Source organism: Gilliamella sp. X-57 (assembly GCF_057063565.1).
In genome coordinates, this window is sequence record NZ_JBXSQI010000001.1 from 115343 (window position 1) to 230685 (window position 115343).

The 115343-nt window shown below is 36.3% G+C and carries 98 protein-coding genes, 4 tRNA genes and 4 pseudogenes (1 of these 106 cut by a window edge); 54 read left to right on the top strand and 52 right to left on the bottom strand.

Annotated features, from left to right (window positions below; genetic code table 11):
• From add to ushA, 5 genes are all read left to right on the top strand, one after another.
• Positions 1 to 439 carry the 3' portion of an adenosine deaminase gene (gene add / locus ACYIAL_RS00540; protein ID WP_483750672.1) on the top strand. Its footprint begins 731 nt before the window's first position, so the window shows 439 of its 1170 coding nt (coding positions 732–1170); its start codon lies beyond the left edge, outside the window; its stop codon occupies positions 437 to 439.
• A 29-nt stretch (positions 440 to 468) separates the two neighbouring features.
• Positions 469 to 2442: a bifunctional 2',3'-cyclic-nucleotide 2'-phosphodiesterase/3'-nucleotidase gene (locus tag ACYIAL_RS00545; protein WP_483750673.1), complete on the top strand. Its 1974-nt coding sequence runs from the start codon at positions 469 to 471 to the stop codon at positions 2440 to 2442.
• 33 nt (positions 2443 to 2475) lie between these two features.
• Positions 2476 to 2871 (top strand): cytidine deaminase, encoded by a 396-nt coding sequence (locus ACYIAL_RS00550; protein WP_160402586.1) that lies wholly within the window; start codon positions 2476 to 2478, stop codon positions 2869 to 2871.
• Positions 2872 to 2965: 94 nt separating this feature from the next.
• Positions 2966 to 4267 carry a pyrimidine-nucleoside phosphorylase gene (locus ACYIAL_RS00555; RefSeq protein ID WP_483750674.1) on the top strand — a complete coding sequence of 434 codons (1302 nt, stop codon included), beginning with the start codon at positions 2966 to 2968 and terminating at the stop codon, positions 4265 to 4267.
• A gap of 29 nt (positions 4268 to 4296) precedes the next feature.
• Complete coding sequence (ushA, locus tag ACYIAL_RS00560) at positions 4297 to 5979, top strand: bifunctional UDP-sugar hydrolase/5'-nucleotidase UshA (protein WP_483750675.1); 1683 nt, start codon at positions 4297 to 4299, stop codon at positions 5977 to 5979.
• A gap of 207 nt (positions 5980 to 6186) precedes the next feature.
• On the opposite strand, the gene ACYIAL_RS00565 is transcribed toward ushA, so the two are convergent.
• Entirely contained in the window at positions 6187 to 7809 is a 1623-nt protein-coding gene (locus ACYIAL_RS00565) for a hypothetical protein (RefSeq protein ID WP_483750676.1), read from the bottom strand.
• A gap of 274 nt (positions 7810 to 8083) precedes the next feature.
• Positions 8084 to 10309 (bottom strand): annotated as a pseudogene (locus ACYIAL_RS00570) (Tex family protein); the annotation flags it as partial.
• A 44-nt stretch (positions 10310 to 10353) separates the two neighbouring features.
• Here ACYIAL_RS00570 and greB point away from each other — a divergent pair.
• Both greB and ACYIAL_RS00580 read left to right on the top strand, forming a co-directional pair.
• Entirely contained in the window at positions 10354 to 10839 is a 486-nt protein-coding gene (greB, locus tag ACYIAL_RS00575; RefSeq protein ID WP_174795962.1) for a transcription elongation factor GreB, read from the top strand.
• A 123-nt stretch (positions 10840 to 10962) separates the two neighbouring features.
• Positions 10963 to 12066 carry a YcbX family protein gene (locus tag ACYIAL_RS00580; RefSeq protein ID WP_483750677.1) on the top strand — a complete coding sequence of 368 codons (1104 nt, stop codon included), beginning with the start codon at positions 10963 to 10965 and terminating at the stop codon, positions 12064 to 12066.
• On the opposite strand, the gene ACYIAL_RS00585 is transcribed toward ACYIAL_RS00580, so the two are convergent.
• On the bottom strand, positions 12056 to 12628 hold the full coding sequence (locus ACYIAL_RS00585) for a cell division protein ZapC (protein WP_202984912.1): 573 nt from the start codon (positions 12626 to 12628) through the stop codon (positions 12056 to 12058). The genes ACYIAL_RS00580 and ACYIAL_RS00585 overlap by 11 nt on opposite strands.
• 280 nt (positions 12629 to 12908) lie before the next feature.
• Positions 12909 to 14387 (bottom strand): ketol-acid reductoisomerase, encoded by a 1479-nt coding sequence (gene ilvC, locus ACYIAL_RS00590; RefSeq protein ID WP_483750678.1) that lies wholly within the window; start codon positions 14385 to 14387, stop codon positions 12909 to 12911.
• Positions 14388 to 14560: 173 nt separating this feature from the next.
• On the opposite strand from ilvC, the gene ACYIAL_RS00595 reads away from it, so the two are divergent.
• The 7 genes from ACYIAL_RS00595 (at position 14561) to ruvC (ending at position 19857) form a co-directional block, all read left to right on the top strand.
• Positions 14561 to 14797: a YhdT family protein gene (locus tag ACYIAL_RS00595; RefSeq protein WP_483747113.1), complete on the top strand. Its 237-nt coding sequence runs from the start codon at positions 14561 to 14563 to the stop codon at positions 14795 to 14797.
• Between the two features lie 7 nt (positions 14798 to 14804).
• Entirely contained in the window at positions 14805 to 16256 is a 1452-nt protein-coding gene (panF, locus tag ACYIAL_RS00600) for a sodium/pantothenate symporter (protein ID WP_483750679.1), read from the top strand.
• On the top strand, positions 16231 to 17097 hold the full coding sequence (gene prmA / locus ACYIAL_RS00605) for a 50S ribosomal protein L11 methyltransferase (protein ID WP_483750680.1): 867 nt from the start codon (positions 16231 to 16233) through the stop codon (positions 17095 to 17097). Before panF ends, prmA begins: the two co-directional genes overlap by 26 nt.
• A gap of 36 nt (positions 17098 to 17133) precedes the next feature.
• A complete protein-coding gene (gene dusB / locus ACYIAL_RS00610; protein WP_174795956.1) occupies positions 17134 to 18141 on the top strand; it encodes a tRNA dihydrouridine synthase DusB in 1008 nt (335 codons plus the stop codon).
• Between the two features lie 7 nt (positions 18142 to 18148).
• A complete protein-coding gene (fis, locus tag ACYIAL_RS00615) occupies positions 18149 to 18445 on the top strand; it encodes a DNA-binding transcriptional regulator Fis (RefSeq protein ID WP_065639234.1) in 297 nt (98 codons plus the stop codon).
• 180 nt (positions 18446 to 18625) lie between these two features.
• The gene (locus ACYIAL_RS00620) at positions 18626 to 19369 is read left to right on the top strand and encodes a YebC/PmpR family DNA-binding transcriptional regulator (protein WP_483747114.1); all 744 of its coding nucleotides are present in this window, start codon (positions 18626 to 18628) and stop codon (positions 19367 to 19369) included.
• Positions 19369 to 19857: a crossover junction endodeoxyribonuclease RuvC gene (gene ruvC / locus ACYIAL_RS00625; RefSeq protein ID WP_174795954.1), complete on the top strand. Its 489-nt coding sequence runs from the start codon at positions 19369 to 19371 to the stop codon at positions 19855 to 19857. Before ACYIAL_RS00620 ends, ruvC begins: the two co-directional genes overlap by 1 nt.
• 194 nt (positions 19858 to 20051) lie before the next feature.
• Here ruvC and ACYIAL_RS00630 read toward each other — a convergent pair whose 3' ends face one another.
• The 3 genes from ACYIAL_RS00630 to ACYIAL_RS00640 all read right to left on the bottom strand — a co-directional run bounded on the left by ACYIAL_RS00630 (position 20052) and on the right by ACYIAL_RS00640 (position 25611).
• Positions 20052 to 20699: a LemA family protein gene (locus ACYIAL_RS00630; protein ID WP_483747115.1), complete on the bottom strand. Its 648-nt coding sequence runs from the start codon at positions 20697 to 20699 to the stop codon at positions 20052 to 20054.
• A gap of 480 nt (positions 20700 to 21179) precedes the next feature.
• Positions 21180 to 24383: an efflux RND transporter permease subunit gene (locus ACYIAL_RS00635; RefSeq protein ID WP_174795953.1), complete on the bottom strand. Its 3204-nt coding sequence runs from the start codon at positions 24381 to 24383 to the stop codon at positions 21180 to 21182.
• 19 nt (positions 24384 to 24402) lie between these two features.
• Positions 24403 to 25611 carry an efflux RND transporter periplasmic adaptor subunit gene (locus tag ACYIAL_RS00640; protein ID WP_483747116.1) on the bottom strand — a complete coding sequence of 403 codons (1209 nt, stop codon included), beginning with the start codon at positions 25609 to 25611 and terminating at the stop codon, positions 24403 to 24405.
• 402 nt (positions 25612 to 26013) lie between these two features.
• Here ACYIAL_RS00640 and zipA point away from each other — a divergent pair, with 402 nt between their 5' ends.
• From zipA to ACYIAL_RS00660, 4 genes are all read left to right on the top strand, one after another.
• A complete protein-coding gene (gene zipA / locus ACYIAL_RS00645; RefSeq protein ID WP_483750751.1) occupies positions 26014 to 26943 on the top strand; it encodes a cell division protein ZipA in 930 nt (309 codons plus the stop codon).
• Positions 26944 to 27172: 229 nt separating this feature from the next.
• The gene (ligA, locus tag ACYIAL_RS00650; protein ID WP_483750752.1) at positions 27173 to 29203 is read left to right on the top strand and encodes an NAD-dependent DNA ligase LigA; all 2031 of its coding nucleotides are present in this window, start codon (positions 27173 to 27175) and stop codon (positions 29201 to 29203) included.
• A 67-nt stretch (positions 29204 to 29270) separates the two neighbouring features.
• Positions 29271 to 29789: an S-ribosylhomocysteine lyase gene (gene luxS / locus ACYIAL_RS00655; protein ID WP_174795949.1), complete on the top strand. Its 519-nt coding sequence runs from the start codon at positions 29271 to 29273 to the stop codon at positions 29787 to 29789.
• A 9-nt stretch (positions 29790 to 29798) separates the two neighbouring features.
• On the top strand, positions 29799 to 29987 hold the full coding sequence (locus ACYIAL_RS00660) for a 2-hydroxymuconate tautomerase (protein ID WP_065568141.1): 189 nt from the start codon (positions 29799 to 29801) through the stop codon (positions 29985 to 29987).
• Positions 29988 to 30169: 182 nt separating this feature from the next.
• On the opposite strand, the gene ribA is transcribed toward ACYIAL_RS00660, so the two are convergent.
• A complete protein-coding gene (gene ribA / locus ACYIAL_RS00665; RefSeq protein ID WP_174795948.1) occupies positions 30170 to 30781 on the bottom strand; it encodes a GTP cyclohydrolase II in 612 nt (203 codons plus the stop codon).
• 101 nt (positions 30782 to 30882) lie between these two features.
• Between ribA and ACYIAL_RS00670 the strand changes: the two genes are divergently transcribed.
• The 6 genes from ACYIAL_RS00670 (at position 30883) to ACYIAL_RS00695 (ending at position 36584) form a co-directional block, all read left to right on the top strand.
• A complete protein-coding gene (locus ACYIAL_RS00670; RefSeq protein WP_483750681.1) occupies positions 30883 to 31602 on the top strand; it encodes a phosphatase PAP2 family protein in 720 nt (239 codons plus the stop codon).
• A 157-nt stretch (positions 31603 to 31759) separates the two neighbouring features.
• Entirely contained in the window at positions 31760 to 32065 is a 306-nt protein-coding gene (locus ACYIAL_RS00675; protein WP_194240574.1) for a LapA family protein, read from the top strand.
• Positions 32066 to 32077: 12 nt separating this feature from the next.
• On the top strand, positions 32078 to 33256 hold the full coding sequence (gene lapB, locus ACYIAL_RS00680) for a lipopolysaccharide assembly protein LapB (protein ID WP_483750682.1): 1179 nt from the start codon (positions 32078 to 32080) through the stop codon (positions 33254 to 33256).
• A gap of 13 nt (positions 33257 to 33269) precedes the next feature.
• The gene (locus tag ACYIAL_RS00685) at positions 33270 to 34055 is read left to right on the top strand and encodes a YchF/TatD family DNA exonuclease (RefSeq protein WP_483750683.1); all 786 of its coding nucleotides are present in this window, start codon (positions 33270 to 33272) and stop codon (positions 34053 to 34055) included.
• On the top strand, positions 34045 to 35157 hold the full coding sequence (locus ACYIAL_RS00690) for a ribosomal protein uL16 3-hydroxylase (protein WP_483747121.1): 1113 nt from the start codon (positions 34045 to 34047) through the stop codon (positions 35155 to 35157). Before ACYIAL_RS00685 ends, ACYIAL_RS00690 begins: the two co-directional genes overlap by 11 nt.
• A 185-nt stretch (positions 35158 to 35342) precedes the next feature.
• Positions 35343 to 36584 (top strand): MFS transporter, encoded by a 1242-nt coding sequence (locus ACYIAL_RS00695; RefSeq protein ID WP_174795943.1) that lies wholly within the window; start codon positions 35343 to 35345, stop codon positions 36582 to 36584.
• Between the two features lie 78 nt (positions 36585 to 36662).
• On the opposite strand, the gene ACYIAL_RS00700 is transcribed toward ACYIAL_RS00695, so the two are convergent.
• The 4 genes from ACYIAL_RS00700 to ACYIAL_RS00715 form a co-directional block, all read right to left on the bottom strand.
• Positions 36663 to 37103, bottom strand: coding sequence for a hypothetical protein (locus tag ACYIAL_RS00700; protein WP_065639248.1), 441 nt, complete (start codon positions 37101 to 37103; stop codon positions 36663 to 36665).
• A gap of 200 nt (positions 37104 to 37303) precedes the next feature.
• Entirely contained in the window at positions 37304 to 37831 is a 528-nt protein-coding gene (locus ACYIAL_RS00705) for a protein K (RefSeq protein WP_483750684.1), read from the bottom strand.
• A 228-nt stretch (positions 37832 to 38059) separates the two neighbouring features.
• On the bottom strand, positions 38060 to 38719 hold the full coding sequence (locus tag ACYIAL_RS00710) for a hypothetical protein (protein ID WP_483750685.1): 660 nt from the start codon (positions 38717 to 38719) through the stop codon (positions 38060 to 38062).
• A gap of 134 nt (positions 38720 to 38853) precedes the next feature.
• Complete coding sequence (locus ACYIAL_RS00715; RefSeq protein WP_446718869.1) at positions 38854 to 39744, bottom strand: SDR family oxidoreductase; 891 nt, start codon at positions 39742 to 39744, stop codon at positions 38854 to 38856.
• 1756 nt (positions 39745 to 41500) lie between these two features.
• Between ACYIAL_RS00715 and ilvG the strand changes: the two genes are divergently transcribed.
• From ilvG to ilvA, 5 genes are all read left to right on the top strand, one after another.
• A complete protein-coding gene (gene ilvG, locus ACYIAL_RS00720; protein WP_160431105.1) occupies positions 41501 to 43177 on the top strand; it encodes an acetolactate synthase 2 catalytic subunit in 1677 nt (558 codons plus the stop codon).
• Positions 43178 to 43180: 3 nt separating this feature from the next.
• Positions 43181 to 43411 (top strand): acetolactate synthase 2 small subunit, encoded by a 231-nt coding sequence (gene ilvM / locus ACYIAL_RS00725; RefSeq protein ID WP_483750686.1) that lies wholly within the window; start codon positions 43181 to 43183, stop codon positions 43409 to 43411.
• A gap of 134 nt (positions 43412 to 43545) precedes the next feature.
• Entirely contained in the window at positions 43546 to 44475 is a 930-nt protein-coding gene (locus ACYIAL_RS00730; protein WP_483750687.1) for a branched-chain amino acid transaminase, read from the top strand.
• A 118-nt stretch (positions 44476 to 44593) separates the two neighbouring features.
• Positions 44594 to 46444 carry a dihydroxy-acid dehydratase gene (ilvD, locus tag ACYIAL_RS00735; protein WP_483750688.1) on the top strand — a complete coding sequence of 617 codons (1851 nt, stop codon included), beginning with the start codon at positions 44594 to 44596 and terminating at the stop codon, positions 46442 to 46444.
• A gap of 1 nt (position 46445) precedes the next feature.
• The gene (gene ilvA / locus ACYIAL_RS00740) at positions 46446 to 47984 is read left to right on the top strand and encodes a threonine ammonia-lyase, biosynthetic (RefSeq protein WP_483750689.1); all 1539 of its coding nucleotides are present in this window, start codon (positions 46446 to 46448) and stop codon (positions 47982 to 47984) included.
• Between the two features lie 628 nt (positions 47985 to 48612).
• Here ilvA and ACYIAL_RS00745 read toward each other — a convergent pair.
• The 6 genes from ACYIAL_RS00745 to ACYIAL_RS00770 all read right to left on the bottom strand — a co-directional run bounded on the left by ACYIAL_RS00745 (position 48613) and on the right by ACYIAL_RS00770 (position 56122).
• Positions 48613 to 49512 carry a hypothetical protein gene (locus ACYIAL_RS00745; protein ID WP_483750690.1) on the bottom strand — a complete coding sequence of 300 codons (900 nt, stop codon included), beginning with the start codon at positions 49510 to 49512 and terminating at the stop codon, positions 48613 to 48615.
• Positions 49513 to 50193: 681 nt separating this feature from the next.
• On the bottom strand, positions 50194 to 51087 hold the full coding sequence (locus ACYIAL_RS00750; protein WP_483750691.1) for a hypothetical protein: 894 nt from the start codon (positions 51085 to 51087) through the stop codon (positions 50194 to 50196).
• A gap of 728 nt (positions 51088 to 51815) precedes the next feature.
• Positions 51816 to 52736: a hypothetical protein gene (locus tag ACYIAL_RS00755; RefSeq protein ID WP_483750692.1), complete on the bottom strand. Its 921-nt coding sequence runs from the start codon at positions 52734 to 52736 to the stop codon at positions 51816 to 51818.
• A gap of 713 nt (positions 52737 to 53449) precedes the next feature.
• Positions 53450 to 54811, bottom strand: coding sequence for a tRNA uridine-5-carboxymethylaminomethyl(34) synthesis GTPase MnmE (gene mnmE / locus ACYIAL_RS00760; protein ID WP_483750693.1), 1362 nt, complete (start codon positions 54809 to 54811; stop codon positions 53450 to 53452).
• Between the two features lie 146 nt (positions 54812 to 54957).
• On the bottom strand, positions 54958 to 55548 hold the full coding sequence (locus tag ACYIAL_RS00765; RefSeq protein ID WP_160430554.1) for a YdcF family protein: 591 nt from the start codon (positions 55546 to 55548) through the stop codon (positions 54958 to 54960).
• A 4-nt stretch (positions 55549 to 55552) separates the two neighbouring features.
• Positions 55553 to 56122, bottom strand: a complete 570-nt coding sequence (locus ACYIAL_RS00770) for a DNA-3-methyladenine glycosylase I (RefSeq protein ID WP_483750694.1) — start codon at positions 56120 to 56122, stop codon at positions 55553 to 55555.
• Positions 56123 to 56366: 244 nt separating this feature from the next.
• On the opposite strand from ACYIAL_RS00770, the gene ACYIAL_RS00775 reads away from it, so the two are divergent.
• A complete protein-coding gene (locus ACYIAL_RS00775) occupies positions 56367 to 57719 on the top strand; it encodes an MFS transporter (protein WP_483750695.1) in 1353 nt (450 codons plus the stop codon).
• 79 nt (positions 57720 to 57798) lie between these two features.
• Here ACYIAL_RS00775 and gorA read toward each other — a convergent pair whose 3' ends face one another.
• From gorA to ribH, 13 genes and pseudogenes are all read right to left on the bottom strand, one after another.
• Positions 57799 to 59151, bottom strand: coding sequence for a glutathione-disulfide reductase (gene gorA, locus ACYIAL_RS00780; protein ID WP_483750696.1), 1353 nt, complete (start codon positions 59149 to 59151; stop codon positions 57799 to 57801).
• 302 nt (positions 59152 to 59453) lie between these two features.
• Positions 59454 to 59939 carry a hypothetical protein gene (locus ACYIAL_RS00785; protein WP_483750697.1) on the bottom strand — a complete coding sequence of 162 codons (486 nt, stop codon included), beginning with the start codon at positions 59937 to 59939 and terminating at the stop codon, positions 59454 to 59456.
• Complete coding sequence (locus tag ACYIAL_RS00790) at positions 59939 to 60421, bottom strand: hypothetical protein (protein WP_174786939.1); 483 nt, start codon at positions 60419 to 60421, stop codon at positions 59939 to 59941. The genes ACYIAL_RS00785 and ACYIAL_RS00790 overlap by 1 nt, the downstream gene beginning before the upstream one ends.
• Positions 60422 to 60597: 176 nt before the next feature.
• Positions 60598 to 62022, bottom strand: coding sequence for a bifunctional D-glycero-beta-D-manno-heptose-7-phosphate kinase/D-glycero-beta-D-manno-heptose 1-phosphate adenylyltransferase HldE (gene hldE / locus ACYIAL_RS00795; RefSeq protein WP_483750698.1), 1425 nt, complete (start codon positions 62020 to 62022; stop codon positions 60598 to 60600).
• 33 nt (positions 62023 to 62055) lie between these two features.
• Positions 62056 to 62826 carry a twin-arginine translocase subunit TatC gene (tatC, locus tag ACYIAL_RS00800; RefSeq protein WP_483750699.1) on the bottom strand — a complete coding sequence of 257 codons (771 nt, stop codon included), beginning with the start codon at positions 62824 to 62826 and terminating at the stop codon, positions 62056 to 62058.
• A gap of 59 nt (positions 62827 to 62885) precedes the next feature.
• Positions 62886 to 63164 (bottom strand): annotated as a pseudogene (gene tatB / locus ACYIAL_RS00805) (Sec-independent protein translocase protein TatB); the annotation flags it as partial.
• A gap of 3 nt (positions 63165 to 63167) precedes the next feature.
• The gene (tatA, locus tag ACYIAL_RS00810; RefSeq protein ID WP_483750700.1) at positions 63168 to 63392 is read right to left on the bottom strand and encodes a twin-arginine translocase TatA/TatE family subunit; all 225 of its coding nucleotides are present in this window, start codon (positions 63390 to 63392) and stop codon (positions 63168 to 63170) included.
• 71 nt (positions 63393 to 63463) lie between these two features.
• The gene (gene ubiB / locus ACYIAL_RS00815; RefSeq protein WP_483750701.1) at positions 63464 to 65005 is read right to left on the bottom strand and encodes a ubiquinone biosynthesis regulatory protein kinase UbiB; all 1542 of its coding nucleotides are present in this window, start codon (positions 65003 to 65005) and stop codon (positions 63464 to 63466) included.
• A 14-nt stretch (positions 65006 to 65019) separates the two neighbouring features.
• Positions 65020 to 65796 (bottom strand): bifunctional demethylmenaquinone methyltransferase/2-methoxy-6-polyprenyl-1,4-benzoquinol methylase UbiE, encoded by a 777-nt coding sequence (ubiE, locus tag ACYIAL_RS00820; RefSeq protein ID WP_174795921.1) that lies wholly within the window; start codon positions 65794 to 65796, stop codon positions 65020 to 65022.
• Positions 65797 to 65858: 62 nt separating this feature from the next.
• Positions 65859 to 66794, bottom strand: a complete 936-nt coding sequence (gene nadR / locus ACYIAL_RS00825; RefSeq protein WP_174795920.1) for a multifunctional transcriptional regulator/nicotinamide-nucleotide adenylyltransferase/ribosylnicotinamide kinase NadR — start codon at positions 66792 to 66794, stop codon at positions 65859 to 65861.
• A gap of 152 nt (positions 66795 to 66946) precedes the next feature.
• On the bottom strand, positions 66947 to 68002 hold the full coding sequence (locus ACYIAL_RS00830; protein ID WP_174795919.1) for a TrmH family RNA methyltransferase: 1056 nt from the start codon (positions 68000 to 68002) through the stop codon (positions 66947 to 66949).
• A 21-nt stretch (positions 68003 to 68023) separates the two neighbouring features.
• Entirely contained in the window at positions 68024 to 68443 is a 420-nt protein-coding gene (gene nusB / locus ACYIAL_RS00835; RefSeq protein WP_174795918.1) for a transcription antitermination factor NusB, read from the bottom strand.
• Positions 68444 to 68447: 4 nt separating this feature from the next.
• Positions 68448 to 68918, bottom strand: a complete 471-nt coding sequence (gene ribH, locus ACYIAL_RS00840; RefSeq protein ID WP_065586460.1) for a 6,7-dimethyl-8-ribityllumazine synthase — start codon at positions 68916 to 68918, stop codon at positions 68448 to 68450.
• A 389-nt stretch (positions 68919 to 69307) separates the two neighbouring features.
• On the opposite strand from ribH, the gene lpcA reads away from it, so the two are divergent.
• Positions 69308 to 69886: a D-sedoheptulose 7-phosphate isomerase gene (lpcA, locus tag ACYIAL_RS00845; RefSeq protein ID WP_174795916.1), complete on the top strand. Its 579-nt coding sequence runs from the start codon at positions 69308 to 69310 to the stop codon at positions 69884 to 69886.
• Position 69887: 1 nt separating this feature from the next.
• Positions 69888 to 70667: a class II glutamine amidotransferase gene (locus tag ACYIAL_RS00850; protein ID WP_483750702.1), complete on the top strand. Its 780-nt coding sequence runs from the start codon at positions 69888 to 69890 to the stop codon at positions 70665 to 70667.
• Here the strand turns inward: ACYIAL_RS00850 and mdtH are convergent.
• The 6 genes from mdtH to pncB all read right to left on the bottom strand — a co-directional run bounded on the left by mdtH (position 70645) and on the right by pncB (position 78126).
• Positions 70645 to 71856 (bottom strand): multidrug efflux MFS transporter MdtH, encoded by a 1212-nt coding sequence (mdtH, locus tag ACYIAL_RS00855; RefSeq protein ID WP_483750703.1) that lies wholly within the window; start codon positions 71854 to 71856, stop codon positions 70645 to 70647. The two genes, ACYIAL_RS00850 and mdtH, sit on opposite strands and share 23 nt — an antisense overlap.
• Complete coding sequence (locus ACYIAL_RS00860; protein ID WP_483750753.1) at positions 71857 to 72315, bottom strand: methylglyoxal synthase; 459 nt, start codon at positions 72313 to 72315, stop codon at positions 71857 to 71859.
• Between the two features lie 133 nt (positions 72316 to 72448).
• Complete coding sequence (locus ACYIAL_RS00865) at positions 72449 to 73591, bottom strand: porin (RefSeq protein WP_483750704.1); 1143 nt, start codon at positions 73589 to 73591, stop codon at positions 72449 to 72451.
• Between the two features lie 306 nt (positions 73592 to 73897).
• Entirely contained in the window at positions 73898 to 75085 is a 1188-nt protein-coding gene (locus tag ACYIAL_RS00870) for a porin (protein WP_483750705.1), read from the bottom strand.
• A gap of 283 nt (positions 75086 to 75368) precedes the next feature.
• Positions 75369 to 76772, bottom strand: a complete 1404-nt coding sequence (gene asnS, locus ACYIAL_RS00875) for an asparagine--tRNA ligase (protein WP_174795911.1) — start codon at positions 76770 to 76772, stop codon at positions 75369 to 75371.
• Between the two features lie 160 nt (positions 76773 to 76932).
• Entirely contained in the window at positions 76933 to 78126 is a 1194-nt protein-coding gene (gene pncB / locus ACYIAL_RS00880; protein ID WP_174795910.1) for a nicotinate phosphoribosyltransferase, read from the bottom strand.
• A 157-nt stretch (positions 78127 to 78283) separates the two neighbouring features.
• Between pncB and pepN the strand changes: the two genes are divergently transcribed.
• The 16 genes and pseudogenes from pepN (at position 78284) to citG (ending at position 94606) form a co-directional block, all read left to right on the top strand.
• Positions 78284 to 80917 carry an aminopeptidase N gene (pepN, locus tag ACYIAL_RS00885; protein WP_483750706.1) on the top strand — a complete coding sequence of 878 codons (2634 nt, stop codon included), beginning with the start codon at positions 78284 to 78286 and terminating at the stop codon, positions 80915 to 80917.
• Positions 80918 to 81042: 125 nt separating this feature from the next.
• Complete coding sequence (locus ACYIAL_RS00890; RefSeq protein WP_174795908.1) at positions 81043 to 81372, top strand: rhodanese-like domain-containing protein; 330 nt, start codon at positions 81043 to 81045, stop codon at positions 81370 to 81372.
• A gap of 214 nt (positions 81373 to 81586) precedes the next feature.
• Positions 81587 to 82405 carry a phospholipid ABC transporter ATP-binding protein MlaF gene (gene mlaF, locus ACYIAL_RS00895; RefSeq protein ID WP_483750707.1) on the top strand — a complete coding sequence of 273 codons (819 nt, stop codon included), beginning with the start codon at positions 81587 to 81589 and terminating at the stop codon, positions 82403 to 82405.
• The gene (mlaE, locus tag ACYIAL_RS00900; protein WP_483750708.1) at positions 82405 to 83184 is read left to right on the top strand and encodes a lipid asymmetry maintenance ABC transporter permease subunit MlaE; all 780 of its coding nucleotides are present in this window, start codon (positions 82405 to 82407) and stop codon (positions 83182 to 83184) included. Before mlaF ends, mlaE begins: the two co-directional genes overlap by 1 nt.
• A gap of 11 nt (positions 83185 to 83195) precedes the next feature.
• Complete coding sequence (gene mlaD, locus ACYIAL_RS00905; RefSeq protein WP_483750709.1) at positions 83196 to 83780, top strand: outer membrane lipid asymmetry maintenance protein MlaD; 585 nt, start codon at positions 83196 to 83198, stop codon at positions 83778 to 83780.
• Positions 83781 to 83789: 9 nt separating this feature from the next.
• A complete protein-coding gene (mlaC, locus tag ACYIAL_RS00910; protein WP_483750710.1) occupies positions 83790 to 84434 on the top strand; it encodes a phospholipid-binding protein MlaC in 645 nt (214 codons plus the stop codon).
• A gap of 6 nt (positions 84435 to 84440) precedes the next feature.
• Positions 84441 to 84713, top strand: a complete 273-nt coding sequence (locus ACYIAL_RS00915) for an STAS domain-containing protein (RefSeq protein WP_483750711.1) — start codon at positions 84441 to 84443, stop codon at positions 84711 to 84713.
• Positions 84714 to 84803: 90 nt separating this feature from the next.
• Positions 84804 to 85061, top strand: coding sequence for a BolA family iron metabolism protein IbaG (gene ibaG, locus ACYIAL_RS00920; protein ID WP_174795903.1), 258 nt, complete (start codon positions 84804 to 84806; stop codon positions 85059 to 85061).
• Between the two features lie 95 nt (positions 85062 to 85156).
• A complete protein-coding gene (gene prlC / locus ACYIAL_RS00925; RefSeq protein ID WP_483750712.1) occupies positions 85157 to 87184 on the top strand; it encodes an oligopeptidase A in 2028 nt (675 codons plus the stop codon).
• Positions 87171 to 87902: a class I SAM-dependent methyltransferase gene (locus tag ACYIAL_RS00930; protein ID WP_483750713.1), complete on the top strand. Its 732-nt coding sequence runs from the start codon at positions 87171 to 87173 to the stop codon at positions 87900 to 87902. The genes prlC and ACYIAL_RS00930 overlap by 14 nt, the downstream gene beginning before the upstream one ends.
• 21 nt (positions 87903 to 87923) lie before the next feature.
• The gene (gene rsuA / locus ACYIAL_RS00935; protein WP_174795900.1) at positions 87924 to 88613 is read left to right on the top strand and encodes a 16S rRNA pseudouridine(516) synthase RsuA; all 690 of its coding nucleotides are present in this window, start codon (positions 87924 to 87926) and stop codon (positions 88611 to 88613) included.
• A 133-nt stretch (positions 88614 to 88746) separates the two neighbouring features.
• Positions 88747 to 89988, top strand: a complete 1242-nt coding sequence (locus tag ACYIAL_RS00940; protein ID WP_483750714.1) for a Bcr/CflA family multidrug efflux MFS transporter — start codon at positions 88747 to 88749, stop codon at positions 89986 to 89988.
• Between the two features lie 5 nt (positions 89989 to 89993).
• Entirely contained in the window at positions 89994 to 90518 is a 525-nt protein-coding gene (locus tag ACYIAL_RS00945; RefSeq protein ID WP_174795899.1) for a gamma carbonic anhydrase family protein, read from the top strand.
• 102 nt (positions 90519 to 90620) lie between these two features.
• Positions 90621 to 91157: pseudogene (locus tag ACYIAL_RS00950) on the top strand (DNA translocase FtsK 4TM domain-containing protein); the annotation flags it as partial.
• A gap of 909 nt (positions 91158 to 92066) precedes the next feature.
• Positions 92067 to 93611, top strand: a pseudogene (locus tag ACYIAL_RS00955) (DNA translocase FtsK); the annotation flags it as partial.
• A gap of 101 nt (positions 93612 to 93712) precedes the next feature.
• Positions 93713 to 94606, top strand: coding sequence for a triphosphoribosyl-dephospho-CoA synthase CitG (citG, locus tag ACYIAL_RS00960; RefSeq protein WP_483750715.1), 894 nt, complete (start codon positions 93713 to 93715; stop codon positions 94604 to 94606).
• A 146-nt stretch (positions 94607 to 94752) separates the two neighbouring features.
• Here the strand turns inward: citG and ACYIAL_RS00965 are convergent, their stop codons facing one another.
• From ACYIAL_RS00965 to ACYIAL_RS01000, 8 genes are all read right to left on the bottom strand, one after another.
• Positions 94753 to 95892 carry an AAA family ATPase gene (locus ACYIAL_RS00965; protein WP_483750716.1) on the bottom strand — a complete coding sequence of 380 codons (1140 nt, stop codon included), beginning with the start codon at positions 95890 to 95892 and terminating at the stop codon, positions 94753 to 94755.
• Positions 95889 to 96752, bottom strand: coding sequence for an RNA ligase family protein (locus tag ACYIAL_RS00970; RefSeq protein ID WP_483750717.1), 864 nt, complete (start codon positions 96750 to 96752; stop codon positions 95889 to 95891). The genes ACYIAL_RS00965 and ACYIAL_RS00970 overlap by 4 nt, the downstream gene beginning before the upstream one ends.
• Positions 96753 to 97559: 807 nt before the next feature.
• Positions 97560 to 98477 (bottom strand): hypothetical protein, encoded by a 918-nt coding sequence (locus tag ACYIAL_RS00975; RefSeq protein WP_483750718.1) that lies wholly within the window; start codon positions 98475 to 98477, stop codon positions 97560 to 97562.
• Positions 98478 to 99484: 1007 nt separating this feature from the next.
• Complete coding sequence (locus ACYIAL_RS00980) at positions 99485 to 100987, bottom strand: hypothetical protein (RefSeq protein WP_483750719.1); 1503 nt, start codon at positions 100985 to 100987, stop codon at positions 99485 to 99487.
• A 341-nt stretch (positions 100988 to 101328) separates the two neighbouring features.
• Positions 101329 to 101404: transfer RNA gene (locus ACYIAL_RS00985), tRNA-Gly, on the bottom strand.
• Positions 101405 to 101475: 71 nt separating this feature from the next.
• Positions 101476 to 101733 (bottom strand): DUF1145 domain-containing protein, encoded by a 258-nt coding sequence (locus ACYIAL_RS00990; RefSeq protein ID WP_174795892.1) that lies wholly within the window; start codon positions 101731 to 101733, stop codon positions 101476 to 101478.
• Positions 101733 to 102296, bottom strand: a complete 564-nt coding sequence (gene rsmD / locus ACYIAL_RS00995; RefSeq protein WP_483747158.1) for a 16S rRNA (guanine(966)-N(2))-methyltransferase RsmD — start codon at positions 102294 to 102296, stop codon at positions 101733 to 101735. The genes ACYIAL_RS00990 and rsmD overlap by 1 nt, the downstream gene beginning before the upstream one ends.
• 14 nt (positions 102297 to 102310) lie before the next feature.
• Positions 102311 to 104842, bottom strand: a complete 2532-nt coding sequence (locus ACYIAL_RS01000) for a PBP1A family penicillin-binding protein (protein ID WP_483750754.1) — start codon at positions 104840 to 104842, stop codon at positions 102311 to 102313.
• Positions 104843 to 105097: 255 nt separating this feature from the next.
• Between ACYIAL_RS01000 and ACYIAL_RS01005 the strand changes: the two genes are divergently transcribed.
• On the top strand, positions 105098 to 105502 hold the full coding sequence (locus ACYIAL_RS01005; RefSeq protein WP_174795890.1) for a protein YgfX: 405 nt from the start codon (positions 105098 to 105100) through the stop codon (positions 105500 to 105502).
• Between the two features lie 46 nt (positions 105503 to 105548).
• Here ACYIAL_RS01005 and tusA read toward each other — a convergent pair whose 3' ends face one another.
• From tusA to ACYIAL_RS01035, 6 genes are all read right to left on the bottom strand, one after another.
• Positions 105549 to 105785: a sulfurtransferase TusA gene (tusA, locus tag ACYIAL_RS01010; RefSeq protein ID WP_174795889.1), complete on the bottom strand. Its 237-nt coding sequence runs from the start codon at positions 105783 to 105785 to the stop codon at positions 105549 to 105551.
• A 19-nt stretch (positions 105786 to 105804) separates the two neighbouring features.
• On the bottom strand, positions 105805 to 106611 hold the full coding sequence (locus ACYIAL_RS01015; RefSeq protein WP_065638731.1) for a Cof-type HAD-IIB family hydrolase: 807 nt from the start codon (positions 106609 to 106611) through the stop codon (positions 105805 to 105807).
• A 120-nt stretch (positions 106612 to 106731) separates the two neighbouring features.
• Positions 106732 to 108069 (bottom strand): secretin N-terminal domain-containing protein, encoded by a 1338-nt coding sequence (locus ACYIAL_RS01020; protein WP_483750720.1) that lies wholly within the window; start codon positions 108067 to 108069, stop codon positions 106732 to 106734.
• Positions 108062 to 108367, bottom strand: a complete 306-nt coding sequence (locus ACYIAL_RS01025) for a hypothetical protein (RefSeq protein ID WP_174795887.1) — start codon at positions 108365 to 108367, stop codon at positions 108062 to 108064. Before ACYIAL_RS01025 ends, ACYIAL_RS01020 begins: the two co-directional genes overlap by 8 nt.
• 62 nt (positions 108368 to 108429) lie before the next feature.
• Positions 108430 to 108903, bottom strand: coding sequence for a hypothetical protein (locus tag ACYIAL_RS01030; RefSeq protein ID WP_483750721.1), 474 nt, complete (start codon positions 108901 to 108903; stop codon positions 108430 to 108432).
• Positions 108893 to 109876 carry a PilN domain-containing protein gene (locus tag ACYIAL_RS01035; RefSeq protein ID WP_483750722.1) on the bottom strand — a complete coding sequence of 328 codons (984 nt, stop codon included), beginning with the start codon at positions 109874 to 109876 and terminating at the stop codon, positions 108893 to 108895. The genes ACYIAL_RS01030 and ACYIAL_RS01035 overlap by 11 nt, the downstream gene beginning before the upstream one ends.
• Before the next feature lie 167 nt (positions 109877 to 110043).
• Here ACYIAL_RS01035 and ACYIAL_RS01040 point away from each other — a divergent pair.
• The 5 genes from ACYIAL_RS01040 to ACYIAL_RS01060 all read left to right on the top strand — a co-directional run bounded on the left by ACYIAL_RS01040 (position 110044) and on the right by ACYIAL_RS01060 (position 112513).
• A tRNA-Val gene (locus ACYIAL_RS01040) sits at positions 110044 to 110119 on the top strand.
• A 34-nt stretch (positions 110120 to 110153) separates the two neighbouring features.
• Positions 110154 to 110229: transfer RNA gene (locus tag ACYIAL_RS01045), tRNA-Val, on the top strand.
• 9 nt (positions 110230 to 110238) lie between these two features.
• A tRNA-Lys gene (locus ACYIAL_RS01050) sits at positions 110239 to 110314 on the top strand.
• Between the two features lie 279 nt (positions 110315 to 110593).
• Complete coding sequence (locus tag ACYIAL_RS01055) at positions 110594 to 111202, top strand: tetratricopeptide repeat protein (RefSeq protein WP_483750723.1); 609 nt, start codon at positions 110594 to 110596, stop codon at positions 111200 to 111202.
• A gap of 351 nt (positions 111203 to 111553) precedes the next feature.
• Positions 111554 to 112513 (top strand): tetratricopeptide repeat protein, encoded by a 960-nt coding sequence (locus ACYIAL_RS01060; RefSeq protein ID WP_483750724.1) that lies wholly within the window; start codon positions 111554 to 111556, stop codon positions 112511 to 112513.
• A 481-nt stretch (positions 112514 to 112994) separates the two neighbouring features.
• Here ACYIAL_RS01060 and ACYIAL_RS01065 read toward each other — a convergent pair whose 3' ends face one another.
• Positions 112995 to 114950 carry a glycoside hydrolase family 3 protein gene (locus ACYIAL_RS01065; protein WP_483750725.1) on the bottom strand — a complete coding sequence of 652 codons (1956 nt, stop codon included), beginning with the start codon at positions 114948 to 114950 and terminating at the stop codon, positions 112995 to 112997.
• Positions 114951 to 115343 lie beyond the last annotated feature (393 nt).

Here is a 115343-nt window from a genome sequence, read left to right on the forward strand (position 1 = left end):
AAATCTAATTAATGAACTGATTAAGAACAACATCACCCTAGAAGTTGCACTCACCAGTAATCGTATTTTGGTTAATGAACTACACGGCGATATCTATCAGCACCCAATAAGACGGCTTTATGACCAAGGCGTTCGCATTACTCTCAATACGGATGATGCAGGAATTTTTGGCACCGATATTGAAAAAGAATATAGCATTGCCCAATCCATATTTGCATTTTCACGCTTAGAATTGCTCGACATAACGCTGTGTGGCATTCAGGCCGCATTTGCCGAAGAATCGGTTAAAAGTCGTTTGATAGAGCATGTTTTTTCATGTTTTACCTCTGATGATAAGCAGGTGATGAAAAAATGCATTAATGATAAGAAATATAATCCAGCAATCATTGAACGATTTTTAAAATATCAAAAGCAGTTGCTAGCCATGTCCGTTAACTAATTTAGTTAGCAGAATAATAGGAGATTCGCATGAAAAAAAATAAACGCATCCTGACCTTTTTACCCCTATTTATTTCCGGTATTGCTAATGCTGCAACGGTTGATTTAAGAATTATAGAAACCACCGATTTACATGGTAATATGATGAACTATGATTATTTTAAAGATCAACCTATAGATACATTTGGATTAGTAAAAACAGCCAATTTAATTCATCAAGCAAGAAGTGAAGTTAAAAATAGCGTTCTTGTGGATAATGGCGATCTGATTCAAGGTAGCCCAATGGCTGATTATGCCGTGCATAAAGGCCTTAATGATGGCGATATTCACCCCGTTTATAAGGCACTCAATACACTTGATTATGTTGTTGGTAATATTGGTAATCATGAATTTAATTTTGGCTTGGAATTTTTACAAAAAAGCCTTGCTGGTGCTAAATTCCCTTATGTTAATGCAAATGTCTATGATGCTAAAACCAATAAGCCGTTCTTTAAGCAATATCTTATTGTCGATACCCCCGTCGTTGATAGAAGCGGCAATAAGCAAACAATAAAAATTGGCTATATTGGCTTTGTGCCACCACAAATTATGCAATGGGACAAACTTAATCTTGATGGTAAAGTTGTGGTTAAAGACATTACCGAAACAGCCAAGCACTTGGTTCCAGAAATGAAAAAGCAAGGCGCTAATATCATTATTGCCATTCCCCATTCGGGTGTTTCTTCTGAACCTTATAAAGCTTTAGCCGAAAATTCGGTTTATTATTTAAGTCAAGTTAAAGGTATTGATGCAATTATGTTTGGCCATGCCCATGGCGTGTTCCCAAGCGAGGAGTTTAAATCATTACCAAATACCGATATCAAAACAGGTAACATTAATCATGTGCCAGCTGTTATGCCCGGACATTGGGGTAGCCATTTGGGCGTGGTGGATTTAGTGCTTGATGGCGATAAATCTAATTGGCAAGTGACGTCAGGCAAATCTGAAGCTAGACCGATTTATGATGTCAAAAATAAAAAAGCACTAGTTGAAGCAGACCCCAAAATTATTGATATTCTAACCGAAGATCACCAAGGTACGCGTGAATTTGTTGGCAAACCAATTGGTAAGGTTTCAACTGATATTACTAGTTATTTGGCCTTGGTTGAAGATAGCTCTGCATTACAAATAATTAGCGATGCGCAGATCGATTACGTTAAGCAATTTATTCAAGGCGATCCTGACCTTGATGGATTACCTGTTTTATCGGCCATTGCACCATTTAAAGCAGGTGGCAGGAAAAACGATCCCAGCGCTTTTGTTGATGTTAAAAAAGGTAATTTGTCATTTAGAAATGCGGCAGATATCTACCTTTATCCGAATATTTTATCTGCTATAAAACTGACAGGTAAAGACGTTAAAGAGTGGTTAGAATGTTCAGCTAGTGTCTATAACCAAATCGATTCCCATTCATCTCAACCACAATATTTGATTAATTGGGACAAATTTAGAACCTATAATTTCGATACCATTGATGGTGTGAATTATCAAATAGATGTCACTAAACCACCGCGTTATGATGCAAATTGTCAGTTAGTTAACCCTTCATCAGAAAGAATTAAGAATCTAACTTATCAACAAAAACCGATTGATCCCAACCAAACATTTTTAATTGCCACCAATAATTATCGTGCTTATAGCGGTATATTTCCGGGAACAGGTGAAAAAAACGTCAAATTTAATTCACCTGATGATTTAAGAGTGATTCTTTCAGCTTATATCACCAACACCACCCAAAAATACGGCGCTGTAGAAGTTACCGTCGACAATAATTGGCGAATTGCCCCAATAATTAGCGATACCAATTTGGATATTCGTTTTGAATCATCACCAACTGATGAAGCTAAAGATTATATTGAAAAACATTCAATATACCCTATTCACTTTATCGAAAAAGATGCCTCAGGTTTTGGGGTTTATCGACTTGATTTACAATCATTGGTTAACACTCAGATCCAAAATTAATTAGTATTATTATGCCCTAAAGGATTTATAAATATGAAAATAGAAAAACTAATTGAGCTTGCTAAAGCAGCACGTTCTAAAGCTTATGTACCTTATTCTAAATTTCAAGTTGGCGCAGTGCTCATTACTGAAGATGATGAAGCAATTTTAGGTTGCAATGTTGAAAATGCCTCTTACGGCTTAACTAACTGCGCAGAACGCACAGCGATTTTTAAAGCGGTATCAGAAGGTAAACGTAAGTTCAAAAAATTGGTGGTAATTGGTGATACGGATGGACCTATTTCACCTTGTGGTGCTTGTCGCCAAGTTATTAGCGAGTTTTGTGCTAAAAATATGCCAGTTATTTTGACCAATATGAACGGTAAAATTCAGGAAACCACTGTTGGAGAATTATTACCTTGGTCTTTTTCACCAAGTGATTTGGACTAATTTAATCTTAATCATTTTCCTAATTAAGCCATTACACTTAGGGTGATTTAACAATTAAAGATTCACCCTATTATCAATATAAGAGAGTATCGTTATGAGATTTGTTGATATTATTGAAAAAAAACGCGACGGAAAAGCGCTATCAACCGAGGAAATACAATTTTTTATTACAAACTACACTGACGGCAAAATTCCCGATTATCAAGTTAGTGCTTTATTAATGGCAATTTACTATCAAGGTATGACATCAAAAGAGTGTGCAGATTTAACCGGCGCAATGATGCATTCAGGCGATACAGTAGATCTTTCTTCAATTAAAGGCATTAAAGTGGATAAGCATTCAACAGGTGGCGTGGGCGATACAACAACATTAGTGCTTGCTCCTTTAGTTGCAGCCTTAGATGTGCCTGTAGCTAAAATGTCAGGACGTGGACTTGGGCACACCGGTGGTACCACCGATAAATTTGAGTCTATTCCAGGATTTAAAATTGAACTAAGTAAACAAGATTTTATTAATCAAGTTAATCATAAAGGCCTTGCCGTGATTGGCCAATCTGGCAATCTAACACCAGCAGATAAAAAGCTATACTCGTTACGGGATGTAACAGGAACAGTTAATTCTATTCCGCTTATTGCAAGCTCAATTATGAGCAAAAAATTAGCCGCTGGCGCTGATGCTATTGTTCTGGATGTCAAAACTGGTGATGGCGCGCTAATGAAAGATATGGCTGACTCCGAAAAATTAGCCCATGAAATGGTGAATATCGGTAACCAAATTGGTCGTAGAACCATGGCAATCATCTCAGATATGTCACAACCACTTGGTTTTGCAATTGGTAATGCGCTAGAAATAAAAGAAGCCATTGATACTTTAAAGGGTCATGGCCCCGCTGATTTAACTGAATTAGTTTTAACATTAGGTAGCCAAATGGTTGTGCTTGCCAATAAAGCCAAAACCTTGGAAGAAGCTAGAGCAAAACTTCAAGAAGTCATTAAAAATGGCAAAGCTATCGAGAAATTCAAAACCTTAATTGAAGCACAAGGTGGTGATAGTTCAATTGTTGATCATCCTGAAAAACTGGCTAGTGCACCTTACCAAATTGCTCTACCGGCTCTTAAATCAGGTTATGTATCAAAAATTATTGCAGATCAAATTGGTATTGCGGCAATGCAACTAGGCGCTGGGCGCGCAACCAAAGAGGATATTATTGATCCAGCAGTTGGAATCGTGTTACATAAAAAAGTGGGCGATCAGGTTGCCGAAGGTGAAACGTTGTTAACCATTCATGCGAGTACAGATAAACTTGATGCGATTAAGCAAAAATTATATGACAATATTATTATTAGTGATTGTGCCAATGAACCGCAACTGATTTATAAAGTGATTACTGAGTAATCATTGGCAATAAGGATTTAGGATGCACCATGTATAACTCAAATTTTTATAAAAAAATATCACTGCTTGTTGTTTGGGGGCTATTTTCAGTTAACGCTATAGCGGCTGATCCAACAATACAATCAACAACACCAAGTTGGGAAAAAAACAAGCCTTATAAATTTACTATTTTACACACTAACGACCACCATGGTCGTTTTTGGCAAAATGATATCGGTGAATATGGTCTTGCTGCACAAAAAACAGTTGTTGATGAAATAAGAAAGGAGGTAGTCACGAAAGGTGGCAAGTTGTTACTTCTATCTGGTGGTGATATTAATACTGGTGTTCCTGAATCTGATGTACTTCAAGCCAAACCAGATTTTTTGGGTATGAATGAAGTTGGATATGATGCAATGGCGGTGGGTAATCATGAATTTGATCACCCTTTAGCCGTTATTCGTGAACAACAAAAATGGGCCCATTTTCCATTTTTATCTGCCAATACTTACTTTAAAGGTACTGATAATCGTGTTTTTGATGCTTACAAAATATTTGATTTAAATGGCATTAAAGTAGCGGTATTTGGATTAACCACAGATGATACAATTTTTTTAGCCTCTCCCAAAAATACTGATGGCGTTGAATTTCGAAAAACATTACCCGAAGCACAAAAAGTTATTGCCCAAATAAAAAAGACAGAAAGTCCAGATATGATTATTGCCGTTACACATATGGGACATTACGAAAATGGTGAACATGGCTCGATGGCACCCGGTGATGTTGAATTAGCCCGAGGCTTGCAAAGTGGCGAATTAGATATGATTGTCGGTGGTCATTCACAAAATCCTGTTTGTATGGCAAGCCCAAATAAACGCATTACCGAATATGTACCGGGTACTCCCTGCGCACCCGATAAACAAAATGGCACATGGATTGTACAAGCCCATGAATGGGGTAAATATGTTGGGCGTGCTGATTTTGTCTTTTTAAATGGCAAAATAACTTTGCAAAATTACCAGTTAATTCCAATCAATTTAAAAAAAGAAATAGATAATGGTGACGGTACAAAACGCCTTGAATATTACACTAAAGAGATCTTACAAGATAAAACATTACTCGAAAATTTAAAACCTTATCAAGAACAAGGTAAACAACAATTACTGGTTAAAAGTGGTGAATTAATCGGTCGCCTTGAAGGTGATCGCAATGTTGTAAGATATCAACAAAGTAATATGGGACAGTTATTACTCAGTGCTTTTGTTGAAAAAACCAAGGCTGACATTGGCATTATGTCTGGTGGCATGATTCGCGATTCATTAATTGAAGGTAATATTACTTATCGCGACATCCTAAAAGTTGAGCCTTTTGGTAATAGTGTTGTTTATTTTGAATTGACTGGTAGCGAATTAATCGATTACCTAAAAATAGCACTCAATAAAAAACAAGGTTCAGGTGGATATCCACACCTGAAAAATATCACCCTAACACGATATGGCGATAACATTAAAGATGTAAAAATTAAAAATGAACCCATTGATTTACAAAAATCATATCGTATTGCTACACTAGATTTTTTAGCAGCTGGTGGTGATAGTTATCCAATAACCAATACTTCACCAACTTATGTAGATACTGGTTATCGAGATGCTGATGTCGTAAAACAATATTTTGAGGAACATTCTCCAATTAACGCATCTGATTATGAACCAACACAATTTATAAACAACTAAATTATTTAAGCCTGCCTGAGCGTAAATATTTATTAGGGATACATTGTTCGAGAATAATCACCCTATTATTCGGTAATCGTAATTAAGCTAACATAGCTGTAGTGCCGTGTTCAAGGTTTATACCCCATTGTTGGCACTACAGTTTTTTGTTGTGTTTAATATTGAATGAGTATTATTTAGTAACTTATCAAAATATCATGAAATTTATTAATAATATTCAATAGTTCGTGTAGTTATCATGTGATCATCACACTCTTTAACTATCCAATCACCTTTTTCATTATGTTTAGAAAATTGACACTCAAGAGTTGCTTTCTTGTTGTTATCAAAATATTTTTTTAATTTGATTAGCTGACCTTGTTTATTATACTCCATAGTATATGTGTAATTCTCGATCACTCTAGAAATCAACTGATTTTTATTATTATATTGAAATGTCATATTATTATCAAAAAATAGTATCTTATCTTCATCATCGTAACCGACATAAACAGAGCGGAGTTTATCTAACTCACCCATTCTTTGAACAAATTTTGTGCTGTAGTCTGTTTGGAAAATATCAAATAAATCGGTTTTATTATAATTATCGGTTGCAAATGGATTAAGATAGTTTTGATCTTGGCTAGGCAAAGACATGGTAAAATCATCATAAAACTTCCAGCTCGTTCGTTCTGTTTCTAAATCGTCAGAAGCGACAATACTACGCTTCATTACATAATTATAACCTTTATTTGTATCAACAAAAGAAGTAACTAACCCACTATCATCGAAATTCATTTCAAAAACAGAGCTACCACCATTATTCAGCAAGTTTTGGTATTGACCCAATAACTTATTTTTTATATTACCTGTTGCCGACTTGATACGATTTTGGGTAAGGGCATGATCAAAAAAGTAATACATTACAACTTGGTTAGTTGAGCGAGCTAAATTTTCTGAAGGATTTGTTTTTGCAAATAATACGGGATCTGATTCTATACCCCAATCATTAATGATTCGATTATATGAAAAAAAATATTTTCTTATTTTTGCTACTTTTTCTTTATCGTAATATGCATAAGTGAAATGTTCCTGATCCCATTTGTTCTCATCTTCACTATAAAAAAATGACTGTCTTACTGAATCATCGTTATCAAAGATAAACTCACCATTGACCAATTTAGCTAACTTAATACTAGACGATATTTGATTTGGAAATTGCCCATCGATGAGTTTAGGGTAACTATAGGCAAAATGCGCACCTTTTTTATTTTCGTCTAACTCTCCAGCATAAAAATATTGTTTAAAAATATCATTATTAACCCAAGAAGGAATTTGTTCAATATTATAAGTGACTGTTGCAAATGAATTTACATTATTGCTAATATCTAAAACAAATAGTTTATCTAAAGTCACTTGTCCAAAACAAAAACTACCTTTTTTAAATTTTGTGTCGCTGTTTAATTTAGCTAATTGATAGGTTGATGTTTGGTTGTTAGCATCTAGTGAACGGTCTAATAAACCTAAGCTCGTAAAAACTTCTAATCGCCGATTTAATTCGTTGTTTATCCACACTTCCGATCGTTCGTTTGCTGGATAACTGAGATCTTTTTTAAGGTAAGGGAATGTTACTTTGCCTAGATAGAAACAAATTGGTTTGTCTTGATCTTCCAGTGTTGCTTTAATTTCTTCCGTTAATTTTACTTTACTTTTATCACATCCTGACAGCATAACCAATAATGTCAGTGGAACAACATTAAAATATTTTTTCATTGTTTTTGATAGTCCTTTTCCTATTACTTTTATTTCTGATAAATCTTTTAAGAAATAATCCATTTTTGATTGTAACATGATTTAGGTAAGGTGATAAGTTTGCTCATTTTTCTTATCTGTTCTAGAACAATATTTGGACAGATTGTTATTGATGATTTTTGCTAAAAAACTAAAATTCATATTGATAATATTCAATATTAAAATAGCTATATATCGGAAAGACTTTAATAAAAAAATAGGGACAATCGTCCCTTAATTTTTAACATGTTGTTTATTTATTTTTTTTAAACGCGGCAGCAAATGCATTACCCATCGCATTATTGACGCTAGACGATGTATGCGTTTTTTGAGTATTATTGACGCTCCCTTTATTAATAGATTGACGATTGTCAGCTTTCGAAATAGCAGGATCATTTAACCGCATTGATAAAGCGATACGTTTGCGTGGAATATCAACTTCAATCACTTTCACTTTAACAATATCACCAGCTTTTACCACTGTTCTTGGATCGTCAACAAACTTATCTGAGAGTGCCGAAATATGCACTAAACCATCTTGGTGCACCCCAATATCCACAAAAGCACCAAAGTTGGTTACATTGGTTACCGAACCTTCCATAATCATGCCAACTTTTAGATCTTCCATCGTTTCGATATCATCAGCAAATTGAGCGGTTTTAAATTCAGGCCTTGGATCACGTCCAGGTTTATCGAGCTCTTTAATAATATCAGTTACAGTTGGAACGCCAAAATGGTCATCAACATAATCAACTGCGTTAAGCGATTTTAAGTAATTTGTATCACCTAAAATCTCTTTTAATGATTTATGATTTTTTTCTAAAATTCGCTCTACGACAGGATAAGCCTCTGGATGAACCGCTGATGCATCAAGTGGATTTTTACCATCCATAATCCGTAAAAAACCAGCACACTGCTCAAATGCTTTAGGACCTAAGCGTGATACTTTTAATAACTGCTTACGGTCGGTAAATTGTCCATTTTCATTACGCCAATCAATGATATTTTGGGCAATCACTTTATTAAGTCCAGCAATACGTGCAAGTAGCATCATTGAGGCGGTATTCAAATTAACACCAACGGCATTTACACCATCTTCAACAACTGCATCAAGTTTTTTAGCTAACTGAGTTTGGCTTACATCATGCTGATATTGACCCACACCAATTGATTTAGGATCGATTTTAACAAGCTCTGCCAATGGGTCTTGTAAACGCCTAGCAATAGATACCGCACCTCGAATCGATACATCAAGATCAGGAAACTCTTGCGCCGCAAGTTCGGATGCTGAATACACTGACGCTCCAGCTTCGCTAACAATCACTTTTTGCGCTTTGACCTCTGGGTATTTTTTTTGAACATCAAGGTAAAAACGCTCAGTTTCGCGCGAAGCCGTACCATTGCCAATAGCAACTAATTCAACTTGGTATTTGATACAAAGCGCTGCCACCATCATAGCGGCTTTATCGGCTTGCCCAGTATGTGGATAAATTGTTTCAGTCGCAACTAATTTGCCAGTTGCATCAACAACCGCTATTTTGACCCCAGTACGTAACCCTGGATCCATACCCATAGTCACTTTCATACCCGCCGGAGCTGCCATTAACATATCATGCAAGTTGGCAGCAAATACATTAATCGCTTCTTCTTCGGCGCGTTCTCGTAATGTTGTCATTAATTCAGTTTCCATATGCATTAAAATTTTAATGCGCCATGTCCAATTAATAACGGCTTTGCGCCATTTATCCCCTGGCTGATCATTAAAATGAACACCTAAATATTCAGTGATAATTTGTTCACAATAACTTTCTTTTGGTGGCTCTTCAAATTGTGGATCGGCATTTAACGAGAGCAGTAAATAGCCTTCATTTCGCCCTCGGAACATAGCTAATGCACGATGAGATGGAACTTTAGAAATAAGTTCGCTTTGCGAAAAATAATCTCGGAATTTTGCCCCCTCTTCTTCTTTGCCACTCACCACTTGTGAAACTAAATGAGCGTTATTCCAAAGATAATGGCGTACTTTTGCCAGTAATGTCGCATCTTCAGCAAATTTTTCCATTAAAATATAACGCGCACCATCTAAAGCTGATTTTGTATCAGTAATACCTTTATCTACATTGAGATATTTTTCTGCTTCGATTTCTGGATTTAATGCAGGATTTTGCCATAAGTCATCGGCAAGTGGTTCAAGACCCGCTTCAATGGCAATTTGACCGCGAGTACGGCGCTTAGGTTTATATGGCAAATAAAGATCTTCAAGTTCGGTTTTACTCAACGTTGATACAATACGTTCACTTAATGCTGGCGTTAATTTACCTTGATCTTCAATGGACTTTAAAATCGTTTTTTTGCGATCTTCAAGTTCACGTAAATAGCTTAATCGGCTATCAAGAGTACGTAATTGGGTATCATCAAGCCCACCTGTTACCTCTTTTCGATATCGAGCAATAAATGGAACAGTACTGCCTTCGTCTAATAATTGAATCGCAGCTAAAACTTGTTCTGGTTTTACTATAAGTTCACCAGCTATAATATGACTAATTTGATTATTTATCATGGTATCTCTGAATATTTTGTCAATTAACGGAATTTATCTTCAACATGCAAAAAGCTAATTATATAACAAGAGAAGGCTATTTAGCACTCGATCGTGAACTAAAATATTTATGGAAAGAAGAAAGACCTAAAGTTACCCAAGCAGTATCGGATGCAGCTGCGCTTGGTGATCGCAGTGAAAATGCCGAATACATCTATGGCAAACGAAGGTTAAGAGAAATCGATAGACGAGTTCGTTTTCTAACCAAACGATTAGAAACACTGACAATTGTTGAGCCAGACCCTAGACAAGAAGGCAAAGTATTTTTTGGTGCATGGGTAAAATTAGAAGATGAAAATGGAAACTTATATGTTTATCGCATTGTAGGAGCGGATGAGTTTGATCCTAAAAAAAATTGGATATCTATCAACAGCCCTGTCGCAAGAGCACTAATAGGACATAAAGTCGATGATGAAATAGCCGTTATCACCCCAAATGGCAAAATGTTTTATTATATTGTAGGGATTAGCTATACTGACTTTGCCTCTTAAGTTGTGTGTTTCAAATTAAACAATCATGGTTTTTATTACTCTTAATCTGACATTCTATTGTCTATAAAATACGAGTAATTAAGTATATAATCATACCAATATTTACCATTTACTTAAGGGATTATGATTTCCGTCAATCAATTATACATCTATCCAATCAAATCGATTCAAGGTATAGAACTTACTAAAGCAAATACGGTCGATGGTGGCTTTGAGTACGATCGTATTTTGATGATTAGCGAGCCTGATGGTACATTTATTACAGCAAGGCAGTATCCACAGTTATTAAAACTGAGTGCTACCATTATTGGTAGCGAAGTCCATATTTCACATCCATCAACTACGCCAATCAGCCTTAATCTTGATGAATTTTCAAGTTTACAAGAACCAACAGAAGTTTGGGGAAATCATTTCACTTCACAAATTGCTCCTATAAGAGTGAATCAATTTTTTAGCCATATTCTTCAAAAAGATGTCCAACTGCGTTGGGTTGGGTATCAATTATCACGCAGAACAAAACGCTACCCAGAAGTGCCCGTTAGTTTTGCTGATGGTTATCCTTATTTGTTATTAAACAAAGCTTCATTTGATTATTTACAACATCAATGCCCAGAAAAACTCGATATTAGGCAATTTCGGGGAAATATTATTATCCATGGTGCACTACCTTTTGCTGAAGATGGTTGGAAGACAATTAAAATTGGCGAGGTGATTTTTGATATCGTTAAACCTTGTACTCGATGCGTACTAACAACAATGGATGTCAATTCTGCAAAACCATTAGCCAATAATGAACCGTTGAAAACATTACGTTATTTTAGAGCTGATGAACAAGGTCAAATTAATTTTGGTATGAATATGATTGCCCGAAATCATGGAATAATCTCAGTTCATGATAAAATAGAAATATTGGAAAGGCAAATAGCCAAAAACTATATTAAAACCTTTCCACCAGAAACAAAACGTAAAACACAACTTTGTACAATCACTTTTGAAGGAAAAACCATTAAAGGTAATAATAAGCAAACTATTTTAGAGCAGTTAGAACAGCATAAAATAGCATTACCTTATTCTTGTCGTTCGGCTGTTTGTGGACGTTGCTTAGTTATTTTGAGAAAGGGAGAAATAAGCGCATTAACTCAGTCAGCTGTAAAACGCAATAATCGAATTTTAGCTTGTAGTTGCGTTCCTAAAGGAGATATTATACTTGAACTAATCAAGAAATAGCTTTAAATTCAAAATTATCTAACACTGGTATTTGTGCAATTAATTTTTCCTCTACAGGCTTTAATCTATCATTCATCACCTTAATTGCTTCAGAAAACATAAACGTTTTGCTCATAGCAACAAAAGAAGGTTGCGCAATAATACAAAGCGAAGCATTTTCACCCGCCTCGACAATCATCAAATAAACCTTTTGCCCACCTTCTTGCAAACTTACCTCGACAACATCTGCGACTTTTGGAACGTATAGCATTGGCTGTTGAGAAAAATACCAGCTCTTGGGCATTTGAGGTTTTAAAAAATTAGCTGCCACAATCGCATTAATGGATAATTCAATTTTTTGTGCATCAGTCAAATCAAGTAACTGGCAACCATCACGAAATTGGTAATAAGACGTTGCATCGCTAACAGAAAATGAAAATTCACCAAAAACATCAGGAATTAACATTTTACTTGGATAACAAGAACGGAATAGCATTTCAGATGAAACTTCAAGCATTAGGCTATCGTATTCGCTGTCAAAATACCAACGCCAACAATCAGTCGGCCGAAAAGCCATTTTCATTGATATATTATCCTCGTCAATTAAATTAAATTAAATTTATTCAAAAAAATAACATAAATTAGTTAAAAAATAAATATAAAGTTAAAATAAAAATAGCTTAATTATTTAATTTTTAAATATTTTAAAGTTCAATCTAAAAGTTCAAAACTCTCTAAGTGGAATCTAATTTAGATCGATTTAGATAGTTTGATAGGATTTTTTATGCTAAAACAAACACTTTCTTTAAAATTTTAGACATAAAAAAGGTGCTTTTCAGCACCCCTTTATTTATAAATCACTGTTAGCTTGCAACATTAATACGTTTCATATCAGTCATATAACTACGTAGTTTACGGCCGATTATTTCTATTGGATGATTACGAATTTCTTCATTCACATCGCGTAATTGTGCATTATCGACGCTATCTTCAGGAATTGCTTTACCAATATCACCTGATTGTAATATTGGCATAAATTTTTCTCTTAATAGCGGTACAGCGGCATTAGCAAATAGATAGTTACCATATTCAGCTGTGTCAGAAATTACTACATTCATTTCATATAGACGTTTACGCGCAATGGTATTAGCAATAAGTGGTAACTCATGTAACGATTCATAATAAGCTGATTCAGGTAAAATGCCAGATTCAAGCATAGTTTCGAACGCAAGTTCAACACCAGCTTTAACCATTGCAATCATAACTACTCCCTGATCAAAGTAGGCTTGTTCATCAATTTTACCTTGATATTCAGCGGCTTTTTCAAATGCAGTTTCGCCAGTTTCTTTACGCCATTTAAGTAGGTTAACATCATCATTTGCCCAGTCTTTCATCATGGTTGATGAAAATTCGCCAGATATAATATCATCCATGTGCTTACGGTAAAGATCCGTCATAATCACTTTCAAGTCTTTTGCTAAAGCGCTTGCCCTTAATTTAGCTGGATTTGATAAACGATCCATCATCAAGGTAATTCCACCTTGTTTTAACGCTTCAGTGATTGTTTCCCAACCAAATTGAAGTAATTTACATGCATAAGCAGGATCGACACCATCTGCAACCAATTTATCAAAGCAAAGTAACGATCCGGTTTGTAACATACCACAAAGTATTGTTTGTTCACCCATTAAGTCTGACTTAACTTCAGCAACAAATGAAGATTGTAAAACACCAGCACGATGTCCACCAGTGGCCGCAGCCCATGCTTTAGCGATTGCTAAACCCTCACCTTTGGGATCGTTTTCTGAATGCACAGCGATCAGTGTCGGTACCCCAAAGCCACGTTTATACTCTTCACGCACTTCAGTCCCCGGGCATTTAGGTGCTACCATAACAACTGTGATATCAGAACGAATCTTTTCGCCCACTTCAACAATATTAAAACCATGAGAATAGCCTAGTGCTGCGCCTTGTTTCATTAGTGGTTGGACTGCTTTTACAACTGCTGAGTGCTGTTTATCTGGTGTTAAGTTAATAACAAGATCTGCTGTTGGAATTAATTCTTCATAACTTCCTACTTTAAAACCATTTTCAGTCGCCTTTTTCCATGATGCTCGTTTTTCAGCAATAGCTTCTTTACGTAATGCATAAGATATATCTAAACCTGAATCACGCATATTAAGACCTTGATTAAGACCTTGTGCTCCACAACCAACAATAACAATTTTTTTACCTTTTAAAAAGTGAGCTTCTGTTGCAAATTCATCACGAGCCATAAAACGGCACTGACCTAATTGTTCTAATTTTTCGCGTAAATTGAGTGTATTAAAATAGTTTGACATTATTCTCTCCAAGAGTTGAGTTATTCATAATCGACTATCAATCACTATATAGTACTTTTTATATTGCGAAAATTGATATATTTAAAATACAATATTGCATAAATTGCAACAACCTTGCTAAGTTAAGTACTTTCTTTTAATCTAAGCCACCCTCAATTTACCAATCAATCAATATGGATACTCGATATAAGCAAGCTAATAAAGAAGCTAAACTTTCGTTATTGTTAACTTTTATTTATCTTCTTGGATGGATTGTTTGTGCTTACTTTGTTAGCGATAATATAGGATTTTTAGGTCTTCCATTGTGGTTTGAACTATCTTGCATCATGGTACCTTTCGGTTTTGTATTACTTTGTTGGGTGGTTGTAAAATTTCAATTCAAAAACATTTCATTAGAACAAATTAAGTGATAAAACAATGCATTTGGATATTATTGTACCGCTTGTCATCTACCTTATTTTCGTGTTTGCGTTATCAATTTATGCATATATGAAACGCAAAAAGGTAAATCAATTTACTGATTACTTTATCGGTAATAGAACCATGGGTGGATTTTTACTAGCCATGACATTAGCTGCAACTTATATTAGTGCCAGCTCTTTCATTGGTGGCCCAGGTGCAGCCTATAAATTTGGTCTTGGTTGGGTATTATTGTCGATGATCCAAGTCCCAACAGTACTACTTTCACTTGGTATTTTAGGCAAAAAATTTGCCATTTTAGCGCGTAAATATAATGCAATAACCTTAAGTGACATGCTTTATGCTCACTATAAAAGTAAAGCCATCGTTTGGTTGGCTAGTATTGCATTAGTTGTTGCTTTTATTGGCGCTATGACAGTACAGTTTGTTGGTGGTGCACGATTACTGGAATCATCTGTTGGCATTTCTTACGATATCGGATTATTGATTTTTGGTATTGGTACCGTTATTTATACCGCTTTTGGCGGCTTTAGAGCGAGTATTTTAAATGATGCCTTCCAAGGTCTAGTAATGATAATTGGTGCTATCTTACTATTAACAGCGATTATCTATGCTGGTGGGGGTATAACAGCAATTATTCATCGTTTAAATGAAATCGATCCTGCACTACTCACACCACAAGGTCCTAATAATTTTATGGACTTTCCTTTTATGGCATCATTTTGGGTTTTAGTCTGCTTTGCCGTAGTTGGTTTACCTCATACAGCGGTTCGTTGCATGGCGTACAAAGATAGTAAAGCCGTACATCAAGGCATTATCATTGGTACGATTGTTGTCACAGTCATTATGTTGACCATGCACCTATCTGGCGCACTTGGTAGAGCGATTATTAGTGATTTAACAGTTCCAGATCAAATCGTTCCTACCCTAATAATTAACATCATGCCACCATTAGCGGCCGGTATCTTTTTAGCAGCTCCGCTTGCCGCAATTATGTCAACAATTAATGCCCAGTTACTACAAGTTTCATCAGTGATCATTAAAGACCTATTTTTAAGCATGAAGCATAGCAAAAGCTATAGTGATAAAATGTTAACGCGCATATCTGTTATCATCACCTTTATTTTTGGCGGATTACTTATTTTAGCAGCTTGGAATCCACCTGATATGATTATATGGTTAAATTTACTTGCTTTTGGTGGGCTTGAAGCCGTATTTTTATGGCCATTAGTGCTTGGACTTTATTGGAAAAAAGCCAATTCAACAGGTGCGTTATGTTCTATGTTTGCCGGCGCAATAAGCTATATTTTATTGGCGGCTTATAATATAAAGCTTTATGCTTTTCATCCTATTATCCCATCCTTAATTATTGGATTGGTGGTGTTTATCATTGCCAATATGTTTGGTAGCGCAGGAAAAAATTATGCCTTGGATTCAACTCAGAATTAATACAACTAACGATCATGCCGAAAAAATTAGCGAACAATTAGAAGAGTCAGGAGCTGCATCAGTCACGTTTCAAGACACTTATGATAATCCTGTTTTTGAACCATTACCAGGCGAAACAAAACTTTGGGGTAATACCGATGTCATTGGCCTATATGATGCTCAAACGGATATCAATGAATTAAAAGCTATACTAAATCTTGCTCAATATTCTTATAAGATTGAACAACTAGAAGATAAAGACTGGGAACGTGAATGGATGGATAACTTTCATCCTATGCAATTTGGTAAGCGACTTTGGATTTGCCCAAGTTGGCGCGATGTACCGGATGCAAATGCAGTCAATGTTATGTTAGATCCTGGTTTAGCTTTTGGCACAGGCACTCATCCCACAACTGCATTATGTTTAACTTGGCTGGATAGTTTAGATCTGAAAGATAAACTAGTAATTGATTACGGTTGTGGGTCTGGTATTTTGGCAATTGCAGCACTTAAATTAGGCGCAAAGCGAGTAATTGGTATCGATATTGATCCTCAAGCCATTCAAGCTAGCCGTGACAATGCGCAGCGTAATGATGTCAGCGAAAAGTTAGAACTTTATTTATCAAACGATGTCCCTGATAATTTACAAGCTGATATTCTTGTTGCCAATATTTTAGCCGGTCCATTAAAAGAACTTGAACCACATATAAGCAAATTAGTAAAACCTCAAGGTAAGCTAGGCTTATCGGGTATTTTAGCAACTCAATCACCAAGTGTTTGCATGGCTTATAAACCTCATTTTACATTAGATCCTGTTATTGAACAGGAAGAGTGGTGTCGCATCACTGGTAAAAAAATTTAAAAAAATAACGTTACCCCCTTTTAAGTTAGAGAAAAAATGCGTAATATAGCCGGCCTTAATTTGCTTAACATTGGTGAAATTAAATTAAAAAATAATTTAATTGCTGCGCCAATGGCTGGAATCAGCGATAAACCATTTCGTAATTTGTGCTATCAGTTTGGTGCTGGTATGACAGTTTCAGAAATGTTTTTAGCAAATTCGGATGTTTGGCATACCGATAAATCAGCTCTGCGGATGGTTGCAAGCGAGGATATTGGTGTTCGTGCAGTACAAATTGTTGGTTCTGATCCCGACGAAATGGCTAGAGCTGCAGAATTTAACGTCAAACATGGCGCTCAATTGATTGATATCAATATGGGATGTCCAGCTAAAAAGGTCAATAAAAAATTGGCAGGATCTGCTTTAATGCAGTATCCAGAACTTATTAAAAAAATTTTGCAGAAAGTTGTCGGTGCAGTTGATGTTCCGGTAACATTAAAAACGCGGACTGGATGGAATAAAGATCATAGAAATTGCATAGAAATCGCACAAATTGCACAGGATTGTGGCATAAAGGCAATTACTATTCATGGACGAACTCGTGCTTGCTTATTCAATGGTGTGGCTGAATATGACTCTATTAAGGCAGTTAAAGAAAACGTTACGATTCCTGTAATTGCCAATGGGGATATTTGTACACCTGAACAGGCAAAAGATGTTTTTCAATATACGCAAGCTGATGCTATAATGATCGGCCGAGCGGCACAGGGGCGACCTTGGATATTTGAAGAAATTGCATTCTATTTAACACATGGACAGTTAAAAAATAATAAAACTATTGATGAAGTAGAACAAGTTGTATTGTCACATCTTGATGAACTTTATCAATTTTATGGAGAATACAAAGGATTAAGGATTGCCAGAAAGCATGTAAATTGGTACACCAAGAATTATGCTGACAGCGATCAATTCAGGCGCTTATTTAGTGTACTTAGCAATACAAGTGAGCAAGTAAACACTCTAAAAGCATTTTTTAGTCAAATTAGAAACAACCCAAAGAGTTAAGAATACTATGTCAGAACAACGCGTTACAGCTGCAGCACTTAAATTTACAACTGTAAATTCTCAGGACCAAATAACACAAAAGCCATTGCGAGATTCCGTAAAGCAAGCTTTAAAAAACTATTTATCGCAATTAAATGGTGAAGATCCTACAGATCTATATGATTTAGTGTTAGCTGAAGTTGAACATCCATTCCTTGATATGGTTATGCAATATACCCGTGGTAATCAAACCAGAGCTGCAAATATGCTTGGTATCAACCGAGGTACACTACGCAAAAAATTAAAACAATATGGAATGAGTTAATTAACTATTATTCCATTGTTAATATGACAAAAAAGCGCCTTTCTGTAAGGCGCTTTTTTGCTGATAAATAAAAACTTTAATGAATCCTTCATAAAATGAATAAAGATATTGCTAATGAATTTTTCATAAAAGTTTGCTAGAATACGGTGATTTTTTCAATTATTTAATCTGGAGAATTTTATGGCAGGTCATAGTAAATGGGCCAATACCAAACACCGCAAAGCAGCACAAGATGCAAAACGCGGAAAAATCTTTACCAAAATTATTCGTGAGTTGGTAACAGCAGCAAAACTTGGTGGTGGCGATCCAGCGTCAAATCCACGACTACGCGCTGCAATGGATAAAGCATTATCGAATAATATGACTCGAGATACCATGAATCGAGCCGTTGCTCGTGGTGTTGGCGGTGAAGATGATAGCAATATGGAAACGATTATTTATGAAGGCTATGGTCCCGCAGGTACAGCTGTCATGGTTGAATGTTTAAGTGATAACCGAAACCGTACGGTATCAGAAGTGCGTCACGCCTTTACTAAATCAGGTGGTAACTTAGGTACTGATGGCTCAGTTTCATATTTATTCACTAAAAAAGGGGTTATTTCATACCCTGTTGGCACAGACGAAGATAAAATCATGGACGCAGCACTTGAAGCAGGTGCTGATGATGTTGTAACTTATGATGATGGTGCTATTGATGTATTTACTACACCAGAAACTTTTGGTGAAGTTAAAGATGCACTTGATGCAGCAGGTTTAGTTGCCGAAGCGGCTGAAGTATCTATGATTCCATCAACAAAAGTGGATCTTGATATTGAATCTGCACCAAAGCTATTACGTTTAATTGATATGCTTGAAGATTGTGATGATGTTCAAGAAGTTTACCATAATGGTGAAGTTTCAGATGAGGTAGCAGCAACACTCTAATGGCCATTATTCTTGGCATCGATCCTGGCTCTCGTTTGACGGGTTACGGCGTAATTCAACAAACGGGACGTCAACTCACTTACCTTGGCAGCGGATGCATTCGTACTGCAGTTGATGATTTACCTACCCGTTTAAAACGCGTATATGCTGGTGTTGGTGAAATTATATTACAATTCCAACCAGATATGTTTGCTATTGAACAAGTGTTTATGGCTCGTAATGCTGACTCCGCATTGAAATTAGGCCAAGCAAGGGGAGCTGCAATTGTCGCAGCAGTTAATAATAATCTACCTGTTTTTGAATATGCTGCTCGTTTAGTTAAGCAGTGCGTAGTAGGAACAGGCGCTGCCGATAAAAAACAAGTGCAACATATGGTCAAATTATTATTAAAGCTACCGGCTAGTCCTCAAGCCGATGCTGCCGATGCTTTGGCCATAGCAATAACCCATGCCCACACCAGTCAACAGCTGATAAAGTCTCGTAAGTAAAATTTGAAGAATTTCAATGTTATCTGATTATTAGGGAACACAATTGTTTCAACTAATCGAAAAGAGCCATAAAATACTTTTATAATATTTTCACAAAAAGTAGTAAAACAGAGCTAATAATATATTTGCTTTACAAATTTTTACCTACATACCTTTTTATTATTTTTCAACAACAAAAGAAGCTAAGTATAATATTATTGATTAGTATCTTGTTGATTAGTTTCTTCACTATTACGATCTGTTTTTCCTTTAATTTTCTTAATATTTTCAGTTGCAACAGATGCCATTCTTCCCATTGTATCTCTTAGGATTTTTCCATCATCAGTTTTAAATGAAGTAAGTTGTTCTATTCCATTCTCATCCACTTCAAAATACGTAGCTTCAACAAATCCAAATTTGCTTGCATAAAATAAATGAGGAATACTCCCACGAGTCGAATTATAGATTTGAACAGCTGCATTGTACGCCTCTCTTCTTTTTAAGATAGTATTTTCAATTTCATCAAGTTGCACCATTAATTGTTGATAGGTTGAGTTTGCTTTTAAATCAGGAAAACGGTTAGCTAACATTTGAACATTGCCTATAACGCGAGAAGTTTCAGAGGCAACAGCATTTGCACTAGCAACTCCATCACTCTCAGTAATATTAAAATGAGTTAGCTTCTCGTGATCACCATAACTAGACGCTATATCAGACAATCTTTGTGCTATATCATGTCTTTTCTTTATTGTCACATAAATATTTGATTGCTTCTGTTTTACATTTTCAGCTAAACCTCTTAGTTTGTTGTATGAAAAGAATAGCCAACCTAAAATTAGGATTAAGATAAATATTATTAACATATTTGAGTACCTTATTTATAAATAAGTTTCTATAATTAAAATGTTTGGCATCCTCCATTCTTCAATGGATAGAAGAACATCAATGAAATTTGACTGCTGTTAATTTACCTTTGATAAACCACTATTAATAATATAAATATTTAGTTTATATTCTCGTCGAAAGTATACCATATACTGATTTTATTTAGCTAATATCACACAAATTATTATAAGCTGTTCAACGTAACACTGAGTCTTTAATTTATTAACTTATTATAAAATAACAATTTATTGTAATATGGTTATATCCAACCCTCAATTACTTTATGCAAAGCATAAAAATGCGCTAATCTCAAATAGCGCATTTTAAATTCAATTATTTTATTCTAAAGCTATTATAAAAATAATCGGCTCAATTAAGTGTAAAAAATATTTTTGTTCATCCTTATGCATAGCAAAAGCTAGATAGGTATAAGCGTTTTATATTAATTTACATATAAATCATTTAAGCGTATTTTTCCTACTTAATAGAACTGGTTTATTTTTATGCTTCGTAAATAGTTTTGTTACAAATAAGAAAAACAATGGTACATAAAATATAGCTAAAAACGTTGCAGTTAACATACCACCAATTACACCAGTACCTACTGCATTTTGACTTGCAGAACCTGCTCCAGTATTTAATGCCAATGGTAAAACACCTAGAATAAAGGCAAATGAAGTCATTAAAATTGGACGCAATCGTAAACGACAAGCTTCAAGTGTTGCATCAATTAACGATTTACCTTCTTTTTCAATCGCATCTTTGGCAAATTCTACAATCAAGATAGCATTTTTGGCTGATAGCCCCATTGTTGTCAATAACCCCACGATAAAGTAAATATCGTTATCAAGACCTCTAAACATCGTTGCAAACACAGTACCTAAGATTCCAAGAGGAATAACAAATAAGATCGAAATTGGCACAGTCCAACTTTCGTATAAGGCTGCTAATGACAAGAACACCACAATAATTGAAACAATGTAAAGTGTCGTTGTTTGTGAGCCTGTTTGGCGTTCTTGATAAGAAATACCTGTCCAATCAAAGGTAAATCCTTTTGGCAAATTTTTTGATAATTCTTCCATCACTGCCATTGCTTGTCCAGAACTTAGACCTGGAGCAGCCGAACCGCTTATCTCCATTGCAGCCACACCATCATAACGAACTAGTGATGGCGAACCATAGGTTTTAGTCGTGGTAGCAAAAGCATCATATGGAACCATTTCACCATTTTTATTTTTCACATGCCAATAACTAAAATCATCTGGCAACATACGATATGGTGCATCAGATTGCAGGTATACTTTTTTAACTCGGTTATTATAAACAAAATCATCAATATAAGCAGAGCCTAAAGCTGTCGACAATACAGTATTTACTGAATTTACCGAAACGCCCAATGCTTGTGCTGCTTCAAAATCAACATTAATTTTGTACTGTGGAACATCTAGCATACTTCCAGGTCTAACTTGTTGTAGTTTTGGATGATGAGAAGCTTGCCCCAACATTTGAAAAAATGCACCTACCAATGCATCATGACCATAACTAGCCGTATCTTTTAGAACATAAGAAAAGCCATTAGCCATACCTAATGCAGGAACAGCTGGCAAGTTGGTAACAATTACTCGCCCTTCAGTTATAGTAGAAGCAAATCCCCAACCACTAGCAACTAAAGCATCAATTTTTTGATCAGCGCGTTTACGTTCACCCCAATTTTTTAAGCGAACAAAGCCAAGTCCCATGTTTTGTCCACGCCCTACCATGCTAAATCCAGCAACAGTAAATATTTCTTCGACAGAATCAGCTTTTTGCTCGGTATAAAATTTTGCAGTTTTATTTAATACCGACATGGTTTGTTCTAATGTCGAGCCTGGTGGTAACTCAACCATAACCAAAAGCACTCCCTGATCCTCATTAGGTAAAAATCCAGTGGGTAAACGGTTAAAACCAAAAATTAAACCAATAAGAATTAAGGCATAACAAACAAATGTAATCAATGGATAACGAATAACCTTAATTACGCCTTTTTCATAAGAACGTAATCCCTTTTCATAAAAATTGTTAAACCATTCGAAAAATTTTTTGGAACCGACAGAACACCAACTAAATGGCGGTATAGATTCTAATTTTTCACCTAGTGAAGACTTTCTTACTTTACTTTTAGATGGTGCTTTTAAAATCTGAACGCAAAGTGCAGGTGTTAACACAATTGCCATTAAGACGGATAATGCCATTGCAGTTACAATGGTAATTGAGAACTGACGATAAATTCCACCTGCGGCACCACCATAAAAAGCCATCGGCACAAACACGGCCGATAATACAACAGCAATACCAACCAATGCCGATGTAATTTGTTCCATCGATTTAACTGTTGCGTCATAAGGCGATAAACCTTCCTCATGCATAATACGCTCAACGTTTTCAATAACAACTATCGCATCATCAACCAATAAGCCGATAGCCAGTACCATCGCGAACATTGATAACGTGTTAATAGTAAATCCACAAATATACAAAATTGCAAATGTACCTAACAATACAACTGGTACGGTGATGGTAGGAATCAGTGTCGAGCGTAGGTTTTGTAAAAACACATACATTACAATAACAACCAAAATGATAGCTTCAACTAATGTGTGAATTACATTATTAATAGAAAGCTTAACAAATGGTGTGGTATCGTATGGGAAAGAATATTTAATATCTTCAGGAAAGATTTTAGATAACTCCACTAGTTTTTTATCGACCTTATCTGACGTATCTAATTGGTTAGCACCTGTTGCTAAATATACCCCTAAACCAGCTGAAGCATTACCGTTATAAAGCGAAATAAAGTTATAATCAGATGCACCAATTTCAACTGTGGCTACATCTTTTAATAAAATATTAGAGCCATCGGTATTAACTCGAACAAGAATATGTTGGAATTGTTCCGGTGTTTTTAAACGCGATTGTGCAGTAATTGTAGCATTAAGTTCTTGTCCGTCTGTTGATGGCAAAGCACCTAATTGCCCTGCTGTTACCTGAGCGTTTTGTGCTTGAATAGCAGCTATGATTTCTTCAATGGATAAATTAAAATAGGTCAATTTATTGGGATCAAGCCAGATGCGCATTGCATATTCAGAACCAAATAATTGTGTATCACCAACACCTTGCACTCGTCGAATTTGATCTTGTACTGTTGAATAAACAAAGTCAGCAATATCCGCTTGAGTTTTTTGTGGATTGGTTGAATAAAAACCAACGACCTTTAAAAAACTAGTGTTGTTTTTAGCAACAGAAACACCATTTTTCTGCACACTTTCTGGTAGTCGTGATTTAATGCTTTCAACTTTATTTAACACTTGCACCTGAGCAAAATCGGGATTAGTTCCAGGCGCAAAGGTTAACGTTGTTTGAACAACACCTTGTGCACTACTGGTTGATTTCATATAAATGAGATTATCTAATCCTGTTAAATTTTGCTCAATTAACTGAGTAACCGTATTTTCGATAGTCTGTGCATCGGCACCTGGATAAACTGCACTAACGGTAACGGCTGGTGGAGCAATATCAGGATACTGTTCAACAGCTAACAGCTTTATACATAACGCGCCTCCCAGCATCATCATGATAGCAATTACCCATGCAAAAACAGGTCTATCAATAAAAAACTTAGCCATAATTAAATCTACCCCTGTTTTATTTCACACTGTTTTTGATGATATTATTTAATTGCTCTTGCGAAAGTTTACCAGGATGTCCGACTTTCTCTACTTTCATAGGTGGTGTATCTGCTTTGGCGCTCTCGACAGAAGTTAAATTAAGTAATCCTGTAATAATAACCTCTTCACCAACGTTAATTCCTTTTGTAACAACCCAATAACCACCTATGCCAGTGTATACTTGGATATCTTGTCGATATTCCACTGTATTATCAGGCCTTAAGATTTTTGCGGTATATTGCCCTAACTTATTACTGGTAATTCCTTGTTGTGGAACAAGTATAGCATTTTTGATATAACCTAATGTCATTTGTGGCTTAACAAACATACCTGGTAAAATTTTGCCTTCAGCGTTTGTGAACTGTGAGCGCAACGTTACAGTACCCGTTGTTTCATTAACCGTCATATCAGAAAATTTCACACTGCCTGGATAAGCGTATTTAGAACCATCATTAAAGTATAATTCAACATTGTTACCTTTAACTGGTTCATAAATTACGTTTTCATCTTGAAGATATTTATTGTAGCGAGTAGCCGCTTCGGTCATATCAACATAAATTGGGTCTAGTTGTTGAACTAGGGCTAGTGGTGTTGATTGGCCAGCCGCAACTAATGCTCCCTCAGTAACACTTGACTTACCTATATATCCATCAATTGGCGAATATACTTTTGTATAGTCTAAATTCACTTTAGCGGTATGCTCTGCCGCTTGTGCAACTAATACAGCCGCTTCAGCCTGTTTAGCATCCGCCGCTGCTTTATCATAATCTTGTTGACTGATTGATTTAGTATTTAACAACCCAGCATAACGTTTAAGAGTAAGTTGTGCAATGTTTGCATTGGCTTTAGCACTAGCTACACTTGCAACAGCACTGTCATAATTAGCTTGGTAAATAGCGGGATCAATTTGATAAAGTGACTGCCCAGATTTAACATTCGAGCTTTCATCAAACTCTCGTTTTAATATAATACCACTAACTTGAGGTCTAATTTCAGCAATTTGAGACGCAACAACACGGCCAGGTAAACTAATCTTTAACGTGTAGTTTAATGGTTCAACTTTAAATACTGTTACCTTCGGTAATTGATTCTTACCGTTTTGTGATTTACCATTATCACAACTTGTTAATAAAAGTAGGCTGGCGCACGCCACGGGCAAGGCTAATAATAGCTTGTTAAATCTCATAAAAAATGACCTCAGTGAACTTAATCGTTATCTTTTTAAAAATAATAGTTTTTATTCAAACGTGACCAGAGATTTTACAAAAAATATGCATAGATTGTAAGTAACTTTACATGTTAATAGCACGGAGTTCTAAAAATTTGCTAACTAAATTATGATATTAAAAAAATATATTGATAATTATGAATATTGCCAGAAATCAAGTAATATATATTAATTAATTTTTAGTGCTATAACGTATCTTAAAGAAGATGTTATACTAAAGATCAAAGTGCGGTTGCTTTAATGAAGATTAATCTAAATTTTTAAAGAAGTTAAAATTTACATTGCTGTACTCCGTAATCATTTTTTTCAAAATATGATTGAATAATTTAGGTCTATATTTAATTTAATACAGAGATGGTTATTATGGATAATTTACGTATTGTTCTAATTGTTGTTGCATCCTTGGTCATTATTGCATTGCTCATCCATGGGTTTTGGATCAATAAAAAAGAACGTTCTTCACTTTTTAGTTCAGATAAAGAAGAAAAATTTGGACAAAACACTCAACAATCTCAAGACTTCGCTATGAATAGTATAGAAGAAGATGATGTAATTTTACTCAAGCCCAACACAATAAAAAATAATGAAAGTCTTGAAAAAAATAGAGTAATTAATGATGATGCCGTAGAAGAACAAGAAAATGTACCTCAACAAGTAGATCTATTTGTTGATAATGATAGCCAACAAGAAGTTAATACTGATACGGAAAAAGAACCTGTTATCAACGTTAATCGTGATCTTTTTGAAGATGAAAAATTAGACGAAAAACAACTTGATTTAACCCAAACAACAAAAGAAAACCAAGTAAATACTGATAGCGAACCCCAGCCTAATGACAAATCTAAAAAGCCAAATATTGACGACAAGCAATCTACTACTGAAATTATCGTGTTAAACATCACAGGCCTTAACGGAAAACTCCTACAAGGAGACGTATTACTTGCTAGTATTATGCAATCAGGTTTTCAATTTGGTGACATGCGGATTTTCCACCGTCATGTGGATCCTGCTGGTAATGGTCCAACATTATTTAGTTTAGCCAATATGGTCACACCAGGCTATTTAGATCCAGAAACAATGCATGAATTTACTACACCTGGCGTATCTATTTTTATGATTGCACCGACTGAGGGTAACAACCAACAAAATTTCAAATTAATGTTACAAACAGCACAACGCATAGCGGATGATGTTGACGGTGTCGTATTAGATGATGAACATCACATGCTGACACCACAAAAAATCAACAGTTACAAAGATCGCATTAAAAAAGCCTGTAACGAGATTTAACCGCGATATTTTCAATAAAGTTTTAACAAAATTCCACCAACTTAGGTTGGTGGTTATAAATAGATATTGCTGTAAAATATTTACTTAAATGATTTAATTTATCTATGCATTATTTACAGTTAGATTAATGCAATTGTAATGATATTCCCAAAACCTACGTTTTAATTAAGAGCCTATTATCATGTCACTATCGAATAAAAACGAAAATTCAGCAAATTTATCTGAATCGATTAAAGATATAACAGAACAATTGACCTCACTACGAAACCTAATTAGGCACCATGAGTACTGTTATTATGTACTTGATACACCCGAAATTCCCGATGTTGAATATGATAAACTAATAAAACAGCTGCAAACATTAGAACAACAGCATCCAACGCTTATTACGCCCGACTCACCAACCCAACGAGTTGGTGGTTCACCATTAGCACAATTTGCATCTATCAAACACGAAATGCCCATGCTATCACTCGATAATGTGTTTGATGATGCTAGTTTTATTGCATTTAATAAAAGAGTTAAAGATCGGCTTCATTTAAGTGACGCTGAACATGTTGAATATTGTTGTGAGCTCAAACTTGATGGACTTGCCGTTAGCCTACTTTATGAAAATGGCCACTTTATACAAGCTGCCACTCGAGGTGATGGCACAACAGGAGAAGACATAACAGCAAATGTAAGAACCATCAAAACAATTCCACTAGTTCTAAGGGGCAACAACATTCCTGCTCGATTAGAAGTCCGTGGTGAAGTATTTATGACACATAAAGGCTTTGAAAAACTCAACACAGAAGCCGAAAAGCGAAACGAGAAAGTATTTGCCAATCCGCGTAATGCTGCTGCTGGATCATTAAGACAGTTGGATCCTAAAATTACCGCAAAAAGACCTTTAACATTCTTTTGTTACGGTGTGGGTATTGTCGAAGGCACTACGTTACCTAATACTCACTATGACCGCTTAATGCAATTTAAAGCTTGGGGATTACCGGTTAGTGATAAAGTTCAAAAACGTCAAGGCGCACAGGCTGCTTTAGATTATTTTAAACAAATTGGCGAGCAACGTATGTCGTTAGACTTTGATATTGACGGTGTGGTTATCAAAGTTAATAGCATTGAACAACAAAAAGAACTTGGCTTTGTTGCTCGTGCACCAAGATGGGCAACTGCATTTAAATTCCCTGCTCAAGAGGAAATCACACAATTAAACAAGGTAGACTTTCAAGTTGGACGAACAGGCGCAATTACACCAGTTGCAAGACTTGAACCAGTTTCAGTCGCTGGTGTTATTGTTAGCAATGCGACATTACATAATAGTGATGAAATTACACGATTAGGCATTCGGGAAGGCGACTATGTTACAGTACGCCGAGCAGGTGATGTTATTCCTAAAATTGTTGCTGTCATATTGGATAGAAGACCTGCGGACACAAAAGAAATCATATTCCCAACTCACTGTCCTATTTGTGGATCACAAATAGTGCGAGACGAAGGCCAAGCTGTGTCGCGTTGTGCCGGCGGACTAATTTGCCCAGCACAACGTAAAGAAGCCTTAAAACATTTTGTTTCAAGGCGGGCTATGAATATTGATGGTATGGGGGATAAAATCATTGAACAATTAGTGGATAAAGATTATGTCAAAACCCCAGTAGATCTTTATAAACTTAATCTACCAACACTATGTAGTTTGGACAAAATTGGCGAAAAATCTGCCAATAATTTATTAAATGCATTAGAGGCATCCAAAAATACCACATTAAGCCGTTTTATATTTGCGCTTGGAATTCCAAATGTAGGAGAAGTTACTGCCGAAAATTTGGTTAATCAACTAGGTAGTTTATCGGCAATCGAAAACGCTTCACTTGAACAATTACAAATGGTAAACGATATTGGCGTCGTTATTGCCGAAAGCATTATAGACTTTTTCCAAGAACCACATAATCGCAACGTAATAGATCAGCTAACTAGCGATAAAATTGGCATTCACTGGCAAGATGTTAATCCGCAAATACAAGCAACCGATACAAACTCACCCTTTTCAGGTAAAACTATCGTATTAACCGGTACTTTATCGATTTTAACCCGTGATGAAGCCAAAAATAAATTAAAGCAGTTAGGCGCAAAAGTAACAGGCAGTGTATCAAAAAATACCGATCTCGTGATTGCTGGAGAAGCCGCTGGTTCTAAACTTACTAAAGCCCAAGAACTGGGAATAAAAGTTATTGACGAGCAAGAAATGGTAAATTTACTTGCCGAGTAAATATAAAATCCATTGGTACTTATTAGCAGATTGATTAGAATAACAAGCAAAAAACAAGGAGGACATTATGCCTTTATTAGATAGTTTTAAAGTCGATCATACCAAAATGAAAGCTCCTTTTGTGCGAATTGCCAAAACCATGGCAACCCCAAAAGGTGATGATATTACGGTGTTTGATCTACGCTTTACCATTCCCAACAAAGACAATCTGCCAGAAAAAGGGATTCATACATTAGAGCATTTATTTGCAGGCTTTATGCGCGATCATCTCAACAGTGATAAAGTTGAAATAATCGATATTTCACCAATGGGGTGCCGTACTGGTTTTTACATGAGCGTAATTGGTCAACCCGATGAAGAATTAGTCGTTGATGCATGGCTCAAATCAATGCATGATGTATTAGACGTTAAATCGCAAAATCAAATTCCAGAATTAAATGAATATCAATGTGGTACTTATAAAATGCACTCATTAGATGAAGCCAAAGCCATTGCCGAACAAATTATAAAATCCGGTATTGGCGTCTGTCATAATGATGAAATCGCATTGACAGATGAACAACTTGCCCAAATTAATCATCACTAGGAGGTATTTATGCCAAATGTCGTGATCGACTTTTTAGAAGGTCGCACTATAGAGCAAAAGAGAGAAATGGCAAAACGCGTGACTAATGCCATTGTCGAAACCCTCAATTGCAAACCAGAAGCCGTACAAATCATCATGCACGAAATATCTAAAGATCAGATTGCTAACGGTGGCGTGTTGCGCAGTGATAAAGATTGATTTTAACGTGGTCAAATAATGGGGAAAATAACAATATCAATAAGTGAAAATTCCTTTTTGTATATTAAGCTCCATAAAAAATCTCAAAATAGAAAATATATTTTGAGATTTTTTATTCCAACATGTTTACTATCTTAGATAAAATCCATCACAAATAAACAACTCACTATTTAACCAAGCGATTAATGTTTACAATTAGCGTGATGCAGATGAAGCAAATGCCCCATTTTATTCACTTTGGTTTCTAAATAGTGTTCATTATTCGGATTTTCGCCAACTTCCAATGGCTCTCGTTGCGTAATTTTAATGCCAGACTGCTCAAGCACTCTTATTTTTTCTGGGTTATTGGTTAACAAACGAATTTGTGATACCCCTAATAAAGTCAGTATGTCTGCACATAAAGTAAAATCTCGTTCATCCGCCGCAAAACCTAATTGCTCATTAGCTTCAACCGTATCTAAACCTTGATCTTGCAATGCATAAGCTCTAATTTTATTCAATAAACCAATATTGCGCCCTTCTTGACGATGATAAATTAAAATCCCTTTACCTTCTTTTGCAATTTGTTTTAAGGCAGCTTCTAACTGAAAGCCACAATCACAGCGTAAACTAAAAAGCGCATCACCGGTTAAGCATTCAGAATGAATTCTTGTAAGCACTGGTGTATCACCAGATATATCGCCAAATACCAATGCTACATGATCCTTTTTTGTTGCAATTTCTTCAAATCCAACAATAGTGAAACATCCCCATGGCGTTGGCAGTTTCGCTTGTGCAACACGTTTTAATTGCATTATTGTCTCCGTTTTAAATAAAACATAGCTAAGATTTTATAAAAATAAATCTATCTTTTATGCTAAAATATTAAGCAATTTGTACTTAATTGAGTTTATAAATGGGGTTAGTAATAAAAAAAACAATAGCCATATTGGCTATTTTCTTAGTTGTTCCTTTAGTTATTATAGCCATAAATTGGCATTGGCAACCAGCGTCATTAAATGATACATCTAAATATTTATTCGTAATAACTGAAACAGCAAGTTTTCCTTGGGCAATAATTACATCGATAATTTTATTCTTAGTATTTTGTCTATTATTATCCAGTAAAACGAAAAAAAAAATTATATTATTATGGTTGCTTCTTGTTAGTGCAATATTAAGTGGGCAGGCAATTAAAAGTTTTTTAAAATCGCAGACAGCCGAATCAAGACCTTATGTACTTTGGATAGCAAAAGAATTTAAGATTAGTAACCAACAATTTTATTCGAAATCGGAATCAGAAAGAAAAGAACTTATTCAGCAGTTATTTAAAAATTCATCCACAATTCCAAGTTGGTTATCTAACCACTGGAAAAATGAAACTGGATTTGCTTTTCCTTCTGGACATACTTTATTTGCTGTAACTTGGGCATTTTTAGCTTTAACATTACTTAAATTGCAGCAGCATTATGTGATAGTATCAATTACCATTATTTGGTCGATATTAATTGAAATTAGCCGGCTATTATTAGGCATGCACAGTCCAATTGATCTAATAACAAGCATATTAATCGCTTGGATAATTTCATTAATCAGCTATTTTTATGCTAAAAAATGGCATATAGTAGACAAATAATTTTTAAATATTATTTTTAAAAAACTGCCATTTATTACAGGCGGATTTTATTTTTGAATGTCATTGATAACTGTTTAACTAATCAAAGCAATTTGTATAAACAGTCTAGTATAATAACCAAAACGTTTAATTAAAAATAAAAAGAAAGGTCAACATTATGAAATTTGTTATATCAATTTTATTGATAATTATCATCTTTGCTATCTCAATAGCAATAGGTTCAGCTAATGATCAAATCGTAACTTTTAATTATTTAGTGGCTAAAACTGACCTCCGCTTATCGGTGTTATTAGCCATTTTATTTGGTTCGGGTTTTATTGTCGGTTGGATACTAACAGGCATCTTCTTTTTAAAAGCTAAATTTCAACACTCATCAACAAAACGTAAACTGAGCAAATTACAAAAAAAATATGATGAAGATATGGCTAATCATCAACAAATACACTTAACTAAAAGCAATTAAGAATAGGTTACTATGTTTGAACTGTTATTTCTGTTACTTCCTATCGCCGCCGGATACGGTTGGTATATGGGAGACAGAAATGCAAAACAAAAATATCTAAATCAATCTAATCGGCTATCGCGTGAATATGTAGATGGTTTAAATTTTCTATTGTCTAACCAAAAAGATAAAGCTGTCGATCTTTTCTTAGACTTGTTAAAAGAAGACGATGGTACACTTGAAGCACATTTAACATTAGGCAATCTATTTCGCTCTCGGGGTGAACTTGACAGAGCGATACACATCCACCAAGCATTGTTAGAAAGCTCGTCTTTAACATTTGAACAACGATTATTAGCTATTCAACAACTAGGGCGGGATTATATGGTTGCAGGCCTTTACGATCGTGCCGAAGAGATGTTTTTGCAACTCATTGATGAAGAAGACTTTCAACAATACGCACTACAGCAACTTATCATCATATACCAATCAACCAGTGAATGGATAAATGCCATCAATATGGCAACTAAATTGGTCAAACTTGGCAATGAAAAATACAAAACCGATATCGCACAATTTTATTGTGAATTAGCGTCACAAGCTATTGCTAATGATGACCTTGATAAGGCAAATAGCCTATTACAAAAATCAGCAATGGCAGATGCTAAATGTGCTCGCACTTCGCTCATGTTGGGTCGAGTTCTTATGGTGCAAGATAAAACAGAACAAGCCATCCAATCTTTTCAACAAATATTGCAACAAGATAAAGCCTTTATTGGCGAAGCACTACCTTTATTAAAAGAGTGCTATTTAATACTAAATAACCAACATGAATTTCAGCAATTTTTACAATTATGTGTCGATCAAGATACCGGTAATGTGGCCGAATTGATGCTTGCTGATCTTATTGAAAAACAAAAAGGCTTAGATGCTGCACAATACTTTATGTATCGTGAATTACTTAAACATCCTAACTTAAAGGGATTTTATCGATTAATGAACTATCATGTTGCTGATGCAGAACAAGGTAAAGCCAAAGAAAGCCTTTTACTTTTAAGAAACATGGTTGGCGAACAAATAAAAACTGTGCCCAATTATCGATGCCAAAAATGTGGATTCACGGTTAACTCAATCTACTGGTTATGCCCTGCTTGCCGTTCGTGGTCTACAATAAAACCTGTTCGTGATTTTGAACAACATTCAGATAAATAAAAAAGAGATTTTTATGTTTTTAATTGACTCTCACTGCCATTTAGATAGTTTAGACCTTAGTGCTAAATCTATCAAAGATGTTTTACAAGAAGCTTCCAAAAACGACGTTAAACATTGCCTAAGCGTGGCAACAACGCTGTCGGGCTATGAAACCATGAAACATAAGCTTACACCTTATCAAAAACAATGCTCTTTTTCGTGTGGAATTCACCCACTTAACCTTGATGACGAAATATACGATGCCGAGCGCTTTCAAAACTTAGCCCAAGAAGATAACGTCATAGCACTAGGTGAAACTGGTCTTGACTATTATTATCAACAAGATAATTTGGAGCAACAACAAGAGAATTTTAAAGAACATATTCGATTAGGTCGAAAATTAAGTAAACCCGTCATTGTCCATACACGTAATGCCAAAGAAGATACCTTAAAAATCTTAAAAGATGAGCATGTTCATTCAGGCGTGTTGCACTGTTTTACAGAAGATATCGAAACAGCAAAACAACTATTAGATATCGGTTTTTATATCTCATTTTCAGGAATAATCACCTTTAAAAATGCCAAAGCTCTACGAGAAGTTGCCAAATATGTACCGCTTGATCGTATCTTGGTCGAAACCGACTCACCTTACCTTGCTCCCGTTCCATACCGAGGCAAAGAAAACCAACCCGCTTATGTTCGCGAAGTGGCACAATATTTATCCGCTTTAAAAGGTGTCTGTTTAGAAGAGATAGCACAAAAGACTACATCTAACTTTTGTCAATTATTCAATCTTCAAGGAAAATTAAATGAATTATAAGTTAGCTATTGATTGGGATGATTTTTTAACAAACTATTGGCAAAAAAAACCGGTAATCCTACGCAAAGCATTTGCAGATTTTATTGATCCCATTACACCAGACGAACTAGCGGGTTTAGCGATGGAAGAAGAAATCGATAGCCGGATTGTTTCTAATAAAGATGGTGTTTGGGATGCTAGATTTGGGCCATTTGCTCAATATGATAACTTAGGCGAAGATCATTGGAGTTTGCTAGTACAAGCTGTTGATCACTGGCACGAACAAGCTGCCACACTACTTGAGCCTTTTAAATGCATGCCACAATGGCAATTTGATGATCTAATGATTTCTTACGCAACACAAGGTGCTGGCGTTGGGCCGCATATCGATAATTATGATGTGTTTATCATTCAAGGCATGGGCAGCAGACGTTGGCAAGTTGGCGATCGTAACCAACATTATAAACAATTTAATGCACACAAAGCATTATTGCATGTTGAAGAATATCAACCCATCATTGACGAAGAAATCACTGCTGGCGACATCTTATACATTCCACTAGGTTGCCCACATAATGGCACATCCATTGGTGAATCACTCAGTTATTCTGTTGGTTTTATGACACGAACCTCACAAGAGTTATTAAGTAGCTTTGCAGATTATGTCATTGATAATCTGCCAAATGGTATTTATTATCAAGATCCAAATTTAAAACGACCTAAAGATCCATACCAAGTTCAGCCTTATGAACTAACAAAACTACAAGATCAAATCATCGATTTAATCAAAAAACCTGAGTTATTTAACGATTGGTTCGGTAAACACATTACACTACCAATGCACGATTTAAATATTGTGCCAGTTGAACCACCATACGATTATAACGAATTTGAATCACTGCTAAAAACTGGAGAAAAACTACACCGAGTACAGAGTATTCGAATCCTTAAGGTGGGCGATTGTGGCTACATCCATGGCGAACAAATTAATCTACCTATGCCCGTCATTGATCTTCTTTGTAAAACTGAAACACTCTATTACGAGCAGTTACAAGATAAAAACACACTGCAAGTCATGCACGATTTTGTGAACAAAGGCTATTGGTACTTTGCCGAAGAGTAACATAACATATCTGCCGATAATAAAATCGGCAGATAAAACGACTATTTAGAGCTTTAAGCTTGGCTTTTTTTAACTTTTAAGGATATACTTGCCCCGCTTTAATTTACCCGCCGTTTAATCGCAAATTAAACATCATAAAATGGAAATTTTAAGTAACTATCTAATTTTAAAAACTAGAGGTATACATGAAAACCGAAGCAAACGCAGCCCTGCAAGCAGAAAGTGAAAGCAAATGCACAACCCCATATCAAAAAAGAACTCTATTTGCATCCACCGTTGGTTACGCACTAGATGGCATGGATATGATGATTTTAGGTGTTTGTTTTAGTCTAATTTCAGTCAGCTTCAACTTAACAAAAACAGATTTAGGCACTTTAACCTCAGTAACCTTACTTGGCGCCGTATTAGGTGGCATTTTATTTGGTATACTTGCCGATAAATATGGTCGAGTAAGAGTCTTTTCATGGACTATTTTAATATTTTCTCTTTTTACTGGATTATGTGCAATTTCACCTAATTACGAATGCTTTTTAATATTTCGCTTTTTAAGTGGACTTGGACTTGGTGGTGAATTTGGGATTGGCATGACTTTAGTTTCTGAAAGCTGGCCTAAAAATAAACGCTCAAGAGCAACATCTATTGTTGCATTAGGTTTTCAAGTCGGCATTATTTTAGCTGCATTAACCGTCAATTTTATTGGCGAAATTTATGGTTGGCGCTGGGCTTTTGCGATGGGCGTGCTACCTGCGCTATTTGTTGCATGGACACGTAAAGGTCTAAAAGAACCAGAAATCTGGCAAAATCTAAAAGACCAAAATAAAAACAAAATAGCCGTTGGCAAATTATTTAAAAACCCAAGAACCATAGCAACCACAATAGGATTAACCATCGCTTGTGCAGTACAAAACTTCGGTTTTTACGGACTCATGGTTTGGATGCCAAATATGATTGCAACTGAGCTCAAATTACCATTTAAAAATACCATGTTTTGGACTATTTCAACCACTATAGGTATGTCATTAGGAATTCTAATTTTTGGTTGGTTATGTGATAAGTTTGGTCGTCGCCCTTCTTATATCTTCTTTTTATTCATCTCGGCCGTTTCAATTTGGTTCTATTTTCATCAAACCGATATGTTTATATTAATTATCTTTGGCTCAGTAATTGGCTTTTTTGTCAATGGCATGATGGGCGGATATGGCGCGCTACTTGCTGAACATTACCCAACAGATGCCCGTTCAAGTGCTGAAAATATTATTTTTAATGTCGGTCGAGGCATTGCCGGTGTATCACAAGTACTAATTGCTTATTTAGCCACCGTTTACTCAATTAGCTACGCATTAGCTTTACTATCAGCCGCTTATTTATTATCGGCTGCGGCATTTGTCTTTTTAATACCTGAAACAAAAGGCAAAGAGCTCGAATAAAATTACGCAAAAAAACAGGGCAATTGCCCTGTTTTTTATCTCATATAAATTACATCAAAAAACTAAATAAAACTATCTTTAGTTAGCAGTACAAGAAGCTGGCGTCAATTGAACACTAAACAATTTTTCATCATTGATATAATAATTATGACTAACACCATTTGGAAATGCATCCCTAAGTTGTTTAACTTGTGCGCTATTATTACAATAAGCTGTTTTTAGACTTTCTGTCGTCATTTTTTGAGTTTCAGGGATTGATATCTCATCTTTTGAACTATCAATTACATATTTATAATTAATTAAATCATTCTCTTTAGTGATATCAATCAAATTGGTTTTTTCATCAACTTTAACCGGAAGCATTTTTTTGGCTTCATTAATAATAGTTTCTTGCAAACGACTAAGTTCAGTGTTTTTTGAAGAATCACTACTTGTTTGATTAGCATTAGATTTTGAATTATCACAGCTACAAAGAACCAAGCTTATCAAAATTGCTGGCACTGTTTTTAAACTTTTCATCATTATTCCTTTAAGTGAATTTTATAAATTACATGTTTACCGCTTATTTAAAGGCGGACGATAAAATCGTAAAATATCAGTGAGAAAAGTACATAAAAACTTTGCAATTTAGAATAAAAAATAAATAACAAATAAAAAGAGGCTTTAATAAGCCTCATTTAGTACCGATGATTTCTACTATTTTTTAAATTGAGTAATAGTTATTTAGAATCACAATCACTCGGTTTCAAATCAAACGACATAATTTTTTCATTGGCTAGATAATAATTATAACTTACTCCATTTGGGAATAAGAGTTTCAACGCCTTAACATTTGGGTCATTACCACAATATAAAGTAACTATCCTGTTTAATACAGATTGCTGATTTTTCTTTAGCAATATCACTTCTTTAGGCAGACCTTTCATAACATATTTATAGATAAGTTTATTATTATTTCTTGATATATCATCGAACATCGTAAATTTATCAACCAAAATGGGTAACTTTTCTTTTATGCCTGCAACAACCGAATCTTGAGCAAAACGATAATCATTATCTTTTTGATTATTAAATTGCTTGATTTTTTCAGGTGTTGATTGAGCCATAATTTTTTTTCCTCTTTCAACAATATCTATATTTTCTTGAATATCGGTTTGCTTAGTATCTATAACTTTTGCTTCTGAATTATCAAAACCAAATAATATTATTGCCATAAACATTACAACTGTTGCTTTAATACCTTTCATATTTATTCCTATCCAAGCTAATTCATGACCACCCGCTATCTCATAAAATACTCATAAAGTTGTAAAAGATAAACTAAAAAATACACAATAATAATAAAAAATTTTAATTATCCGTTAAAAATTAGCAAATGAACAATCTTAAAAAGAATGGCAAAAATAAAAGGGCTTCAAGTAGCCCTTTTATTATGAATAAATTCTAACTATTTGTTAAAGTTAATCCAAATATATCTAGTCATCATCACAATCATTCGGTTTTACATCCACTGAAAAAACTTTATCATCATTGATATAGTAATCATGATTAGCTCCTCGTGGAAATACTAATCTTAGGGTCTTCATACTAGAATCATCACCACAGTAAAAATCTAGCAATTTATTACGTAACTCTTTTTGAGTGCTTTCAGCCTGTAATGCATCTTTAGTGCTATTATTCACCACATATTTATAATTAATAGTTTTGTTATCTGTCGATACATCAACTAAAGTTGTGTTCTGATCAATTGTCGCTGGTAATTTTGCTTTAATCGCCTTGATCATCAAATTTTCAGCAACACTATAATTACCTTCTTGCACCTTCTTAAGCATATCTTCTTTTTCAGATTTTGTTTGTTCATACAAATCTTTCGCTTTATCACTAATGGCTGCAGTTGTTTGTTTAGCTTTATCGCTAATCTCAGCACCTATTTCCTTAGCTTTGTCACTAACATCGGCGCTCATTTGCTTAGCTTTATCGCCCAATTCTGAACTCATTTGCTGGACTTTGTCGCCAATGTCTGAGCTTGTTTGCTCGGCTTTTTGTTTGGTATCATCAACAGTTGATTTTGAATTATCACAATTAACTAAAAAAATTGCTAACACTGCTAAAGTGATCACTTTAAAAAGTTTCATTTTATTGCCCTTTTTGTTTTCTATTTTATATTGTGACGATGATGAATTGATTCATCATCGTCCGTTGATTTAAAAAATTAATAACATTAATAGTAAAAGGACTTACTAAGCCCTTTTGCCGTCTCAAATATTAATTAGTTAATATGCATACCGCCAGTAACACCATACGTTTCGCCCGTTGTATAGCTTGATTCTTCTGAGGCTAAATGCACATAAACACCAGCAAGTTCAACTGGTTGACCTGCTCGTTGTAATGGTGTTTGTTGACCGAATTCAGGAATAACATCACTTGGTTGACCACCACAGATTTGTAATGGTGTCCAAACTGGACCTGGAGCGACACTATTTACACGAATGCCCTTTGGCGCTAATTGCTTAGCTAATCCACGAGTAAACGCGATAATAGCTGTTTTAGTTGCAGCATAATCTAATAAATTACCACTAGGTTGATAAGCCTGAACAGAGGAAGTTGTAATAATTGTTGAACCTGGTTTTAAATAACCCAAAGCGGCTTTAGTGATCCAAAAAAGCGAAAACACATTAACTTCAAAGGTTTTCTTAATTTGCTCGGTGGTAAGCGCCATAATATCTTCAACTGCAGTTTGCTTACCGGCAACCAATGTCAAATTATCTAATCCACCTAATTTATGGTGTGCTTCATCAACTAATTTTTTACAAAAAGCCTCGTCACTTAAATCACCAGGAATTAATACGGCTTTACGCCCAGCAGCTTGAATAACTTTAGCGACTTCTTCCGCATCTTTTTGTTCAACTGGCAGGTAATTTATTGCTACATCAGCACCCTCTTTAGCATAAGCTATCGCTGCTGCTCGGCCGATGCCTGAATCGCCACCAGTCACAAGCACTTTGCGCCCTTCTAAACGATTATGACCTTGATAGCTTTTTTCACCACAATCAGGAAGCGGATTCATTTCGCACTGTAAAGCTGGCGCCTCCTGTTTTTGTTTTGGAAATTTATCATGATGATATTTGGTAAGTGGATTATAGATTTGTTTGTTCATAATTTTCTCCTAAGTTAAACATGTATTTGAAAACAAATTCAATATAACTTAAATGAAATCAATTAATAATCACAAAATCCTATTGCTAAGCATATTTTAATCTTTAAAATACCCAATTAATTCAATAAATTATATTTACTGACAACATAAATTAGAATATTCTTTCTTAAAACTTAATCGTATTGTTCAATATCATCCCCAAAATTAAAAAATAAACAACTGAGGCTAATAATTAATAAAGGTGGCTTTCCATGATAGGCTTGGCGAGGTCAGTGAAATTAGTAATGCCTAAGCCATGAGTATTGCATAATCTTGCACCTGATTTAGTGTATCAAATTAAATTTAACTAAGCTAGCGATAACAAATTAAATTATTTTAATTAACATATTGATTTTATATAAAATATTTAAGTTTACTTATTATTAATATCGTAGCGATAGTTAACACCATTAAAAAATCGTTCTTAAGCATGTCTATTTCATCACTACCTTCACTATGCCTCTTTATTAAAGTAGCTATTCCTTTCGGTTTTCCTATTCATTTTAGGTCAAGATGTTTTCGTGAGTGAGTTATTGATTGATACGATGTTTATCACACGTTTTAACCAATAGATGCTACGAATGCTCAATTAATCACGAAACGGTATAGGATCCTGAATATTTTTTACAAAAATATAATCTAAAAGTGAAGACTACATCTTCATTAAAGTATCTATTGCATTGGGCTTTGCCATTTGTTTGCGGTCAGGTTATTTTGAAGAGTTTTTGATTGATACAATGCTTATCACACGTTTTAACCAATAGAGACTGCGAATGCTCAATTAATCATGAAACGGTATAGAATCCTGAATATTTTTTACAAAAATATAACCTAAAAGTGAATACTACATTTTCATTAAAGTATCTATTACCCTTAGGCTTTGCCATTTGTTTGCGGTCAGGTTATTTTGAAGAGTTTTTGATTGATACAATGCTTATCACACGTTTTAACTAATAGAGACTACGAATGCTCAATTAATCACGAAACGGTATAGAATCCTGAATATTTTTTACAAAAAAATTTTAACTTTAGCCTTACATTTAATACCACATCGCATGGTTTTATAAGGTTTGTTGTTACTGGTCAAGGTGAAAGACAAACAGCTTCAATCAGGCTTTTTTAGCACGTTATATAGGGTCAGCTAACTGACCATAAAGCATTTAGCCAAATCGGTAACCGCTATTTTTTCTTTTTGATATAAGCGTCACATCTCTTGTCTGTAAACGGTGTTAGTTTTGTTTTTTGTATATTCATTACCGCCATTTCTCAAATTACTATAAATAACACGAGCAATTCCTACAGCTACATTATAAAAAATACCAAAATAAATCATTATCCCATAATATTTTTATACTAAAACACCAGCTTTCCTGAAACTTTTTTACAGCTGATTTATTTTACATAACAAAAACGACAAAAAACTATTGCACTTTTTTTTAAAACGAGTATTTTGTTAAAAATAATTTTTAAAAATGACAAAAAGTTAATTATATCGCATTATGAAATTTTCACTCAAAATCGTCCTCATCAACATTATTGTCAGCGTGGTCATTATTCCAACGCGGGGGCGTTTTTTGAATTAAAAATGTGTTCATACATAAAATCAAAAACCCCCGCTCTCCAAAAAGCGGGGGTTTTTTTATGAATATTTTTTACAAACGGCTTATAAGCAATGTTTTATAAACAGTAACTGAATAAAATAAGAACAAGTGAGGAATAAATGTTAGGAACACAGTGGATAGTAAAAACCTTAAAAGAAAAAGGCGTTACCACCGTTTTTGGATATCCCGGTGGACAAATTATGCCTCTATATGACGCACTGTATGATGGTGGAATTGAGCATGTACTTTGTCGTCACGAACAAGGTGCTGCAATGGCCGCAATCGGCTATGCTCGTGCAACCGGAAAAACCGGCGTTTGTATTGCCACATCAGGCCCAGGTGCAACAAATATTATTACAGGGCTTGCCGATGCGTTAATTGATTCAGTGCCGATTGTTGCTATAACCGGTCAAGTACCAACCAAACTTATTGGTACTGACGCCTTTCAAGAAGTGGATGTATTAGGATTATCACTAGCCTGCACCAAACATAGTTATTTAATTGATGACGCTAAAGACCTACCAAATACTTTAGAACAGGCATTTAACTTAGCCAATTCAGGCAGACCAGGACCAATATTGATTGATGTACCCAAAGATATACAGCTTGCAAATCTTGACTATCAACAATATTTTACGCCATCGTCATTAAAAACCGCACAAGATAACAATCAACTATATCCAATCTCGCTTGATGATATAAAACAAGCCAAAGAAATGATCGCCCAAGCGCAAAAACCGATACTTTACATTGGTGGTGGTGTTGGACTTTCTGGTGCTATATCCGAGCTAAGAGACTTTATGGCCTTAACACACATTCCAAGTGTATCAACCTTAAAAGGACTTGGTGTTGCCGATTTGAATAATCCTTATTACTTAGGATTAATTGGTATGCACGGCGCCAAAGCCGCCAATTTAGCCGTACAAGAGTGCGATTTATTAATTGCCTTAGGTGTTCGATTTGATGATAGAGTGACCGGCAATCTTAATGAATTTGCGCGACATGCTAAAGTGCTTCATATAGATATTGATCAGGCTGAAATCAACAAATTACGCCAAACCCATTTAGGATTACAAGGTGATATAAAGCAAGTTTTACCACAACTAAATCAAACGGTTTCGATTCAAGAGTGGCATAAAAAAGTTAATCAATTAAAAGCAGAGCACCCAACTCGTTACGATCATCCTGGCGAAGCTATCTACGCACCGGCTTTATTAAAAACTATCTCAGAAAAAAAATCAGCAACGACAATTATTACTACCGATGTTGGACAACACCAAATGTGGACAGCCCAGCATATGCGCTTTACTCACCCGCAAAACTTCATTACATCAAGTGGACTTGGCACAATGGGATTTGGTTTACCGGCTGCAGTTGGCGCACAAATGGCAAGGCCTAATGACTGTGTGATTTGTGTATCGGGTGATGGATCTTTTATGATGAATGTCCAAGAACTCACCACCATTAAACGTAAAAAACTACCCATAAAAATCGTATTAATAGATAACCAACGTCTAGGCATGGTTCGCCAATGGCAAGAGTTATTTTTTAATGAAAGATACAGCGAAACAAATCTATCAGACAACCCCGACTTTTTAATGTTAGCCAACGCGTTTGACATACCGGGGCAAAGCATTAGCAAAAAATCACAAATTGATACAGCGCTTGATAATCTATTTAACTCAACAGGCGCTTATTTGTTACATGTCTGCATAGATGAATTAGAAAACGTATGGCCACTGGTACCTCCTGGGGCAGCAAACGAAAACATGCTAGATAAAAGTTGCAAGGAGTAAGTGATGAACGAACAAGCGCAATATCAATTGACCATAAGGGCTTATGACAAATTGGGATCACTTGAACGTATATTACGAGTTATCCGGCATCGAGGCGGACATATTCAATCAATGCAAATGCAAACAATTGAAAATAATGTACTGACTATGACATTAATATTAACCACCGAAAGACCACTATCGACACTACAAAATCAAGTAGCAAAATTAGAAGATGTCATAGCGGTTGAATAATAATTTTTACAAACAACTTATTGTTAAATAATAAGTTAAACAAACAAGTATAGTGTAATGCTTGACCGTTAAAGCGAAAATACCTAAAGCAAAGTACTTACTTAGCAAATTGAAAAAATAAAGAGGAAAACAACATGAGTTCTACAGCAAAATCGGATTATATTTGGTTTAATGGCGAAATGGTTCCATGGGCGGATGCCAAAGTACATGTAATGTCGCATGCCTTACATTATGGTACCTCCGTATTTGAAGGCGTCCGTTGTTATAACACACACAAAGGACCGGCTATATTTCGTCATAAAGAACATGCCCAAAGATTATTAAACTCTGCCAAGATTTATCGTTTTCCTGTACCTTATTCGCTTGAAGAAATCATGGAAGCCACACGCCAAACAATCAAGAAAAACAAATTAGAAAGCGCCTATATTCGCCCATTAGTCTTTATTGGCGATGTCGGTATGGGCGTAAACCCGCGTGAGGGTTATAAAACCGATGTCATGATTGCCGCATTCCCATGGGGTGCCTATTTAGGCGAAGAAGCCTTAGATCAAGGTATTGATGCCATGGTCTCTTCTTGGCATCGCGTGGCATCTAACACCATTCCAGCAGCAGCTAAAGCGGGCGGCAACTATTTATCGTCATTATTAATTGGATCTGAGGCTCGTGCTAACGGCTTCCAAGAAGGCATTGCGTTAGATGTGCATGGTCACCTATCTGAAGGTGCTGGCGAAAACCTATTTATCATTAAAGACGGTATCTTATACACACCGGTTCTTTCATCTTCTGCACTACCGGGCATTACACGTGATGCTGTATTAACGCTAGCGCGTGATATGGGTATTGAAGTACGTGAACAAACACTATCACGTGAATCACTTTATTTAGCCGATGAAGTGTTTATGACTGGTACCGCAGCTGAAATTACCCCAGTGCGTAGTGTTGATCGCATCCAAGTTGGCATTGGTCGCTGTGGCCCAATCACTAAACAAATTCAACAAGCATTCTTTGGCTTATTTAATGGTAAAACCGAAGATAAATACGGTTGGTTAGATCTGATCAAATAAAACGAAAAATCAAAATCCGCCAACTCACTTGGCGGATAACATTTTAACTTAATGATTGATTTTAAAGAACTACAGACCGTTAAACACGGTCACTTGCATAAAAAATTGGGAGCAAGAAATGCCTAAATATCGTTCAGCAACGTCAGTCGAAGGCCGAAACATGGCTGGCGCACGCGCATTATGGCGTGCAACTGGCGTAAAAAATGAAGACTTTGGTAAACCCATCATTGCGGTGGTCAACTCATTCACGCAATTCGTACCGGGACATGTCCATTTAAAAGACATTGGTCAACTGGTTGCCAAACAAATTGAAGCATCGGGTGGTATTGCCAAAGAGTTTAACACTATCGCGGTTGATGACGGCATCGCCATGGGGCATGGTGGTATGCTGTACTCATTACCATCGCGTGAACTCATTGCTGATTCTGTTGAATATATGGTTAATGCGCATTGTGCCGATGCTATGATCTGCATCTCAAACTGCGACAAAATCACCCCTGGCATGTTAATGGCTTCGCTTCGTTTAAATATTCCAACCATATTTGTATCTGGTGGGCCAATGGAAGCGGGTAAAACCAAACTTTCCGATCAAATTATTAAATTAGATCTGGTCGATGCCATGATCCAAAGTGCCAACCCAAATGTTAGTGACGAAGATAGCAAAGCGATTGAAGAATCCGCTTGCCCGACTTGCGGATCTTGCTCTGGCATGTTTACCGCCAATTCCATGAATTGCTTAACCGAAGCATTAGGGCTTTCACTACCGGGCAATGGCTCATTAGTTGCTACCCATAAACAACGTGAACAGCTCTTTTTAAATGCCGCTAAGCGCATTGTTGAGATCACAAAACGCTATTATGAACATGATGATGCTTCGTATCTACCACGCTCAATTGCCACTAAAGCCGCTTACGAAAATGCCATGTCACTTGATATTGCTATGGGGGGGTCAACCAATACGGTACTGCATTTACTTGCCACCGCGCAAGAAGGCGAAATCGACTTCACCATGTCAGATATCGACAGACTATCACGTAAAGTGCCACATTTATGCAAAGTGGCACCAAGTACAGCCCAATACCATATGGAAGATGTACACCGCGCAGGTGGGGTTGTCTCAATCATGTCTGAATTAGACAAAGCTGGCCTACTCAATCGTAACGTTCACAACGTACTAGGCTTATCGTTGCAAGAAACTTTTGCCCAATACGACATTACCCAAACCAGCGACGAAGCGGTCAAAAAAATGTATCGCAGTGGGCCTGCTGGCATTCGCACTACCAAGGCGTTCTCGCAAGATTGCTATTGGGAGACACTTGACGACGACCGTGTAAATGGTTGTATTCGCGATAAAGCTCACGCCTATAGTCAAGACGGCGGGCTTGCCACACTCTATGGCAACGTAGCCCTTGATGGCGCAATTGTTAAAACCGCAGGCGTTGCTGCTGAAAATTTAATTTTCCAAGGACCTGCCAAAGTATTTGAAAGCCAAGAAGATGCTGTTGAGGCCATTTTAGGGGGCAAGGTTGTGGCTGGCGATGTAGTTGTTATTATTTACGAAGGTCCAAAAGGCGGCCCCGGTATGCAAGAAATGCTCTACCCAACAAGCTACCTAAAATCAATGGGGCTTGGCAAAGCCTGCGCTCTGATCACCGATGGCAGATTTTCGGGCGGATCTTCGGGCTTATCAATTGGTCATATCTCACCCGAAGCCGCAAATGGCGGTATTATTGGTCTTGTGCGCGATGGAGATATTATTGATATTGATATTCCAAATCGCAAATTATCGTTAAAAGTCCCTGATGACGAACTTGAACGCCGCCGCGTAGCCGAACTTGCCCGTGGCGACAAAGCCTTTACCCCTCACAATCGCGATCGCTATGTCTCTTATGCACTAAAGGCTTACGCCAGTTTAGCAACAAGTGCAGATAAAGGTGCCGTTCGTGATAAAAGCAAACTAGGTGGTTAACGTGAAACAACAAAATAACAACAAGCTCACTGGTGCCGATTACTTAAAAGCAACACTCTGTAGCGCCGTATACGACGTGGCCGAAGTCACCCCGTTAGAAAAGATGGAAAAAATCTCGACACGATTAAAAAACCAAATTTTTGTAAAGCGCGAAGATCGGCAATTAGTCCACAGTTTCAAAATCCGTGGTGCCCAAGCAATGATAGCCAGTCTAAATGAAGACGAACGTAAATGTGGCGTTATTGCCGCATCGGCTGGCAACCATGCACAAGGCGTGGCTTTTTCGGCCACAAAATTAGGCATAAACTCATTAATCGTCATGCCATTAACCACCGCCGACATAAAAGTTGAAGCAGTCAAAAGCTTCGGTGGCGAAGTACTCCTTTATGGCGCCAATTTTGACGAAGCCAAAGCGAAAGCCATGGAACTGGCAAAAGAACAAAAACGCATCTTTATTCCACCGTTTGATCACCCGCTTGTGATTGCTGGGCAAGGCAGTATTGCCATGGAATTATTACAACAAAATGCCAAACTCGATCGTATTTTTGTGCCGGTCGGCGGGGGCGGGCTTGCTGCGGGTGTGGCGGTATTAATCAAACAAATCATGCCATCAATCAAAGTCATTGCAGTCGAACCTAAAGACTCAGCTTGCTTAAAAGCCGCATTAGATGCAGGTCATCCTGTCGATTTAGAGCGTGTTGGACTCTTTGCCGAAGGCGTGGCTGTTAAACGAATTGGTGATGAAACATTCAGACTTTGTCAGCAATATATTGATGATATTATTACCGTTGATAGCGACGAAATTTGCGCCGCAGTGAAAGACCTGTTTGACGACGTCCGCGCAATCGCCGAACCATCTGGCGCTGTAGCACTAGCAGGGCTAAAAAAATACGTAGAACAGCACAACATCAGTGGCGAAAACCTTGCTCATATATTATCGGGAGCGAACTTAAATTTCCACAACTTACGCTATGTATCAGAACGTTGCGAACTTGGCGAAAAACGCGAAGTCCTGCTAGCAGTCACTATCCCTGAAAAGAAAGGCAGCTTTTTAACATTTTGCCAGCTTCTAGGTGGGCGCTCGGTGACCGAATTTAATTATCGTTATCATGATGATAAATCCGCTTGTATTTTTGTAGGGATTAAAATGTCTCAAAGTAATGAGAAAGATGAAATCATACAAGAATTAAGTGCAACAGGTTATTCGGTTGTCGATCTAACCGAAGACGAAATGGCAAAACTGCATGTACGCTATATGATTGGCGGCAAGCCGTGCAAACCAATACAAGAGCAAGTATACAGTTTTGAATTTCCTGAATCGCAAGGGGCTTTGCTTAAATTCCTACAAACATTAGGCACCAATTGGAATATCTCAATGTTCCATTACCGTAGCCATGGCACCGATTATGGACGTGTACTTGCTGCGTTTGAAATCGACCAAGCAACCATTAACCAGTTTAACCAACACCTAACCGAGCTAGGTTATGGTTTTCATAACGAAACGCATAATCCATCGCTCAAGTTGTTTTTAACTAATTAAGTGTCATAATTACTTGCGTTGTTTATCGTAATTTGAAAAACAACTGTAAAGCATCGACATAACGCCATATCCCAGACAAGCGATATGGCGTTATATCATAAAAAAATCCTCATCACCAATTTGGCTAACCGCTTTATGGTCATTTGTCCAGCCATTTATTGCACTGAAAGACTTCATTAAACATTAAATCACACGACGCAATTACATATAAACAACATAATGTTCTAGGTGAGTTGCGTGTTTACTATAGGGCATTTACATAACTATTCTCTTTTTAGACCATATTTTTTTGTAAAAAATATTCAGGATTCTATACCGTTTGGTGATGACTTGAGACTTTGCCGCTCTGTTTTGCCTAATATTGAGCTCTTGTTTTGGAGGGTGGCGTGGATTGGCTAAAGTGGTTTCAGTCATTTGCTGTTTAAATGTTCAAAATAGCTATAGTGACCACATCCAAAACCCTACCACACTAAAATAGATTATGGTTTCAATCATTAAAACTCAGGACTCGCAGGCTTTGCCTGCTCAGCGTCCCAACTTACGCGGGGGCTTTATTCTTTGTTATATTATCCTCTCAAGCACCATAACCACCCCCGCGACCTAAGGATTAAGAAATAAACGCTAAAAGCTAAGGTGCGGTGCAAACGCCATAGCGGGAGTTGCTGGCAAAGAGGCTGGTGAAGTAGCCGTCGTCCGAGAAGACATCGAACTGGCCGCTATCTGTTGCGTCGCTCGTCCAGAAGAAGTTGCGGACGAAGCCCGCATCAGTGTAGTGGGTTATGATGCCCCACTCCGTGAAAAAGCCAGCGCCTATGTGACGCTTGTAATGATTACCTGATGAACTAGGTGTTGCACCTAAATTATTATAGTTTGAATTGGTTAAATCTCTTACCCGTGGCATTCGATAACCCAAACTATTACACCATGCTAACTGGTCACTATAAGTTTTCAATTGACCACCACGATTGACGAACCACTGCCTTAATACAAATCCATATTTTACTACCTCACCGCCATATATATCTCTACCCACTAACTCAAACGTCTGCGGTAACCATGGCTTAGCTATTCGACTAGGATTCGGATTATCCCATTGATTGCTTGCCTCTGGACCTGTTAGCCTAACACGTGCTACAACTTGTCCCTTATCCTCACCAGGAACCCACCATTCACGAGCTACAACATTTGTCACTGTCGCGGTGATTCCCTCATGCGTGACTGGTTCCCATGTCAATTGTTCTACATCTCCAGTTATGAGTAAATCAAAATATAAATTATGCGCACCCGTGGTCGGGAAATTTAGGTTATATGATTCAGGATTGATTGATTGAACTAAGAAGCCTTTACTAGGATTCCATATGTCAACTGGGCCTGCATATCTGCCGTTACCCCAATATAGAGTCGGCCTTACATAATCAATAACTGCAACTACCGTTGAAGGTAAAATTATCGCATCACTACGATTATCCGCTCGAGCTATTTTACCATTCAATGCCTGTAAAAATAATAACAATGCTAATACTAGCAAAGCTGTTTTAGGTGATTTGAGCGATAATTTCGAAGATATAAATAAGTTTTGTGTAAAAACTCGTCGAATAGGATTATTTGATAAATTTAAGACATAGGTTTGCCAGTGCTGGTGTCTGGTGTCTGGTGTCTAAAATGATAATGCATTATGGCTCACCTGTCAAGTAAATTGTTGTTTTATTTGTCCTTTTTATGTTCTTTCGCTTATTAAATAATCCGTTTTTAAATTGATCAAAGTATAACCATTAAAAAAAAGCTTGGCTAGTTTTTTTTGGGGGATTTTTGGTAAAAATTATTTAGGTGTGACTTCGATTAAGTTTTATGAAAAGCTCTAATGGATTGAAATATTTGTTTTTTATCAAAATAACAATAAAATAAAAAATCAAATAAAATCAATATATTCATACAAATTTTTGCCTGATATTGAGTTTTTGTTTTGGTGGCTGAAGTGGATTTCAGTCATTTGCTGTTTAAATGTTCAAAATAGCTATAGTGACCACATCCAAAACCCTACCACACTAAAATAGATTATGGTTTCAATCATTAAAACTCAAGACTCGCAGGCTTTGCCTGCTCAGCGCCCCAACTGGGTGGGGGCTTCATACTTTGTTATGTTTTCCGCTATTTGCACCATAAGCTCCCCCCTGCTGCGCCATAAGGATTAAGAAATAAACGCTAAAAACTAAGGTGTAACGCACATAGCATAGTGAAGACCTCGTACAATGTCCATGCCGACGTGGCCATCGTACGAGGCGACAATGAGATCACCATGCTTATAACTACCATCTTTTACTGGCATACCATCACTCGTCCAGTAGCTATAGTAAAGTTCCGCGCGATCGTAGCTGTTCATGGGGGCCCACTCCGTGAATAATCCAGAGCCAAGTCGTCTCTGGTAATGATTTCCACTTGATGATGGTGTAGCACCAAAACGTCCTGCTTTAGCATTAGTCAGATCCCTTACCTGTGGCAAACGATAACCTATACTACTACACCAAGATTGTTGCTCGGGTAGGCGTTTTAATGCCCCCCCCCGAGTCACGAACCACTTTTGCAATACAAACCCATATTTGAGTATCTCATTACCGCCACTATCTCTACCCACTAACTCAAAGGTCTGCGGTAAATTTGGCTTAGCAATTAAACCGGGATAAGGATTAAACCATTCATTTTTTGCCTCTGGACCTTTTAGAAAAACACGATACACGACATTGCATTTGCGATCACATCCTGTTATTAGCCTCACTGTAGCTGTAATTCCCTCATGCGTGACTGGTGCCCATGTTAATTGACTTGCTTCTCCCTCTATGATTAAATCAAAATATAATTGATGAGCCCCAGTAGTTGGAAAATTAAGCGCGTATGATGCTGGATTGGTTGATTGAACTAGAAATCCATTATCAGGATCCCATAGTTCAGCAGGACCTGCATATGCACCAACGCCGTAGTCATGATCAAAATTAACCCCCTCCGACTTTGCGAATTTGATTTCTCCCCATTGTGACGGTGGTAGCATTATGGCATCACTGCGATTTACTCCTCGACTATTTTGACCCGATAATGCTTGTGAATTCAACGAAAACGACAAGAATGATAGGAGTATCAACGCCAACGGGATTTTTGGGGATAGCTTTGATAATAATTTGAGGGATAACTTCGGGGATATCAAAGAGGAGAGAGTAAAAATTCGTCTGATGCGTCTATTTGATAAATTTAAGACATAGGTTTGCCAAGTTTGGTGTTTGGTGTTTGGTGTTTAAAATGATAATGCATTACGGTTTACCTGTCAAGTAAATTGTTGTTTTATTTATCTTTTCCGTGTTCTTTCGCTTATTAAATAATCCGTTTTCAAATTGATCAAAGTATAACCATTAAAAAAAAGCTTGGCTAGTTTTTTTGGGGAATTTTTGGTAAAAATTATTTAGGTATGACTTCGATTCAGTTTATGGAAAGATTGAAAATATTGAAATTTACTGTTTTTATATAAAAAACAATAAAATAAAATCAATATTTTTTCTGACAATTTTTTGCCTGATATTGAGTTTTTGTTTTGGTAGGTGGAGTGGATTGGCGGAAGTGGTTTCGGTCGTTTGCTGTTTAGATGTTCAAAATAGCTATAGTGACCACATCTGAAACCTTGCCACACTAAAATAGACTATGGTTTTCAGTTATTAAAGCACAAGACTCGCAGGCTTTGCCTGCTCAGCGCCCCAAATGCGCGGGGGCGCTACACTAGGGCTTTGTTCTATGATTAATTATCCTTAATCAGTGCCATAAGGCCAACTAGGGATCAAGGATTAAGAACTACGGCGTGGCGCAAATTCCGCGCGGACTATTACTTGTTCTGTTGAAGTATACGTCGCCGACATCCGAGTCCACATCAAACTGAGTATTTCCCGCCGTGTCACTCGTCCAGTATTGGTAATCATAGACGAAGCCAGCTCCAGCATAAAGGTACGTGCCACCCCATTCAGTGAAAAATCCTGCCCCTATTCGACGCTGGTAATGATTGCCACTTGATGATGGAGTAGCACCGACAGAGCCTTTACACCAATCACCTTCCCATGTGCCCAAACAGACTGCGTTGGTGAGATCCCTTACCTGTGGCACTCGATAGCCTAAATCGCTACACCACGCTTCGGTATTAGGATAGTTATCTTCTCTATCTCCGCGATTCACGAACCACTTCTGTAATACAAATCCATATTTTACCAGCTCATTGCCAGTACTAACATCTCTACCCACTAACTCGAATATCTGCGGTAAACTTGGCACAGCAATTCGATTAGGATGAGAATTGTTTATTTGAGCGTTTGCCTCTGGACCTTTTAGTGTAACGCGCGTCACAATTTCACCTCCAGATGGAAGCCAATCATCTTCAGCCCATATCCATGTCACTATGGCAGTTATTCCCCCATGTGTAACTGGCTCCCATATCAATTGACGTGCATCAATGCCCTCTATAACTAAATCAAAATATAATCCATCAGCTCCCGTGGTTGGAAAATTAAGGTTGTATGATGCACCATCGGTTGATTGAATAAGGAATCCCCCTTCGGGATTCCATATATTAGCTGGACCGGCGAAGTTGACTCCGCTAATCTCCGAACCATTTTTACCAAATAGCAAATTCGGCCTTGCAAAATGGAGTACCGGTATTGATGGCGGTAGTATTATTGCATCGCTATGATTATCGACTGTTCGACTATTTGCCTGAGAATCCAATGAATACGGCAATAACAAGACCAACGTTAGCAAGATTTTCGGGGATAATTTTGATAGTAATTTAAGAGATAACTTCGAGGATATAAACGAGGCGAGCGTTAAAACGCATCTAAGGTGTCTATTCGATAAATTTAAGACATAGGTTTGCCAGTGCTGGTGTCTGGTGTCTGGTGTCTAAAATGATAATGCATTATGGTTCACCTGTCAAGTAAGTTTATGTTTTATTTGTCTTTTTTTCTTTCATTTGATTGTTAAATCAGCTACTTTTTAATTAATTGAAGTATAACCGTTAAAAAAAAGCTTGGCTAGTTTTTTGGGATGTTTTTTTAAAGAAATGTCACTGTCAGCATTAATTAAGCTTTTGTAAAACACTTAAATGATTGAAAAATTTTCATTATATTATTTTGATAGAAATCATTTCGGCGTGGTTAGGTTTCGGATATTTTAACCTTTTAATAAAATAAATAGTAACAGTAACAACGTCCAACTTAGGGGATTTTGTGCGAAATCCTCAACATTACAAGTATCATCCTGATACTCGCCTCTTCGAGGCTACTTTCGCTTTGTTCAGATGTTCAAATTTGTTCCACAAGACACAAACTCGCCAAACACCCCAGCTTGACATGCTAACCTCACTGAGGTGTCGGTCGGAATGTACCAACAATGAAACAATGTTTTACTTAATAGACTTTATTTAGTATAGGATTAAAGTTTTATTTACCGATACAAAACGAACTGAATATACGACCTAATAAATCATCAGAGGTAAATTCTCCTGTAATTTCGCTCAGGGCTTCTTGTGCTAGTCTTAGCTCTTCAGCTAGCAATTCGCCAGCATGGAAAGTAATGAGTTGATACTTACCATTATTTAAGTGTTCTGCTGCTTTTTCTAATGCTTGTAGATGACGTCGGCGTGCTAAAAATCCACCTTCGGTGCTACTGGAAAAGCCCATGACTTGTTTAAGATGATCACGCAATAAAGTCATTCCCTCTCCTGTTCGTGCTGAAAGCTGAATCAGTGAGTAGCCATTTACTTCACTGTATCCTAGTGCTTCGCCAGTTAAATCGGCTTTGTTGCGGATGACAGTGACGGGCATCTGTTTTGGTAAGCGTTCAATAAATTCTGGCCATAGTTTTTCTGGATTGGTTTCTATTGTCGTTGTGCTGTCGACCATAAATAATACACGATCAGCTTGCTCTATTTCTTGCCAAGCGCGTTCAATGCCAATGCGTTCTACTTCGTCACTCGCTTCGCGTAAACCAGCGGTATCGATAATATGTAGTGGCATACCATCAATGTGAATATGTTCACGTAGAACGTCTCGAGTTGTGCCGGCGATATCGGTCACAATGGCGGCATCACGTCCTGCCAGTGCATTTAGCAAGCTGGATTTACCGGCATTAGGCCGTCCTGCTATAACGACTTTCATGCCTTCTCGTAATAGCGATCCTTGTTTCGCTTCTTGCCGCACTTCGCTTAAGCGAGTAATTACTTCGTTTAGCTGTGCTTCAATTTTACCATCTGATAGAAAGTCAATCTCTTCTTCGGGGAAATCAATTGCTGCTTCGGTAAAAATGCGTAAATGGATTAATGACTCAACCAGTGCATTTACTTTTTTAGAAAATACACCTTGTAAGGATGATATAGCTGATTTTGCTGCTTGTTCCGAACTAGCATCAATTAAATCAGCAATCGCTTCGGCTTGAGCAAGATCTAATTTATCATTTAAAAATGCCCGTTCTGAAAATTCACCTGGGCGAGCAATACGGACATGTGGTACTTCAAGAACACGTTTTAAGAGTAAATCTAAAATAACAGGTCCACCATGTCCTTGTAGTTCAAGCACATCTTCGCCAGTAAATGAATGAGGATTTGGGAAGAATAAAGCAATTCCCTCATCTAAGGTTGAACCATCTGAGGCTAAAAAAGGTAAATAATCAGCATGTCGAGGCTTAGGTATTTTGCCTAATACAGCTTGGGCAACAGCCTGAACCTTTGGTCCTGAAATACGTAAAATACCGACACCACCACGACCGGGTGGGGTTGCTTGTGCGACAATAGTATCTGAAGTCATATGTATCAATTTCTAAATTAAACAGCAATACATCATAATACCATGGACAAGACGCAAAAACAGCTTTTGCTTATTTATCTAATCATGCAAATATACGCCATTTTAAAAATCAAGCGGTTTAAATAAATAGTCAAAAAAGAGCCTGTCTAAATCTCATTTTTAGGATGATCAAATAACCACGAATTAGCTAATGCTAAAGGCTCTCTTATCATTGCAATATATTTATCAAAATTAGAAAAACGTAATGGCGCCGATAATCCCGATACATCTGTAACTCCTGAACGTTTAGCTAGCATTACCGAGCGTAATAAATGAAAATCATTAGTAACAACAACCGTTTTCCCTAATGGTAATACCTCATTGGCATATATAAATTGTTGGGCTGTTCGGGTTGATTTGTCTTCAATATAGATTCGCGAAGCGTCTATTCCTTGATTTACCAAGTAATTAAACATCACACTAGCTTCAGTGGCTGATTCGTCTTTGCCTTGTCCACCACAAACAACAGCTTTCGTATTGGGATTATTTTGCAAATAAGTGGCAGCTACATCTAAGCGAATTTGTAAGGTTAAAGGCGCCATTGCTGGCGTGCCAACAACTTGTGAACCCAACACAACTAATGTATCAGCGTTATCAATGGGCTTTTGTTGAGCATAGATAAAAATAATAATATTACAAACAATAAAATAACCTAAAATGGCGATAACAGCATAATTGAATAATTTTAAAATTTTCATTAAATCAATATCCTTTTTTAAAACAATCGTCAAAATGGTCATTGATTAGTCCCATTGATTGCATAAATGCGTAACAAATCGTTGAGCCAACAAAACTAAAACCCCTCTTTTTTAATGCCTTTGACATCTGGTCAGATAGTTCGGTGCTCACGGGGACTTCACTTTTGTCTTTATAGTGGTTGATCATCGGTTTACCCTTAACAAAAGACCAAATAAGTTGTGAAAAATCTTCGCCATTATTTTGCATAGCTAAATAAGCCTGTGCATTTTTTACAATACTATTAAGCTTTAATCTATTACGAATTAATCCCTTGTTTTCAAGCAATTTTTCGATATCGCCAGACGATAATTTTATAATTTTTTGAGGATCAAAATTGAAAAAACAACGTCGATACTCGTCTCGCTTTTTTAATACCGTGATCCACGACAAGCCGGCTTGTTGTCCTTCTAAACAAATTTTTTCAAATAGCTTAAGGCTATCATATTGGGCTATGCCCCACTCGTTGTCATGATAAGCAATATACAGCGGATCGTTTGTCACCCAACTGCAACGCTTTACTTTTTGGTTTATCATTAAATCATCCTTTTGGATTAACCACCATGGTATGGTAAATGATGATATCTTTTATCCAATAAAATATAAATATATTAAGATTATAAATTAAATACACAGTTTAATCTCATTCATTAAATTTTTTTATGATAGGAAAAAAGGCATCTTTTTGTGGCAGAATGAGGATTCTTTATAAGATTTGGTCAAAAAAGATAAATTTTCTTGATTTTTTATCTCTATTTAACAATAAGAATAAGGTTAGTTCATGAATCAGTCTGAAATCAATGTTCGGTTACAACCCAATGCACGACCATTAAATAGTAAAGATCTAAAAACGTTAGTGTTATCTTCTTTAGGCGGTACGCTAGAGTTTTATGATTTTATTATTTATGCGCTTTATATCGATACCATCGTTAAACCGCTATTTTTACCTCATACATTATCCCCTTTGACGTTAGATCTGTTTGCGTGGGGAATTTTTGCTGCTGGTTATTTAGTCCGTCCTGTGGGCGGTATTATTATGGCACATTTTGGCGATAAAATGGGCCGTAAAAAGATGTTTACCCTAAGTGTCGCAATGATGGCGCTACCGACTTTCATCATTGGGGTTTTACCCACTTACGAAATGATCGGTATTTTTGCACCACTATTGCTTTTGATTATGCGCATGTTGCAAGGTGCAGCGATCGGTGGCGAAATGCCAGGTGCTTGGGTATTTATTGCAGAGCATGTGCCAAAACAACGTTATGGACTTGGTGTTGGCACATTAACATCAGGAATTACTGGCGGTATTTTACTTGGGTTTATTGTCACAATTATTATTGATCTTTGTTTTACGACACAAAATATTTTAGATTACGCATGGCGTATTCCGTTTATTATTGGTGGTATTTTTGGGGTGATTTCGGTTTATTTGCGACGTTTTTTATCTGAAACACCTATTTTCAAGGAATTAGCGGCACGTAAAGCGATTGAAAAAAACATTCCCGTTGTTACTGTGCTACAAAAACACAAAACAGCCTGTTTGATTGTTGCATTGTTAACGTGGTCATTATCCACAGCGATTATGGTGGGGATTTTAATTACCCCGGGTCGTATTGTTGGTGGAATGTATCATTTTGCCAACCTTGATTGGCGGATCGGTGGTTGTATTGCGGCTTTGACCTTAACATTAGGTTGTATTATTTTTGGTTGGTTAGATGATAAGCTTGGTTCAACAAAAACTGGGATGATTTGTTGGGGTGGACTTGCTGTTTCCGGTCTCTATTTTTATAGTTCTTTATCGCCTGATATGTCAATCACTAAGCTTTATTTGATTTGGGCGGTGTTTGGGCTTTTTATCGGCTCTGTCGCCATGACACCAATCATAGGAACAAGGACATTTCCACCAGCAATCCGCTATTCAGGTTTGTCGTTTTCTTATAATTTAGCTTATGCGTTATTTAGCGCTATTACGCCAACGTTAACGATTTATCTATTAAGTCCTGAACACTTATTAGGAGAATATAGTTATTTGGGTGCGGGTATCTATATCTCTTTTGTGGCATTAATTGCAATTGGAGTTGGTTTCTATCCTTTAGCAAAAAAGGGCTGGAGCAGTAACTCAACTAATCATTAACAGTAAGATTTCTTTGCAATAAAAAGCAGGGAACTCTCCTGCTTTTTATTTAATTTAGTGCTATACAGTAGCTGCCATATTAACGCATAGTAACAAACTCTTCAGCAGCAGTTGGATGAATCGCAACGGTGTTATCAAAATCCTTTTTCGTTGCACCCATTTTTAGTGCTACAGCAAAGCCTTGTAACATTTCGTCCATACCATAACCAATACCATGAATACCAACAATTTTTTCATCTTTACCGACGCATACTAACTTCATACGACATGGTTGACGATGTTGTGTAACTGCGGTGTACATGGCCGTAAAGGTGGATTTATAGACTTTGACGTTTTCTTCACCATATTGCAGTATCGCTTCTGGCTCAGTTAAGCCTACTGTACCAATAGCTGGGTGAGTAAATACGACGGTTGGAATATTACTATAATCTAAATATTCATCAGGTTTATTGTTAAAAAGTCTTTCTGATAAGCGACGACCAGCGGCAACCGCAACCGGCGTTAATGCCATGGCACCTGTATCATCACCGACTGAATAAATGCCCGGTACATTGGTATTTTGATATTTATCCACCACCACGAAGCCTTTATTATCAATTTCAATTCCTGCTGCCTGTAAATTCATGTCATTTGTAGCAGGTTCACGACCAATTGCCCAAATTAAACAATCGACAGTATAACTTTCGCCATTTTCTAGTGTTAACGTTAATGATTCATCACTGTTTTTAGTAACGGATTTTGGCACCGCAAAAGTATGAAGTTGTTGCCCTTCTGTTTTTATCACTTCCATTAAGGTTTCAACAATTAATGGATCAAAAGATCGTAGTGGTGTGGCATTGCGAACAAATTGATGAGTTTGTGCGCCAAGTACATGCAATACACTTGCGATTTCGCAAGCAATATAACCAGCGCCAACAACTGCCACACGCTTAGGTAAGGCTTTTAGCGCAAAGAAACCATCAGAAGTAATACCATATTGTGCACCTGGGATATTCGGAATCGTTGGTTTACCTCCGACAGCTATCAAAATATGATCGGCACTATAATGTTCACCATTTACCTCAACTGTATGAGAATTAACAAACTTAGCATATCCATGAATCACATCAACGTTGTTATTATTCAGGACGCGATCATAAGATTGATGGATTCTATCAATATAAGCAGTTCGGCTAGCAATTAATTTATCCCAACTGAATTGATTAATAGTAGTATCAAAACCATAATCAGGGCCATAATGATTAATGGCTTCAGCAATTTGTGCACCATACCACATCACTTTTTTAGGCACACAACCAACATTCACACAGGTTCCACCTAATAATTTTGCTTCAATAATGGCACACTTTTTTCCATAGGACGCAGCTCGGTTGACTGATGCTATCCCACCACTACCGCCACCAATGGCAATATAATCATAATGTTTGGTCATAAAATATCCTTAATACTCTTTTTCAGAATTTGGTCACTAGCTTTGCATAAAGCGCATAATAAAAAAAGTATTAATTTTGAAATTTAATAATAGTTATTAACGATTAATCATTATAATAAATAGCCCATTATTATTTTCTATAATGTAATTTCACTGAATAAATACAATATAATTTTGATTCTATGAATGGAGAATTGACACATAAGGGGGATTTATATACCCCCTTACTTGGTTTTATGATTTACATCAATCTACCTTATAATCATGATTCAATATAACGGCAGTTCACTACTTTTATATCTTTATTTAGTACATTTATTTTTAATTTTAACCCGCACTGGTTGAGAAGTCTCTTTATCGATAATTTCCAGATCGCAATATTTATTTTCTAGCTTAAAATTAACTTTATAAGTTTTACCCTTTTCAGCTATAAATTGTTTAGTTTCTGCATAACAAGACGCTTGATTACCTACATTATAATGACTTTCTATAGCAACAGGCTTATTAGCGGGGATTTTTGCACTTAATTCTAAATTAGCTTTAGCCAAAACAAAAATGCTACTTTCTGGGTAATAATAACCAATGTCATTAAAATCACTACAATAATTTGCTTCAGGATTATCAATATTTAAACTAAATTCAACTGGTAAACTAGTTTCATCACCGAAATCAGTCGAGAATTCTAATTGTGGATCATCTTCCATTGCTAAGTAGTGATAGTCCGATTTTGAAGAGCTACAACCTACAACAAAAGAGGCAATTGATAATAATACGAGTTTCTTTTTCATTAGTTATTCTCTTTATCTAATTTAACGTTAAATAACCGATCCAATAATTCGTTAATTTTTGTATCTGTACTAGTGAAGGTTGAAGAGTTAAGATGTATTAATCCCCCTTCAGTAGTATGACTATATTTTAAAGTACCAACGGAATATCCTTCATGATCATCAACTTGTACATGCATAATAGATAAATAAGTGGGTACCGCAATTGCTCTTCTAACGTCATAATATAATGTGTAAGAACAATCATTTAATTTGTCTTTACTCGTTAATTTATTGGTAATATTTAAAGTATTAAGCTTTTCAGCTATGATTTCGCCTGCTTTATTATAAGAGCTAATAGTACTTACATTTTGATAAATACATACATTGTTTAACTTAGTCGTATCTGAGATAGGTTTTATCTTTTCTCCTGGTTTTTCAAATGAAAAACTACAACCCGTTAACAACATTGAAACTATTGCAATTGCAACAAAATTTTTCTTCATTATCTATATTCCTTATAAAAATTAAAATTTATCAGCTGTAATTCCTCATAATAAAATAAAAAAATTTCATTGTAAAATAAGAAAAAATTATAAAAATTTTTAAAAAAGTAAAAAAATAAAATTAGTTTGCCATTAGAAAAAAAGCCACTTATTTAAGTGGCTTTTTTAGCTAAATTTTAGCGATTTTTTATTGCATTAATAATATTAGTTGTGGAACAACCATCTTCAAAGTTAAGCACTTTAACCGTTCCACCTGCGGCAATTACTTCCTTTCCACCTGCAATATCCTCAGGTTTGTAATCACCACCTTTGACTAGAACATCAGGCAAGACGCTAGCAATTAATCGTTGTGGTGTTTCTTCTTCAAATGGCACAACCCAATCAACTGAATCAAGCGCACCTAATACAATCATACGTTGCATTAGTGGGTTAATTGGGCGAGATTCTCCTTTTAACTGCTTCACCGAAGTATCACTGTTCACCGCAACAATTAAACGATCTCCTAGTTTACGCGCATTAGCAAGGTAAGAAACATGACCCGCATGTAAAATGTCAAAGCAACCATTGGTCATAACAATTTTTTCACCACGCATGCGCGCCTTTTGAACTTCTTCTTTAAGTTCATCTTCTGTCATTACCCCAAAACCGTCATCGGCACGGGCTCGAATAGCATTACTTAGCTCGACTTGCGAAACCGTTGATGTACCCAGTTTACCAACAACAACACCGGCTGCGGCATTGGCTAGAAAGCAACTTTCTTCTAAAGATTGCCCCGCTGCTAACGCCGCTGCTAAGGTGGCAATTACAGTATCGCCCGCACCAGTCACATCAAACACTTCTTTGGCTTGAGTCGGTAGATGATAAATCGGTTTATCTAATTGGAGTAACGTCATGCCTTTTTCACTTCGTGTTACTAAAAGCGCTTTTAGATCGTACTGTTTAATCAATTGATAACCTTTTTGTACGATATCTTCTTCGTTTTGGCAATGGCCAACTACTGCTTCAAACTCCGACATATTAGGTGTTAAGATTGTTGCACCACGATAACGCTCAAAGTCCGTACCTTTAGGATCAACTAAAATCGGTACATTGGCTTGATTGGCAAGCTTAATCATTGCTTGAACTGCCGATAATGCACCCTTAGCATAATCCGACAAAACCAACACTTTATGGGTCATTAATGCTGTTTGAATGCGTTCAAGTATCGGCGTTGCATCAACATTGCCAAATCCTTCTTCAAAATCGATTCGAATTAATTGTTGATTGCGTGATAGGACTCGCAGTTTGGTGATAGTTGGGTGCGTTGAAACCGATACAAAATCACAGTGAACGTTATGTTTACTGAGTTGTTCATCAAGAATTTTAGCTGGTTCATCAATGCCTGTTAAGCCAATAAGTCGCGCGTTACCACAAAGTGAAGTTATATTCATGGCAACATTGGCTGCACCGCCTGGGCGTTCTTCTAAAGAGTCAATTTTAACGACGGGTACTGGGGCTTCTGGTGATATTCGATTAGTCCCCCCATACCAATAGCGATCTAACATAATATCGCCCACAACTAATACATTGGCACAATTAAAATCAGGTAATGATGTTTTCATTATGACTCGTTATCCTTACTTGTTCAGTTTAATTCATTGTGTATCTGATTCAGACTCTTGGCTGTCGTCTTCTATATTGTCATGTTGACGCGGTTGGTAAAAACGGGCAAAAAAGGTGCCAATTTCAAACAGGAAACAGATAGGTACAGCTAATAATATTTGTGAAAAGACATCCGGAGGCGTTACAAACATCGCGACAGCAAACACCCCAACAATAATATAAGGGCGTTTTTTACGTAGGCTTTTAGGTGTAGTGATTCCAGTCCAGCAAAGCAAAATAATAGCGACTGGCACTTCAAAAGCAAAGCCAAATACCACAAAAAGGGTCATAACAAAATCAAGATACTTGGTAATGTCCGTATTAATAGCCACATCAACCGGCGCCGTATGAATAAAAAAGTAAAATGCCAGTGGAAACACCACAAAATAAGCAAAGGCTATACCAAGATAAAAAAGGATCGTGCTTGATACAATTAGTGGCATCACCAGACGTCTTTCATGTTGGTAGAGTGCTGGCGCAATAAAGCCCCAAATTTGGTACAGTACATACGGAATTGAGATAAATATCGCCACAATGGTTGTTAGCTTAATTGGCGTAAAAAACGGGGCTGTAATATCGGTTGCTATCATGCTACTACCTTGAGGTAATTGGCTGATGAGTGGATTTGCCACAATGTAGTAAATATCATTGGAAAAATAGAGTAAACAAGCTAATACCAACAATATACAGATAATGCAACGTAGTAGTCGTGTTCTGAGTTCAACAAGATGACCAATTAATGGTTGAGTAGCGTCGTCTGTCATGATTTATTTTTATCTGAGTCAATTTGGGGATCAATTTGCGTTGCAGAGTCAATTTCATTTTTTAATGATTCTGTTACGCGCTTTAAATCATCGATAGATTCTTGAATTTCTGGCGTAAGTGTTGTTAAACCACTTTGTTCGGCCTTTTTTAAACTATCTTGTAATTCTTGTAGTTTAAGTTCTTTATTTAACTCTAACTGTACAGTGGCTGACATGCGGCGTAACATCTTTATCCAACCTGCAACTGTTTTTATCGCAACAGGTAACCGTTCTGGACCTAATACTACCAGACCAATAATTAATACTAATAATAATTGACCAAAGCTGATATCAAACACGACTTACTCTTTTTTATTGTGATTATTAACATCAGATGAGTCAATATTCTCGACTTTTTGTGAATTGTCTTGTTGTTTTTTATCGTCATTATCATCGTCATTTATTGCTTTTTTAAAGCCTTTAATTGATTCACCAAGATCAGAACCCAATGAACGTAATTTCTTTGTTCCAAATAACAACACAACAACAACAATTAATATAAGGAGCTGAGGCAAGCTTGGCATCATGATAATTATCTCCAATGGGGGTACATAACCAAATTATACACGCAAATTAGAATATTCCCAAATAATCCAGCTCAACGCACAATCAATATCATAATACATAAAGCGCAAACTAACCCAAGCATTCCATATAGCATTCGTTCACGCTTTTTACTATGCTGTAATTCTTGATTAATTTGGTTTAATTGAACATTCATCTGTTTGGTGGTTCGTTCAAAATCATTTAATTTTTCTGGTAACTGTGGCAATAGAGTGCGCCACTCGGGCAACGATTCCCAAGCTTGTTGCAGTATTTTTTTAGCACTATATTTATCTTGATACCACTTTTCTAAAAATGGCTTTGCTGTTTGCCATAAATCAAGTTCAGGATAAAGTTGACGACCAAGTCCTTCAATATAAAATAGCGTTTTTTCAAGAAGGGTTAATTGCGGTTGAATATCCATGTCAAATTGGCGGGCAACTTGAAATAATTGCAATAAAATCTGTGAAAATGAGATTTCAGCTAGAGGTTTTGCAAATGCTGGCTCACACACATTGCGCATTGCCATTTCAAGCGCTATAGCATCGGTAGTTTCTGGTACCCAACCTGATGCGATATAAGTTTCGGCTATTTTTCGATAATCTCGATTAAAAAATGCCAAGAAATTCTCGGCAAGATAGCGCTGATCATCATTACTTAATATGCCAACAATGGCGCAATCAATACCAATATAGCGAGGATTTTGTGGATCGGTAATATCGACAAAAATATTACCCGGATGCATATCAGCATGGAAAAAGTTATCACGAAATACTTGGGTAAAAAAAGCTTGAACACCTCGTTCTGCAAGTAATTTCATATTGACATTATTTTGCTTAAGTTGCTCGATATCTGAAATGGGAATCCCTTTAATGCGCTCTTCAACAATTACATTTTTTCGACAAAGATCTTGATAAACATAAGGGATATATAAAGTATCACTATTGATAAAATTATCACGCAATCTAACGGTATTGTAAGCCTCTTTTTGTAAATCCAACTCTTTTAATAGCGTCATTTCATAATCATGCACTATTTCAACCGCTCGCAATTTTTCGCCTGATTTGATACGTTTAGTAAATTGTTTAGCCACCCAATACATTAAACCGATATCGGCTTGAATAACCGGTAAAATATTAGGACGCAAGACCTTGATGACAACTTCGGCTTGGCTACGTTTTAATACTGCGGTATGAACCTGTGCTATTGACGCTGCCGCTAATGGCTTTTCATCAAAATCGGAAAAATAATGATCTATCGGTTGCTCTAATGCAGACTCAATCAATTGTCTAGCCATTTTTCCATCGAAAGAAATCACTTGGTCTTGCAATCTAGCCAAAGCTTCGGCTATATGTTTTGGTAAAACATCACGCCGAGTTGAAATCATTTGTCCAAACTTTATCCAAACTGGTCCTAATTCTTGCAGCGCTTGTCGTAAACGTTCACCAATTTCTTGATTTTTTGCCTTAGGTCTAACCCAAAATAGGCAGAATAATAAAGTACGAAGCCACTTTGATGAACGATGTTTCGGCAACAGTTCATCTAATTGATAGGCTCGAAATACGGTTAATATTTTAAATAGTCGAAAAAATGTCATTGTTATTCATCGCATCAAAATTTAAAGCCAGTATGTAACGCGACAATACCACCAGTCATGTTGTGATATTTCACATCGACAAATCCTGCATCTTCCATCATTTTTTTCAATGTTTTTTGATCGGGATGCATACGAATTGATTCAGCTAAATAACGATAACTTTCCGAATCATTTGCCACAATTTTCCCCATTAGTGGTAACATGGTAAAAGAATACAGATCATACGCTTTATTTAGGATCTGATATTGTGGTTTAGAAAATTCAAGGATTAATAAGCGTCCACCGGGCTTCAATACTCGCCACATAGAGCGTAAAGCCTTTTCTTTATCAGTGACATTGCGTAAACCAAATGAGATAGTGATACAATCAAAATAGTTATCAGCAAAAGGTAATTCTTCTGCATTGGCTTGTACATATTCAATATTTTTAAATAAGCCTTTGTCTCGCAGTTTATCTCGCCCAACCTTTAACATTGATTCGTTAATGTCAGCTAAAACAACTAATCCTTCATCACCGACCAATTGAGAGAATTTTGCCGTTAAATCACCTGTACCACCAGCAAGATCTAGAACTTTTTGGCCTTTACGCACACTGCTATATTCAATAGTAATTTTTTTCCAAATTCGATGGATACCAAATGACATGAGATCATTCATGACATCGTATTTATCGGCAACAGAGTGAAAGACTTCGGCAACACGTTTTACTTTTTCTTGTTTTGGTACTTGCTGGTAACCAAAATCAATTTTTTCTTGATTTGTATTGTCTTGTTTATCAGAAGATTGAGACATAGAAATTTACCTATCACAAAGAGTTACCTTATTTTAGCATAAGCCACAATAAATGTGATGAACTAAATCAATAATGCTTCAACCTTCTTAGAGACGATTTCAAAATATTCCTGTTGTGAACATTGTGGGGTTAAATCTTTTTCGTGAATAACTAAATCAAAATGGTAACTGTCTTTAAAGGCTTTTAAAACATCATTATCTTTTTGGAAGATTTGACTGTAATATTGCATTAGTGTTGCAAAATCAATGGAGGTAAAAACAAGTTTATTAGCGGTTTCAACAGCTTTTGAAATTCGTTCGACATGTAACATCGCAATTTTAATATAATCAGATTCGCTTAAATAACGCTTGTTATGATGGGTTGAGATTTCTCGCTCGATATAATTAATATAACCATTAGGCACATATTGAGTATTATAAATATTAGCCAGTTGAATAGATAAGTCACAAAATCTACCTTGACCGATAATAGCTACTTTTTTAACAAAAAAAGGTTTTGCTGCTTGGGCAATAAAAGACCAATTTTTATAGGGGTTTTCACGGATTTGTGTCGCGCTGATATCCATAAACTCTCGATTAGCATCGACAATGACTACCGGACAGCCAAAATAGAACTCGTGATTTTTGACATCTTGTGGCTCACTAGTAAAAACCACATTGGGTTTAATTTTATGTACTGAAAGAATTTGCTTAACACGACAGCTCCAATCTTGCCAACCATTCGGATAAAATTCAATACCCGCTTCATCAAGTACATGGATATGGATATTGTGACGATCTTTAAACGTCTCTTTTAACCAAGAAAAACGGTCGCTTACTTGAGGTTGTTTTGGTAAATGGCTTTTATCAAAGAGTAGCTTATCGCGCGATGCTTCGCAACCAAGAAGAATATGTAATTCATCAACTTGGCTCATGGCTTTTTCAATCAAATAAATATGACCACAATGTAAAGGATAAAACTTCCCAAAAATTAAACCAACTTTATGCTTAAAAGCCATGACAATTACCAAAACACTCAAAAATTAATAACAATTTACAGAAAAAAAAAGCAATTTCTAATCAAATTATGCTATTGGATATATTTTATCAATTAGTAAAATAACTTTTATAACCTAACTAATTGATAGCAAAAATATAAACTAATATTTTCTTATTTTTGCAAGTTAGATAATAAAATACCCGTAGCAACTGAAATATTCAATGCAGGCATGTTATCATTGCCCTTTAAATGTACAACCACATTAGCACAATCGATAAGTTTCATATTAATTTGTTGGAATATGACTAATGCAACTTTTTTATTAAAACGAATTTTATGTAATTCACTTGATGCAATGGACTTTGCTTGACAAGGCAATAGTGCAACAACTTGGTAACCCTGTTGTTTAAGCATATCAAGTGAAGCAACAAAATCATCACTTTTAATTGCTTCAACAGCCTCTACTCCGCCTTCGGCCACACGCATAGCTGCACCACTATCAAGTAAATTTGTTTGGCGCAATATCACACCATTAACACCATAAAATGCAGCACTACGCATTAATCCGCCTAGATTATGAGGGTTATTAATATCGTCAATGGCTAACACACAATCATGTTCTCTATCACTCTTTTCTTCTAAATAATCTAATAATGTGAGAGGAACACGCTTTTTAACAATTAAACAGACGCCACCATGGTGTTGGGTTTGGGTTATTTTGCTAATTTGTTCACTAGAGACAACATCATAACCTAACCGCTGTTTAACCAACCAGTCGATTATATCTTTAAACTGATAAGCCATCTCTTGGGTAATAAATAGTTTGACAATGGCTGTACGTCGATGTTTGAAAACAGCCTTACAACTATTTTCACTATAAACCAAAGTTTCTTCTTTTCGTTGACGATATCCATCATAACCAAATGTAGGCGTTTGTTCATTAGTGCGAACTTTTTTTTGCCATGGAGAATCGTTAGCGATGAAAGATTGAGATTGATTAAGTTCAACACTAAACTTATTTTTTATAAAATCAGATTTATCATTTCGAGGTTTGAATGTTTCAATACGGTCTTGACGATCGCGTTTAGGTTTCGACTGAAATGAATCATCTTTACGCTTACCTTTCCATCCGGTAGACTTTTCTGTCGCTGAGCGAGCAGACTTCTTTGGTGCACTATTTGTGGCGTAAAAAATAGTAGGTTTGCTTTTTTCGGTATTGTCGTTCATATCAATCTCACAGTTAATCGGTTATCGCGTACGGATGGTTGGGGCTATTTTATCTAATACGCCATTAACAAATTTATGGCTGTCAGCAGCACCAAATGTTTTAGTTAATTCAATAGCTTCATTAATGACCACTTTATAAGGTACATCTTGACGTTTCATTAATTCATATAGTGCGATTCTAAGTACCGCTAATTCAATTTGCCCTAATTCATCAACGGTGCGCTCAGTGAGATAAGGCGCCATTTTATCATCTAATTCGGCGGTATTTTTGGCTACTCCATTCAACAATTCACGAAAATACTTAGCATCAACGCCTTTCATATCTTGTTCTGCAATAAAACTTGTCTCAACATCAGCAAGATCATTTCTGGAAACTTGCCAAGAGTAAATGGCTTGTACTGCACATTCTCTTGCTCGACGACGAGGATTTACTAATGCCACTAAATTACTCCTTAATTGCTTTAATAATATTTAGCATTTCCAGCGCAGTTAATGCGGCTTCAGCACCTTTATTGCCGGCCTTGGTACCTGCACGTTCAATAGCTTGTTCTATACTTTCGGTAGTTAAAATACCAAATCCAACTGGAATGGTGTTATCTAAGCTTGCGCTTAATAAACCTGAGCTTGATTCGCCCGCGACAAAATCGAAATGCGCCGTACTACCCCGAATGACAGTACCTAACGCCACAATTGCATCATATTTTTTCGACTGTGCTGCAACTTTTGCGGCAAGTGGAATTTCATAAGCTCCAGGAACCCAGATAACCGTGATATTTTTATCATCGACTTGACCAATACGTGTTAATGCGTCAATTGCACCATTTACTAGGCTATCATTAATAAAATGATTAAAACGTGCCACCACAATTGCAACTTTCGCTTTTGGCGCAGCCACTTTACCTTCAATTGTTTGCATATTAATTCCTTACCAATTCTATTATGAATGTCATTTCACTCTCTTTTAAGTGAAAAGAGACTTAATAAATTGTATCACGAAAGAAAAACTTATCCTATTGGCAAATAACGCTACGGCCAAGTTCTGTCCAAGATATTATTTAAAATAAATGCAAAGAATTTTGTTATTGCAAATGTATTATTTGTTAAGTTTAAAATTAATTTAAATTTTGTCGTTATTTCAACTGTCATTATTAAAAATAATCTTAATTTATTTTTATTTTAATGTTTATTTTTACACTTAACGGCATACATTCCTGAAAGTTTTTGACAAGATAGGAAATTTTATCGCTTGCAAGCTATTTTGAAAAAATTACAATAGAGAATAAATTTATCGATGGAGAAATATCCGTGTACATTAACAATATTCGCAATGAATTAAACCAAGCTATTGACGTATTAACTAATTTTGTCTCAGATGATAAAAATCTGCAACAAATTCAACAAGCCGCAATCTTAATTGCCGATTCGTTTAAACAAGGCGGCAAAGTGTTATCGTGTGGTAATGGTGGTTCTCATTGCGATGCTATGCATTTTGCTGAGGAGCTAACCGGCCGCTTTCGTGATAATCGCCCTGCTTACCCAGCCATTGCCATATCAGATGTAAGTCACATTTCATGTGTCGGTAATGATTTTGGATTCGACTCCATTTTTTCACGATATGTTGAAGGTGTTGGTCAAAAAGGTGATGTGCTTTTAGGTATTTCAACCTCAGGGAATTCAGCTAACGTACTTAAAGCAATTGAAGCAGCAAGACAAAAGAACATGAAAATCATTACGTTAACCGGTAAAGATGGCGGTAAGATGAATGGACTTGCCGATGTTGATATTCGTGTTCCGCACTTTGGTTATGCCGATCGAGTGCAAGAAATCCATATCAAAGTGATTCATATTCTTATTTTGCTGATCGAAAAAGAAATGGTTAAATAATATGTGTGAATTATTAGGTATGAGCGCTAATGTGCCAACTGATATTTGCTTTAGTTTTACTAGCCTAATTAAACGAGGTGGGGACAAAGGTCCCCATAAAGATGGCTGGGGAATTACTTTTTATGAAGGAAAAGGCTGCCGGACATTTAAAGATCCCGAGCCTTGCAGCTATTCACCTATTGCTAAAATGGTGAAAGAATACCCCATCAAATCTAAAGCCGTGATAGCCCATATTCGCCAGGCTAATCGAGGCGGTGTTACCCTAGAAAATACCCACCCATTCACCCGCGAACTATGGGGAAAGAACTGGACTTTTGCGCACAATGGGCAATTAACCGATTACCAACATTTAGATACAGGGCTATTTCAACCCATTGGTGAAACTGATAGCGAATATGCTTTCTGTTACTTAATAAATCAACTACATCAAAAGTATTCGCAAAAACCGACCAATGATCTTGAGCTGTTTAATTTTATTCAACAATGTGCCAATCAGTTAAGCCAACTTGGTATATTCAATATGCTACTGTCTGATGGGCAATATGTGTTTGCCTACTGCTCAACCAATTTACATTGGATAACCCGTAAAGCGCCTTTTGGCAAAGCAAAATTGCTGGACGAAGATGTCGAAATTGACTTTCAACAACATACAACACCGAATGATGTCGTTACCATTATTTCTACACTACCATTAACTTCGAATGAAACATGGCATAAGCTCAATACTAACGAGGCTATTTTATTTAAAGATGGTGAAATTAGCCAATCTTCCTCATTTTAACGTGTGGCATTGGTGGCTCATTTTTAAATTGATATTGTAGATAACTTAAAGTTAATAGCCCAATGGTAGTGAGCACTATCCATGGAAGATGTGGAAATCCCATTTGCTTAGCAATATCATATAACCAACCCGCACCGGTATAACCTAGAACCCCACCTAGAGCAAGCCCTAAACGACTAAATCCCATATAACTACCTTTTGCCTTAGGATTACTTAGTATTGTTGATAAAGTTTCACGGGCAGGTTCTGCAATAATTGCTCCTAAATAAAATAACGCAATCAGTGATAATAGCACTGTTAATTGTGATGTAAAACCTATGATAATAAAAGCAAATGACATTAAAAATAGACCAAATTTAAGACGCTGATCTAATCTGAAATATTTTTCACTCCAACGAGCAAGTGGATAAAGCAGTGCAAGCGAAATACCAGCTTGAATAGCATACATCCATTTTACATAACTAGGGCTACCTGATACGCTTGTGATTGTTAAAGGTAACATCAACATAATTTGCACCCATAATACATAATAACCGGTTAACGTAAGTACATAGCGAGTAAATTTTTTGTCTTTTACAACCATTTTCATGCCATTAATAATAGGAGCTTTGCCAATAGCAATGTGATAAGCTGGCAGGAAGAAAATATTAAAAATCCCACATAAGAAAAAAATAAAAGCACCACTCCAACACACTAACTGGAAGTCATAATCAATTAAAATACCGCCAATAAGAGCGCCAATCACAGCTCCAGCATTATCTTGTATCATTAACAGCGATATGAACTTACCGCGCTCATGTGGACGGGTAAATTTAATGGTTAATCCCATTCGCGGAGGATCAAACAATAATCCCCCTAACGCTGAAAATAAACAAGAAAGTAATAATAACCAGGGCTCGCTAGCAATCGCCATAGAGATAAAACCAACGCAACGTAAATACATACCCGCCACAATCATAGGCTTTGCACCAAAGCGATCGGCAATAGCACCACCAATAATCCCAAAGCCTTGTTGAACAAATTGCCGAAATCCTAACGCAAAACCAACAAATAGAGCGCTCCAACCGACTTGGTTAACAAAGTGGGTTGAAACCAGCGGAAACACCACATAAAACCCTAATACAATAAACAAATTATCAAGCAGAAGTATTTGCCGGCCTGTTTTACGAATTTGGGATGGTATTGGCATTTACTTCACTCTTTGCGCTAAATAGCTTTGATAATCAGGAATTTCAATGTCAACTTCTTGCGTAAAAATAGAAGATTGGATCAATGCATTGGCTGTAGCTTGATTAGTAGCAACGGGAATGTTCCAAACCGTAGATAACCGTAACAACGCTTTGACATCGGGATCATGAGGTACGGCATTAAGTGGATCCCAAAAAAAGATTAAGATATCAATTTTACCTTCTGCAATTAATGCACCAATTTGCTGATCGCCCCCCATAGGGCCACTTAGCATTGGTGTGATATTTAGTCCTATTTCTTGTTTTATTAATGTGCCTGTCGTCCCTGTACCACATAAATTATGTCGAGAAAGTTCTTCACGATTTTTTTTACACCAATTTAATAAAGAATCCTTTAAATGATCGTGAGCAACTAAAGCAATATTTTTTTGAGCCGATAATTTACGTGTGATATAAAGCATCATTGTTATCCTAATTTATTATTATCTTTCTAGATTTTTTAACAGACTATTAATTAAAGTGCAAGGGATATTTAATCGATAGCAAATAATAAAAAAGGCACCGAGGTGCCTTTTTATACAATATCAAAAGAGATTAGAATTGGTAGATTAAACCAAGTGCCACTGTGTCTTTTGTTGTGCCATTGATTTGTGATTTAGTAAATGAGCCATCTTCATATAAAGCATGACGTGCACCGATGTCATCTTTATCTAACAAGTTGATTTTATAATCGATAATAGCTTGTAAGTTTTTGTTAAAGTCATAAGTTAAACCAACATCAACATATTTAGCTACATCATTACCTTTAAGCCCTGCATCATTTGAATAATGAGATGCATCTTTAACTTTATGTTGGATATAAGCAACAGATGGGGTTAAACGACCCACTTCAAAGTCAATACCATATTGCGCAACAAATTCATAACCTTTGGTTTTTAAATCATCAGCGCGGTGATTCGTCGATGCATTATCCCAACCATATTTTTGTTTACCTTGAATATATAACGCAGCTAAATAAAGGTTGTCGTTATCATATTTGATACCAGCTGACCATGTTTTAGCATCCTTATGACCACCCGTTTGTGCATAACCAGCACCAACCGATAAACCTGTATCAAGTACATCCCAATCAACAACAGAACCCCATGCTTCAGCACTATCATGTTTTGCATTACTATTCTGTTTGTTGAAATGATTTGTTGAGCTGTTATCGCCATTATCCGCGTATTGAACAGCAAAACGCAAACCATTTACTAAACCAAAGAAATCTGAATTACGGTAAGTCGCAACGGCCTTTGTACGAGCTGTTAATGCATAAAGATTATTATCTGAAGCATCACCACCAAATTCTGGTAAAACATCAGTATAAGACGTTAATGTTTTTAACACACCATCATTGCGACCATAATCGAATGAACCAAAATCACCAAAGTTTAAACCAGCAAATGCATAACGCGTTTCGTTATCTGCATTTTTACCAGTATTGGCTTCGTACTCCCAACGACCATAGCCAGTTACGCTGTCTGTCACTTGTGTTTGACCTGACATACCTAAACGCGCAGTGGTTTTGTCACCTTCACCAGTTTGGTTATTACGATCGGTAATATAATTTAAAGCATAAACTCGACCATAAAAGTCCACTTTATTACCGTCTTTATTCCACACTTCGATAGAAGCGTTTACCGTACCTGCAATTAAAAGCGCAGGAATAGCGATTGCTAATAGATTACGTTTCATTTTGTTACCCTCGTAGGTATTTTATATTATTAAAGACGCAAATTATTTTGCTCTTGTTTTAATAAATAATTGTCAATAAATAACAATCATATTATTACTGTGATATCTATTTTTATTAGATAACAAATAGATTTTATTGCACTCATTGCCTATTTAACAATGTTAACTAGATTATTTCTGCGAATTTACAAATATTTTAATATTTGATGTAGATTTTTTTAGACATAAAATGTGTTTTTAACAAGAAAAGCATTTAGCAGGCGAAAAAAAAGGCACCTAAGTGCCTTTTTATAAGATATCAAGAGATTAGAATTGGTAAATTAAACCAACACCTAACACGTCCTTAGTACCTGGTTTGTATAGATGACGACCATTGCTCTCACGAACAGTATTTTTTTCTGCACCAATGTCGTATTTCTTAAGTAGATTGAATTTATATTCTACGATAGCGCTAAAGTTTTTGTTTAGATCATATGTTGCACCAAGTGAAACATATTTAACGAAATTACGACCTTCTTTATGATCATCATCATAAAAATCATCTTCAACATTGCTCACCTTATGTTGCACATAAGCTAAAGAAGGCGTTAAACGACCTACTTCTAAATCAATACCATATTGAGCAACTAATTCAATACCTTTGATTTTTGGATCTTTATATTTTTCACCATCAGTGCGATCATTCCAAGTATTGAATTTAGATTGGAAGTAGTTAGCAGCTAGATACAAGTTGTAATTATCATATTTGATACCAGTAGTCCATGTTTTGACTCTTTTAAATTCACCTGGTTCGTACGCAGATTTACCAGCTGTTTGAGCATAACCTGCCCCCAGAGTTAAACCTGTATCAAAAATATGCCATTGGACATTTGCACCATAGGCTTCACGGCTTTCACCACTAAATCCATCGAAATCACCGTCTGCATCCTCTTTTATGCTAGCAAGTTTACTATCATAAGTTGCAGCGTTATCACCATTATCAGCATACTGTAATGCAAAGCTTAAATCATCACTTAAACCGAAGAAGTTGTTGTTACGGTAAGTTGCAACAGCTTTAGTACGTGCAGATAACACGTTCCAATCGTTGTTTGCTGCATCACCACCAAATTGTGGTAATACGTCAGTATAAGCTGTGATTGCTTTTAACACACCATCGTTACGACCATAGTCGAATGAACCAGCATCACCAAAATTTAAACCAGCAAATGCATAACGTACTTCGTTGCTAGAATTTTTACCAGCTTTCGCTTCGTATTCCCAACGGCCATAGCCAGTTAGGCTATCAGTAATCTGAGTTTGACCAGACATACCTAAACGAGCAGAAGTATCATCACCTTCACCTGCTTGTCCACGGTCAGTAATGTTGTTAGCTGCTTTTACTCGACCATAAAAGTCAACTTTATTACCATCTTTGTTCCAAACTTCAATAGATGCATTTGCGCTAGCTGCAGCTAAAAGCGCAGGGATAGCGATTGCTAATAGATTACGTTTCATTTTTTACCCTCATGGTTATTTTCTAAAAAGACACTTTCCATTAGTTTAGTGTCAATTTTCATACAATAATTATTCATCCAAAAAATAATATTTTTATCTATTATTTTTATCTACTTTTTACAGTATCGTAAATTATGTATAAATTTTTTATAAAATCAAGCGAACTTTTCATTAAATGTGATGTCTAAGGCTAAAAATGAGCCTGTTTGATTGTTTTTTGCACATAAAACTAGTTTTTTAATTTTTATCCCCCAACCAAATTTTGGTTGGGAATTTAATCAACTTAAAAATTCGCATTACGTGGCGTTCTTGGGAATGGGATCACATCGCGTACATTTTGAACACCTGTTACATACACAATTAAGCGTTCAAAACCAAGTCCAAACCCCGAGTGCGGCACTGTGCCGTAACGGCGTAAGTCACGATACCACCAATAATCTTCTTTCTTCAGCCCCATTTCTTCCATTCGTTTATCCAACATATCTAAACGCTCTTCACGCTGAGAACCACCAATAATTTCACCAATCCCCGGTGCTAAAACGTCCATTGCTGCAACGGTTTTACCATCATCATTCATACGCATATAAAACGCCTTAATGTCTTTAGGGTAGTTTTTGACAACCACTGGTGCTTTAAAATGTTGTTCCGCTAAGTAACGTTCATGCTCTGAGGCTAAATCAATTCCCCAACTGACAGGGTTTTCAAACTGAGCATCACAGTTTTGCAAAATGGTAATAGCATCGGTGTAATCCACTTGCGCAAAATCAGCATTAATAAAGTTCTCAAGGCGATTGATTGCTTCTTTATCAACATGCTGGGCAAAAAATTGCATATCATCAGCCCGTTTTTCTAACACAGCTTTAAACACATATTTCAGCATATCTTCGGCAAGTTTAGCATTGTCATTGAGATCAGCAAATGCCACTTCAGGCTCCATCATCCAAAATTCAGCTAAATGGCGAGTGGTATTTGAGTTTTCAGCTCTAAATGTTGGACCAAAAGTATAAACTTTAGAAAGCGCACAAGCATAAGTTTCGGCATTTAGTTGCCCAGAAACAGTTAAAAAAGCTTCTTTACCGAAAAAGTCTTTATCAAAATCAACCTTACCATTGTCCGATTTAGGCAGATTTAACATATCCAGTGTTGAAACACGGAACATTTCGCCCGCCCCTTCGGTATCTGATGCAGTAATAATTGGTGTTGATAACCAATAAAAACCACGTTCATCAAAAAACTGGTGAATTGCTTGTGCAAGCGTATGGCGTACACGCGTTATCGCACCAACAATATTAGTTCTTGCTCGTAAATGAGCCACTTCTCGCAAATATTCAATAGAGTGACGTTTAGCTGCCATTGGGTAAGTTTCAGGATCGTCAACAAAGCCATATACTGTAACTTGCGCTGCTTGTAATTCATATTTCTGACCTTGACCTGGTGATTCCACCACTTTACCCGTGACTTTAACCGAACACCCAGCCGTTAAACGTAAGATCTCTTGTTCATAATTAGGTAAATTATTTTCAATAACCGCTTGAATAGGATCAAAGCAAGAACCATCATAAACGGCTAAAAATGATATGCCTGCTTTAGAATCACGCCGAGTTCTTACCCAACCCTGAACAGAAATTGTGCTACCAACAGCAATTTTGCCTTGTAACACATCAACAATAGGTGCAACTGAAGTCATTTTAATTATCCATCTCTACATTAATTGTTTAAGTAATCTTTAAAGTAATACAGATCTATTCTAACGGTTATTCCATAGCAAAATGGAATTTTTGAATAATAAAATCTTGATTACTGATTTCTATTTTCTAATATGAACATAGGTTAAATATGAATTATTATCAAATTTTAACGCTAAAAGTTCGTTTTAATTCATCAATAAAATCTAAATCCTGAGATATCGTTTTCCCAGGGCTATCTGATAGCTTCGCAACGGATTGATTATTACATTCCGTTAATTTAAGCACAATATTCAATGCTTTAGTATTGGCATTTTTAGAGGGAATATCACAAGCTAAAAAACCACCCACGCCAAAAGATAATTTTACGCGGTGGTTAAAATGCTGATAGATGTTAATCGCTTTATCAAAATTTAAGCTGTCTGAAAATACCAATAACTTTGTTTTAGGATCAATGCCTAACTGCTGGTAATGCGCAATCGCTTTTTCGCCCCATTCAATTGAATCGCCCGAATCATGACGAAGCCCTTGGTAGTGAGATGCAAAGTATAAATCAAAATCACGTAAAAATGCATCCATTGTAATACAATCGGTCAATGCCACCCCCAAGTCATGAGGATATTCATCTAACCAAACCTGAAGTGCATTTATTTGGCAATCCTGAAGATTATGGGCTAAACGCTGATGAGCTTGAAACCACTCATGTGCTTGAGTTCCAACAGGCGTAAGCCCTAAACGATAGGCGAGTAAATAATTGCTAGTGCTATGAAAGTTATTAAAATGCGATTTCAAATAACTAACAATAGCTTCTTGCACCGCAAACGAATAACGCCTACGAGTACCAAAATCCATTAAATTAAAACCCGACATATCCATATTAGCTGTTTTTTCATTAAACAAGGCTAATTTATCTTTTAACCTTGCTAATGCTTCAGGAACGCCAATATTTGGCGAACGATCTTTATGGACAACCTCACTAATAACAGCAAGTAATGGCACTTCCCATAAAATGACATCTAACCATTTTCCTTTAATTGTAATGGAAAGCTTCCCATCTTCATTTTTTATAGTAAGCAAATTACTATTGAAACGCCATTTTTTAAGCCAATTTAAATAGTCAGATTTAAAAAAGGAGATATTTGATAAATAGCTAAATTCATCATCAGACAGCGCTAATGATTCCATTAATTTCACTTGATGTATTATTTGATCTGCATATTGCCCAAGTAGATCATCACTACGACAACGAAACTGTGCAACCACGGTTGCTTCAGGATAGTGATGAAATACGGCCTGTTGCATATGCAACTTATAAGCATCAGTATCTAATATTGATGTAATTATCGCTGGTAACATGTAAATTTAATGCTATTACTTTAAAGAAAATTCTAGAGATTATAGCAGAATAATAATGAAGATATAGATTAATTATGTAATAAGATTGTTTTTAATCGGCTATAATATTCACTAGCACAACGTATAAATTGAGTCCAAACCAAAAGGTCATAACAACATGAATACAAAAACACCTGAATCGCAACCTATTGCAAAAAACCGTCTTGATTATAAAGCGCCTAATTTTACTATTACCGACATTGATCTTGATTTTGATTTAGCGCCCGAAATAACAACAGTAACAGCTCGTAGCCACGTCGTTCAAAAAAACCAGCAAGCGAGCGATTTAATTTTAGATGGCGAAGACCTTAAATTGATTTCCATTAATATCGACGAGCAACCATGGCATGATTACCAAATCACGAAAACAGGATTAATCATTCAAAACGTGCCCGCTGAGTTTACTTTAACGATTGTTAACGAAATCAAACCAATTGATAATACCGCACTTGAAGGATTATATGTATCAGGCGAAGCACTTTGTACTCAATGTGAAGCGGAAGGATTTCGTCATATCACCTATTATCTTGACAGACCCGATGTACTTGCACGCTTTTCAACACGCATCACTGCCAATAAACAACGCTATCCTTACCTACTTTCAAATGGTAATCGCATCGCACAAGGTGAACTTGCTGATGGACGTCATTGGGTACAATGGCAAGATCCCTTTCCTAAACCAGCCTACTTATTTGCTTTAGTTGCTGGTGATTTTGATATTTTAAAAGATCAGTTTATCACGCAATCCAAACGCACAGTTGATTTAGAAATTTATGTTGATAAAGGTAATTTAGATCGTTCGCACTGGGCAATGACAAGCTTAAAAAATGCCATGCGTTGGGACGAAACACGTTTTGGACTTGAATATGATTTAGATATTTTTATGATCGTTGCAGTCGATTTTTTCAATATGGGAGCAATGGAAAACAAAGGATTAAATATCTTTAATTCAAAATATGTGCTTGCCAAACCACAAACAGCAACAGATGATGACTATCTAGGTATTGAAGGGGTAATTGGTCATGAATATTTTCACAACTGGACAGGTAATAGAGTCACCTGTCGTGACTGGTTCCAACTCAGTTTAAAAGAAGGATTAACGGTATTTCGTGATCAGGAATTTAGCGCCGATATGGGATCTCGTGCAGTCAAACGGATTGAAGATGTAAAACTTTTACGTACCGTTCAATTTGCCGAAGATGCCAGCCCTATGTCTCACCCTATTCGCCCTGAACAAGTCATTGAAATGAATAACTTTTATACAGTCACCGTATACGAAAAAGGAGCTGAAGTTATTCGTATGATGCATACCTTGTTAGGTGAAGATAAATTTCAAGCAGGCATGAAACTCTACTTCAAACGCCATGATGGCAGTGCCGCAACGTGTGATGATTTTGTTGCAGCCATGCAAGATGCCTCAGGTATCGATTTAACTCAGTTTAAATTATGGTATAGTCAATCAGGTACACCTGAACTAACCGTTACCGATAATTACGACGAAAAAAACCAACAATATACTTTAACGGTAGAGCAATATACGCCAGCAACACAAGATCAAAATCAAAAACAAGCATTACATATCCCGCTTGATATTGAATTATATCAACATGATGGCAAAGTTATTACATTGCAATACCAAGGCCAACCTATTCACCATGTTTTAAATTTAACACAGAGCACACAACAATTTATTTTTGATAACGTGACTGAAAAGCCGATCATTTCATTATTACGTAATTTTTCAGCACCCGTTAAGTTGACTTATGATTATCAAGATAATGATCTCATTTTCCTAATGCAGCACGCGACTAACGCATTTAGCCGCTATGATGCAGCGCAAATGCTATTGGCAAAATATGTTCGTTTAAATGTAAAAAATTATCAAGAAAATCAAAAAATAATGCTACCTGATTCAGTATTAGATGCATTTCGGGCGGTACTGTTATCAGAAAATACTGATCCTTTCCTTATTGCGCAGATCTTGACCTTGCCATCTGAAAACGAATTAGCTAATTTATTTACTGTGGTTGATCCAATCGCTATTCATGAAGTCCGTCTGTTTTTACTAACTCAGTTTGCAAACGAACTTTATGATGAATTATTAGCCGTTTATCACCACAATAACACTTTACAATATCAAATTAAACATAATGATATTGCTAAGCGCTCACTTAAAAACTGTTGTTTAACTTTATTAGCCTATGCTGATGACAATTCGCACGCTAATACATTAGTTAGCCAACAATATTATCAAGCAAATAATATGACTGATTGTTTAGCTGCCTTGAATGTAGCGGTAAAAGCTAAACTTGATTGTCGAACTGAGCTATTAGTAGACTTTGATGATAAATGGCATCAAGATGGGCTTGTTATGGACAAATGGTTAGCATTGAACGCAACAAGCCCAGATAAAAATGTCCTTGCTACAGTGAAAAAATTATTAACTCACCGCTCATTTACGCTCAGTAATCCAAATCGCATCCGCGCATTAATTGGTGCCTTTGTAAATAATAACCCTGTGGCATTTCATGCTAAAGATGGTAGTGGTTATCAATTCTTAGTTGAAATCCTCACAGAGTTAAACCAAAAAAATCCGCAAGTTGCAGCAAGACTCATCGATCCGCTGATTCGATTAAAACGTTATGACGAAAAACGTCAACAACAGATGCGAAAAGCACTTGAAGCCTTGCTAAAAATTGAAAATTTATCTAAAGATTTATTTGAAAAAATTAGCAAAGCATTAGCTGTATAGGTGGTAAAAATATCATCTGGCAATATCATTGCCAGATGATATTAATTAAATTAAAATTTAAGTTTTATACTGAAACACATACCTACCTGAAACTTTTTGACAATTATTCTAATGAGCTTTACATAATGACAATAAAAGAAATCACCCCGGCCGAACTTGTACAAAAATTAAAGCAACAAGATAATCTATTTTTACTTGATGTACGCGAACCCAATGAAGTAGCCATCTGCAGTATCAATCACGCAACGCATATTCCAATGAATATGATCCCGCTATATTTAGATAAAATCCCAGACGAAATAGATATAGTTATTTATTGTCATCATGGCAGGCGAAGCCTAAATGTTGCTTATTATTTAGCAGAAAATGGCTTTGATCCCAACTTCCTATATAACCTTACGGGCGGGATTGATGCTTGGGCATGCATAATTGATCAACAAATGCCAAGATATTAAAATGCCCGTTATCAAACGGGCTTTATTTTTTCTCGTTTATTCTTTAGGCATTACCCAATAACCATTTTGATTATATGTTTTCATATAATATTTAAAGTATAAAAATTATTTATTTACAAACTATTCACAAATTGGCGATGCGTTTAATTGATTTCTTTATTTACAAATATCAAGTAAAATAGGCACAATTATAATTTTAGTAGTATAGGAAATAATGGTGGGCAAGGCATTACAGCAGAATTTGGTTGAAATCCATGATATGTCTTTTTATCGTGGAACAAGACCTATTTATAAAAATATGAATCTGAATGTCCCAAAAGGAAAAGTCACGGCAATTATGGGACCATCTGGCATTGGTAAAACCACCTTATTACGCCTAATTGGTGGACAATTAAAACCGCAATCAGGAAAAATTTTATTTGATGGTGAAGATGTGCCCAGCATGTCACGTTCAAGATTATATGAAGTACGTAAACGCATGAGCATGTTATTTCAATCTGGTGCATTATTTAGTGATCTAACGGTATTTGACAATGTAGCCTATCCATTACGTGAACACCTTAACCTACCTGAACCTGTATTGCACAATTTAGTGTTAATGAAATTACAAGCGGTTGGCTTACGGGGCGCAGCTCAAATGATGCCAGCCGAACTATCTGGTGGTATGGCAAGGCGAGCCGCTTTAGCTAGAGCTATTGCGCTTGATCCCGATCTAATTATGTTTGACGAACCCTTTGCAGGACAAGATCCTATCTCAATGGGCGTAATTGTTAAGCTGATATCTGAAATTAACCAATCATTAGGATTAACCTGCATTGTTGTGAGCCATGATGTGAGCGAAGTACTCAGTATTGCAGATCATGCTTATATTGTAGCTGAACAGCATATTATTGCAGGCGGTACACCACAGCAACTGCGTGATAATAACGATTTACGCGTTAAACAGTTCCTTGACGGTTTGGCTGATGGACCAGTTCCTTTTCATTATCCTGCTGATGATTACCGATTAGACCTAAGCAGAGGTATAAAATAATGTTGAATTTACTGGCAAAATTAGGGCAATGGTTTATCAATATCATTGCGATGATTGGTCGTTCAGGTGTTATGCTGTTTGGGGCATTGATTGGTAAGCCACAATTTAATAAACAATTTCCATTACTCATTAAGCAATTTTATTTTGTTGGAGTACAATCTCTCACTATTATTATTGTTTCTGGTCTTTTTATAGGCATGGTTTTGGCTCTGCAAGGTTATTTTATTCTGACTACCTTTGGAGCCGAAGCAAGCCTTGGGATGATGGTTGCGCTAGCCCTACTTCGCGAATTAGGGCCTGTTGTCGCAGGTTTACTGTTTGCTGGGCGTGCAGGCTCTGCTTTAACAGCCGAAATCGGCTTAATGAAAGCAACTGAACAGTTATCAAGTATGGAAATGATGGCAATTGATCCATTACGGCGTATTATCGCTCCGCGTTTTTGGGCTGGATTTTTTAGTATGCCGTTTTTAACTGCAATTTTTGTCACAGTTGGCATTTTAGGTGGTGCGCTTGTTGGCGTTGATTGGAAAGGTATTGATGCGGGCTTTTTTTGGTCATCTATTCAAAGCAATGTTGATTGGTGGCATGATTTAGGAAACTGTTTTGTCAAAAGCTTTGCATTTGCCATCGCTAGCACTTGGATTGCACTTTTTAATGGGTATGATTGTGTGCCAACATCAGAAGGAATTAGTCGAGCAACAACAAGCACTGTTGTTTATTCATCATTAGTTATTTTGGGGTTAGATTTTATTTTAACCGCATTAATGTTTAGTCATTGAGGTCATTAAACATGAGTCGTAAAATCGAAATTACAGTAGGATTATTTATGGTGCTGGTCATTTGTTCAGTGCTATTTTTATGTTTTAAAGTAACCGATCCAACATCATTTGCTAGCCATAATTCCTATCGAGTTTATGCTGTATTTGATAATATTGGGGGATTAAAAGCACGTTCTCCTATCAAAATTGGTGGCGTTGTGATTGGTCGAGTAAGCAATATAACGCTAAAATCATCAGATCTTGATGTGTATAAACCCTATGTGACAATGGATATTGATGCGCAATACAATCAAATTCCAAGCTCAAGTTCTCTCTCAATTAAAACATCGGGTTTATTAGGCGAACAATTTATTGATATCAACTTTGGACTTGACAAAAATACTGAAATGGAGCTTGATTCATTAGATAGCGAAGGTATAAACAATAGTTTGCCAATAGATCAGCATGAACCAGCCTATTTTCACGACGGTTTTGTAATATACAACACTAAACCCGCTATGGTTATTGAAGACTTAATTGGTCAGTTCCTTTATAGTGCTGGGGGTTCGACTGATAAAGATAAAAAACAAGATACGCAAGATACAAACGAAAAGTAAGGAGTGACTATGTTAACCAAATTCAAACAAGCCGTTTTTTTAGTATTAGTTTTAATGTTTAGTGCTACAGCCTTTGCTGAAAACGATCCCTATAAAGAGATGCAAGTTGCTGCTGATAAGATTTTTAGCACCATGAATGCACAATCCGCAGCATTAAAATCAAATCCTAACAAACTCAAAGAGATTGTAAAATCGGATCTATTACCTTATGTACAAGTCAAATATGCTGGCGCATTGATTTTAGGTAATTATTATAAAAGTGCAACAGAAGCACAACGTACAGCTTATTTTACGGCTTTTGAAAACTATCTGGTACAAGCTTTCGCTCAAGCATTATCTATGTATAATGGTCAAACCTATCAAGTTGAATCGCCAAAAGATTTAACTGGCAAAACACTTATTTCTATTCGTGTTTTATTAAATCAACCGGATAAAAATCAACAACCATTGCGTATTGATTTTCAATGGCGTAAAAACTCTGTCACTGGCGAATGGAAAGCTTATGATTTAGTTGCTGAAGGTGTAAGCATGATCACCACTAAACAAAATGAATGGTCAACTATTTTACGTCAAAACGGTATTGATGCATTAACTAAGCAATTAACTGATCTTTCAAATCGCAATATTGATCCAAATGCTAAACAAAAAGGTTAGTCGATAATGTCGCGAATCAAAACAGAACAACTACAAGATATATTATGTTTACAGGGTGAACTTGATGTTCACTCTTTAAACGATTTATGGTCAACACAAAACACCATTTTAAACAGTGTCAAATACATTGATGTAGGGCAACTTACTCGAGTTGATTCTTCAGGGCTCGCGACGTTGATTTATTTTTGCAATAAATATGATGTAAAGCTCAAAAGTATTAATCCTCAGCTACAAACATTAATTACCTTGTATGATCTACAACCTGTGATCAATGTTTAAAAAGTTAGGTTTTATACTAAAACGCATAGTTACCTGAAACTTTTTAACAAAAATAACTTCCATAATTTACATTAATAATGAGTATGAGTAATGAATAAAGAAGAAATAATCAATAAATTAAAAAATTCACTTGAGCTTGATGATGTACATGTTTTGACCGACGATGGTAGCCATTTTCAAGTTATTGCTGTCGGTGAATTATTTGCCGATTTAAGTCGCGTAAAAAAACAACAAGCAATTTATGCCCCTTTGGCAGAATTCATCCATGACAACCGTATCCATGCTCTTTCTATAAAAACTTATACCCCTACTGAATGGCAGCGCGAACGCAAATTGATGGGATTATAATGCTTCCCAAGCATGACATTCTCTTGAATTAACTGAATTTGCCACCATATTATGTTCTATCAATAGACAACCCATGTGTATAAAGGTATCGCTACATGACTAATCCATTATTAACAGATGCACCATTACCACTCTTTTCACAAATTAAGCCCGAGCATGTTTTGCCTGCTATACAAGAAACTTTAAAAAACTGCAGAAATACAATTGAAACAGCACTAAAACAAAATAGCCAATACACTTGGGATAACTTAATCCAACCAATTGATGAAATGGACGAAAAATTTGGTCGAGCTTGGTCGCCAGTTAGCCATCTTAATTCAGTTAAAAATAGCCCTGAATTACGTGAAGCTTATGAAGCTTGTCTGCCATTATTATCTGAATACAGCACATGGGTTGGACAACATAAACCTTTATATCAAGCCTATAAACAACTCAAAGAAAGCGAACAATATGCGACGTTAAGCAAAGCACAGAAAAAAGTTATTGATAATGCATTACGTGATTTTGAATTATCTGGAATTGGTTTACCTGATGATAAACAAAAACGCTACGGTGAAATTGTCGCAAAATTATCAGAATTATCCTCAAAATATAGCAATAATGTGCTTGATGCGACCATGGGTTGGTCAAAACTAATTACTGATATAAAAGAACTCTCTGGCATGCCTGAAAGTGCGCTTGCTGCTGCTCAAGAACAAGCCAAAATAAAAGGCGAAGAAGGTTGGTTACTGACTTTAGATATGCCAAGTTACCTTCCTGTTATGACTTATTGTGATAACCGTGATCTACGATTTGAACTTTATCAAGCCTATACTACTCGTGCATCAGATCAAGGCCCCCATGCTGGTAAGTGGGATAATACAGAGATCATCAAACAAATCTTAACACTACGTAATGAGCTTGCACAATTACTAGGCTTCAATACCTATGCAGATAAATCACTTGCAACAAAAATGGCTGAATCCACCTCGCAAGTCATCGAATTTTTAACCAATTTAGCAACTAAAGCTAAACCTCAAGGCGAAAAGGAGCTTGCTGAACTTAAACGTTATGCTTATGAGTTTTTTGGTGCTAGTGATATCAAGCCATGGGATGTGGCTTATTATAGTGAAAAACAAAAACAGTACTTGTACACCATTAACGATGAAGAGTTGCGACCTTATTTTCCACAGCAAAGAGTAATTAGTGGTTTATTTGAGGTAGTACACCGCATCTTTGGTATTACAGCCAAAGAACGACAAGGCGTTGAAGTTTGGGATCCTGAAGTAAAATTTTATGATCTGTTTGCCGCTAACGGTGAATTAAAAGGTAGCTTCTATCTTGATTTATATGCACGTGAGCACAAGCGTGGTGGCGCTTGGATGGATGATTGTATTGGTCGTATGCGTTTTGCTGACGGACATGTACAAAAACCGGTTGCCTATTTAACCTGTAACTTTAATCGCCCGGTTGGCGACAAACCAGCGCTATTTACGCACGATGAAGTCACAACCCTATTTCATGAATTTGGTCATGGTTTACACCACATGTTAACCGAAATTGATACTTCATCTGTCGCAGGTATTAATGGTGTACCTTGGGATGCGGTTGAATTACCTAGTCAATTCTTAGAAAACTGGTGTTGGCAACCCGAAGCGCTTGCATTTATATCAGGACATTATCAAACCGGCGAACCACTGCCAGCAGAAATGTTAGAAAAAATGCTAGATGCTAAAAACTACCAAGCCGCGCTATTTATTTTACGCCAATTGGAATTTGGTCTTTTTGACTTTAAATTACATACACAAAAAGATCCAGATATTTTAAACACATTAGCCGAAGTAAGAAAGCAAGTCGCTGTTGTGCCTACTGTTGAATGGGGTCGATTCCCGCATGCATTTAGTCATATATTTGCTGGTGGTTATGCTGCAGGTTATTACAGCTATTTATGGGCAGAAGTATTATCTGCTGATGCATTTTCACGTTTTGAAGAAGAAGGCATCTTCAACGCTAAAACCGGTAATGCCTTTCTTGATAACATTTTATCGCAAGGCGGTAGCGATGAACCAATGACACTATTTAAAAATTTCCGAGGCCGCGAACCTCAACTTGAAGCATTACTTCGTCATTATGGTATCCACTAGTCCTAACTTAGCTCAGCTAAAATTATTAGCTGAGCAGTGGTTATCGGCACATGCCGATTTACCGTTCACTCTGATTACCCAAAACAATCAACTTGAGTTACAAAAAACTGACGAAGCAAAATTAGGTTCGATATGTGTTAATTTCGTTTCAGGGGCAATGGCTCATCGTCGTCAATTTGGTGGTGGTCGTGGTGAAGCAATTGCTAAAGCAGTCGGGGTAAAAGGTGAGTATTTACCAACAGTTGTTGATACCACAGCTGGGCTTGGTCGAGATTCCTTTGTTTTAGCATCTATCGGTTGTCATGTCACTATGTTTGAGCGGCACCCTGTCGTTGCTGCATTATTAGAAGATGGTTTACAGCGTGCCTATCAAGATCCCCACATTGGTAGTTGGCTTGAGCAGCATTTACGTTTAATTTATCATTCAAGCATTGAGGGATTAAGTACTTACCCAGAAAAACCCGATGTGATTTATCTCGATCCCATGTTTCCACATCGTCAAAAAAGTGCACTTGTCAAAAAAGAGATGCGCATTTTTCAACAACTGGTTGGTAGTGATAATGATGCAGATAGCTTATTAGAGCCAGCAAGAAAATTAGCCCAAAAACGGGTTGTGGTCAAAAGACCCGATTATGCACCGTTTTTAGCTAATCAAAAACCAACGGCTGAAATAAAAACTAAAAATCACCGTTTTGATATATATACACCTTTAAAGTAATACAGGAACATGTTTTAAATTATGCGATTAGATAAATTTCTTGCTCATCACTTAGGCGCCAGTCGTACAATTGTCACCAAAGAACTCAAAGCGAAAAAAGTAACTGTTGATGGTGAGATTATAAAATCAGGCGCTTATCAATTATCGCCAAAACAGATTGTTCATTATGATGGTTATCAAATCGAACAAGTTACCAGCCAACGCTATTTCATGCTCAATAAGCCTCAAGGTTATGTTTGTTCAACCGATGATCCCGACCATCCCACTATTCTTTATTTTATTGATGAGCCGATGCCTGAAAAATTGCATGCAGCTGGCAGGCTTGATCTTGATACGACTGGACTGGTATTGCTGACCGATGATGGTAAATGGTCACACCGAATTACCTCACCTAAACATCATTGTGAAAAAGTCTATGCCGTCACGGTTGAACAACCATTAGACATTGAACTGATTGATATATTTAACAATGGCATTCAATTAAAAAGTGAGAAATCACTCACTAAACCCGCTAAATTACATATTATCGATGATTTTCACGCTGAATTAACCATTAGTGAAGGGAGATATCATCAAGTTAAACGCATGTTTGCTGCAGTCAATAATCATGTTGTTGCGTTGCATCGCATACAGATAGGCAAAGTAATCCTAGATATACCCGAAGGGGAATATCGACCACTTACACAAGATGAAATTGACTCGTTTAATTGATAGGTATAATTTACTGAGATCTTAGCCACAACTTTCCATTTAGATAATTAAAGATTTTTTAAATAATTTTGTGTCATTTATGGTCACGCATTTTGTTATGCGTATTTTGAATACAATTTGAAGGAAGTACGACGTGCCACTCCAAAATACTTTAGTTAATCTTAAAATTTCTAAAAAAGCACTGATTTTTATTCTTGGATTACTCTCTATGCTAATGCCTTTATCCATAGATATGTATTTACCAAGTATGCCAACTATCGCTCGTGATTTTAATGTAGCTGATTCGGCTGTACAGTTAACCATTAGCTGCTATTTATTAGGATTTTCTGTTGGTCAACTTTTATTTGGACCGCTCACTGACAGTTATGGACGGCGTAACGTATTAATTTTTGGTCTAATTATTTTTATAGTTGCAGCGTTAAACTGTGGTATTGCGGCCAATATTAATCAATTAATCACTGCTCGATTTTTTCATGGCATTGCAGCGGCGGCAACAACAATCGTGATTAATGCGTTAATGAAAGATATTTATCGTGACCGTGATGAATTTTCTAAAATGATGTCATTTGTAATGCTGATATCCAATGTTGCACCGTTATTAGCACCAATTATTGGTGGTTTTATTTTATATTGGTTTAATTGGCAAGCCAATTTCTACACTATTAGCCTAATTGCTTTGACCTGTTTTGTTCTAGTCATTACATTGATTCCTGAAACACTAGCCAAAGCAAAACGAGATAAATTCAGTTTAATGCGTATATTAAGTAATTTCATTACACTATTTCGCCATAGACAAGTATTAACTTATATGATGATAGGTGCGTTTTCTGGTGCGGGATTGTTTTCATTTTTAAGTTTAGGGCCTTTTGTTTATATGAATCTGCATGGTGTTGCATCAATTAATTTTGGTTACTACTTTGCGTTCAATATCATAGTGATGGTTTTCATGAATACATTAAATAGTCGATTTGTTAAACATGTTGGCGCTATAAAAATGATGCGGCTCGGTCTTTTGCTCCAATTTATTATGGCAATAGGGCTGATGCTCGTCACAGTATTTAATTTGGGATTTGCCTATCTTGTTGCTTGTGTTGCTGGTTATATTGGTTGTATGTCAACCATTGGAGGCAATAGCATGGCCGTCGTTTTAGATTTTTACCCGCATATTGCTGGCACGGCGTCTTCTCTTGCGGGTACAATTCGATTCGCTGTCGCGGGTGCATTAGGAATATTATTATCAACATTGGTAGCAACGCATACCGCTACAACCATAACGATCGATAATACAACAGAGTGGTTAATGGTTGGCTCTATGGTGTTATGTAATTTTCTTTCTGTTAGCTTATTTTTGAGTGTCAAAAACAGCAAAAGGTGATCATTATGATTTATCAACTAGGCGATTTATATCCACAAATTCATCCAAATTGTTTTATTGCAAAATCTGCCGATATCATTGGTGATGTTGTATTACAAGAAGGCGTATCTATTTGGTTTAACGCTGTTTTACGGGGTGATATAGCCCCCATACGTATTGGCAAAAATAGTAACGTACAAGATAACACTACTATCCATATTGAAACTGATATTCCTTGCATTATCGGCGAAAATGTCACAATTGGACATAATGTAATCCTACATAGCTGCACAATTGCAGATAATGTATTAATTGGCATGGGTAGTACTATATTAAACAATGCCAAAATTGCAAAAAATTGTCTTGTTGGCGCCAACTCGCTAGTAACACACACTATACCTTATGAAGAAGGTTGTTTAATTATGGGATCGCCCGCTAAAATTATCCGTAAATTGACCGAGGCTGAAATTACTGCCAATATTACTAATGCGCAACGATATGTACAAAATGGTATCAGATTTAATTCAACCCTATTTCCCATAACAGAATAACCCAACAATAAATTGTGTTTTCGATGCTATTGCCTCTGTGAGCAGGCACAATTTATGATAAAATGCCAGCAATTTTATTAGCAATAGTTTTTAGGTACTTGTTTGAAAAAGCCCAAAATTACAAGAAAACAGATTATTAATCAATTTATTCTACTCATAATAATCGGTTTATCTGTTTGTTTATTTTTATCACAGTTCAGTTACGATCCGTCTGATCCTGGTTGGTCTCGTACGGCTTGGCACTCTCCGATTAGTAATTTTGGTGGTTATATTGGTGCATATGCCAGCGATATTCTTTTTCAATTTTTAGGTTTTATTGCTTATAGCTTACCTTTCATTGCTGTTTTTATCTGTTTACAATTAAGCGTTTATTTTTATAAACATGCGAATGATCCTATTAACTACTTTAGTCTTTCATTTCGGATTATTGGGATTTTAGCATTCATATTTAGTGCGACTGGATTTTTTGCTTTAAATATCCGCGATTCTGAACAGTTTGAAGCGGGGGGGTATCTTGGTGCGATAGTCATTGAAAGCCTTTTACCTATTATAAATAGTTTTGCTTTATCATTGATTCTTCTTGCAACTTGTTTAGCCTGTGTCACATTATTAACTGGATTATCATGGCTCAATATAATTGAAAAATTAGGTGCTTTTGTCATGATTTTACTGTTACCTATTAGGTGGTTAATGAAACCTCGCATCACAAATAAACTTGCACAACCTGATTCAAAGCAAGAAAAAACAATAGTACCGTCCAATGAGGATACAAAAGAGCCTCAATTTACCATACCTTTTGATACCAAAGATGATAATCCCCATATCGTTCAAACATCAACCACTATCCCAAGCAATGACGCATCACAAGAGCAGTCATCAAATACTACCGAATCGACTGACAATGAAGAAATTTCAATCAAAACTACCGCTGAATTAATCGGGTCATCGCGCGAAGACGTTCAATTACCATCGTCAACCATAACCTCGCAAACAATTGACAATCCGCCAAGAAATGAACTTAATCCAGACGAAATTTTATCTCGCCTTGAATCGATTATTCAAAACATAAATGCGGACAAAGCCACACCAGATCAAGAACAAGCATTGTCTTCATCAATGGAGCAAATAAAACAGGTAATACAAACGCAAAAATCAGCAGAAAAATTATCATTTGGAGAGCCAGATAAATACACTATTTCTGATGCGCCAAGTAAACCCTTGTTTACTTTGGTACATAACGAGCCTGAAATTAAATTTACTCATGAACAAACATCCTTGGAACCAACTATAGATGTTGCAAAAATTGAAATAATTGAATCTAAGCAGTCATTTATCCAAGAGCCTGAGATTATTACAGATACAGAAAACCTAGCTAACATTGCAAACATAGCTGATACAGAAACTGAAACCGAAGTAAAAGTAGCAGATGTAGAACAGCTAGAATATATTGATACCGAAGCGCTAAAAAAGGCCAATCCAATCATTGACGATATCTACCCAGAAGAAGATCGCGTTGAAGATATTCAAAATTATTCCAATGAAAGCGACGAAGAAAGCTTAATTCATCCATTATTACGACGTAATGATAAACCATTACCTAAACCAACTACACCTTTGCCGTCGCTAAACTTGCTAACCGCGCCACCGACAGCGCGAATCGAAATCGATCATGTCGCTTTAAATGCCATGTCTGAACTAATTGAAAAAAGTTTGTCGGATTACCGGGTTAAAGCTAAAGTGGTTGATTATTTGCCGGGGCCAGTGATTACTCGTTTTGAAATTGAACTGGCACCAGGTATTAAAGCCGCACGAATTTCAACGCTAGACCGTGATTTAGCGCGTTCACTATCCATGCCATCAGTACGTGTGGTCGAAGTCATTCCAGGTAAGCCTTATGTTGGCATTGAATTACCCAATAAAAATCGCCAAACGGTCTATTTTAGAGAAGTCTTAGATAGTCCACAGTTTAAAGAAGCGCAATCACCACTAACGATAGTATTAGGGAAAGATATCGCTGGACAATCGGTGGTTGCTGATTTGGCAAAGATGCCACATCTATTAGTTGCCGGTACGACAGGTTCAGGTAAATCTGTCGGCGTTAATGCAATGATTTTAAGTATTTTGTATAAATCACAGCCTGAAGATGTCAGATTTATTATGATTGACCCGAAAATGCTTGAGCTATCTATTTATGAAGGGATACCACACTTATTAACCCAAGTGGTAACCGATATGAAAGATGCTGCCAATGCGCTTAATTGGTGTGTTAACGAAATGGAACGACGCTATCGACTCATGTCGGCGTTAGGGGTTCGTAATATTGCCGGTTATAACGAAAAAATCAAACTGGCAGAACAAATGGGCAGGCCTATTCCCGATCCACTTTGGAAACCAACAGACAGCATGGATCTTAACATGCCGACACTAGAAAAATTACCGTACATTGTGGTTATGGTTGATGAGTTTGCTGACCTTATTATGGCCGTTGGTAAAAAAGTAGAAGAGTTAATTGCACGGCTTGCTCAAAAAGCACGGGCGGCTGGTATTCACTTGGTATTAGCGACACAGCGCCCATCGGTTGATGTTATTACCGGCTTAATCAAAGCGAATATTCCAACACGCATTGCCTTTACAGTATCAAGTAAAATTGACTCGCGTACCATTTTAGATCAAATGGGCGCTGAATCACTACTTGGTATGGGGGATATGCTTTATTTAGCCCCTAATAGTTCCATTCCAATTCGCGTTCACGGTGCCTTTGTCCGTGATGAAGAAGTGCACGCCGTTGTACAAGATTGGAAAGCACGTGGCACACCAAAATATATCGAAAATGTCACTGTAGCAACCGACGAAAGTGAAAACGGTAACGCAGATATGTTGAGTGAAGAGCTCGATCCATTATTTGATCAAGTTGTCGCTTTTGTTGTTGAAACACGAAGAGCGTCAATTTCTAGCGTACAACGCAAATTTAGAATTGGCTATAACCGAGCTGCCCGCATTGTGGAACAGATGGAAGTAGAAGGCATTATTAGCGCCCCAAGCCACAACGGTAATCGGGAAGTACTTGCGGTATCAACGCATAGTGATTATTAATCCTTATAATAAACCAAGCCATTTAAAACAATGGATTGGTTTATTACGCCATTACAGCGCACAACAGAATAACTATCATCCCCAATAGGTAACAAATAATAATGAACGCTTATTATCAGCAAATAGCATTATTAGAACTAAAACTCAATAATGACTCCAATCGATGCTTACCTGCACAATTAGCAACCCAAGCATTAATTAAAGAAATTTGCCTATCACCTAAGCCGGGATTAGTTGACATGAATAACAGTGGCGCCCACCGCGACATGAATTTTCAAACCTTTGTCCACAGTATCAGCGCCATTAGCAACTGGTTTGAACGTTTTTATCAATATGGCAAAGCATCCGCTTTACACGATAACAAACTATTTTTAGCAGGAATCAGACCGATTGGTATTGAGTGTGAACAAGCCATGTTCCAAGCCACCAATCAAGTTAATACCCATAAAGGTGGCATATTTGCTTTTGGATTACTATTGGGTGCAATTGGCCGATTAGAACAACTTAGCTTACCCACCCATGCACAAAGCATCTGTGAGCAAGTTTCAACAATTTGCCAAGGCATAGTTCAAAGCGAACTACAGCAAAATAACCAAGCTAATTCGATAGGCGAAAAGCTATTTAAACGTCATCACTTATCTGGCGCACGTGGCGAAGCTGAATCAGGTTATGCAACAGTTCGAAACATTTCACTACCTATCTATCAAGAAATGCAAAACAGTGGCTATGATGAAGAAACTTGCTTATTACAGGCGATGTTATATTTACTTGCTTTTAATCAAGATACTAATCTGGTTTCACGAGGTGGCCTTGATGGCTTGTTTTTTGTGCAAGAACAAGCGAAAAAATTCATCAAACAAGGTGGCATAATGAATCCCAAAGTACGGGAAAATTTGTATCAACTTGATACCGAATTAATAAAACGCAATTTAAGCCCCGGTGGTTCGGCCGATTTAATTGCGATCACTTGGTTTTTGTCTCAATATAATAAATAAGATAAACCAATAAAAAAATCGCCTTTATTGGATATCGAAAAGCCATAAACATAAGTAGAATTGAATAGTTAATGTAGCTATTCGACAAATCAAGGGGCTTTGATATCAAGCCCCTATTTAATATTAACAAAGATGACTAACAATTATTAATTGATTAAATAGCTCACCTTATGGGCTTCAGTCGGTAATGGAACTTCCCATTTATTTAATAACCGCTGAATCGTTTTATTTGGCAAGGTAGTATCGCGTGCTGAATTACGACGATACAACTCCTTTTCAGGTTGCTCAAGATAAACAATTTCCACATCCGCATGATAAGCATAAAGCAAATCGAGTGCTTTTTGGCGCATCTCCTGCGATAAGTGTGTTGCATTCCAAATAAAAGATTGCTTAGTTCTTAACCACTGTTTTACCTTTGCTAAAACAAATTGTATGACTAAGCCTTCATTTTCACCATGCTTTAGCTTTAATTCAGCTCTAGCATCATCATAAGAAGCAATCGGCCATGTTGGATAGTGTTTATTTACCCAACTATTTTTACCCGATGCAGGTAAACCAGCCAGCATAATCACCTTAGATCCTACTTGGGGATATAACGCATAATCGGGTAATACATTACTACCTCGAAAATATTGAACCCGAGTATAATCATCAACAAATTGGCGAGGGTGATATAAACACCCTTCTTCAAGCGCCAATTGCTTAAAGAGTTCAACTTCATCAAGCGCTCGGCGTTTATCAGCACAAATACGACCTTCCATATCGGCTTTAGCTTGCAGACATAACATCCAAATAGGCAGTTGCCACGATAAGCGGTGAATTAAATATTCGGGTGATTTATTTCTTCCGCCATCACTTAAAGCAAAAAAAGGCACTTGATGTACACTAATGATTCGGCAGATTTGTTCCCGCAAATCAAATGGCACCCCCATTCGCCATAATAATATACGACTACGAATTTCGCCTTTTTTGGAATGCCTTGGTTGTGTGATTTTACCTGTCAACTCATCTATGACGGTGGTTTCTGGCTTCGCAATATCATGCAATAAAGCAGTCATAAATAATACAAACTGCTCATCTTCTGTTGCATTGGTAAACTCTTCTTGCGTTAATAATGCACGCACAACCATTTGCGTATGCACCCAAACATTCCCCTCACCATGATGCAAAGGATCTTGTGGCGTTATTATCAAACTATTCAACTCAGGAATACAGGTTAACCATGGGCTAAAATCATCAGTTGCCAACGTACTTGCTATTTGTTGTTTTAGTACTTGGTAATTCATAATTTACCTCCGTTTAGGCATCCATTATTCCAATTCACTGTTAATTGAGGTGTATATAACTCAACACCTTGAGCTAATTGGTTTGGAATAAAAGGCTGTTCACTATGATGTTGCCCTGCATCTAAAATCGCCTGAACAAAATCATGTCTCACCCATTTTAAGCGGTCAATGGTTTGTTCTTCCGATTCGATTTTAAGATATAACCCTTCCATCAAGTCAGAGTTATCGCATTGTTGCCAAGCTTTGCTTAAGTCAAGCTTTTCACGCATCACGATTTGCTCAAAGCAAGTACGCCAATTAGCGGTTTTAGCCAAAGATGGTCTGACTAACGCCAATAAATCGCTCAATTTAGAAGGTGCAATCCCTGCAAATAGCACAGGCACCGATAAAACTGGACCACCAGCTAATAATTGATGTCGCTTTAGGGTAGATAAAAAACAGTTTTGTTGTCTATCCCAAATATCAAACTCACAAAAATAGTGCGGTAAAGCATCATAAAAAATAGCATGTTTTTTGTGTAACCATTCACCATAAAGGATATAGCGATCTTCTAAACGCTCAAGTAACCAATATTCATGCACGCAAGCCCAGTGCTTTAAAAGGTTAAATTGGCGTTCTCGTGAACCACCTATTAAGTAATGTCCTCGAGATTGAAGCAACAGCTCACCACTAGCTGAAAAACTAATAGCACAGTTTGCACCGTCAAGTTTTTCTTCAATAACGATATATTGACCAGTTAATTGCTTATAAGGACGTTGTCCATGTTCACTATCACCAACCTGTAGGCGTGAGCTTTCTAGATGCGGTGTCCGTGGATATTTAATTAATTCTAAATTTTGAATATAAGATTCCATTGTCATAATGTTTTCTCCAAAAAAATAAGGGAAAACCGACAAGGCAAAAATCTATAGATTGAATTGCAACGAAGGGGCTTAGATAATACTAAGCAAAAGACAATATGATAGAAGATACCAAGTCGGCATTAAGATAAAGTGTTAACTACAGGCATTTTGCCACCTCGCTATAACAAAAAATTCAGGTTAAAAAAACGGCGCTATTATCAACAGTTGCTCATGCTTTGTCAAGTTTAATTATAATAAATAACCATTTATGGAAATAACTAATTATAAATTATTTGTTTTTTGCAAAAAATACAAATAAAACCAAAATGCTATCCAACTATTTTTGCAACAACTCTTTACCCGCTCTGGGCTTATTCTAATGCTAGATTAATGACTATATTCTCCTTTAGGTGTTGTGAAAAATTGGAATGTTTTTCTATAAAACAGCTTAGATATTCAATTAATTTTATTAAATTATTGCTAATTATTTTTAATAAAATTAAATATTTATAGTCCGTTTTTTGGGGATTTTGTATTTAAGTAAAGACTATGGGGATACGGTTAAGTTTCGGACGTTTTAACCTTTGGGAAAATAAATAACGCTAGAGTCAACATCCGAAACATTACCGAACAAAATACCTTTAAAACTTACCCTTTTAATGCCAACCATGCCTATGCGTAGTCGGACGGGAGCGTTTTTTGACTTTCAGTCATTAACACAGTCATACCTGCTCAGCGTCCAACTGAGCGGGGGCTGGGTTCTTTGTTAGATTGCCTCTATTTGCACCAGAAGTGCCCCCGCGCCCTAAGGATTAACGCTAAAAGCTAAGGTGCGGTGCAAAGGCCATAGCGGGGGTGGGAGGCAATGGTGCCGTTGACGAAGCCGAGGATCGAGTGGACAACGTATCGGTGGCCACCTATATCGCTCGTCCAGTAGCTGTATCGGAAGAAGCCCGCATCAGTGTAGGGGTCCATGGGGCCCCACTCCGTGAAAAAGCCAGCGCCTATGTGACGCTTGTAATAACTAATTAATGACGATGGCTTGGCGCCATCTACGCCATTTATACATGGGAACAAACTATGTGTACCACATTTCGCATTGGTTAAATCCCTTATCCTCGGCATGCGATAACCCAAACTATTACACCATGCTAAATGGTCACTATAAGCTTTAAATTGATCACCACGATTGACGAACCACTGCCTTAATACAAATCCATATTTTACTACCTCACCGCCATATATATCTCTACCCACTAACTCAAACTTCTGCGGTAACCATGGCTTAGCTATTCGGCTAGGATTCGGATTATCCCATTGATTGCTTGCCTCTGGACCTGTTAGCCTAACACGTGCTACAACTTGTCCCCTATCCTCATCAGGAATCAACTTATCATTAGCTACAACATTTGTCACTGTCGCGGTGATTCCCTCATGCGTGACAGGCTCCCATGTCAATTGTTCTACATCTCCTGTTATGAGTAAATCAAAATATAAATTATGCGCACCCGTGGTCGGGAAATTTAGGTTGTATGATTCAGGATTGGTTGATTGAACTAAGAAGCCTTTATTAGGAGCCCATATGTCAACTGAGCCTGTATATTTGCCGTTACCCAAATATACACTCGGCCTTACATAATCAATAACTGCAACTACCGTTGAAGGTAAAATTATCGCATCACTACGATTATCCGCTCGAGCTATTTTACCATTCAATGCCTGTAAATTCGATGAAGATGACAATAATAACAATGCTAATACTAGCAAAGCTGTTTTAGGTGATTTGAGCGATAATTTCGAAGATATAAATAAGTTTTGTGTAAAAACTCGTCGAATAGGATTATTTGATAAATTTAAGACATAGGTTTGCCAGTGCTGGTGTCTGGTGTCTGGTGTCTAAAATGATAATGCATTATGGTTCACCTGTCAAGCAATGTTTTGTTTTATTTGAATTTTCATAATTATTCGCTTATTTAATAAGCTTGTTGTACTATAGTGATAAAAGTATAACCGCTTAAAAAACATCTGGCTAGTTTTTAAGCGCATTTTTTTGTAAAGAAATGTGAAGATGGAAACGATTCAACTTTAAAGCGATGGTAATTTTTTAATTAAAATATAGTATTAAGTTTCGTGCCTTTTAACCTTTGGTGGAATTATTAATATCGGTGATAACGTTGAGCTAAACATCCCAGTTTGACGTGCTAACCTATCTCCGTTGCTGTCACATTCTGACGCCAGATTAATGACTGTATTGACTTTTGAATGTTGTGAAATATAGGTGTATTTTTATCTGCAAAATTGCCGAGATAGAAAATTGATTTTATTAAACTTTTTACTTGATGTTTTTTTAATAAAATCAATTGTTTGTGGGGTAATTTTGGAGTTGTATGTTTTGATTAAAGGCTTTTTGATGCGGTTAGGTCTTTATACTCCTACTTTGGTTTGTTCCGGACAAACATAACCACACCAAATATTCATGTTTGACTTGCTCACTTGCCTAAGTTGTCAGCACTTGGTAAGGTATGGAAAAATATCATCGCAAAGCTACCCTATAACTACCTTATTTTACTAAAAAACAAAAAAATAAAATCAATGTTATACCCAATCTGTTTTTATAGAAAAAATATCAATCTCCATAACACCCAAAGGTTAATATAGCTTACTTTTTACGCGGAAAATCGACATCTCCCGCTAGGACTACATCCTTTAATTGTGCCCTTTCGCCAAGGATTAAAAACTAAAAATAAAAACTAAGGCGTGATGCAAAACCCTGAGTAATGGTAACTTGGATTATAGCTGCCCACACCACCGCCCATTAACCCCACATAGAACTGAAGGTTTCCTGTTGTATCACTTGTCCAGTACCACAGGGTGAAATCTATATCCGCGTAATCTAATATTTCACCCCACTCCGTTAAAAATCCAGCACCCATTTGACGCTGATAAAAATTATCACTAGCTGATGGTGTAGCCCCGACGGCATCTTGACAATAGTTGCCAACGTTCACATCAGAACAAACTGCGTTAGTCAGGTCCTTGACCTGTGCGAGACGATAACCTAAACTACGACACCATGCTACTTGATTAGATGCGGTATCGCTTTTATCCCCTCGGTTGATGAACCACTTCCGTAATACAAATCCATATTTTACGACTGCATTACCATCACTATCTCTACCTACTAATTCAAATGTCTGTGGTAAATTGGGCTTGCTAATTCGACTAGGATTGACATTATCCTTTTGTGCTCTTGCTTCTGGACCAGTTAAAGTGACTCGTGTTACTACTTCTGGATAGTTAGGAATCCAATTATCGTTAGCTGTTGTCCTTGTTACTGTGGCGGTTATTCCCTCATGCGTGACGGGTTCCCAAGTCAATTGATTTGTATCAACGCCCCTTATGTCTAAATCAAAATATAAGCCATCAGCTCCCGTGGTCGGGAAGTTACTGCCGTATAATGTGGGATTGGTTGATTGCGGGATAAAACCTTTATCTGAATCCCATATGGAGTCAGGCCCTTTAAAGCCGCCTGTGCCATATCGTAGATTCGGCCTAGCATAGCAGACTGTAGGCGGTAAATTTGGATTGATGTAATACGTTACCGTGCCATAGTCAAAAATACTGTGACTTGGTACACCGTATTGCGTGCTTAAACGGCCCGGTATGTTGTTTAACTCCATTTTATAAGGCGCTTTGCAAATATCTAAAGCATCACTGCGGTTAATTTCTCGGTTATTTTTATCAGTAATCCTAATTGATAAACTACCTGTTGCGATGACCCCTTTTGTGCCCAATCCATCACCATCATCATCACCCCAATAGTTATAATGTGTTACTAAGTCACTTAACAATATGAAATTTGTTGATACTGGTATCATCATATCAATATCAGCAAGAGTATCTCCTGCATTGGGTAAGTTGATTGGGTTCGTGGGGGTTGAGGGATTGTTTGATGGTGTGATTTGAGTACCATCCGATAACCAGATACTAAGTAAATCTTCTGTTGTTGTCACTTTGGTTTTACCACTATCAAACGTAAAATACGGCGCTGTACCTTGAATTATATCGGTGGTTTTGGCGGACAATGCCTGTAAGTCCAATGAATATGGCAATAACAATAACGGTGCCAACTGCGCTATGAATTTTAATAATAATTTCGATGATAAACATGAGGTGAGTACGCCCCTCCGTCTAACTTGTTTATTTGGTAAATTTTGGATATAGGGCAGTTGGTGTTTAACCTGTCTCTCCATAACATTTCACCTATCAATTATTTCTCTGTTTTATTTATCTTTTTTACAATTACTCGCTTTTAAAATAAGCTGAATTAATTTTTCCTTTTTGTGAGTATAGCGTTGTAAAAAAAATTGACCATCATTTTTATTAAAAAAATTTACTAAGATTGCTTATGAACAACTTTGAATAATGCTATTTTTTAGCAAACAGCCGGAAATTATTGTTAAAAAATTTCAGGGAACTATGCGTTTTAGGATAAAAATTATTTTTGATTTGTCTATTTTTAGCTATTTGAGAAAATAATACTGCGATTCTATTTCACTTTTTTGAAAGTTCTAGTAATTTACATAGGCTATATTGGAGCGGGAAACGAGGTTCGAACTCGCGACCCCGACCTTGGCAAGGTCGTGCTCTACCAACTGAGCTATTCCCGCTTATTGAGGCACTTCGAAAGAAGTGGTGAGCATTATACAAAAATTTTTGTATCTAGCAACCATTTTTATTGTTATTTTTTATCTTTCCAACTAAGTGATTCAAAAACACCAAATAAAAACAAACGTAAGACTTTAAATTTGTCTTGTTGTTTTTCTTGATTTGTCATGGTTGAGTGTAACATCCACGCTTGTAAACCATGGATAACCGTAAACGCAATTAAACCGATATTAGCCACTACATTGGCAGGGTGTGGATAAGGATAGATAAGGTTAAATACTAAAAATAACCATACCAATGAATACAAGACTTTTCCTATAAATATGAACATTAATTGCCTTCTCGTATAAATAGATAACTGTGAACTTGTCCGGCCGTTTTTTCGCGATGTAAATGCCAGTGAGTTGGAATATAAGTTGTTAGATTATGACCTATTTCTGTTTCAATATAAATATAAGCTGACGGTTTTAGCCAGTTATTATTCTCAAGCTCGCTAACCGTTTTTGCCACCAATGCATGATGGAATGGCGGGTCGATAAATACAATATCAAATTGTTTTATAGCAGGCTTGTTTAGCCATTGTAGTGTATCGGTATGATAAATGTCGATTGTATCGCTAGCAATAAGCTGTTTGTTTTTGTTGAGTAGTTGCACAACTTGTTTATCTTTTTCAAGTAAGGTAACACTTTGGGCCCCTCTTGATGCTGCTTCAAAACCTAACGAACCACTCCCTGAAAAACAGTCTAAACAATTGCTATCGTGTATAACTGGCATTAACCAGTTATACAGAGTTTCTTTGATACGATCTGTGGTTGGGCGCAACCCTTGTTTGTCAAGTACCGACAATTTACGCCCACGCCATTTTCCACCAATAATTCTTATTGAACCATTCATCTCAAATCCTTATATCAGAATAGCTCAGAAGTATTACCTTCTGAATCTGTTACCTTTGTGCCCACTTCTTGAGTTGCATAAGTCGTTGGCTCGGTACCTTTTATAAAGTACTCTGACATAGTTCTAGAGCCAGATTGAGGTAATAACCCCGTTTTTTGATCGATAGTCACAGAAATCACATTTTCAGGTTTGACATCTTCTATTACCGGTACATCTTTTAGGGCAACTTTCATATAATCAACCCACACTGGATTTGCAGTTACCGCCCCTGCTTCGGCTCGGAAAGTTCGACCTAAATCACGACGGTGATCGTCAAATCCCATCCACACAGTTGTGACAATATTGCCACCAAATCCAGAAAACCAAACGTCTTTAGATGAGTTAGTAGTCCCTGTTTTTCCACCGACATCTTTTCTACCCAACGCTTTTACGCGCCATGCCGTACCCTGCCAATCTGAACCACCAAAAACAATTGAACGAAGACCATCTTTCATAATAAATGCAATGCCACTATTTACCGTATGCGGTGCATATTTTGGTGTGACATCAATTGTTTTGTTATCAATATTTATATCAGGTAACACGATATCATCATCAGATTTAAGGTTGGCTTGTTCAGGTTCTTCATTATCTGATTCATTTGATTCATTTTCAACATTATCAAGTGATATCGGTGTTGAGCCAACAATGACATCATCGTCAACACAATTGTGACAAGCAATCATCGGTTGATGTTGATAAATGGTACCAGTACCACTATTGTATTCTATCTTTTCAATTAAGTATGGTGTAATTAAATAACCTCCGTTAGTGATAACAGAATACGCTCTTGCCACTTGCAGGGGAGTAAACGAAGCCGAACCTAACGCTAACGATTCGTTATGTGAAATATTCTCTTTTGGGAATCCAAAACGTTCTAAATAATCTGCCGCATAATCTATACCAACGGCACGCAAAGCCCTTACCATCATTACATTTTTAGACATTCCTAACCCGATTCTTAAGCGTAGTGGTCCTGCATAGGTTGGTGGTGAGTTTTTAGGGCGCCATGTTGCACTCCCTGTAGAACGGACAATGGGTGCATCATTGAGCAGTGTTGCCATCGTTAAACCGTGTTCTAAGGTTGAAGTATAAATAAATGGTTTAATATTTGAACCTAATTGCCGCAGTGCTTGCGTTGCTCGGTTAAATTTACTCAAATTAAAATCATAACCGCCTACAATTGCTTTGATTGCCCCATTGTCTGAATCAAGTGATACCAGTGCGGCATTGACAGCTGGAATTTGTGCTAATTCCCAATTATCGCCCGTTTTTTTAACCCAAATAAGTTGTCCTGATTTAAGAGTATCAGATACTTTTTTAGGAAACGCACCTTGTCTTGTATCACTAATAAATGGACGAGCCCATTTCATGTTTGGGTATGTAATAGTAATACTGCTTTTATCAGATAATACCGCTGTTGCTTCTTTATCTGCTGAGGTCATAACAACAGCTGGACACATGCCGTTATAACACATATATTTATCAATGGTTTGCTTGATTTGCTCAAGATCCCATGGGGTTTCATTCGGTTGCCATAATACTTTTTCAGCGCCACGATAACCATGTCTGATATCATAATCAATAATATGTTTTTGCACCGTTTCTGTTGCGGCTATTTGATCCGTTTTCGAAATAGTTGTATAAACTTTATAGCCATCTGTATAGGCATTTTCGCCAAATTTATCGTACATAAATTGACGTGCCATTTCCGCTACATAAGGCGCTGAAAACTCGATTTGTGGTGAATGATAGCTGGCGCTAAGCGGCTTTTTAATCGCCTCATTATATTCAGCTTGAGTGATATAGGATTGATCTAACATACGTCCTAATACCCAATTACGTCTAGTTAATGCACGATCTGGATGAGAAATTGGATTGTAAGCTGATGGTGCATTTGGTAAACCGGCTAATAAAGCGGCTTCATCAATGGTTAACTGATCGGGAGTTTTACCAAAAAAAGTATAAGATGCAGCGGCAACGCCGTATGCTCTAGAACCGAAGTTAATCATGTTAAGATACAATGCCATGATTTCTTCTTTCGATAGTTCTTTTTCCATACGAATAGCCAAAATAATTTCTTTGGCTTTACGCGATATGCTTTTTTCAGGTGTTAAGAAAAAGTTCTTAGCGACTTGTTGAGTGATGGTACTACCACCTTGAGAAAATCCTTTATGTTTTAAACCGATATACATTGCCCGAACAATACCAATAGGGTCAATGCCAAAATGTTCATGAAAACGAGCATCTTCTGTTGCAATGACGGCATTAACAACCATTGGTGGAATTTCGTCATATTTCAATGGGGTTCGACGCCGTTCACCAAAAATAGCAATTAACTCACCATCTTTACTTAATACTTGCATTGGCGTCTGTAATCGAACATCTTTTAATGTAGTAACATCTGGTAGATCTTTAGAATAATGAGCATAACCAGCAATGCCAATAATTAAGCCACAAAGAAATAAACCAATGAGTAATTTTAGAAGAATTTTTAACACTCTAATTAATATCACAAATTTTTCCTATCTAAATTTTAAGGCAAAAATAATGGCTTCAGAGTTCTCTCTGCGCCAAATTTAGTTAACCTATCTTTTGGTAAGGACTTCACATAAACATTAAAGGAAAATGCTAATGATTGATCTCTTATCCATTAAATCACACCCAAATTGTGTGTATTATCTCCCATATTTAACTTTATTTTAAGCAATTTTTAACAAAATCATGAAATAATTATATTTTCACTAATTAGAGTAAGCATTATGTGGAGCATAAAACTCAGCATATCAAAGCTGCAATTACTAATTTCAACCCTTTTTTATTCCGTGCTAATGATGCTTTGTCTAGTCATGTTTGCTAACACATCCTTAAATTCTTATACCTTTATTATTATAATATTATTAATAATAGAATGGTGGCGTAGTATCTGTTATTTCAAAACCATTAAAAACGAATTTGCGCTATTTCACTATATCAATCAAATATATTGGTACAAACAACGCTGGTACTTAATGTATAAACCGCTGATATTTCGTTATGTTATTATCTTGAATTTAAAATCTCGACATGACGGTAAACGCTGTACGCTTTTGTTAATGGTTGATAATCTGCAACCTAATGACTGGCGAACATTACGTTTTTACTTAAAACAAATTGAATTCACTTAACGCAAACACCTACTTTCTTGAAAATTTTGCCAAAAAAGTGGTTAAACTAATGCGATTTTTTAATCCAATACTGATAGGGTTGGGATTCTATTTGCGATGACAGTAATTCGTGATCCATATGGCGGCAAAAGCTAGGGACATCGCGAGTTGTAGCAAAATCATCAGCAATGACATAAAGAACTTGCCCTATGGCAAGTTCTCGAATGGCTTTTCTTATTAGCATAATCGGTTCAGGGCAACGCAATCCAAGCGTATTGAGTTCTTTGTCGATAATTATATTCATTTTTAGATATATTTGATAATTATAAAAATAGTTTACTTAAGTAATGAGGCACGGCGTCTTGCGCATTTGAGCCGATTACCTCTAATTCGGGTAACAATTCCTTTAACTCCGAGCTACCGTTTTGCATTATACAGCCTTTACCAGCCACTTTTAGCATTTCGTAGTCATTCATGCCATCACCAAAAGCAATACTCTCTTTTAAACTGTAACCTAGTTTTTCAACCACTTTTTTTAATGCACTTCCTTTAGACACATTTTCGGCCATCACTTCTAGGCAATTTAAAGTAGAAAAAGCAACGCTAATTTTATTGCCAAATTTTGCATCTAGTCGATTTTTTAGCTGAACCAAATGTGGATAAAGTGCATTATCCGTGGTAGTAAAATAAATTTTAGCAATATCGTTAGTATCGAAATCAAGTGGATTAAATAATTGATAAGTAAACTGCGTGTCTCGATAAAATTCTAATGAATATGTATCTTCTTTATTAATTAACCACTCATCACCACGATATAAATGAGTATAAACTAAAGGATCTTCCATACTCATTTTAGCTATTTCGCTCGCAAGTGATGGTTCAATACTTTGGCTAAAAACTAAATGGCCTTGGCTATCATGTACTCTTGCGCCATTTGACGTTATCATAAAAGCATCAATTTCCATATTTTCTCGCATTTGAGCGACATCAATGTGGTGTCTACCAGTTGCAAAAACAAAATGGATTCCCTTGTTACGAAGCGCTTGAAGAACTTGTTTCGTGTAAGGCGATAAGCTATGTTCAGGAGTTAATAAAGTACCGTCTAAATCAGAAGCAACAACATGCATAATATTCTCTACTTTTATAATAAATGGTAATAATGACGACTAAAATAATATACTTTAAAACAAGCATTACTTATCAAAGCAAAGGCTAAAACAAGCTAAGATATGATACAACTCTGTTGACATTTACTCAACCAATTGTGGCGTAATAAAAATAACTAACTCACGTTTTTGTTGTTTTTTGCTGTTGTGTTTAAATAAATTTCCAATAATTGGCACGTCGCCTGCACTAGGAACTTTTCGTTGACCGTTGGTGGTAACTTGTTGAAATATGCCTCCTAATACTACTGTCTCGCCATTTTTTATTTGGACTTGTGTTTTGATTTCTTGCGTATCAATTGCTAGCGCTTCACCGCCATCGCTACGTTTTATTGAACGGCCAGCCGTATTTTGCGTAATGTGTAAATCTAAAATCATCTGATTATCAGATAATATTTTAGGTGTAACTTCTAATCCCAACACGGCGGGTTTAAATTCAATAGATGTGGCGCCATTACCACCACTCGCAACCTCGTAAGGGATTTCAGTACCTTGTTTTATCGAAGCCATATTTTGATTAGCTGTGAGTAAATTCGGGCTAGCAATAATTTCGAGCTGATTTTCAGATTCAAGCGCAGATAACTCTAAATTGAGTAAACTACCTGATAGTTTAGCCAAATTAAAACCAACAGTTGTAGTCGGATGACTAGTACCAAGCCCTATATCAAATTTATCTAATAATTGCGATGATTTTCCTGAATATCCCCATTTAATCCCCAACTCAGACATACTTTCATCACTCATGGTAACAATGTGCGCTGAAATATGCACTTGAGGCATAGGTTTATCAAGTGTTTTAACTAATTTTTCGATATGAGTAAATTGTTTAGGTAAATCGGTAATGATCAGTGAATTTGTCCGTTTATCAAGAGCAACTTTACCTCGTTCTGATAATAATCCTTGTTGTTGAATTGTTTCGATTAAGGTTGTTGGATCGGCATGATTAACAGCTATAGATACCGAATTAAGCGGTTGCTTTAGCTCTTTTTCTTTTTGTTCTAATTGTTGTTTATATAATAAAACTTCAGGATCTATCGCTTTAGAAACGAACAAAATATTATCGTCAATTTCCGCTTGTAAATTTGCTGAGTCTAATATGATCTTTAGCGCTTTGTGCCAATCAACATTGTTAAGCTTGATAGTTTGTTTTATTGACAAATCGTCTGACATAACTAAATTCATCTGCTGACTATCGGCTAATGCTTGTAAGATAATTGCAATATCCGTTTGATAAAATGTCATTGAGATATTTTTTTGCTGTTCGACATTTGAAGATTGATTTATATTTGCATAAGCAGCATTTATACCAATTGTTATGAATACAAAAACTATCGGGACAAACAAACTTATTTTGGCACTAATTAATCTGCCAATATTTTGATTGAGCCATTGATACGCTTGATTTGTGGAATTTTTATTATTCATTTAACGACATTGTCCATGACACAGTATTATGGCAATAATCAGGTAAATCGGCTTGCCACATAATTTTATCATTTAGTAAAGATTGCACAGACCAAGGAAACAAAACATTTGGCACTGTATTATCGGTTATTGCTAGCCACTGATTATCTGATGCTAACCAAATTTGCTGATACTGTTGATCAATTTGTTTCATAAGCCCCTTAAAATGCCAAACTTGAATTTGTTCAAGCAGTAACGCTGTCTGCTCACTACAAGAAACTGAATAATTTTGTTGAAAAGGATCTCGATCTAAAAGCATACTAGCCTTTAGCTCAAAACAGATAACACACAATAACCCGAGGTACTTATATATACAGCGCATCACTCTATGCCCTTTTTAAACAATAAAGTAAACATAATCTGTAACTGCTGTTCTTGTTTGCTGATTTTTAGATTTTGAAAATCAAGAAAATAAAAATCATTTGTCAATGATGAAATTAAATTAATAAAATCGCCAAATTGCCCCTCTAACTCGATATCCCAATTAACCATATTATCCGTTTGATAATGTTTAAAGGAACGTAATGCGAGATGATTTTTCTCGAAAACCTGTGCCAGCTCTTTTTCTGATATCACGCTGTATAAAGTATGTTTACTTGCCTGATAACGATTTACTTTTGCCTGTAACAACTTAGTTTCAGTAATTTTTTGCTCATATAATTTAGCCTTTAGCATAGCTTGTTGCTGGATATCTTTAATAAAAAGGAGATAAACGATAGCAAAAAACGCCAAGCAACATAAAATACAAACCCCATATTGTTGCCAAATTGGACGATAAAAAAAATCACTGTTCATTAAGTTTTATTTCCATTTCAAAAAATAGATTATTTTTATTGGTTGAGATAGTTTTTACTTGGCTATGACTTATATTTTTTAGCATTGACAAACTTTGATTAAAATTAGTCAGCTCAACATAACTAAAACTTTGCCCCTCGATCCTTACTTTTTGTGGTTCATAATAAAAAGATTCAAGCCAAATTACGGAAGGCAACTGCTTTGAAAGCAGTATTAAAGATTGCTGAATTTGTTTTTGGCTTAATGATGGATTCGGCAAATAATTAGATAATTCTTCGGTTAGCGCTTGTGCTATCCCTTGCTGATGTAACAATTTTTTATCATAATTTTCTCGTTCATTTCGTGCTTGTATCCACAAATAACAAAGTACACAACTGATTATGCCAATAAAACCGACAATCGCACCGATCATTTGTCGTTGATGCTTAGTGTGTTTTTCTTGCCGCCAAGGTAAAAAGTTAACTTTAGTATTTTCAAATCGACAACCTGCAAATGTTAATAGTAGTGCATACTTTTTAAAAAGATTAATCCAATTTTCAATATAATAGCGTTCAACTATTATCACCGTAACTTGTTTTGTTTGCTCATTTAAAACAAAATCAAAAAACACACTTTTAGCTGGCAATTGAAATAATTTATAAATGTTTGCTTCAATATACAAAATCAATTCACTGACATTTAGCTTTACATCGGGCAAGGTTAGTTGTTGCACTTGAATCAAATTGCTATCCAAATTAAGCTCAAACTCAGCACGCCCAGAAATTTTTTTTCTTAACTCATCAATAAAAACATCAACATCACTGACATTTTGGTAATTGAATGTTATTAAAGCTTTGCTAGCTGTTAATGTGTGGTCTTGCTTAGCTGTACTTACTATCTTATAACGTAAAATTGCTGGTTCCACATACATAATGACGCGTTCTTTATTAAAGATCATGATGGAATATCTTCTTGTTTCTGATAACAACATCATGTCATCATAATCACCCTATTCTAAATAAAAATAGACAAAAGTTATTTTTGAGAACTAACATCCAAAAAATGTTTAAAATTAAATCGAACGAGGTGATTTTTAGAGAAATTAAAAAAAAAAGGTTGACTGAAATAAGACGTGCCTTATAATGCACATCCACACGGTAAGGGTGATTAGCTCAGTTGGGAGAGCACCTCCCTTACAAGGAGGGGGTCACTGGTTCGAACCCGGTATCACCCACCAATCTTTACCGTGACGTTTCAGCAATGAAACAGTGGGGTGATTAGCTCAGTTGGGAGAGCACCTCCCTTACAAGGAGGGGGTCACTGGTTCGAACCCGGTATCACCCACCATCTCTAAATGGGTCGTTAGCTCAGTCGGTAGAGCAGCGGACTTTTAATCCGTTGGTCGAGCGTTCGAATCGCTCACGACCCACCATTTTAATAGCACCTACACTCAATCAATAAACATTACCTAATCTAAACAAAGAAAAGCAACGAGAATGCCAGCGTTCGACAAATTCGTCTGGAACGAATTTGAACAACGCATAGTGTTGGCCCTGAAAGGATGAGCCATACGATGTGCCGGAAAATCAAGCTCACAACAACCTATTTCAGAACACCAATATTGAATCACTAAACAACGCAATTAATTACGCTATACTAAACAAATAAATGCGATAAAATGATTAAGTTATTTATTTTTTAAGGAAGTCGTATGCTAAAGTTTCTTACAAAACTCTCACTAGTTTTATGTTTTAGTATTGCTGCTAATGCTGATCAACAAACATTGTTTGATTTTAATCAGGAATATCAAAAAGCAACCGAACAAAATGATGCTGAAGCACAATATCATTTGGGTCTTATGTATACTGATGGTTCATATACTAAAAAACGTCAATTTAAAGGCATTGAAGATGGCTTTAAACAACAATCAAAAGCACAACCTGATTATATTAAGGCAAAAGAGTGGTTTGAAAAAGCCGCCAATCAAGGCCATATCGCTGCTCAACACAGTTTAGCTTTATTGTACTATAACGGGCAAGGAACAAAACAAAACTATTTAAAAGGCATTGAGTGGGATACAAAAGCGGCTAAAAAAGGAGATGCCGTTGCGCAATATACATTAGCAACGCTCTATTACAATGGAACTGGCGTAAAACAGAACTATTTTAAAGCCAAACAATGGTTTGCTAAGGCTGCTGAACAAAACTATTCTGATGCAAAAGATCATTTAACTGTTGTAACAAAAAAGGTTAATGCTATCGTAGCCAAACAGCAAGCCAAGAAAAAGCAAGCTAGTAATAATGATTGCGGTTGTGATTAATATTAAATAAATGACGGAATGCTATTTTATTCATTATCATCATTAAAATAACGATAATAAGATAATTCAATCCATCAAAGAGTTAAAGCATAACCCCATAGATGTAATGATTTCTTATTCTATGGCAAAACAAAAGCCTGCTATTTAACGCTTTCCATCCATATTGGGTAAGACAATTGGTTGAATACCAAATAATCTTTTCAATCAAAAGCAAAGATAAAAAAAGATGTCCACACAACCAAGCTTTGCTTTCAGCAAGATTACCAAAATAACTGCAAAGAGGCTTGCAAACATGTCAAAAACATTCTTTAATTAAAATATAATGTGTTCATCTCTAACAAAGGCAATGACATGAAAAGATTACTATTGTTAATATGCTTATTTATATCGATAAATACGCCTATTTTTGCAACACAAAATACAAAATATAACTTTGATGCTGAATATAAAAAAGCGACTGAACAAAATAGTGCCGAAGCGCAAAACCACTTAGGTTATATGTACCAGTATGGTCAAAACGTTAAACAAGATTATGCTAAAGCTATTGAATGGTACAAAAAGTCGGCTAATCAAAATTATGCCGATGCACAAGTGAATTTAGGCTACATGTATAATTATGGTATCGGTGTGAAGAAAGATCTGCTTAAAGCAAAGCAACTCTATGAAAAAGCGGCTTCAAGTGGTTATGCTTTAGGTCTATTCAGTCTAGGGGCACTTTACGAATTTGCAGAAAAAAAACATTATCGCAAAGGAATTGAACAAAATTCAGATAATAATACTATTAGTCAAAACTATGTTAAGGCGAAAGATTTTTACGAAAAAGCGGTGCAACTAGGTAACAAAGAAGCTCAAAATAATCTGGGGGGATTTTATTATAGTGGAATTGTTGTTAAAAAGAACTATACCAAAGCTAGACAACTATATGAACAAGCTGCCAAGCAAGGAAACATATATGCACTGCATAATTTAGCAAATATGTATTACAATGGATTGGGTGGATTAAAAAAAGATTTTGTCAAAGGTGTAGAATTAGATACTCAATCTGCACAAAGCGGGAATCCTGAAGCACAATATAGCTTAGGTTGGTTATATTATAATGGTTCGTGGTTTGAAAAAGATTATACCAAAGCTAGGGTATGGTTTCAGCTTGCCGCTGAGCAAAACCATGCCAATTCCCAATACAATCTAGGTATTATCTATCAACAAGGATTAGGGGTCGCAAAAGACATTTATACCGCAAAACATTATTTTCAACAAGCTTGCCAAAATAACTACCAAGAGGCTTGCAAACATGTCAAAAACATTCTTTAGTAAACAATTAAAGCTAGGAAGTGTTCAAGATGGGGGATCGATGATGGGCTATAAGCCGTAATAGCCATTACCTCTGTAAAAAACACTATGAGTAAAATGGTGAAATGGTGAACTTACGCTTCAGGAAATAAATCATAAAAAACAATCAAGCAAGATGAGTAGAATCCATTTCAAACAAGTAGTTTTAAAAAATAACACGTTGCACAAGACTCATGATGAAATAGAAAGTCAATACTCAAGTTCCTGATGCGCATAATATTCCTATCCAAGGCAACTTTAACGAAAGTATACGCCTAAAAAATAGATTAATTGGCCAGATATACACAATAAAAACACTTGGTAAACTGTGTTCGGCGCAAAATCACCAGTCATGGAAAAGCAACTAGAAACTTTATTTTACTCATCGGACACACATTTTGCTAACATGAAACCCGATGAATAATGAGTAATTGTCAGGTTAAGTCTGAGCTAAAATATATAATTAATGCGTTAAACCATAACCAAGTGGATAGAGTGCTTTCATATCGTTTGGTAAATCTGACGCTTGCTGTTGCACGCTATCCATTGAATCGGGTAATGAAAATGGCATTTTAGCTAAATAAGGCTTGTTATCAAGTAATCGATCAAATAGCACCTCATCATTGACCCCAAAATTAGCAATAATCGCACTAGCATATTGTTTTAAAACCGTAAGAACAGCCGGTCTATCTAAATAAACGGTAACAACAACAGGATGCTTTTTACTTGCTTGTGCGATAAATTCAATATTTTTATCATTAGATGGAAATGCTAATGATCCTTCATGATGTTCTAAACCAAAAAAGTAACCTTTATGATTTTGTTCATAAGGCGCATTTATTCGAACGACAACGACATCAGCTTGATCTAAATCATCAACAATATTAACTTTATTCTTTAAAAGACTTTTAGTACCTGGCAAAAAACCATGTAGATAGATTTTATTAGTAGGATTTAATGGTAACGTTTTTTGTGTATTTTCAAGTAATACCAGCGAATTATATTGAGCTTGATTTGCCACTTTTTGAAAATCTTTATTGCCAACAAAACTTGTTTTGCTTAGATCAACATATGGTGTTTCAAATTGCCCTAAAGAAAACTTTTGCATCAAAATAGCCAATACTGCGTTATCGATGTCTTTTTCCGCAATTTTTTTGTTTTTAACAGCGGTTACAATAATTGAGCTATCACTAACACCACCAAATTGTTGAACTCCTGCTTGAATAGCTTTAATAAAACGTTGCTCTTTGGTCAGATCTTCAACCCCCCATGGCATTCCTTCTACTTTGGGTTTAACACCTAAAGGTGTGCCATTGACACAAACTTCATTACAATCACTCGTAATATTCCAATCACTCATGATAACACCTTTAAATTTATAGGTGTCACGTAATAAATCTTTTAATAAAAACGAATTAAATCCACCACCAACAGCATCAAGTTTATGATTATTTATTTGAGCATTTTTCAATATTGAATAAGTCGGCATGACACCAGCAACATCTGCTTCAAAAGCGCCAGTAAATGGAATAATATGCTCTTTCAAACTATCTTTTTGTGTAAAAAGTGCATATTTACCATAAGCACTATGACTATCAAAACCATTTTCGGCAGCGCCATATCCCACCCAATGTTTAACAACGGCGGCGACACTTTGTGAATTTAAACCATCTTTACCTTGCATTCCTGAGATATAACCTCTAACCATCTTTTTACTTAGTTCAGGATTTTCACCAAATGTACCTTCAAAGCGAGCCCAACGAGGTTCAGTACCCAAATCTGCCATTGGTGATAATGCTTGTGTTATCCCTAATGATCTATATTCTTGTCGAATTATATTGCCATATTCATTAATATCTTTTTCGTGACCAATAGCCGCCATTCCTAACGTGCCAGGCCACTGGCTAAAACCACTTTTTATGCCTAATTCATTGCCATAATAAAACGTATTTCTAGGATCAACGCTGATCGTTAATGGGATGGATAAACGAGAGGATTCAGCTATTTGTTGTAATTGATTATTTTGTTCTGTAAAATCCTTAGGATTAACCTCTAATCGGGTAATAAAGCTATTAACCTTATCATTCAAAATTAAAGCGGTTAGTTTTTCAAAATCGTACCTATCACCACGTCCAATATCATTATTTAAACTCGGCGCATTACCATGCATCATTATCCCAGCTTTTTCTTCTAATGACATTCTTGAAAGCAGATCCTGCGCACGTTGTTGTGGCGATAAACGCCAATCCTCATAAGGAGTTAGTTTTCCATCTTTATCCATATCCTTAAATTCAAGGTTATCAACAATAATTTTTTTTAATTGATGACTTTCAAGTTTGACTTGGTCAATAGCAAATAACGGGCTTGTTGTTAGAACAGCACTAATTAATAGCGCTGGTTTTAAAATCTTACTTTTCATCTTTTTATCCTTAAGTGACCTATGACACATTTATTATTAATATTAAATTCTTAAAATAGTTGATTTGAATACATAGCAACAAATCATCTTATGATTTGTTGCTATAGCGAATTAACGCCTCGCCTTTTTTGCCTTTATACAAAACAAAAAAAAACCTAAACACTTTGTTAACCAAAATGTTTAGGTTTTGCCTGTATCGTCAATTGATAATACAGTAACAATCCAAATTTATTCCATGTAAACTAACATTAATAAGATAAAGAAGATATCCTATCTTTTAATTTGTTGATGTAATTGTGATAAAAGTCACATTCTTAATTCATATGTTATTTAATAACTGATGATGAATTAATGATTTTTTATCGCAATACTCTTTAGCGCGGATTAAAAATC

Coding starts and splice junctions, on each gene's coding strand:
- tatA (WP_483750700.1), bottom strand. CDS start 63,392: ATGATGCCAAGCTTGCCTCAGCTCCTTATATTAATTGTTGTTGTTGTG.
- ACYIAL_RS00850 (WP_483750702.1), top strand. CDS start 69,888: ATGTGTGAATTATTAGGTATGAGCGCTAATGTGCCAACTGATATTTGC.
- ACYIAL_RS00620 (WP_483747114.1), top strand. CDS start 18,626: ATGGCAGGTCATAGTAAATGGGCCAATACCAAACACCGCAAAGCAGCA.
- mdtH (WP_483750703.1), bottom strand. CDS start 71,856: ATGCCAATACCATCCCAAATTCGTAAAACAGGCCGGCAAATACTTCTG.
- ACYIAL_RS00990 (WP_174795892.1), bottom strand. CDS start 101,733: ATGTTCATATTTATAGGAAAAGTCTTGTATTCATTGGTATGGTTATTT.
- ACYIAL_RS01025 (WP_174795887.1), bottom strand. CDS start 108,367: ATGCTTTTAGATCGAGATCCTTTTCAACAAAATTATTCAGTTTCTTGT.
- ubiE (WP_174795921.1), bottom strand. CDS start 65,796: ATGTCTCAATCTTCTGATAAACAAGACAATACAAATCAAGAAAAAATT.
- ACYIAL_RS00830 (WP_174795919.1), bottom strand. CDS start 68,002: ATGAACGACAATACCGAAAAAAGCAAACCTACTATTTTTTACGCCACA.
- ACYIAL_RS01035 (WP_483750722.1), bottom strand. CDS start 109,876: ATGATGTTGTTATCAGAAACAAGAAGATATTCCATCATGATCTTTAAT.
- ACYIAL_RS01030 (WP_483750721.1), bottom strand. CDS start 108,903: ATGAACAGTGATTTTTTTTATCGTCCAATTTGGCAACAATATGGGGTT.
- ACYIAL_RS00685 (WP_483750683.1), top strand. CDS start 33,270: ATGTTTTTAATTGACTCTCACTGCCATTTAGATAGTTTAGACCTTAGT.
- gorA (WP_483750696.1), bottom strand. CDS start 59,151: ATGACCAAACATTATGATTATATTGCCATTGGTGGCGGTAGTGGTGGG.
- dusB (WP_174795956.1), top strand. CDS start 17,134: ATGCGTAATATAGCCGGCCTTAATTTGCTTAACATTGGTGAAATTAAA.
- ACYIAL_RS00595 (WP_483747113.1), top strand. CDS start 14,561: ATGGATACTCGATATAAGCAAGCTAATAAAGAAGCTAAACTTTCGTTA.
- ACYIAL_RS00785 (WP_483750697.1), bottom strand. CDS start 59,939: ATGAAAAAGAAACTCGTATTATTATCAATTGCCTCTTTTGTTGTAGGT.
- ACYIAL_RS00705 (WP_483750684.1), bottom strand. CDS start 37,831: ATGAAAGGTATTAAAGCAACAGTTGTAATGTTTATGGCAATAATATTA.
- ACYIAL_RS00970 (WP_483750717.1), bottom strand. CDS start 96,752: ATGACAATGGAATCTTATATTCAAAATTTAGAATTAATTAAATATCCA.
- ACYIAL_RS00695 (WP_174795943.1), top strand. CDS start 35,343: ATGAAAACCGAAGCAAACGCAGCCCTGCAAGCAGAAAGTGAAAGCAAA.
- ACYIAL_RS00640 (WP_483747116.1), bottom strand. CDS start 25,611: ATGAGATTTAACAAGCTATTATTAGCCTTGCCCGTGGCGTGCGCCAGC.
- ilvD (WP_483750688.1), top strand. CDS start 44,594: ATGCCTAAATATCGTTCAGCAACGTCAGTCGAAGGCCGAAACATGGCT.
- ACYIAL_RS00555 (WP_483750674.1), top strand. CDS start 2,966: ATGAGATTTGTTGATATTATTGAAAAAAAACGCGACGGAAAAGCGCTA.
- ACYIAL_RS00585 (WP_202984912.1), bottom strand. CDS start 12,628: ATGAAAATGGCTTTTCGGCCGACTGATTGTTGGCGTTGGTATTTTGAC.
- ACYIAL_RS00545 (WP_483750673.1), top strand. CDS start 469: ATGAAAAAAAATAAACGCATCCTGACCTTTTTACCCCTATTTATTTCC.
- mnmE (WP_483750693.1), bottom strand. CDS start 54,811: ATGACTTCAGATACTATTGTCGCACAAGCAACCCCACCCGGTCGTGGT.
- ubiB (WP_483750701.1), bottom strand. CDS start 65,005: ATGACATTTTTTCGACTATTTAAAATATTAACCGTATTTCGAGCCTAT.
- tatC (WP_483750699.1), bottom strand. CDS start 62,826: ATGACAGACGACGCTACTCAACCATTAATTGGTCATCTTGTTGAACTC.
- rsmD (WP_483747158.1), bottom strand. CDS start 102,296: ATGAATGGTTCAATAAGAATTATTGGTGGAAAATGGCGTGGGCGTAAA.
- ACYIAL_RS00565 (WP_483750676.1), bottom strand. CDS start 7,809: ATGTTACAATCAAAAATGGATTATTTCTTAAAAGATTTATCAGAAATA.
- greB (WP_174795962.1), top strand. CDS start 10,354: ATGCAAAAAGCTAATTATATAACAAGAGAAGGCTATTTAGCACTCGAT.
- ACYIAL_RS00980 (WP_483750719.1), bottom strand. CDS start 100,987: ATGGAGAGACAGGTTAAACACCAACTGCCCTATATCCAAAATTTACCA.
- ACYIAL_RS00930 (WP_483750713.1), top strand. CDS start 87,171: ATGGTATCCACTAGTCCTAACTTAGCTCAGCTAAAATTATTAGCTGAG.
- ACYIAL_RS00580 (WP_483750677.1), top strand. CDS start 10,963: ATGATTTCCGTCAATCAATTATACATCTATCCAATCAAATCGATTCAA.
- prmA (WP_483750680.1), top strand. CDS start 16,231: ATGCCTTGGATTCAACTCAGAATTAATACAACTAACGATCATGCCGAA.
- ACYIAL_RS01020 (WP_483750720.1), bottom strand. CDS start 108,069: ATGAATAATAAAAATTCCACAAATCAAGCGTATCAATGGCTCAATCAA.
- ACYIAL_RS00730 (WP_483750687.1), top strand. CDS start 43,546: ATGAGTTCTACAGCAAAATCGGATTATATTTGGTTTAATGGCGAAATG.
- citG (WP_483750715.1), top strand. CDS start 93,713: ATGAACGCTTATTATCAGCAAATAGCATTATTAGAACTAAAACTCAAT.
- ACYIAL_RS00660 (WP_065568141.1), top strand. CDS start 29,799: ATGCCAAATGTCGTGATCGACTTTTTAGAAGGTCGCACTATAGAGCAA.
- prlC (WP_483750712.1), top strand. CDS start 85,157: ATGACTAATCCATTATTAACAGATGCACCATTACCACTCTTTTCACAA.
- lapB (WP_483750682.1), top strand. CDS start 32,078: ATGTTTGAACTGTTATTTCTGTTACTTCCTATCGCCGCCGGATACGGT.
- mlaF (WP_483750707.1), top strand. CDS start 81,587: ATGGTGGGCAAGGCATTACAGCAGAATTTGGTTGAAATCCATGATATG.
- ACYIAL_RS00765 (WP_160430554.1), bottom strand. CDS start 55,548: ATGAAAATTTTAAAATTATTCAATTATGCTGTTATCGCCATTTTAGGT.
- ilvC (WP_483750678.1), bottom strand. CDS start 14,387: ATGTCAAACTATTTTAATACACTCAATTTACGCGAAAAATTAGAACAA.
- ruvC (WP_174795954.1), top strand. CDS start 19,369: ATGGCCATTATTCTTGGCATCGATCCTGGCTCTCGTTTGACGGGTTAC.
- fis (WP_065639234.1), top strand. CDS start 18,149: ATGTCAGAACAACGCGTTACAGCTGCAGCACTTAAATTTACAACTGTA.
- ushA (WP_483750675.1), top strand. CDS start 4,297: ATGTATAACTCAAATTTTTATAAAAAAATATCACTGCTTGTTGTTTGG.
- ACYIAL_RS01005 (WP_174795890.1), top strand. CDS start 105,098: ATGTGGAGCATAAAACTCAGCATATCAAAGCTGCAATTACTAATTTCA.
- ACYIAL_RS00790 (WP_174786939.1), bottom strand. CDS start 60,421: ATGAAGAAAAATTTTGTTGCAATTGCAATAGTTTCAATGTTGTTAACG.
- nadR (WP_174795920.1), bottom strand. CDS start 66,794: ATGGCTTTTAAGCATAAAGTTGGTTTAATTTTTGGGAAGTTTTATCCT.
- luxS (WP_174795949.1), top strand. CDS start 29,271: ATGCCTTTATTAGATAGTTTTAAAGTCGATCATACCAAAATGAAAGCT.
- ACYIAL_RS00915 (WP_483750711.1), top strand. CDS start 84,441: ATGTCGCGAATCAAAACAGAACAACTACAAGATATATTATGTTTACAG.
- ACYIAL_RS00675 (WP_194240574.1), top strand. CDS start 31,760: ATGAAATTTGTTATATCAATTTTATTGATAATTATCATCTTTGCTATC.
- ribA (WP_174795948.1), bottom strand. CDS start 30,781: ATGCAATTAAAACGTGTTGCACAAGCGAAACTGCCAACGCCATGGGGA.
- ACYIAL_RS00700 (WP_065639248.1), bottom strand. CDS start 37,103: ATGAAAAGTTTAAAAACAGTGCCAGCAATTTTGATAAGCTTGGTTCTT.
- mlaE (WP_483750708.1), top strand. CDS start 82,405: ATGTTGAATTTACTGGCAAAATTAGGGCAATGGTTTATCAATATCATT.
- panF (WP_483750679.1), top strand. CDS start 14,805: ATGCATTTGGATATTATTGTACCGCTTGTCATCTACCTTATTTTCGTG.
- ACYIAL_RS00775 (WP_483750695.1), top strand. CDS start 56,367: ATGAATCAGTCTGAAATCAATGTTCGGTTACAACCCAATGCACGACCA.
- mlaD (WP_483750709.1), top strand. CDS start 83,196: ATGAGTCGTAAAATCGAAATTACAGTAGGATTATTTATGGTGCTGGTC.
- ACYIAL_RS00860 (WP_483750753.1), bottom strand. CDS start 72,315: ATGCTTTATATCACACGTAAATTATCGGCTCAAAAAAATATTGCTTTA.
- ACYIAL_RS00945 (WP_174795899.1), top strand. CDS start 89,994: ATGATTTATCAACTAGGCGATTTATATCCACAAATTCATCCAAATTGT.
- ACYIAL_RS00690 (WP_483747121.1), top strand. CDS start 34,045: ATGAATTATAAGTTAGCTATTGATTGGGATGATTTTTTAACAAACTAT.
- ACYIAL_RS00630 (WP_483747115.1), bottom strand. CDS start 20,699: ATGTTAATAATATTTATCTTAATCCTAATTTTAGGTTGGCTATTCTTT.
- rsuA (WP_174795900.1), top strand. CDS start 87,924: ATGCGATTAGATAAATTTCTTGCTCATCACTTAGGCGCCAGTCGTACA.
- ACYIAL_RS00870 (WP_483750705.1), bottom strand. CDS start 75,085: ATGAAACGTAATCTATTAGCAATCGCTATCCCTGCGCTTTTAGCTGCA.
- ACYIAL_RS00550 (WP_160402586.1), top strand. CDS start 2,476: ATGAAAATAGAAAAACTAATTGAGCTTGCTAAAGCAGCACGTTCTAAA.
- pncB (WP_174795910.1), bottom strand. CDS start 78,126: ATGTTACCAGCGATAATTACATCAATATTAGATACTGATGCTTATAAG.
- ribH (WP_065586460.1), bottom strand. CDS start 68,918: ATGCAAACAATTGAAGGTAAAGTGGCTGCGCCAAAAGCGAAAGTTGCA.
- ilvM (WP_483750686.1), top strand. CDS start 43,181: ATGAACGAACAAGCGCAATATCAATTGACCATAAGGGCTTATGACAAA.
- hldE (WP_483750698.1), bottom strand. CDS start 62,022: ATGAAAACATCATTACCTGATTTTAATTGTGCCAATGTATTAGTTGTG.
- tusA (WP_174795889.1), bottom strand. CDS start 105,785: ATGAATATAATTATCGACAAAGAACTCAATACGCTTGGATTGCGTTGC.
- ACYIAL_RS01055 (WP_483750723.1), top strand. CDS start 110,594: ATGCTAAAGTTTCTTACAAAACTCTCACTAGTTTTATGTTTTAGTATT.
- mlaC (WP_483750710.1), top strand. CDS start 83,790: ATGTTAACCAAATTCAAACAAGCCGTTTTTTTAGTATTAGTTTTAATG.
- ibaG (WP_174795903.1), top strand. CDS start 84,804: ATGAATAAAGAAGAAATAATCAATAAATTAAAAAATTCACTTGAGCTT.
- ACYIAL_RS00710 (WP_483750685.1), bottom strand. CDS start 38,719: ATGAAACTTTTTAAAGTGATCACTTTAGCAGTGTTAGCAATTTTTTTA.
- ACYIAL_RS00635 (WP_174795953.1), bottom strand. CDS start 24,383: ATGGCTAAGTTTTTTATTGATAGACCTGTTTTTGCATGGGTAATTGCT.
- ACYIAL_RS00965 (WP_483750716.1), bottom strand. CDS start 95,892: ATGAATTACCAAGTACTAAAACAACAAATAGCAAGTACGTTGGCAACT.
- asnS (WP_174795911.1), bottom strand. CDS start 76,772: ATGACTTCAGTTGCACCTATTGTTGATGTGTTACAAGGCAAAATTGCT.
- ACYIAL_RS00670 (WP_483750681.1), top strand. CDS start 30,883: ATGGGGTTAGTAATAAAAAAAACAATAGCCATATTGGCTATTTTCTTA.
- pepN (WP_483750706.1), top strand. CDS start 78,284: ATGAATACAAAAACACCTGAATCGCAACCTATTGCAAAAAACCGTCTT.
- ACYIAL_RS00890 (WP_174795908.1), top strand. CDS start 81,043: ATGACAATAAAAGAAATCACCCCGGCCGAACTTGTACAAAAATTAAAG.
- ACYIAL_RS01065 (WP_483750725.1), bottom strand. CDS start 114,950: ATGAAAAGTAAGATTTTAAAACCAGCGCTATTAATTAGTGCTGTTCTA.
- ACYIAL_RS00770 (WP_483750694.1), bottom strand. CDS start 56,122: ATGATAAACCAAAAAGTAAAGCGTTGCAGTTGGGTGACAAACGATCCG.
- ACYIAL_RS01060 (WP_483750724.1), top strand. CDS start 111,554: ATGAAAAGATTACTATTGTTAATATGCTTATTTATATCGATAAATACG.
- ACYIAL_RS00865 (WP_483750704.1), bottom strand. CDS start 73,591: ATGAAACGTAATCTATTAGCAATCGCTATTCCTGCGCTTTTAATTGCA.
- ilvG (WP_160431105.1), top strand. CDS start 41,501: ATGTTAGGAACACAGTGGATAGTAAAAACCTTAAAAGAAAAAGGCGTT.